At 67.9% G+C, this 115,029-nt stretch carries 103 protein-coding genes, 2 tRNA genes and 1 pseudogene (1 of these 106 cut by a window edge); 57 read left to right on the top strand and 49 right to left on the bottom strand.

Annotated elements, in window-relative coordinates; genetic code table 11:
* A pseudogene (locus PKE84_RS01690) lies at positions 1–111 on the top strand (DUF3027 domain-containing protein) (its annotated part extends 372 nt beyond the left edge of the window); the annotation flags it as partial.
* A gap of 258 nt (positions 112–369) precedes the next feature.
* On the opposite strand, the gene PKE84_RS01685 reads toward PKE84_RS01690, so the two are convergent.
* A complete protein-coding gene (locus PKE84_RS01685; RefSeq protein ID WP_271175460.1) occupies positions 370–603 on the bottom strand; it encodes a DUF2530 domain-containing protein in 234 nt (77 codons plus the stop codon).
* Between the two features lie 11 nt (positions 604–614).
* Entirely contained in the window at positions 615–1,730 is a 1,116-nt protein-coding gene (serC, locus tag PKE84_RS01680; RefSeq protein ID WP_271175459.1) for a phosphoserine transaminase, read from the bottom strand.
* A gap of 132 nt (positions 1,731–1,862) precedes the next feature.
* On the opposite strand from serC, the gene PKE84_RS01675 reads away from it, so the two are divergent.
* The 4 genes from PKE84_RS01675 to PKE84_RS01660 all read left to right on the top strand — a co-directional run bounded on the left by PKE84_RS01675 (position 1,863) and on the right by PKE84_RS01660 (position 4,754).
* Positions 1,863–2,555 (top strand): iron-dependent transcriptional repressor DtxR, encoded by a 693-nt coding sequence (locus PKE84_RS01675; protein WP_271175458.1) that lies wholly within the window; start codon positions 1,863–1,865, stop codon positions 2,553–2,555.
* A gap of 220 nt (positions 2,556–2,775) precedes the next feature.
* Positions 2,776–3,720, top strand: coding sequence for a C40 family peptidase (locus PKE84_RS01670; RefSeq protein ID WP_271175457.1), 945 nt, complete (start codon positions 2,776–2,778; stop codon positions 3,718–3,720).
* 332 nt (positions 3,721–4,052) lie between these two features.
* Positions 4,053–4,550 (top strand): HNH endonuclease, encoded by a 498-nt coding sequence (locus PKE84_RS01665; RefSeq protein ID WP_271175456.1) that lies wholly within the window; start codon positions 4,053–4,055, stop codon positions 4,548–4,550.
* Positions 4,551–4,682: 132 nt separating this feature from the next.
* Positions 4,683–4,754, top strand: a tRNA-Arg gene (locus PKE84_RS01660).
* Positions 4,755–4,879: 125 nt separating this feature from the next.
* Here PKE84_RS01660 and PKE84_RS01655 read toward each other — a convergent pair.
* Positions 4,880–6,079, bottom strand: coding sequence for a site-specific integrase (locus PKE84_RS01655; protein ID WP_271175455.1), 1,200 nt, complete (start codon positions 6,077–6,079; stop codon positions 4,880–4,882).
* A gap of 447 nt (positions 6,080–6,526) precedes the next feature.
* Between PKE84_RS01655 and PKE84_RS01650 the strand changes: the two genes are divergently transcribed.
* Positions 6,527–6,727: a hypothetical protein gene (locus PKE84_RS01650; protein ID WP_271175454.1), complete on the top strand. Its 201-nt coding sequence runs from the start codon at positions 6,527–6,529 to the stop codon at positions 6,725–6,727.
* A gap of 38 nt (positions 6,728–6,765) precedes the next feature.
* Here PKE84_RS01650 and PKE84_RS01645 read toward each other — a convergent pair whose 3' ends face one another.
* A complete protein-coding gene (locus PKE84_RS01645) occupies positions 6,766–7,002 on the bottom strand; it encodes a hypothetical protein (protein WP_271175453.1) in 237 nt (78 codons plus the stop codon).
* A gap of 30 nt (positions 7,003–7,032) precedes the next feature.
* On the opposite strand from PKE84_RS01645, the gene PKE84_RS01640 reads away from it, so the two are divergent.
* Both PKE84_RS01640 and PKE84_RS01635 read left to right on the top strand, forming a co-directional pair.
* Positions 7,033–7,347, top strand: a complete 315-nt coding sequence (locus tag PKE84_RS01640) for a hypothetical protein (protein WP_271175452.1) — start codon at positions 7,033–7,035, stop codon at positions 7,345–7,347.
* A gap of 151 nt (positions 7,348–7,498) precedes the next feature.
* Positions 7,499–8,350: a hypothetical protein gene (locus tag PKE84_RS01635; protein ID WP_271175451.1), complete on the top strand. Its 852-nt coding sequence runs from the start codon at positions 7,499–7,501 to the stop codon at positions 8,348–8,350.
* Positions 8,351–8,532: 182 nt separating this feature from the next.
* On the opposite strand, the gene PKE84_RS01630 is transcribed toward PKE84_RS01635, so the two are convergent.
* Positions 8,533–9,615 carry a nuclease-related domain-containing protein gene (locus PKE84_RS01630; RefSeq protein ID WP_271175450.1) on the bottom strand — a complete coding sequence of 361 codons (1,083 nt, stop codon included), beginning with the start codon at positions 9,613–9,615 and terminating at the stop codon, positions 8,533–8,535.
* A gap of 249 nt (positions 9,616–9,864) precedes the next feature.
* Here PKE84_RS01630 and PKE84_RS01625 point away from each other — a divergent pair, with 249 nt between their 5' ends.
* The 6 genes from PKE84_RS01625 (at position 9,865) to PKE84_RS01605 (ending at position 13,305) form a co-directional block, all read left to right on the top strand.
* The gene (locus tag PKE84_RS01625; RefSeq protein WP_271175449.1) at positions 9,865–10,371 is read left to right on the top strand and encodes a hypothetical protein; all 507 of its coding nucleotides are present in this window, start codon (positions 9,865–9,867) and stop codon (positions 10,369–10,371) included.
* A 17-nt stretch (positions 10,372–10,388) separates the two neighbouring features.
* A complete protein-coding gene (locus tag PKE84_RS01620; protein WP_271175448.1) occupies positions 10,389–11,291 on the top strand; it encodes a hypothetical protein in 903 nt (300 codons plus the stop codon).
* Positions 11,292–11,412: 121 nt separating this feature from the next.
* Complete coding sequence (locus tag PKE84_RS01615) at positions 11,413–11,727, top strand: hypothetical protein (protein WP_271175447.1); 315 nt, start codon at positions 11,413–11,415, stop codon at positions 11,725–11,727.
* Positions 11,724–12,047 carry a metallophosphoesterase gene (locus tag PKE84_RS19550; protein WP_373877100.1) on the top strand — a complete coding sequence of 108 codons (324 nt, stop codon included), beginning with the start codon at positions 11,724–11,726 and terminating at the stop codon, positions 12,045–12,047. The genes PKE84_RS01615 and PKE84_RS19550 overlap by 4 nt, the downstream gene beginning before the upstream one ends.
* Entirely contained in the window at positions 12,044–12,844 is an 801-nt protein-coding gene (locus PKE84_RS01610) for a hypothetical protein (protein ID WP_271175446.1), read from the top strand. The genes PKE84_RS19550 and PKE84_RS01610 overlap by 4 nt, the downstream gene beginning before the upstream one ends.
* A gap of 59 nt (positions 12,845–12,903) precedes the next feature.
* Positions 12,904–13,305: a hypothetical protein gene (locus PKE84_RS01605; RefSeq protein ID WP_271175445.1), complete on the top strand. Its 402-nt coding sequence runs from the start codon at positions 12,904–12,906 to the stop codon at positions 13,303–13,305.
* Between the two features lie 13 nt (positions 13,306–13,318).
* On the opposite strand, the gene PKE84_RS01600 is transcribed toward PKE84_RS01605, so the two are convergent.
* The 7 genes from PKE84_RS01600 to PKE84_RS01575 form a co-directional block, all read right to left on the bottom strand.
* A complete protein-coding gene (locus PKE84_RS01600) occupies positions 13,319–16,048 on the bottom strand; it encodes an AAA family ATPase (protein WP_271175444.1) in 2,730 nt (909 codons plus the stop codon).
* Positions 16,049–16,432: 384 nt separating this feature from the next.
* Positions 16,433–16,600: a hypothetical protein gene (locus PKE84_RS01595; RefSeq protein ID WP_271175443.1), complete on the bottom strand. Its 168-nt coding sequence runs from the start codon at positions 16,598–16,600 to the stop codon at positions 16,433–16,435.
* Between the two features lie 651 nt (positions 16,601–17,251).
* The gene (locus PKE84_RS01590; RefSeq protein WP_271175442.1) at positions 17,252–18,418 is read right to left on the bottom strand and encodes a hypothetical protein; all 1,167 of its coding nucleotides are present in this window, start codon (positions 18,416–18,418) and stop codon (positions 17,252–17,254) included.
* Between the two features lie 227 nt (positions 18,419–18,645).
* Positions 18,646–19,749, bottom strand: coding sequence for an ATP-binding protein (locus PKE84_RS01585; RefSeq protein WP_271175441.1), 1,104 nt, complete (start codon positions 19,747–19,749; stop codon positions 18,646–18,648).
* Complete coding sequence (locus PKE84_RS01580; RefSeq protein ID WP_271175440.1) at positions 19,746–20,663, bottom strand: hypothetical protein; 918 nt, start codon at positions 20,661–20,663, stop codon at positions 19,746–19,748. Before PKE84_RS01580 ends, PKE84_RS01585 begins: the two co-directional genes overlap by 4 nt.
* Positions 20,664–20,672: 9 nt before the next feature.
* Positions 20,673–21,689, bottom strand: coding sequence for a DNA cytosine methyltransferase (locus PKE84_RS19545; protein WP_373877099.1), 1,017 nt, complete (start codon positions 21,687–21,689; stop codon positions 20,673–20,675).
* Between the two features lie 187 nt (positions 21,690–21,876).
* Positions 21,877–23,343: a site-specific DNA-methyltransferase gene (locus tag PKE84_RS01575; protein ID WP_271175439.1), complete on the bottom strand. Its 1,467-nt coding sequence runs from the start codon at positions 23,341–23,343 to the stop codon at positions 21,877–21,879.
* A gap of 845 nt (positions 23,344–24,188) precedes the next feature.
* On the opposite strand from PKE84_RS01575, the gene PKE84_RS01570 reads away from it, so the two are divergent.
* On the top strand, positions 24,189–25,418 hold the full coding sequence (locus tag PKE84_RS01570; protein WP_271175438.1) for a type II toxin-antitoxin system death-on-curing family toxin: 1,230 nt from the start codon (positions 24,189–24,191) through the stop codon (positions 25,416–25,418).
* 158 nt (positions 25,419–25,576) lie between these two features.
* On the top strand, positions 25,577–26,512 hold the full coding sequence (locus tag PKE84_RS01565) for a restriction endonuclease (RefSeq protein ID WP_271175437.1): 936 nt from the start codon (positions 25,577–25,579) through the stop codon (positions 26,510–26,512).
* A gap of 391 nt (positions 26,513–26,903) precedes the next feature.
* Here PKE84_RS01565 and PKE84_RS01560 read toward each other — a convergent pair whose 3' ends face one another.
* Entirely contained in the window at positions 26,904–27,476 is a 573-nt protein-coding gene (locus PKE84_RS01560; RefSeq protein ID WP_271175436.1) for a TetR/AcrR family transcriptional regulator, read from the bottom strand.
* 80 nt (positions 27,477–27,556) lie between these two features.
* Between PKE84_RS01560 and PKE84_RS01555 the strand changes: the two genes are divergently transcribed.
* Positions 27,557–27,853, top strand: a complete 297-nt coding sequence (locus tag PKE84_RS01555; RefSeq protein WP_271175435.1) for a hypothetical protein — start codon at positions 27,557–27,559, stop codon at positions 27,851–27,853.
* Positions 27,854–27,965: 112 nt separating this feature from the next.
* On the opposite strand, the gene PKE84_RS01550 is transcribed toward PKE84_RS01555, so the two are convergent.
* Positions 27,966–28,643 (bottom strand): response regulator transcription factor, encoded by a 678-nt coding sequence (locus PKE84_RS01550; RefSeq protein WP_271175754.1) that lies wholly within the window; start codon positions 28,641–28,643, stop codon positions 27,966–27,968.
* 92 nt (positions 28,644–28,735) lie between these two features.
* Between PKE84_RS01550 and PKE84_RS01545 the strand changes: the two genes are divergently transcribed.
* On the top strand, positions 28,736–28,900 hold the full coding sequence (locus PKE84_RS01545) for a hypothetical protein (protein ID WP_271175434.1): 165 nt from the start codon (positions 28,736–28,738) through the stop codon (positions 28,898–28,900).
* A gap of 121 nt (positions 28,901–29,021) precedes the next feature.
* Here PKE84_RS01545 and PKE84_RS01540 read toward each other — a convergent pair whose 3' ends face one another.
* Entirely contained in the window at positions 29,022–31,769 is a 2,748-nt protein-coding gene (locus tag PKE84_RS01540; protein WP_271175433.1) for a helix-turn-helix transcriptional regulator, read from the bottom strand.
* 157 nt (positions 31,770–31,926) lie between these two features.
* Between PKE84_RS01540 and PKE84_RS01535 the strand changes: the two genes are divergently transcribed.
* The 4 genes from PKE84_RS01535 to PKE84_RS01520 all read left to right on the top strand — a co-directional run bounded on the left by PKE84_RS01535 (position 31,927) and on the right by PKE84_RS01520 (position 36,358).
* Entirely contained in the window at positions 31,927–33,492 is a 1,566-nt protein-coding gene (locus PKE84_RS01535; RefSeq protein WP_271175432.1) for a hypothetical protein, read from the top strand.
* Positions 33,493–33,518: 26 nt separating this feature from the next.
* A complete protein-coding gene (locus PKE84_RS01530; protein WP_271175431.1) occupies positions 33,519–34,136 on the top strand; it encodes a dihydrofolate reductase family protein in 618 nt (205 codons plus the stop codon).
* Between the two features lie 60 nt (positions 34,137–34,196).
* Positions 34,197–35,915, top strand: coding sequence for a SulP family inorganic anion transporter (locus PKE84_RS01525; protein ID WP_271175430.1), 1,719 nt, complete (start codon positions 34,197–34,199; stop codon positions 35,913–35,915).
* 98 nt (positions 35,916–36,013) lie between these two features.
* Positions 36,014–36,358 carry a LysR family transcriptional regulator gene (locus PKE84_RS01520; RefSeq protein WP_271175429.1) on the top strand — a complete coding sequence of 115 codons (345 nt, stop codon included), beginning with the start codon at positions 36,014–36,016 and terminating at the stop codon, positions 36,356–36,358.
* Positions 36,359–36,385: 27 nt separating this feature from the next.
* Here PKE84_RS01520 and dinB read toward each other — a convergent pair whose 3' ends face one another.
* From dinB to PKE84_RS01505, 3 genes are all read right to left on the bottom strand, one after another.
* Positions 36,386–37,582 carry a DNA polymerase IV gene (gene dinB, locus PKE84_RS01515; RefSeq protein WP_271175428.1) on the bottom strand — a complete coding sequence of 399 codons (1,197 nt, stop codon included), beginning with the start codon at positions 37,580–37,582 and terminating at the stop codon, positions 36,386–36,388.
* A gap of 342 nt (positions 37,583–37,924) precedes the next feature.
* The gene (locus PKE84_RS01510) at positions 37,925–38,461 is read right to left on the bottom strand and encodes a putative immunity protein (RefSeq protein WP_271175427.1); all 537 of its coding nucleotides are present in this window, start codon (positions 38,459–38,461) and stop codon (positions 37,925–37,927) included.
* 102 nt (positions 38,462–38,563) lie between these two features.
* The gene (locus PKE84_RS01505; protein WP_309297479.1) at positions 38,564–40,075 is read right to left on the bottom strand and encodes an MFS transporter; all 1,512 of its coding nucleotides are present in this window, start codon (positions 40,073–40,075) and stop codon (positions 38,564–38,566) included.
* Positions 40,076–40,248: 173 nt separating this feature from the next.
* Here PKE84_RS01505 and PKE84_RS01500 point away from each other — a divergent pair, with 173 nt between their 5' ends.
* A complete protein-coding gene (locus PKE84_RS01500) occupies positions 40,249–40,971 on the top strand; it encodes a TetR/AcrR family transcriptional regulator (protein WP_271175426.1) in 723 nt (240 codons plus the stop codon).
* A 91-nt stretch (positions 40,972–41,062) separates the two neighbouring features.
* Here PKE84_RS01500 and PKE84_RS01495 read toward each other — a convergent pair whose 3' ends face one another.
* From PKE84_RS01495 to PKE84_RS01470, 6 genes are all read right to left on the bottom strand, one after another.
* Positions 41,063–41,380, bottom strand: coding sequence for an ArsR/SmtB family transcription factor (locus PKE84_RS01495; protein WP_271175425.1), 318 nt, complete (start codon positions 41,378–41,380; stop codon positions 41,063–41,065).
* Positions 41,377–41,856 carry an SRPBCC family protein gene (locus PKE84_RS01490; RefSeq protein ID WP_271175424.1) on the bottom strand — a complete coding sequence of 160 codons (480 nt, stop codon included), beginning with the start codon at positions 41,854–41,856 and terminating at the stop codon, positions 41,377–41,379. Before PKE84_RS01490 ends, PKE84_RS01495 begins: the two co-directional genes overlap by 4 nt.
* 65 nt (positions 41,857–41,921) lie before the next feature.
* Positions 41,922–42,974 (bottom strand): hypothetical protein, encoded by a 1,053-nt coding sequence (locus PKE84_RS01485; RefSeq protein WP_271175423.1) that lies wholly within the window; start codon positions 42,972–42,974, stop codon positions 41,922–41,924.
* A gap of 60 nt (positions 42,975–43,034) precedes the next feature.
* Positions 43,035–43,637, bottom strand: coding sequence for a hypothetical protein (locus PKE84_RS01480; RefSeq protein WP_271175422.1), 603 nt, complete (start codon positions 43,635–43,637; stop codon positions 43,035–43,037).
* 134 nt (positions 43,638–43,771) lie between these two features.
* On the bottom strand, positions 43,772–44,320 hold the full coding sequence (locus tag PKE84_RS01475; RefSeq protein ID WP_271175421.1) for a DUF6114 domain-containing protein: 549 nt from the start codon (positions 44,318–44,320) through the stop codon (positions 43,772–43,774).
* The gene (locus tag PKE84_RS01470) at positions 44,311–44,907 is read right to left on the bottom strand and encodes a DUF6230 family protein (RefSeq protein ID WP_271175420.1); all 597 of its coding nucleotides are present in this window, start codon (positions 44,905–44,907) and stop codon (positions 44,311–44,313) included. The genes PKE84_RS01475 and PKE84_RS01470 overlap by 10 nt, the downstream gene beginning before the upstream one ends.
* A gap of 330 nt (positions 44,908–45,237) precedes the next feature.
* Between PKE84_RS01470 and PKE84_RS01465 the strand changes: the two genes are divergently transcribed.
* Entirely contained in the window at positions 45,238–45,825 is a 588-nt protein-coding gene (locus PKE84_RS01465) for a TetR/AcrR family transcriptional regulator (protein WP_271175419.1), read from the top strand.
* 120 nt (positions 45,826–45,945) lie between these two features.
* On the opposite strand, the gene PKE84_RS01460 is transcribed toward PKE84_RS01465, so the two are convergent.
* The 3 genes from PKE84_RS01460 to PKE84_RS01450 all read right to left on the bottom strand — a co-directional run bounded on the left by PKE84_RS01460 (position 45,946) and on the right by PKE84_RS01450 (position 51,104).
* Complete coding sequence (locus PKE84_RS01460) at positions 45,946–48,513, bottom strand: ATP-dependent Clp protease ATP-binding subunit (RefSeq protein WP_271175418.1); 2,568 nt, start codon at positions 48,511–48,513, stop codon at positions 45,946–45,948.
* 635 nt (positions 48,514–49,148) lie between these two features.
* Complete coding sequence (locus PKE84_RS01455) at positions 49,149–49,850, bottom strand: alpha/beta fold hydrolase (protein WP_271175417.1); 702 nt, start codon at positions 49,848–49,850, stop codon at positions 49,149–49,151.
* Between the two features lie 126 nt (positions 49,851–49,976).
* The gene (locus tag PKE84_RS01450) at positions 49,977–51,104 is read right to left on the bottom strand and encodes a LacI family DNA-binding transcriptional regulator (protein ID WP_271175416.1); all 1,128 of its coding nucleotides are present in this window, start codon (positions 51,102–51,104) and stop codon (positions 49,977–49,979) included.
* 205 nt (positions 51,105–51,309) lie between these two features.
* On the opposite strand from PKE84_RS01450, the gene uriH reads away from it, so the two are divergent.
* Genes uriH through PKE84_RS01435 form a run of 3 tightly spaced genes read left to right on the top strand, consistent with a single transcriptional unit; the run spans position 51,310 to position 54,665 of the window.
* Complete coding sequence (gene uriH, locus PKE84_RS01445) at positions 51,310–52,257, top strand: uridine-preferring nucleoside hydrolase UriH (RefSeq protein WP_271175415.1); 948 nt, start codon at positions 51,310–51,312, stop codon at positions 52,255–52,257.
* A complete protein-coding gene (gene uriT / locus PKE84_RS01440; protein ID WP_271175414.1) occupies positions 52,254–53,720 on the top strand; it encodes a uridine transporter UriT in 1,467 nt (488 codons plus the stop codon). The genes uriH and uriT overlap by 4 nt, the downstream gene beginning before the upstream one ends.
* A gap of 12 nt (positions 53,721–53,732) precedes the next feature.
* Positions 53,733–54,665 (top strand): PfkB family carbohydrate kinase, encoded by a 933-nt coding sequence (locus tag PKE84_RS01435; protein ID WP_271175413.1) that lies wholly within the window; start codon positions 53,733–53,735, stop codon positions 54,663–54,665.
* Positions 54,666–54,683: 18 nt separating this feature from the next.
* Here PKE84_RS01435 and PKE84_RS01430 read toward each other — a convergent pair whose 3' ends face one another.
* Entirely contained in the window at positions 54,684–55,013 is a 330-nt protein-coding gene (locus PKE84_RS01430; RefSeq protein ID WP_271175412.1) for a hypothetical protein, read from the bottom strand.
* A gap of 123 nt (positions 55,014–55,136) precedes the next feature.
* Positions 55,137–56,054, bottom strand: coding sequence for a DsbA family protein (locus PKE84_RS01425; protein WP_271175411.1), 918 nt, complete (start codon positions 56,052–56,054; stop codon positions 55,137–55,139).
* A gap of 181 nt (positions 56,055–56,235) precedes the next feature.
* Here PKE84_RS01425 and PKE84_RS01420 point away from each other — a divergent pair, with 181 nt between their 5' ends.
* From PKE84_RS01420 to PKE84_RS01405, 4 genes are all read left to right on the top strand, one after another.
* A complete protein-coding gene (locus PKE84_RS01420) occupies positions 56,236–58,902 on the top strand; it encodes an excinuclease ABC subunit UvrA (protein ID WP_271175410.1) in 2,667 nt (888 codons plus the stop codon).
* Between the two features lie 73 nt (positions 58,903–58,975).
* Positions 58,976–59,356 carry a DUF4186 domain-containing protein gene (locus PKE84_RS01415; protein ID WP_271175409.1) on the top strand — a complete coding sequence of 127 codons (381 nt, stop codon included), beginning with the start codon at positions 58,976–58,978 and terminating at the stop codon, positions 59,354–59,356.
* 135 nt (positions 59,357–59,491) lie between these two features.
* Entirely contained in the window at positions 59,492–60,166 is a 675-nt protein-coding gene (locus tag PKE84_RS01410) for a G5 domain-containing protein (protein WP_271175408.1), read from the top strand.
* 121 nt (positions 60,167–60,287) lie between these two features.
* Positions 60,288–60,863 (top strand): signal peptidase I, encoded by a 576-nt coding sequence (locus tag PKE84_RS01405; RefSeq protein ID WP_271175407.1) that lies wholly within the window; start codon positions 60,288–60,290, stop codon positions 60,861–60,863.
* A 94-nt stretch (positions 60,864–60,957) separates the two neighbouring features.
* On the opposite strand, the gene PKE84_RS01400 is transcribed toward PKE84_RS01405, so the two are convergent.
* Together PKE84_RS01400 and erm are read right to left on the bottom strand one after the other, a co-directional pair.
* The gene (locus PKE84_RS01400; protein ID WP_271175406.1) at positions 60,958–62,406 is read right to left on the bottom strand and encodes an MDR family MFS transporter; all 1,449 of its coding nucleotides are present in this window, start codon (positions 62,404–62,406) and stop codon (positions 60,958–60,960) included.
* A gap of 120 nt (positions 62,407–62,526) precedes the next feature.
* Positions 62,527–63,294 (bottom strand): 23S ribosomal RNA methyltransferase Erm, encoded by a 768-nt coding sequence (erm, locus tag PKE84_RS01395; RefSeq protein WP_373877104.1) that lies wholly within the window; start codon positions 63,292–63,294, stop codon positions 62,527–62,529.
* Positions 63,295–63,472: 178 nt separating this feature from the next.
* Here erm and PKE84_RS01390 point away from each other — a divergent pair, with 178 nt between their 5' ends.
* The 6 genes from PKE84_RS01390 (at position 63,473) to PKE84_RS01365 (ending at position 71,748) form a co-directional block, all read left to right on the top strand.
* Positions 63,473–64,072, top strand: coding sequence for an ArsR/SmtB family transcription factor (locus PKE84_RS01390; RefSeq protein ID WP_271175404.1), 600 nt, complete (start codon positions 63,473–63,475; stop codon positions 64,070–64,072).
* Positions 64,069–65,436, top strand: coding sequence for an MFS transporter (locus PKE84_RS01385; protein WP_271175403.1), 1,368 nt, complete (start codon positions 64,069–64,071; stop codon positions 65,434–65,436). The genes PKE84_RS01390 and PKE84_RS01385 overlap by 4 nt, the downstream gene beginning before the upstream one ends.
* A gap of 121 nt (positions 65,437–65,557) precedes the next feature.
* Positions 65,558–66,916, top strand: a complete 1,359-nt coding sequence (locus PKE84_RS01380) for a 4Fe-4S dicluster domain-containing protein (RefSeq protein WP_271175402.1) — start codon at positions 65,558–65,560, stop codon at positions 66,914–66,916.
* A complete protein-coding gene (gene narI, locus PKE84_RS01375; RefSeq protein WP_271175401.1) occupies positions 66,913–67,632 on the top strand; it encodes a respiratory nitrate reductase subunit gamma in 720 nt (239 codons plus the stop codon). The genes PKE84_RS01380 and narI overlap by 4 nt, the downstream gene beginning before the upstream one ends.
* A gap of 137 nt (positions 67,633–67,769) precedes the next feature.
* On the top strand, positions 67,770–71,492 hold the full coding sequence (locus tag PKE84_RS01370; RefSeq protein ID WP_373877098.1) for an AAA family ATPase: 3,723 nt from the start codon (positions 67,770–67,772) through the stop codon (positions 71,490–71,492).
* Positions 71,493–71,544: 52 nt separating this feature from the next.
* On the top strand, positions 71,545–71,748 hold the full coding sequence (locus tag PKE84_RS01365) for a hypothetical protein (protein ID WP_271175400.1): 204 nt from the start codon (positions 71,545–71,547) through the stop codon (positions 71,746–71,748).
* A gap of 38 nt (positions 71,749–71,786) precedes the next feature.
* Here PKE84_RS01365 and mscL read toward each other — a convergent pair whose 3' ends face one another.
* Genes mscL through PKE84_RS01350 form a run of 3 tightly spaced genes read right to left on the bottom strand, consistent with a single transcriptional unit; the run spans position 71,787 to position 73,213 of the window.
* A complete protein-coding gene (gene mscL / locus PKE84_RS01360) occupies positions 71,787–72,221 on the bottom strand; it encodes a large conductance mechanosensitive channel protein MscL (RefSeq protein ID WP_271175399.1) in 435 nt (144 codons plus the stop codon).
* A gap of 17 nt (positions 72,222–72,238) precedes the next feature.
* Positions 72,239–72,577, bottom strand: coding sequence for an FmdB family zinc ribbon protein (locus tag PKE84_RS01355; protein WP_271175398.1), 339 nt, complete (start codon positions 72,575–72,577; stop codon positions 72,239–72,241).
* Positions 72,578–72,628: 51 nt separating this feature from the next.
* The gene (locus PKE84_RS01350) at positions 72,629–73,213 is read right to left on the bottom strand and encodes a 5-formyltetrahydrofolate cyclo-ligase (RefSeq protein WP_271175397.1); all 585 of its coding nucleotides are present in this window, start codon (positions 73,211–73,213) and stop codon (positions 72,629–72,631) included.
* A 75-nt stretch (positions 73,214–73,288) separates the two neighbouring features.
* On the opposite strand from PKE84_RS01350, the gene galU reads away from it, so the two are divergent.
* The 4 genes from galU to PKE84_RS01330 all read left to right on the top strand — a co-directional run bounded on the left by galU (position 73,289) and on the right by PKE84_RS01330 (position 76,320).
* Positions 73,289–74,251 carry a UTP--glucose-1-phosphate uridylyltransferase GalU gene (galU, locus tag PKE84_RS01345; RefSeq protein ID WP_271175396.1) on the top strand — a complete coding sequence of 321 codons (963 nt, stop codon included), beginning with the start codon at positions 73,289–73,291 and terminating at the stop codon, positions 74,249–74,251.
* Between the two features lie 69 nt (positions 74,252–74,320).
* A complete protein-coding gene (locus tag PKE84_RS01340; protein ID WP_271175395.1) occupies positions 74,321–74,983 on the top strand; it encodes a GNAT family N-acetyltransferase in 663 nt (220 codons plus the stop codon).
* A 104-nt stretch (positions 74,984–75,087) separates the two neighbouring features.
* Entirely contained in the window at positions 75,088–76,191 is a 1,104-nt protein-coding gene (locus tag PKE84_RS01335) for a hypothetical protein (protein ID WP_271175394.1), read from the top strand.
* Between the two features lie 53 nt (positions 76,192–76,244).
* A tRNA-Ala gene (locus tag PKE84_RS01330) sits at positions 76,245–76,320 on the top strand.
* 137 nt (positions 76,321–76,457) lie between these two features.
* Here PKE84_RS01330 and PKE84_RS01325 read toward each other — a convergent pair.
* Genes PKE84_RS01325 through PKE84_RS01315 form a run of 3 tightly spaced genes read right to left on the bottom strand, consistent with a single transcriptional unit; the run spans position 76,458 to position 80,703 of the window.
* Positions 76,458–79,343, bottom strand: a complete 2,886-nt coding sequence (locus PKE84_RS01325; protein ID WP_271175393.1) for an ABC transporter permease family protein — start codon at positions 79,341–79,343, stop codon at positions 76,458–76,460.
* Positions 79,340–80,080, bottom strand: coding sequence for an ABC transporter ATP-binding protein (locus tag PKE84_RS01320; protein WP_271175392.1), 741 nt, complete (start codon positions 80,078–80,080; stop codon positions 79,340–79,342). The genes PKE84_RS01325 and PKE84_RS01320 overlap by 4 nt, the downstream gene beginning before the upstream one ends.
* The gene (locus PKE84_RS01315) at positions 80,077–80,703 is read right to left on the bottom strand and encodes a PadR family transcriptional regulator (RefSeq protein ID WP_271175391.1); all 627 of its coding nucleotides are present in this window, start codon (positions 80,701–80,703) and stop codon (positions 80,077–80,079) included. Before PKE84_RS01315 ends, PKE84_RS01320 begins: the two co-directional genes overlap by 4 nt.
* Positions 80,704–80,932: 229 nt before the next feature.
* Here PKE84_RS01315 and PKE84_RS01310 point away from each other — a divergent pair, with 229 nt between their 5' ends.
* Entirely contained in the window at positions 80,933–84,040 is a 3,108-nt protein-coding gene (locus PKE84_RS01310; RefSeq protein WP_271175390.1) for a lamin tail domain-containing protein, read from the top strand.
* Between the two features lie 38 nt (positions 84,041–84,078).
* Here the strand turns inward: PKE84_RS01310 and PKE84_RS01305 are convergent, their stop codons facing one another.
* Positions 84,079–84,681, bottom strand: a complete 603-nt coding sequence (locus tag PKE84_RS01305; RefSeq protein WP_271175751.1) for a LysE/ArgO family amino acid transporter — start codon at positions 84,679–84,681, stop codon at positions 84,079–84,081.
* A gap of 87 nt (positions 84,682–84,768) precedes the next feature.
* Here PKE84_RS01305 and PKE84_RS01300 point away from each other — a divergent pair, with 87 nt between their 5' ends.
* Entirely contained in the window at positions 84,769–85,644 is an 876-nt protein-coding gene (locus PKE84_RS01300; RefSeq protein ID WP_271175389.1) for a LysR family transcriptional regulator ArgP, read from the top strand.
* A 39-nt stretch (positions 85,645–85,683) separates the two neighbouring features.
* On the opposite strand, the gene PKE84_RS01295 is transcribed toward PKE84_RS01300, so the two are convergent.
* The 3 genes from PKE84_RS01295 to PKE84_RS01285 all read right to left on the bottom strand — a co-directional run bounded on the left by PKE84_RS01295 (position 85,684) and on the right by PKE84_RS01285 (position 91,597).
* Positions 85,684–87,360, bottom strand: coding sequence for an Ig-like domain-containing protein (locus PKE84_RS01295; RefSeq protein WP_271175388.1), 1,677 nt, complete (start codon positions 87,358–87,360; stop codon positions 85,684–85,686).
* A 106-nt stretch (positions 87,361–87,466) separates the two neighbouring features.
* Positions 87,467–88,636 (bottom strand): epoxide hydrolase family protein, encoded by a 1,170-nt coding sequence (locus PKE84_RS01290; RefSeq protein WP_271175387.1) that lies wholly within the window; start codon positions 88,634–88,636, stop codon positions 87,467–87,469.
* A 54-nt stretch (positions 88,637–88,690) separates the two neighbouring features.
* Positions 88,691–91,597, bottom strand: coding sequence for an aminotransferase (locus tag PKE84_RS01285; protein WP_271175386.1), 2,907 nt, complete (start codon positions 91,595–91,597; stop codon positions 88,691–88,693).
* Between the two features lie 132 nt (positions 91,598–91,729).
* Here PKE84_RS01285 and PKE84_RS01280 point away from each other — a divergent pair, with 132 nt between their 5' ends.
* From PKE84_RS01280 to PKE84_RS01270, 3 genes are all read left to right on the top strand, one after another.
* Positions 91,730–92,113, top strand: coding sequence for a DUF3054 domain-containing protein (locus tag PKE84_RS01280; RefSeq protein ID WP_271175385.1), 384 nt, complete (start codon positions 91,730–91,732; stop codon positions 92,111–92,113).
* 132 nt (positions 92,114–92,245) lie between these two features.
* Positions 92,246–92,581 (top strand): ArsR/SmtB family transcription factor, encoded by a 336-nt coding sequence (locus tag PKE84_RS01275; RefSeq protein WP_271175384.1) that lies wholly within the window; start codon positions 92,246–92,248, stop codon positions 92,579–92,581.
* Positions 92,578–93,060 carry an SRPBCC family protein gene (locus tag PKE84_RS01270; protein ID WP_271175383.1) on the top strand — a complete coding sequence of 161 codons (483 nt, stop codon included), beginning with the start codon at positions 92,578–92,580 and terminating at the stop codon, positions 93,058–93,060. Before PKE84_RS01275 ends, PKE84_RS01270 begins: the two co-directional genes overlap by 4 nt.
* Positions 93,061–93,069: 9 nt before the next feature.
* On the opposite strand, the gene PKE84_RS01265 is transcribed toward PKE84_RS01270, so the two are convergent.
* The 4 genes from PKE84_RS01265 to PKE84_RS01250 form a co-directional block, all read right to left on the bottom strand.
* Positions 93,070–94,338, bottom strand: coding sequence for a DUF445 domain-containing protein (locus PKE84_RS01265; protein WP_271175382.1), 1,269 nt, complete (start codon positions 94,336–94,338; stop codon positions 93,070–93,072).
* Positions 94,338–95,450, bottom strand: coding sequence for an aminopeptidase P family protein (locus PKE84_RS01260; RefSeq protein ID WP_271175381.1), 1,113 nt, complete (start codon positions 95,448–95,450; stop codon positions 94,338–94,340). The genes PKE84_RS01265 and PKE84_RS01260 overlap by 1 nt, the downstream gene beginning before the upstream one ends.
* A gap of 100 nt (positions 95,451–95,550) precedes the next feature.
* Positions 95,551–96,711, bottom strand: a complete 1,161-nt coding sequence (locus PKE84_RS01255) for an acyl-CoA dehydrogenase family protein (RefSeq protein ID WP_271175380.1) — start codon at positions 96,709–96,711, stop codon at positions 95,551–95,553.
* A gap of 108 nt (positions 96,712–96,819) precedes the next feature.
* Positions 96,820–97,575 carry an SDR family NAD(P)-dependent oxidoreductase gene (locus PKE84_RS01250; protein ID WP_271175379.1) on the bottom strand — a complete coding sequence of 252 codons (756 nt, stop codon included), beginning with the start codon at positions 97,573–97,575 and terminating at the stop codon, positions 96,820–96,822.
* Between the two features lie 59 nt (positions 97,576–97,634).
* Here PKE84_RS01250 and PKE84_RS01245 point away from each other — a divergent pair, with 59 nt between their 5' ends.
* Both PKE84_RS01245 and PKE84_RS01240 read left to right on the top strand, forming a co-directional pair.
* Entirely contained in the window at positions 97,635–98,324 is a 690-nt protein-coding gene (locus PKE84_RS01245; RefSeq protein WP_271175378.1) for a TetR/AcrR family transcriptional regulator, read from the top strand.
* A gap of 4 nt (positions 98,325–98,328) precedes the next feature.
* The gene (locus tag PKE84_RS01240) at positions 98,329–99,123 is read left to right on the top strand and encodes an alpha/beta fold hydrolase (RefSeq protein ID WP_271175377.1); all 795 of its coding nucleotides are present in this window, start codon (positions 98,329–98,331) and stop codon (positions 99,121–99,123) included.
* A 170-nt stretch (positions 99,124–99,293) separates the two neighbouring features.
* Here PKE84_RS01240 and PKE84_RS01235 read toward each other — a convergent pair whose 3' ends face one another.
* Entirely contained in the window at positions 99,294–99,887 is a 594-nt protein-coding gene (locus PKE84_RS01235) for a TetR/AcrR family transcriptional regulator (protein ID WP_271175376.1), read from the bottom strand.
* 70 nt (positions 99,888–99,957) lie between these two features.
* Here PKE84_RS01235 and PKE84_RS01230 point away from each other — a divergent pair, with 70 nt between their 5' ends.
* Positions 99,958–101,085 carry an ABC transporter permease gene (locus PKE84_RS01230; RefSeq protein WP_271175375.1) on the top strand — a complete coding sequence of 376 codons (1,128 nt, stop codon included), beginning with the start codon at positions 99,958–99,960 and terminating at the stop codon, positions 101,083–101,085.
* A 30-nt stretch (positions 101,086–101,115) separates the two neighbouring features.
* A complete protein-coding gene (locus PKE84_RS01225) occupies positions 101,116–102,099 on the top strand; it encodes an aldo/keto reductase (RefSeq protein ID WP_271175374.1) in 984 nt (327 codons plus the stop codon).
* A gap of 100 nt (positions 102,100–102,199) precedes the next feature.
* Here PKE84_RS01225 and PKE84_RS01220 read toward each other — a convergent pair whose 3' ends face one another.
* Positions 102,200–103,138 (bottom strand): putative endonuclease domain-containing protein, encoded by a 939-nt coding sequence (locus PKE84_RS01220; RefSeq protein ID WP_271175373.1) that lies wholly within the window; start codon positions 103,136–103,138, stop codon positions 102,200–102,202.
* Between the two features lie 131 nt (positions 103,139–103,269).
* Positions 103,270–104,481, bottom strand: a complete 1,212-nt coding sequence (locus PKE84_RS01215; RefSeq protein ID WP_271175372.1) for an MFS transporter — start codon at positions 104,479–104,481, stop codon at positions 103,270–103,272.
* 319 nt (positions 104,482–104,800) lie between these two features.
* On the opposite strand from PKE84_RS01215, the gene PKE84_RS01210 reads away from it, so the two are divergent.
* The 6 genes from PKE84_RS01210 to PKE84_RS01185 all read left to right on the top strand — a co-directional run bounded on the left by PKE84_RS01210 (position 104,801) and on the right by PKE84_RS01185 (position 113,336).
* A complete protein-coding gene (locus tag PKE84_RS01210) occupies positions 104,801–107,272 on the top strand; it encodes a ribonucleoside-diphosphate reductase subunit alpha (RefSeq protein ID WP_271175371.1) in 2,472 nt (823 codons plus the stop codon).
* A gap of 119 nt (positions 107,273–107,391) precedes the next feature.
* Positions 107,392–108,381, top strand: a complete 990-nt coding sequence (locus PKE84_RS01205) for a ribonucleotide-diphosphate reductase subunit beta (RefSeq protein ID WP_271175370.1) — start codon at positions 107,392–107,394, stop codon at positions 108,379–108,381.
* Between the two features lie 119 nt (positions 108,382–108,500).
* Positions 108,501–109,331, top strand: a complete 831-nt coding sequence (locus tag PKE84_RS01200) for a sulfurtransferase (RefSeq protein ID WP_373877097.1) — start codon at positions 108,501–108,503, stop codon at positions 109,329–109,331.
* A gap of 109 nt (positions 109,332–109,440) precedes the next feature.
* Positions 109,441–110,475 (top strand): PLP-dependent cysteine synthase family protein, encoded by a 1,035-nt coding sequence (locus PKE84_RS01195; RefSeq protein ID WP_271175369.1) that lies wholly within the window; start codon positions 109,441–109,443, stop codon positions 110,473–110,475.
* Positions 110,476–110,553: 78 nt separating this feature from the next.
* On the top strand, positions 110,554–111,855 hold the full coding sequence (locus PKE84_RS01190; RefSeq protein WP_271175368.1) for an NtaA/DmoA family FMN-dependent monooxygenase: 1,302 nt from the start codon (positions 110,554–110,556) through the stop codon (positions 111,853–111,855).
* On the top strand, positions 111,855–113,336 hold the full coding sequence (locus tag PKE84_RS01185) for an aromatic amino acid lyase (protein ID WP_271175367.1): 1,482 nt from the start codon (positions 111,855–111,857) through the stop codon (positions 113,334–113,336). The genes PKE84_RS01190 and PKE84_RS01185 overlap by 1 nt, the downstream gene beginning before the upstream one ends.
* Positions 113,337–113,346: 10 nt before the next feature.
* Here PKE84_RS01185 and PKE84_RS01180 read toward each other — a convergent pair whose 3' ends face one another.
* Complete coding sequence (locus tag PKE84_RS01180) at positions 113,347–113,856, bottom strand: GNAT family N-acetyltransferase (protein WP_271175366.1); 510 nt, start codon at positions 113,854–113,856, stop codon at positions 113,347–113,349.
* Between the two features lie 241 nt (positions 113,857–114,097).
* On the opposite strand from PKE84_RS01180, the gene PKE84_RS01175 reads away from it, so the two are divergent.
* A complete protein-coding gene (locus PKE84_RS01175; protein ID WP_271175365.1) occupies positions 114,098–115,000 on the top strand; it encodes an ABC transporter substrate-binding protein in 903 nt (300 codons plus the stop codon).
* The last annotated feature ends 29 nt before the right edge of the window (positions 115,001–115,029 follow it).

Here is a 115,029-nt window from a genome sequence, read left to right as displayed (position 1 = left end):
GGCGACGGTGCGCTGCTCGCGCCCGACTGGGTGCCGTGGTCCGAGCGTCTCGCCGACTACCAGGCGTCGCAGGAGGCCCTGCACGCTGCCGAAATGGAGAACGACGACGAGACGGATGACGAGGAGTCGGACGACGAGTCGTTCGACGACGAGTCCGACGACCTCGACGACGACAGTGAAGACGACGACGACCTCGACGACGACAGCGATGTGCACGACCTGCACCTCGACGACATCGATGGGATCGACATCGACAGCGCGGATGCCTCGTACGACGAGGAGACGGATGTCGACGCCGACCTCGACCTCCCCGCGGAGGAGGCGGCCGCGCTCGACGACTCGGAGTCGCTCGACTCGGAGTCGGTCGACTCAGCGCCGCTTGACGGTGAGGTAGCCGAGGCCGACGAGCCCGAGAACGAGTCCGATGACGACCGTCCAGAACCACCAGCCGTCTCCGGCAGCGGAGAGCTGGCGGCCAAAGACGAGCACGACGACGAGGGCGACCAGCCACAGTCCTAGCCCGACGAGCACGGCCCGCCGGTCATCCGTCTCGACGGGTACCGGGTCGGGCCGTCGCTCGCTGTCGCGAAGCCAGAGGCGCATGATGGCTCCGGTCAGCCCAGCTGCCCGACCACGTACTCGATCGACGCGATCAGGGCGCGCACGTCATCCGGCTCGATGGCCGTGAACGTCGCGACGCGCAGCTGGTTGCGGCCGAGCTTGCGGTACGGCTCCGTGTCGACGATGCCGTTGGCGCGGAGGGTCTTGGCGATGGCCGCCGCGTCGATCGCGTCGTCGAAGTCGATCGTGACGACGACCTGCGAGCGGTGTTCCGGGTTCGTCACGAACGGCGTTGCGTAGTCCACGCTGTCGGCCCAGGTGTAGAGCGCATTCGACGACTCCGCCGTGCGGCTCGACGCCCAGGCGAGGCCGCCGTTGCCGTTGATCCACTGCACCTGGTTCTCGAGCATGAGCAGCGTCGCGATGGCCGGGGTGTTGAGCGTCTGGTTCAGGCGCGAGTTGTCGACCGCGTTCTTGATGCTGAGGAACTCCGGGATGTAGCGGCCACTCGCGGCGATCCGCTCGACGCGCTCGACGGCGGCGGGGGAGAAGAGGGCGAACCACAGTCCGCCGTCGGAGGCGAAGTTCTTCTGCGGTGCGAAGTAGTAGACGTCGGCCTGGGACGCGTCGATGTCGATGCCTCCGGCCGCGCTGGTGGCATCGACCACGGTGAGCGCTCCGGCGTCGCCGTTCACACGGCGCACGGGCGCCATCACGCCGGTCGACGTCTCGTTGTGCGGCCAGGCGTACACGTCGACGCCGTCGACGACCTCGACCTCGCTGCGCGAACCGCCGGGCGCCTCGATCACGTGCGGGGCGTCGAGCCACGGCGCCTTCGCCGCTGCGGCGAACTTGCCGCCGAACTCGCCGAACACCAGGTTCTCGCTGCGCTTCTCGATCAGACCGAACGCTGCGGCATCCCAGAACGCGGTCGAGCCGCCGTTGCCGAGCGCGACCTCGTAGCCGTCGGGCAGGCGGAACAGCTCGCCCAGGCCCTCGCGGACGCGCCCGACCAGGTTCTTCACCGGAGCCTGGCGGTGGGAGGTGCCGAGGATCTCCGCGCCGGCGCCGGCCAGATACGCGACCTGCTCCTGGCGGACCTTGGAGGGTCCGCATCCGAATCGACCGTCGGCGGGCAGCAGTTCAGTGGGAATCGTCACATCCGGCATAACCAGAGTCTATTGGCTGTTGACAATCACCGAGGGCCGGTGAGCGCTGCGCACCGCGGGCCTGCGCCGTGCTGTCATCGCCAGCAAGTAGGCTCTATCAGACGCATTGCGCACAAGCACGTGGAGGGGTTCATGACCGATCTGATCGACACGACCGAGATGTACCTTCGCACCATTCTGGAGCTGGAGGAGGACAACATCGTCCCCCTGCGTGCGCGCATCTCCGAGCGTCTGGGTCACTCCGGCCCCACGGTGTCGCAGACGGTCGGCCGGATGGAGCGCGACGGTCTCGTCGTCGTCTCCGGCGACCGCCACCTCGAGCTCACCGACGACGGCCGCCGCAAGGCCGTGAACGTCATGCGCAAGCACCGTCTCGCGGAGCGCCTGCTGAGCGACGTGATCGAGCTCGAGTGGGAGTACGTGCACGAAGAGGCCTGCCGCTGGGAGCACGTGATGAGCGAGCAGGTCGAGCGCAAGCTGCTGACCATGCTGGGCCACCCGACGGAGTCGCCGTACGGCAACCCGATCCCCGGGCTCCAGGAGCTGGGCGAGGCCGCCTCCACCCCCAGTACAGAGGGTCTCGTGAACCTCGTCGAGCTGGTCGACGGCCGCGATTCGGTGGCGACTGCCAGGATCCGACGGCTCGGCGAGCCGGCCCAGGTCGACCCCGAGTTACTCCTCCAGCTCAAGCAGGCGGGCGTTTTTCCCGGCTCGACCGGCACTTTCGCTTCCGCTGGCTCGTACGTGATCGTGCAGATCGACGGCTTCGAGAACGGGCTCGAACTGCCCAACGAACTCGCAGCGCACATCTTCGCCGACGCGTAGATTCCGTTACCGAGTTGTTAAAAAAGCCTCAAAAGGATGTGACAAACGGGGGTACCTCCCGTAGTCTCTAACGAGTCCGAAGGGCCAGAAGCCGGCCACTGGACCCGGGTCAAGACGCTCCACCCCCCAATATCCCGTCTCTTGATCCGCGAAGCCGAAGCTATAAGCATCCAGGACGGGGCAGCTACCTAGTGCTGTGGGAGCGCAGGAGGTTTACACCTTGGCCCTATTAGGTACGCCCGGTTCTGAAGAGAGCCCTTCGAACAACCCGAACCCCACCGGACCCACCGATATCGTCTCCCGCCGCTCGCTTCGTGCTGAGCGCGAGAAGCAGGGTGCGTCCGGCGCCGTTGCGACGACCCCCGCCGCGAAGAAGAGCGCGGTCGCCGCTGCCGCTACCCGTCCGGCGACCGGTGCAGTCGCAACCCGCCCGGTGCCCACCAAGAAGAAGGTCAAGGGCGGCGTCATCAACGTCGCCGTCATGACCCTGGCCGCCGGCCTCATCGCGACCATGGCCATCCCCGCCTACGCGTTCAATCCCGCTGGTGCCGACGACGCGCAGTTCAAGACCTCGGCCATCGACGGGATGAAGAAGGCGCAGCCGCAGAGCGTCGCCGTTCCGCAGACCGTCGCCGCAGCCGCCGTCTCGCGTGACGCCCGCAGCGCCACCTCGCAGTCGCAGCTCGACGCCCAGAAGGCAGCGGAAGAGGCGGCCAAGGCCGCCGAGGTCGCCCGCCAGCAGGCCGCCGTCTCGCTCGCCAACTACGCGACCAGCTACTCCGGCCCGTCCGTCTCCGACTTCCTCGCCAACCCGCCGTACCCGAGCTTCAGCCTCCCGCAGGTGTTCTCGGTGGCGCAGCAGTACATCGGCACCCCGTACGTCTTCGGTGGTTCGACGCCTGCCGGCTTCGACTGCTCGGGCTACGTGATGTTCGTCTACGCCCAGTTCGGCATCAACCTGCCGCACTCGGTCTCCGGTCAGGCGGCGATGGGCAAGCGCATCTCGATCGCCGACGCCCAGCCCGGCGACCTGGTCATCATGCCCGGCCACGACGGCTTCTACGCCGGCAACGGCAACATCATGGATGCCCCCGACACCGGCCGCAGCATCTCGATCCGCCCGATCTGGACCAGCGACTACTACATCGTGCGATTGGGCATCTGAGTCAACAGCGAGTGAACTCTGCGCAACACAGCACTGGAACGGCGTGCCACGAATATGTGGTACGCCGTTTCTGCGTTACTCTGATGCCCTGACACCGTGAGAGATCCGGGAGTGCCGATGGTACAGCTGCTCAGCGCCGCCTCCAGGCTCGAGCGCGGCCATTTCGCCCTCCGTCAGCACGACTTCCTGGCCTGCCGCCACCATTGCGTGGCCTGCCGCCACCATGCCGCCGCTTCGCTGGGCGCTGTCCTCACGGACAGTGCCCTTTTTCTTTGGCCCCGTCCGCGGGTGTCCAGCGCACCGTCCCTCCCCGGATTGCTGGAAGGTCTGAGATGAGAACACTGGTCCTCAACGCCGGCTACGAGCCACTCGCCGTGGTGTCCTTCAAACGGGCCCTGGTGCTCGTCATGAATCAGAAGGCCACCGTCGTGGCCATCGACCAGGACCACCCGGTGTGGGGCATCTGCGAAAGCTACGAGAGACCGTCGGTGATCCTCCTGACCCGCTACGTGCGCATCCCGCGCGGCCGTGCTGTTCCTGTCAGCCGCCGCGGCGTGCTGCGACGGGATGCTCACCGCTGCGCCTACTGCGGCAAAACCGCCACCACCATCGACCACGTGCAGCCCCGCTCGCGCGGCGGCGCCGACAGCTGGGAGAACCTCGTCGCCTGCTGCCTGCGCTGCAACAACATCAAGAGCGACCGCACGCCGGGCGAGATGGGCTGGTCGCTGCGGGTCACTCCGCGGGTGCCGCACGACGCGTCGTGGGTCGTGCGCGGCGTCGAGGGCGCTGCCCCCGAATGGCACGACTTCCTGGAGCCGGCGGCGTAGTTCGCGCGGGCTCGCGATTTGGGCCAAACGTCGGTTCCGTCGCGCCCAGACCCGACTTTCGGCCCAAATGTTCCCGGGCGGGCGCTCCCACGAGCGGTGGGCAGCGCGTCATTCGCTAAACTCGACGGGTCAGCCTCTGTAGCTCAATGGAAGAGCTGCTCCGTCCTAAGGAGAAGGTTGGGGGTTCGAGTCCCTCCAGGGGCACTTTGAGGTGCAACAAAAAGTGCTGGTCAGGCCCAAGTTCCGTCGATAAAATATCGTTTGTTATGAACGATCTGCCCACAATTTGCCCACAAAATCGCCCAAAACTCTATGAAACTCTAAGAGCATCAATGAGATGACTGCGGGTCAAGCTGAACCACTTGCCGTTGGATCCAAAGTTCGCCGCCGCTCTCGGAGAGGACTCGCTCGTTGAGTCGCTCGGCGACTGAACCGAGGTCGTCTTCAAAGAGGTCAGCATACGTGTCGAGAGTCATTGCGGCTGACTTGTGTCCGAGCATTCGTTGCAGCGCTTTGACGTTGGCCCCAGCGCTCACAGCGAGGCTGGCGGCAGTGTGCTTGAGATCGTGCGGAGTCAGGTGTTCGAGCTCGGCGTCGCGTAGCGCTGTGAGCCACCACGATTGTCCGTTCTGGGCCGTAGAGGGGCGGGCGAGATATCCGCCTGCACGCGCAGGGAACAGGAGGGCGCTGCGCTTCTTTCCGCTCGCCAGCGCTTTCAGCCGAGGAGCAAGGAAGGCCGGAAAGGGTACTGATCTTGCTTCCCAGCTCTTGGGGGGTCCGACGTGAATTATCCCGTCCACTTCAGTGGCGGTCTGGTGGATAGACAGTCGACCTCGCTCGAGATTAATGTCGCCTACCGTCAATGCGACAGCCTCTCCCCAGCGGATGCCCGTGTAGGCGAGCGTAAGGATGAGGACGCTTCGCATGTCGTCTGGAGCGCGGCCAGCGAAGCGGAAGACTTCCTCGTTGGTCAGATAGCGTCTTCTCTTCTTGGTGGCTTTGCGTGGTAAGTTGCTCGCGCCGCGTGCCGGATTCGAGGGAATCCGCCCGTCTCGAACCGCGACGTCGAGGATGCCGGCGAGGATGCCCAATGCTCGGAGAACGACCCCCGCGGAGCGCGGCTTGCCGCCGTTTCCCGGGCGGACTCGCACGGTGACCGCCTTTCCTAGGCTGACCTCGCGAATCCACTTCTCCACCGCAGATGGGCGAATCGCACCAATCGGTGTGGCTGCCCAACGAGGTTCAACGTAAACTCGCCAGGCGATCCGGATCGGAGAGAAGCTGGACGGCTTGAGGGCTTGCTCCTTGTTGGCGAGCCAGTCTATGGCGAGCTCGCCCACGGTTACCCGAGATTGTGAAGGTTCGAAGTAGGTGCCCCGCATCATGGCCACTTCGACGGTTGCTGCATACTGTTCGGCTTCGCGCTTAGTTCGGAAGCCGCGCTTCTCCCGTTGTTGATGCTCAGGATCGCGCCAGCGCACCCGGTAACGGCGGCCCTTGGCCGACTCATATGCGTCGATGCTTCCCATTTCGCCCTCGATTCGGTCAGCTCCCATCACTATTACATTGCAGACCTCGGACTTCGCGGACCCGCGCACGCGGAACGCCAGGCATCCGGCGTAGTAGTGCGCCGACGTGGCCGTCGCAGACGTGGATGAAGAGCCGACGAAGAACATCCCGCGCGAGAAGCATCGGACGCCGGGGGTTACTACCTGGGCTGGCGTCTGGAGGACGCGTGCCCCGGTGTTGAGCACGTCGGGAAGTCCTGCAATCAGGCGATCAACGAGTACTAATAGACGGTCAAGGAGAACCGCGAGAAGCGGACTGCAGCTGAGGCCCGAACCGCTCCTGCCGAGCCCCCCCATGGTCATGGTCGAACCGGCTGCGGAGAGTGTGGAGACGCATCCGGACAGTTAGCTGGCAGCGACGTCCGAGCGTCACTTGGTGGCGTTCGACGTGGCCGGGAAGGTCTGCTCGTGCGTTACTCGCAGCGCGGCATGGTCGAGAAGCACTTCACGGAGCCGCCCAAGTCTGCCCCGCAGATCATCCTCGCAGCAGCGCTCGGCGCAATCGAGGGCGGCTATGAGTTCGACCGGAAGGTCTGGCAGCATGCCGGGACGCCGGCCTACCTGCTACAGCTGCGGGACTGGGGCTACAAACTCAGCGAGATCGCTTAACCGCTGCTGATGAAGCCACGCGGGTTGAAGGCGACGGTCTAGTCGACGACGTGGTACTTCCCGGTCGCAGGATCGATTCCATCGCCGTTGTCACGGGTGGTCTTGAGGCTTCGAACCTCGTCTCGAAGGAGCTCGAGGACCTTGATGATTCGCTGGGTCTGCTCGTCGCCGACGATGATGCCGGTCGTTCCCTGGCGGCGAGGCAGATTCGCCTTTACCTCACCGATGAGCTCGTCCACGGCGTCCAACTTGTCGGGCTGCGAGTCTGCTGTCATGTCCGCACCCTACCGTGCTCGCACTGCGGGTTGCCCGCCCAGCACGACGTCAGCCCCTCCTCGTGGCGGCACGGCCTTGCGCCCGCCCATGCCCGCCGCGCGGCGGTGCTGGAGTTCCAGCCCCTCGCGCGGTACCCGCTCGGTGGGACGCTCAGCCACTTCACCCTGGGCAACGGCATCCATGTCACGGTCCTCGGCGACGGCTACCCGCACGCCGATGACTACGAGACCCAGCAGCGCAACGACGCCGGCTTCGCCATCGCGGGGACTGAGCAGCGGGCGACGAGCTGGGCGGACGTCTGGCGGATCTTCGGCGAACTCCACCCTGAGTATGCCCAGGCGTGACATAGGTGGCCGCTATCGCTCAGACCATAAACGTGAGCGAACGCATCTACTGCCACAAGTATTCGTACCGAACCCAAAGCGCCGTTCTAACCCGAGTCGGCACAAGCCACACCAGTCGCCGGTTCGGCTTCCCTCGTGATACGAACGTGGAATGAGCTTCGATCCTGAGCGTGTCCTCGCCGACTCCGACCGAGTGCTGAAGGATCCGCATCTGCAGGCGATCGCGGTCGAGTCCCTCGCAGGCCTTCCAGAGTGGACAGACGACATCGCGGAGCGCATTGGCAATCTATACCCGACGGATGGAAGTAGGGTGGCGGGCGATGACCGCATAAAGTGGATCGACCCACCGTCGTCTCAGATCGTGCACCTGCTTCACAGCGCACATGACCATCTCCATATGCTCGCCCAGGGGATGAAGCATGAGGGTCCGCGTCCGCTGGCTGGCTACTCCCTGATCCGGGTGGCGATTGAAGCATCGGCACTCGCCACATGGCTGATGGCCCCCGGCACGATTGACGCCCGCGTGCGGCGCTCGATTCGTCTGACGTGGGACAACCGACTCCGCGTCGCCGTGTACACGAAGAAGTACGACACGCCGACCGATGCCATCACTGATGATCTACGGCGCATTCTGACCGATATCGCCGGGACCAGGCCAGGCGTTAAGAGCCTCGGTCTCGACTCAGAGTTCCCGCGCCTGACCGATGTCATCCGCGCGGCCGACGAGAAGATACCTGCTAACCGAAAGCAGAACCTAACAGGCGTAGATGCCTGGCGAGCCTGCTCTGGTATCGCGCACTCCAACTCCAATTTCGCCGCCGGCGCGATGGACAGGGAAGATGCCCCGGACCACACCCGCGTCACCGTCAACGTCATCACCCTCGCCCTGATGCTCGAGCAAGCAAAGCTGCACCTAGGCCACGCAGTCACCCATGCCGAACTCTGCATGGCCTCCAAGCCTGCCCCACGGGGGCCTACTCCCTCCCCACCCACCACCTCCTAGAAATTCGCCGAATGCAAGTCGCCACGCACGGTGGGTCCGGAGGCTGGAGCCACATACGCCGCCAATCGATACCGTTCGGTGATGTGTTCCGATTTGGGTCGGCAGATGGACCCAAGTTGGCCTCTGCGCGGCTCGTGCGACGATGGCGGCTTCGCAGTATGACGCTTGGTGGGCAGGTGAGGTCACTTGCGTTGTGGCGCCGAGCCTCTAGCCAAAAGCTGGCGAGCGGTGAGGAAGACGGCTCGCCCTACCACGACGACGCCCAGAATCATTATCAGCGGCTTCCACGCCAGATACACGGCAGGCAGTATGCAGGACGCAGGGGAGAGGCAGGGCTGATCGGCTACCCCTCGAAAGATCAAGATCGCAATGACGATTAACGCTGTGCCGGACCACAATCGCACCATCTCGGGGAGAGCGGACCGCTTGGGAGCTGCCCTTGTCGCAGTGGGCTGTCGGGTTGGTCGCCGCTTCTTGAGTGGCGCGGCGCCACGTTGAGGATCGGGACCGGAAATTGCGACGCGAGCGGTGAGCCGTTCGAAACGCTGCATGACGCGTAGAGTGTCGGCCGCCCTGGGGTCAACGTGCCATGTCATGGGTTCCTCTGCAGCCAGCTTGATCAGTTCGATCTTGGTCTGGCTCAGGTGAGCCGGCTGAGCTCTTAACCAGGCAACGAGGTTGCGGGCGTCGACGACAGACACCGTTCGCTTGGGTGCAGCGCGCCCATCTTTGATGGCCCGAGAATTCAGAACTGCGATGACAGGCGTCACAGGCACCGGGAACCCAACTTTCTCCGATAGGCGGCGGCTCACATCGGACGAGTCGCCTTGTGCCGCCTTGAGATGGTGGGTGTTGGCATTGTTCACGCGGAGTACGTAGTCGCCGACCCAGATCGACGCTCCAGCGTGATGCTTTGTGTTGATCGCGAACACACCGCCGGGTCCAATCACCAGATGATCGACATCTTTGGTGTCGGCTCCGATCGGCACCGAATGCCTCACGAACCATTCCGGCCCCAAACCGCCGAGCGTCTCGCCTACTTCGATCTCGCCGAGTGCCCCTTGGTACCAGGACCATGCATCGGGGTGCAGAGATACGCGTTTGTGCGTTCGCAGGGACGGGTCTGCGTCCTCCGCGTCAGCTTGAACTTGCAAGCACTTCAGTGCGACGGCGTACCCGGCCGGCCGGGAAGAGAGCGCGTTGATTCCCGCGAAATCCACCCGGTCCGCGATATCGCGCTGAATGCCGGGGGTGCCATCGTTCATGATGCCCGAGGTTATCCGACAGAGGGGGTGGCGGGCTCGCCCCCGAGAAGGGCACGACGGCCTGATCGTAGGCGAACCGGAAGCTGGGTGTGTGCCATCCTAGCGACATTGCGCTAACGCGGTGAAGAGGCGCGCATTCGTATCGCCGGGCGGCGTCACGCGCGAACGAGGCAGCGAGATCCTGTGTGGAGGGTCTCCGGACAATGCCGATCATCGGCCACTGTCGTAAACGGTGGCTAGGCTCTGAGCATGACGGTCATTGTGACGGAGAACGAATGGTCGCCTGCGCCCGGTTCCCTGCCTGCAGATCCCGAGGTGGGCGTTGTCTACGTCATTCCGACCCGACGGTCCGTGGCCGAGGAAGGTGTGCCGCGTTACACGGACCAGGTTCGGTTCCTGCCGAAGGCAGCTCGCGCAGTGGGCGCGCCGGTCACCTTTTCGATGCCGGAAGGGTCGCGGCGTTACCTGCAGGAGTTCAGCGGCGATCCGGACCAATGGGCTCTCGGCCTCGCTGTGCTGGGGATGGCGAATGAATGGTTGATATTCACGGTTGGACAGTTCATCGACTTGATGCGCGATCGTCAGGGGTGGACAGCTGAACAAGCTCAGCGCCGGCCGTTGAAGGTCTCAGTGGTCGAACTGGACGAGAGCGCTGGCATCTCTCGCACGATCACGGCCGAGGGAGAGGCCGCGGACGTTATCGACGCGCTCCGCGAGCTCCAGTCCGGCTCGTCTAGCGGAGACGCAAAGTCATGAGTGGACCGTTTCGGTTCATGACAGAGGGCAAGGTGATGGAGTGGGGGCCGATCCCACCAGCGGCAGGACCTCACCGTGATCTGTTTCTGGAAACGAACGGTGTCCGAGCTCTCGAGGCTTCACGTACGGCGTATGCGACTGTGATCGACCTTCTCGGTGAGATTGCCGGCGACATCCCCACTATGCACGAGCCGTTGATCGAGTCGAACGACGTGGTGAGGTATCGCGTCCAGGATGAGAAGCGGCGCGAATGGGAGACCTTCCACTCACGGCTCAATGCCGAACTGCTGGATGCAATCGAACGTCACGCTCGTCAGGCGGAAGCTCTAGCTGTTGCGGCGCTCAACTTCCTGGAAGACCATGAACTCGCCGACGAAGCACATCGCGCAATACATCAGACAGGGTTCGTACGTCGAGGTTTGTTTGGATGTCCGATCGTGCTACGAGATGACGACTTCTGGAGCACCTGCCCGGTGAGTATTTCGCACTGCAGAGTGGGGATGTCCGCGGCGTTGATTGGCGACTTCGAATGTTCTATCTGCGGGCGCCTCGTTGAAGACTGCGACCATCAGATGGGCGCCGCATATCCCAAGGTCGCGAGTGTCGACAGTGACGGAACGTGCACCATATGCGGGGCCAGACAATGCGAGCACGCGCCGGGGGCGGAGTACATGTTGATTGCGTCGTCGAACGGGCGGAATCTGGTCATCGATGAAGTGTCGCGGGTCTCGCGGCCGCGATATCCGCAAGCCCGGTTTGTGGCATGGACGATCGATCTTGAAGAGGCCGCCAATGACGAGAATGTCCGTCAGGCCGCACACGATGGAATGCTCCGTTGCGACATCTGTCTCGGCCCCTGCGCGGGCTTGAATGAGATGACCGAAGAGCTCTCCCTCGCGGATCTACCCACAACGATCTAGTTTCAACAGGGACAGGCGCAGCTTATTGACCGAGTCGACCAACATCGACTACGAATTTCACTGGCTTCCGAGGTACTTGCCAGGAATCTCGCGGCGGGCACGCTACTTGTTGCGTAGCTGCTTGTACGCCCAGTCGATTGCGGCGGGCGAGCCTTGCTTCTCCGTTCGTGAGTTGGCCACTCGATATCAAGATCCGGACCTTGCCGGACTTCTTGCATCCCGCCAGGACGACTCGCCATCTGTTGTTGATCTGGAAAGTTGTCTGCGCCGACTGGGCTCGATCATCGGACCGTTCCCCCAGAACCCGCATGGCTCCTTGGAAGCGACCCTGGTCAATGAATGGGGTAAGCCCAGCGACGTACTTTCGATGGCGTACATGGCCCTGGGCCTATCGGGTGGCTCGGACTACGAGGAAGTGGAGAAGATTCTGCTGTGAACAGACAAGTCGCATTCGTTGGTGACGTTCACGGCAACGTGGATGCGCTCCGAAGTTTGTGGGGACAATCCGAGGTGTCCGAGGCGAGCCGAGTGGTCTTTATGGGCGACTACTCAAACAAGGGCCCCGATTCGGCAGCAGTTGTGGCGCAACTCGTCGAGTACTCGGCGAGTCGGCACGCCGTGCTGCGGGGAAATAATGAATTGGCGTTGCTCGATGCCCTTCGTACACGATCGCTCACCGCATTCTTGAAGATGGGCGGCGCTACAGGGTCGCAAAGAAGCATCCGTAACGTTCAGCCAGCTAGGCTCCCGGAATGACTGCCGTCGCAGCGGCCAACGAGGCTGACTTCGAGTCTGAAGAGGTTCGCGCATTCGCCATGCTCCTTGAGAGCTTCAGGAAGGTCGACGAGCTCCGCTCGACTATGAGGAGGTTCAGAGTAAGCCCGTCGTCCGCGCTAGCGGGTGACGATTTCGCAACACCGTACGAAACACTGTCCTCCCAGGTCGAGACCAACCTCCAGGGCGTGTTCGATAACGTCGGGGCGCTATCCGCACTTGTCAACGACGCGTCTATCCTGCCTGCCTTCGCACATTTCGGTCTGCTTAGAAACGCTCTAGAGATGATCGGGACAGGATTCTGGCTTATTGGACCTCCTTCGCGCGACGCTCGCGTTCTTCGATCGCTCCAGACGGCGCTCGAAGGACGACGCGACTCCACGCATGCATCGAAGGAGCTTGCGAGACAGCCCTCGAAGTTCCCCTCTGATGATCCCGTTTTGTTGATGCTCGAACAGCAGCGTGATGCGCGTCCTGGCATCGCCGGTCGAAGTCTCAACCCTCCTTCGATTTCGTCGAGACTAGGCGCCGCACAGGACTTCTGTAGTCGTCAGCCGTACACCATCCTGGCCTTCTGGAGACTCACCAGTGGAGCAATGCATGGGAGGAGATCTGTGCTCAAGGACATACTCGAGCACGAGATTCTCGAATCGAGCGACTTCGAGGTACCCACGTCGATGACCTCTGGGGTAGTCGTGGTGGCCAATGTTCTTCGTCACATCGAGGTCTACCTATTCGAATTGGTCTTCTTGCTTCTTCGAAGAGCGGGTCAAGGCTAGGCGGCCCTGCATTAGGGGCACTGTCGCTAGTATCAGCAGCCAGGTGGAGACTGAGATTCGTGGAAGTTGATGAACCGTCGCCGCGGCCCTTCGGGGTTTCGGCGGAAGAAGCAATTGAACTCTGTCGCGAGTGGATGGTCTACCTCGGCGCGAGGGATACCGTCGCATCGACCGGGCAGGCGAGAAGTCTCTGCGATCTGTTCAGTGCGCGCTACGTGGCGTGGGTAGATAACGGTCGAGGCAACCTCGACGTCGGTCCGATCGAAACCGCAGCAACGCTTGCTGCATCCGACGGACGCAGCCCATTGATATTCCTACAAGGCGGAGTTCGGCCCGTCGCTCAGCAACGGGCCGATGCGCTCGGTGTGGCTTTGCTCAACTATCACGCGCGCGACGGTTCTCTCGCCGGTCGTAGCGAACTAGGGCGCGAAGCAGTGAAGTCGGGCCTTGCTGACGGCTGACTTCGGCCGAAGGTCAACGCGAAAGCGACGACGCTATGTCCTGGTCTATCCCGACCGTCTGCAGCGAATCCGCTCGCGCTGCGCGGATCATCTCCTGACGCGCCGCTGCACGAGACTTTTGGAGCGTCTCCTCGGCCGCCTGTCGCTGCATTGTGGCAGCGAGTTCCGACGAGGCACCCTGGGGCGTGCCGGCAATAACGACGACCTCGTTTTTCGTCCTACCGCGAGTGAGACCTACATAGAGACCTGCCGCATCGACACCCGGGCCGACGACGGATCGGTCCGTAGTTTCTCCCTGAACGCCGTACACGGTCGACGCGTAGCCGAGGTGCAAATGTGAGTTCGCGTATTCTGTCGTGACCCTCCGCAGGTTCGATGAGTCCGAGGTCGAGACTAGGGTCAGGTGCGTCTCGGAGATATTGCGCACGACCCACCCCTGTCGGTTCTCGACTCCTGAGGCGCGGTCGTTTCGTCGTGTCTGAACCACGTCGCCGACGAAAACTCGCTGACCCGATTGACCGGTCGCGGAGCGATCTACCTCCAAGTCGCCGGATGCGATTCTCCGAGCCTGTATTGCGTCGCAAATCGCCTGCGCTTCCGAATGTGTTGCGGTTACAAGCGCAATCGACTCGCCTCGACGAGACGAGCCAAACCATTCATTAACCATCATCTGTTGCGCCTCGACTTCGCTATTGGCTACGCGAACGTGTCCAGCTCGGACCAGTTCTCCAGCGAGGTTCTGAGTCTCAGTAGGACCGTTAGCGAATCGAATTCGTGCGGACATGTGGGCCCACTCAGGATCGCGGAAGCGGTGGATCTCGGTGAGCTCGATCTTCTCGAACGCGGACCGGCGGAAGAGAGCCATTGCGCCGGAGTGCCCAACGGGTAGGGCCTGATAGTCGTCGCCGACAACGGCGACGGTGGCGCCGGTGCGGTGGATGATCTCGATGAGGGCGTTGGCGGCTTCTAAGTCGAGCATGCCGGCCTCGTCGACAACGATCCGATCACCGGGGCGGATCCGGGTTCGTGGGCCCTGATAGTGCTGCCCGGTCGTGGGGTCAGTATCGCCGGGCTGGAGCAGTTTCCACTCCGTGTTGCCAGCGATGCCGGTGCTCCATCGCCAGCCGTAGTCGTGAAGGAGCTGGTGGAGGCTCGACGCGGCTGTGCCGGTTTCGCGCCCGGCGACCGAGGCGGCCTTCTTCGTGGGCGCGACGATGATCATGTTCCGCCCATGACGTCGCAGCGCGGAGACGGCGACCTTGAGCATGGTGGTCTTGCCGGCGCCTGCGGCTCCCGTGATCGCGACGACGGAGGCAGTCCCGGCGATGGCAGATGCGCCGTCAGTTTGATCGTTGTCCAGAACTCGCTCGGGGTCGAGCGCGTGAGCAATCCCGGTGATCTCCTCGACGGGGGCCGCGATGCCGGGCGCGGACAGCGCTTCGATCCGGTTGGCAATCGTGGCCTTCAGCGCTGCAGTAGAGGTGGCCATTCTGGACTTGACGTGTGCTTGAACATCGGGTTCGTCGAGTAATGTCACGGTGAGCGCTCGGGAGGCAGCCATAACCTGCTCGGCTATGGTCGCGAGTTCTGTGCGCTCGGCGATGACGCCGCTCGCAGCGAGAGCGCGGAGTGCGCCGGCGCGGACGTCCATCAGGCTGAACCGGCCGCCGGTGCCGGTTGATCGGGCATCGGCGTCGACGATCGCTTTGGCGGCGAGGAGCTCGATGTCGAGATCTTCGATCGATGCCGAAGATGCGTCGATGGGTGAGCGCTCAAGGCGGAGTGCGGGATCGGCGGCGGCGAGTTCTTCGCGGACTAGCTCGGCCCAGTTGTCTTCGTCAAGGTCACCCGGTTTGTTGGGTCGCCCGGTGGCCCAGGCCCATCGGTCGATCTGGTTGAGCACCTCATGTGAGGGCTCCTGCCCGGGGTGCTGCTGTTTCCACCACGCGGTGCGAATGAGCTTATTTGCCTCTATCTGCGCGGACCGCTTCGATAGCGGTCGCACCAGGTGCTGCAGCTGGGTGATCTCCCCGTCCTCGTTGAGGGTGAAGCCTTTGACGGCGAGAGCACTGATCCAGGCTGGGTCGGTGCGGGAGGCGAGGTCCCCTTCGGCGTTAACCACGTTTTGGAACCGCAACGCGACGCGAGTGTCGACGTTGGACCATTTGCCGTCGGCGCCTTGGACCTTCACGTTGAGCCAGAGGTGGCGGTGCTTGTGAGGGTCCAGTGAGCGGGATCGTTCGTGTCGGAGTTCGACGACTTCGATCCGGGCCAGATCCTCGCGGAAGGCGCCGCCTTGGCCGCGGCGGGCGTTGAGCTCGGACTGCCAGAGCTTGATGATCCGATCGCGGAGGCGGTCTTGGAGGTCTTCGTACGCGGTCGCGAGGTCGGGGTCGAGCATGGCGGCGATCGAGAACGACTTTGGTGCGTTGATCGTCGCATCCAAAATCAGGTCGGCGACCGGCGACTCGAGGTCCCGTCCGCGGCGGTCCCCGGTGAGTGGGTCGAGTCCGTCCACCCAGCCCTTGAGCTGGTCACGGGTGAGCAGGTCGTCGCGGATGGCGCCGTTCTCCACGATGTACCGGGTCATCACGGCGTCGGCGTAGCCAGCGGCGGCGATGACCCCGTCGGCTGTTTTGGCGGTGAGGGCGGCGTCACAGACGCCGCTGAAGGCGTAGTTGACCGCTTGCTTGACCCCGTGGGACTGCTGTCCCCGCTTCCATCTCGCTACTCCGCCTCGCACCCGCACTCGCCTCCCTCGAACCTTGTCCAGAACCTCCCGAAACTGGGCGGCCTTGTCCTTTACTCGAGAACACCCGTCACTTAGTACTTCCGGCTGGCGGGTCGGTTTGGCGCGCAGAAGGCGCGCATCGGACCTTTTCCCGGAAATAGCTCCATCCCGGACTCACGACGTGGCCGGCTGGCGACCCGGCCGACCAGCAGTCTTGGTGTGTTGTCCCCGAAAAGGATTGCCCTCATACCTACACGTTGTGTTCCCGAGGCGGTTCTGACGCGCAAATCCAGAATTGGTCGGAAATCGGCTGCGCCGTGACCAGGGGGTGCGTTTCGCGCGTCAGCGCGGACACGCCAACGACCCGGCCGCGCGGCCGGGTCGGAGCTTGATCGGTTAGACGTGTGCAGTTTGCGGTGCTGGGTCCTCCCGAGCGAGTCGGGTGAGGTTGATGAACGGGACGCACGCCGTCTCCGCGGTGAGCGCGGCTAGCCAGCCGATCGGTGTGTGCGGGTCGGCGGCGATCGCCCACCCGTCCGTCACGTAGTGGCTGAGGGTTTCCACGCACGCCTGCTTTTCCCCTGCGGTCGGGTTCGACGATCCCTCTACTCCCATGAGTCCGCCTTGCAGTTCCGGATCCATGTTGCTGGTGTCGATGATGAATACCCGCATCTCACTCACTCCCAAGGTCGATCGTTTTGAGTGCCTTTCCGGCGGGTGATCGAGAGCGAGTGCGAGGGGCGTAGTGCCGGGACCGTGGAGTACCGGGGGAGCGAAGCGGGGGAGGATACGCCGCGAAAGCCCGGCACGGAGCACCGGGAGGGAGCTACGATCGGGCGACGGAAAGACACCAAAATCAGGCAAGCACAGCGCCGGCGGCGGCTCCGCCAACGGTCAAACCCGAGCTAAATCGGGGCCATTGGACATCGTCGTCCGATAGCCCCTCCACTTAAGTGCCTGCGTGCATTGCCTCTCGATGTCGCTCGCGCAACTCTACGTACCTTGGCCGTTGACTCGGTTCTAGTGGCGTGGGTATCTGTCACCAGGATTCCTTGCTCACGTGGAGGCCTGTTGGCTTCGGTACTTGGGTCAGTCGATATTCCGAACGACCCCGCCTTTAGTATTCCTGCGCCAGATCTACCGGGCCCTCGAGCGTCCTATTGCACCTCTTGCAGGAACTCCGAGCCGCCGGTCCCTGATCCACATCGCGTCGAACTACATCAGGAGCTGGTCGAGCAGCTCCTGAGGCAGGTCATGCGACGCGGACGGATTCGCGCCAAACGTCCGGGCGCGTCCCTCGCCATGAGCCGCATCAGGGCCGCCTAGGGGGGAAACGAGAAGAACTTCCTCGATTGCGAAGTCCTCTGACGCCGAAGCGTGGCGAATATTCCACAGATACTTTGAGGCGTTCACAGTTAGATCGTCGGGGATCATCGTCTTCTTCCGCTTCTTTGCGTCGATGACTTTAAGAACGCTTTCACTATTTGATTCGCGAACGAACAAGATGTCTGGTCGTGAAGTAGCAATCACACCTTCGAGCACCGCCCCAAGCGCTCGGAATCCCTGCTTGCCGCTTGCGCCTGGGATGCTCGGTTGAAGATAGACAGCGATTCTGCGTGACTCCGCCATCCAAATCCAACTGGCAGAATTCACTTCGTGCACGGGTGTGCCGAATCGGTTCGTCAGTCCATCAAGTACTCGTTCCGAAACCCAGGCCTCGTATAGCTCCCACAGTTCCGATAGCGGAGCATGACGATCGCCCGCGCCCGAGTCCTCAAACTCTGTTAGTAGTCGTACGCTCGACGCATACGCGTGCCGCATTCGTGGAGGCCACGTTGATGCCGGGGGATCAGCGCGCGGACTGCGCGGTCGGCTCTTTGCCGCCACTCGTCGAAACAATCCGACCAGCTGTTCTGCCAATAAGGGTGCCTTAGATTGAAACGGCTCAAAAGTTGCAATCTTCTCCGCGACCAAAATACAGATCGCGGACAGGCCCGCAAGTTTTTCATCTGCTTTTTCGCCGCGGCTTCGCGCAACCTTCGCGGGGAGTTTTGGCTTGGTAGACGCGTTAGCAAGTGCTGCCCGTGCTCGTTCCGTCGTGCCGTTCAGGATCCGCCCATTCCCACGTTCCATTGGTCCCCAGGCCGCGACAACCCGGTCGTACTGCGGCCAGTGACCGAGAAGTGCGACCGCGGCGTCGACCGCGCTCGAGAGTTCCGGCCATGAGAACCCCTTGACGGACACTGCCGCGAGATTCGCCCACGCCGCTTCTCCGCTCGTGGGCGGTCGCTTCTTCAGCTCCAGCCGCCCGCGAGCCTCCCACATCTCAGTTATCGCCGATTGGCTGAATGGTTCCGGCGGCGGTACGTCGAGGTACGCCACACCAAAATCTCGGGGGCCCGCCCACGGGATTGCAAGTCGCCCGCAGCACTCGAGCATAGGGTCTGTGCTTTCGATTAGGTCGAAACCGCGGTCTGTGCGCGCTAGCTTCACGCTCGGCGGGACGTCAATCTCGAGGGGCTGACCCGGCACTTCAACTTCGGCGAGAGCGAGATCAGCTCGCAGAAACCTAACGACGGACAGGGTGGAATTGCTCGTTGCCGGGCTATTCAAGACAGACTGGCCCAAAAGTCAGGGGGAACACCGAAGAATCCGTCGCTGCCTTCGGTGAGTCTATTTAGGCGATTCTGCAGGTAGCCGTCCGCGATGGCCGAGTCTCGGATTGCAGGAAGGGCAAGGCGAAATTGCTCAGAAGTCAAACCGGGCAAGACGAAATGCAGAAGAGCATTCTCGGCCGCCGAAGCAGGATCAGTAGAAATACTAAGGTCACTTTCGGACGCTGCCACGGCGAGCGCCGTATACCAAGCCATGTAAAGCAAGCAGCGGTGCAAATCCCTCGGGCTAACAATGTTCGCCGAGCGCCCGGCAGACTCGGCGAGTACAAGCACGTAAGGCTCGATCGCATCGACGAGATCTAGATGATTTCCTTCGGTGAGCCTTGCGGCCCACGCTGCACGCGGATCGGCCAGAAATCCCAAGCCGCCTGGGGCATCGCTAACGAACGTGGTGTTTGTGATTGCATCGGTAGATTGCGCGAGATCGTCAAACGATGGCGGCTCCAGGAGTACAACGCAAGCGCGTCCGGTTACCTTGGGCGCCGGGGCTGCGGCAGAGGAGTCGATGTTGACGGTCCCAAAGAACCGAGGCCAAGGTTGCAATCGCAAGTTCGTTGGTGGCGAGTTAACTTCTGGGATGTCATGCAGTGCCCACTCGAGTTCCTGCCAAGACGTCGCACTCGCGGTCGAAATCAGCGGTCCTGCGTAGGCCTCCATCGCGCTGAGGTTTGCTTCCTCCATCGTCACGACGGGTGATTGGGAACTATTCGTCCCGTGGAGAAGCTCGAGCTTTGCCAGCGCTGGTGTGGAAAGGTATCTGCCGCTGAAATTGCTGTACTGGCCCACCAGGTCCTCGCTCGACACCCAACCGGGGCGTACGTCGACGATGGCCTGACGATCCGCGGGTACGAAGAACGATGAGATCATCCGCGCCGCCGTCGATTTGCCGGTTCCGCTCGGACCCGCAAAGAGTAAAAATTGACTCCCGAGGGCCGACGCCAAGAGGTCGATCTGTGTTGGATCGTCGTACTTTATGCCGGCTACAAGCAAATGCTGTCTGAACGCTTGTGGCAGTCCTGCCAGCTCGTCACTAATCAATCTTTGTCCGTCAGCAAGCTCAATCCAGGCGCTCCTAATAGTCCAACCAACCGGGTGAAGTCGAAAGGTCCAATGCCGTCCGACGCGCACCATGCAACGAGCAGAGACAAGTCCGCGGCAATCGGCCGCTTTCGGCTGCCGCCCTCGGTTGATTTGTCCAGCAAAATCTCCAAGCCTCCGGGAACCAACATACGGGTTTCCTGAGAGGGCGTGGGCGGAATCAGTAGTCTCGGTTTCGTGCGATTCCGGCCACCACCGGCGCCTAGCCCGCCGCACACCTGGCCATTGAGAGCGCACGTGGGGTCACCCGTTCCCACCTTGCGATGAACGCAGTCGATCCTCGATATCATGTATTCCGTTTCGGGATACGACGTTTCGGCCGTTACTTCGCTCGCCGGAAGCCGACAACCCAATCCGTTTTGCTGGTTTAGCGTGTTGCCCGCGTTGTATTCGACGGTGCGGATCGCGTGAACACCATCGTGATGCGACCACAGCCAACTGGCGTCATTGATATCCATTCGAAGCGTGTTTCTGGTCCCTGCGCCGGGGATGCGCTTGTCGCTAACCAGGGTGAGTTCGCTAGCCGATCCATAGAAGGGATCGAGCATCACCCGACAGCCGGGCGTGAGAAGCAAGCTTGCGCTAGACCCTCCGTGTAAAAGGGCGTGAGGCTCCGTGCCAAACAGTTGCTGCATTGCCCATTGGAGCTCACGACGACCGAAGTCGAGTGCCCGGCGAGGAGGCGGTGAATCCCAGGATCTCCAAGCCGTCACCTTATTGGTGCGGACCAGGACCGCCAGAGCAAAAGCAGTTGCGTAGAGTCGGGGCTCGGCCAGCCCGGCTATCCGCTCTTGCGTTCTCTCGATGGCCACACGCAGATCATCAACATCTGCAGAGTAAACGACTGCTGCCATTTTTCGGGCCTACTGCCCACCGTGCGCGACAAGATCCGTTGAGCGTAGCAGCTGGTCAATGCTCAGCTCACCGCGGAGCCATCGTGCGTAGTCGCTGGCGGCTGACGCGAGCGGAACTGACTGGTCCGGATCGTCCCGGGCAAACAACGGTAGATCGCCAATGGCATCCCGTACTGTGACGCGCACATCGCTTTCCACAAGAGGGCCGGGCTGATCGGCCTCAAAGTAGGGCCTGATTAACTGGTGCGTCGGCTCGGGCCATCGAGGGGATCCAGACTTCGAGGCCATCACAATTAAGCGCCGGCGGAGCTGCGGGACGCCGTATGCCTCAGCGTGAATTATGCGAATTTCTGACGTGTAGCCAAGGCCGGCTAAGCGCTCTACGAGTTCATCCAGGAATTGCTTTCCGCGCCAGCGAAGTGCCGGGACGTTTTCGAACAGCACGTTCTCCGGCCCAAGCTCCTCGACTGCTTTCAAGAAGGACAGCACGAGCCGATTGCGGGGGTCGTCCACGCGACAAGGTCCCGCCGTCGAGAAGCCCTGACATGGTGGACCTCCAGCAAGAAGTCCGAGCTCTCTTCCGCCCAGGGCCATTCTTGCGGCATCGAGCATGTTCCGAAACTCAATTGGATCAGAAAGATCAAACTGCTCTGCGCGGTGGTGGGTTGCGGCGTGTGAGCGAAGAGTCTCGAGTGCTCGAGCATCGTTGTCAACGCTAAGCAGGACCTGATGTCCCGCGAGTTCGAGGCCCAAGCCCAGCCCGCCTGCACCAGCGAATAAGTCCACTGCGGTGCCGGGAGCTATCGCAGTTCCCAGGTGGTATGCCAAAAGCGGCGGCACAGCATTCCCGATTTGCATTGCCCGCTGCCTCGTTGTGCCGTGAAACCGTACATGATCCGGGAATGACTGAAGGCGAGCGGCCTCACGAACCGTGATCAAGCGATCCGCTTCGGGGTGGATGAAGCATCCGTTGCCAGGCCGCGTGATGTATGTCGAGATGGTGTACGCGGCCTTCTCCCAGCTCAAGCGACCGTAGTAGGTGCTTCTACTCCCCTCACCCCGAGTTGCACTGGCACGAATCTGTCGGACTCGCGCAGACGGGAAATCAACAGGGAGGTGCTTCCAGTTTCCGCCGGGCGGTACATGGTGGATGACAAGGCGGTCCAAATCACTAAGGGTCCCGCTGACATGATCAAACGTCAATTCTAATCTCCTATGCGATCCGCAGATCGTGATCGGCAAACCCGGTGCGCGCGACCGAGACGGATGTGAGTGCAGCTTCAGGGACAACGTCCAGGCGCGAAGTTCCGAGTTGAGCGAACTGGTGTGCGAGATTTTGGTAGCCGGGTCCAGCGACTAGTAGCCCGCCTGTGAGTTCCCCTAAGTCGGTTGTCAAGTTCGCCGCTGTCGACATCGGCACGATCGTCAGGAAGGTTGGATTCCATCGTCGACGGCCAAGCGCAACGGTGCCGGCTGTGGTCCGTCGGTCAAGTCGTGCTGCCAATACGGAGGTCGTCCACGCTGCGAAGGCAGACGGGTCAGCGGTTCTCACTCTCTCCAGCTCGTTCAGCGATTCAGGGTGGCCCGACAGAGCGACGTGTGCCATTCGATTTTCCTCTCGCACGCGAGAGAGCGTAAGGCTTGCCGCAACCAATCCTTGGTCCATGACGTGCCAACTGCGGGAAAGTCGCTCAGCAGCGACCGCAGTGGTTCCACTTCCGACGAAGGGATCGAGAACTACGTCGCCAGGGTTGGAACTGGCGCTAATTATGCGTTCGAGGAGGTGTACGGGTTTCTGCGTGTCATAGCCCACGCGCTCAGAAGAGTGAGCCGAGAGTGATGGGAGATCTGACCACGTGTCCTGGTGCCTTACTCCAGATCCCTCATTGGCGTATCGCTTCAGGCGGGGCACGCCGGTCTTCGAATGGACGAGCAGGCCAGACGCCTCGAGTTCGCGCATCTTTTCGATCTTCCAGGCCCAGTGGCGACCAGTGGGCGGAAGGACGCCCTTCCACTCATAGTGAGCCCTCGTGCCTGTACGGTCACCGGGGCCCGTACAGGTAATCAGCTGAAATCTTCCGTTTACGTCCTCATGAGTGAAGTGCTTCTCCAGGTAGGTTCGTGAGTAGGGAGCGAAGCCCTGATTCCATGTGAACTTGTTGGACTTTGTGTAGAACAAAATCGTGTCGTGCACGGGGCCGAACCGGCGCGAGCCGCTATGGGCGTGGGTTCGCTGCCACACAATTTCGTTTCGGAAGTTCTGTGCTCCAAATAGGGCATCCATGACCATCCGGAGAAGATGGCTCGCGCTCGGGTCGCAATGCACGTAGATACTGCCGGTCGGGCGCAACACTCGGTGGATCTGAAAGAGTCGCGCCGCCATCTCTAGCGTGTACGCACCGCGACCGCCCCGGCCAACGATCTCGACCATGGCGCGAAGGGTCGAGGCGAACTGACTGGAACCGTCTGCTGTTAGCGATCGAAGGCGACTCTCGTGGGAGGAGTTCCATGCCCAGACGTCGGTGAAAGCCGCTCCTCGGTTGGATCCGCCAAGTCGAGCGTCGTACTCGCGCCCGCTGTTGAACGGAGGGTCCATATAAACGAGGTCGACTGTCGAATCCGGAACGGTGGAGAGTGATTGAAGGTTGTCTCCAATGGTCAGCCTTCGCCTAACTTCCATTTGTATAGTCTCGCATTTCAACTGGGGTCGGGCTTTCATTTCCATGGACTGTCTCACGGAGCTCTTGAGGTCTACAGAACCAAATTTGGCAGGAGGGACTGACATTACGAGTCTGGCGCAGCGTGCTTCGACCAAAGGGACCGCGACTGCGCGCGGCGGAACCGCTGTCGCTAGCTCCCGTCACGGTCGGACTACGTGGGACGTGCAGGTACAAGCAACGCCATGCTTGCGAAGACAGTGATACGGGGCGTGGAGTTTCTTTGCGGGCAACGTGGCCAGACCATTGAGAACCGAAGAGGTAGTGCTGTGAGCCGACGGTAAAAGCGGCTTCCCGGCCGAGGGCTGAACCGATGTCTCGCTCGCCGACTTTGGCCGTAGGCGCTGCCGTCAATGACGCTGGTTGCATCACTGCTGCTCCTTTGTCTTGTCATTCGGATTGGTTGTCCCTTCGGCACGGGACCGATCGGAGAATGGATAGTGCGGCAGCGCCGTGCCCTGGAACACCGGCGAGGAGCGAAGCGGAGTGTGGATATGCCGCGAAGGCGCGCCACGCTCCTCGCGCTCGTTAGAACACGTGAAGAAGCGCCGTGATCTACTTCGGCCGCCTGTGTGAGTTGAGTGTGGGGTCGAGGTATTTCGATGTTCGATGGCAAAACTATCGCTTTGATCGTCGCAAATTCGCGCAATTCGAGGAAGGAGAGCTCGGCAGCGCGCCCGGGAACGCGCCTCAAGGAGTACAGAGTGAGCGCGACGGAATTCCCGCTCTTTCGGCGATGCGTCGGACGCCGATGTCTGAGGAAACTAGTAATCTCGGCTCACCCGAACACATTGAATGAGGAACACCATTGAGTAGACGCCCCTCAACGGTCGCAGCGCTCGCGAAGCGGAGCGGTCTTGAATCCGATGATGTACTCCTTACGCTGTGGGATGCCGGCCTTGAGTACCCATCTGGTCCGAACTCCGAAATACGCGCACGAGATCTTTCGAAGGCGGAAACGGCGCTTACACTCGCCGCACCTAAGGAGAAGCTCAAGCTCGAATACTGGATGCAGCTTTCCGGGCTGAACCGTGAGGAGCTGGCTGGCAGGTTGCTGGCCGAAGGGGTGTCGATCAGTCCAGGCGCTCGTCGCGTTCCAAAGGGAACCCTTCGGAAATTTGAACGAGTCGTAGCGACACCTGGCCGCCCCGCGACCTCGCTGTTGGTACCGAAAGGCGACTCGGCCTCGACTACCCCACCGCCGGCGACATTCGTTTGGCGTGAAATCGGTCATCGAAAGTCGCTCAGATACCTGACCGCTGAGCAAATTGCGCAAATTCACTACGCGATCGCCGATGATTTCTTCGATTCGCCGGATCCAATTGCCCCGGCCGGGATACGGTTTCCCGACCTGCTGGAGAGTGCAGCCATCCGCCCGCAGATCGCCTTAGGCGAGATAAAGAAGTATCCGACGGTTGAGCTGTCGGGCGCGGCCCTCATGCACTCGCTCATACACAATCACCCGTTTTATAACGGGAACAAGCGAACCGCTCTGGTCGCCATATTGTCCGCACTCGATATGAACGGATACACCCTGACCTGCGACCAAAAGGACCTATTCAGATGGACCGTGCGAGTTGCCCAACACAAACTGGCGCCCGCAAATGTGATGGGCGACCGTAGCGACATTGAGGTGTTTGAGATGGCGCAATGGATACGTGAACGCGCTCGTCCGATTGACAAGGGTGAGCGAGTTATCACCTGGCCCGCCCTGAAACGTCGTCTCATCGCACTCGGCTGTGATATTCAACCCACACCAAGCCGAGGTGGCCGCATGCAGGTCAGCCGCCAGGTCACCGTTCAAGAAAAGAAATTCCTGGGGACGCGGACGTCGTTGCAAGAAAGGAAGTACTCGCTGGCGTATGGCGGAGACGGCAGGCAAATCGGAAAAGGGTCGCTAAAGGAACTGCGACAGATCCTCGAGCTGTCCGAAGAACACGGGTACGACTCCAACGCGTTTTATGGGTCTGAGTTCGACCAGGTCGACGAATTCATCCGCGTCTATCGCAAGACTCTCGCGCGACTCGCAAAGCTTTGACATCCTCGGGCCATCACATTCGCCTATCTTGAATCGCCGTACGCCTTTCTTGAATCGCCGTACGACGGTACGCGTGGACGAGTGGCACGCCGACGCGGTAGGTTACACCTGTCGTAGCAGATCCGACGACGCTGATGCCTTGGAGGACCCGAGCCGTTGTGACAACCAGCTCCTTTGTTCCGGTTTCCGCGATCCCGCGGTGGCCCGGCTTTCTGGTGCCAATTCTAGAGGTTCTCTCCGACGGCAACATATGGAAGAAGAAGGACCTTGAGGAAGCCGTACTAGATAAGGCCGGGGTTACACAGGAGCAGAGGCTGGAACAGCTGGGGTCAGGCGATAGTCGTGCCCTGAATCGAGTCGGCTGGGCACTCTCGTTCCTGACTCGGGCCGAGGTGATAACCAAACCGGCCAGGGCTCAATTTCAGATTGTCGCGGATGGGCGGCAGCTCCTCGCGGAGAACCCCTCGGGTATCTCCGAGGCGCGCCTCAAGAAGGTGCCGGCTTTTCTCCAATATGTGCCAACCCGAGGAAAGGGGATCGCCGGAATACCGAGGGCGGAGCAGACTATTGACGAGGATGAGGATCCCCTCGAGCAGATCGAGGCTGGCATCTCGAAGTTTGAGAACGACGTCGCCGCTGAACTCATTCGTCGACTACATGAACAGCATCCGGACTTTTTCGAGCAAGCCGTCGTGGATTTGCTCAAAGCGATGGGCTACGGGGGAGCGGAGAGCAGAGTAACCCGCCTTGGCCGCTCTGGCGATGGTGGGGTGGATGGAGTCATCGATCAGGACGCGCTCGGCCTGAGTCGGGTATACATACAGGCTAAGCGGTACGCGCCGGGCAACATGGTTCACCGCCCAGACCTGCAAGGTTTCGTAGGTGCCCTGGCATCCAAAGGTGCAACACAAGGCGTGTTTGTCACCACAAGCGGATTTAGTACCGGAGCTCGCGAGTATGTTGAGCAAATACCTAGTCGAGTGGTGCTCATTGACGGCATACGGCTCGCCGATTTGATGATCCACTACCAGGTTGGCGTCCAAGTCAAAAGAACTTTTGCCGTGGTCGAGGTCGACGCGGACTACTTCGAGTAGTCGTGAGTTTCGCGCTTCGCAGGCGCGGTGAGAAACTGCTTTGACCGCTGCAGCCAGGGCCCGCCTTTTGCCCACATTTTGCCCACACTTGAGCGACATCCGGTGAGATCTCAGTGATTCCATGAGATCCAAAAGCGCCGAGATTCCGCGGATTTTGTGGCTCTGACCAGCCCATTAAAGCCTAGTCGCAGTTTTCGAGTCCCTCCAGGGGTGCGGATGATTGCGGGGCGACAATGCGGGCGACCGGCGACCACCTGATACGCCACGACGGCTCCACGCGCACCGCCAGCGGCCGCCAAGGACGCACCATTCGCAGGACGAATCCACGTAGTAATGGCGCTTGCCCTGGTGGACGTCACCTGCGACGACCCGCGGGCCGCCTACCGAAACCTCACCGAGTGACCATGTCCTTCGCCGTCGCCACGACGTGGGTGCGGTAGCGGCCCTTGGCCTCCTCGGGAGCGACATCGCCGAACACCATCCGGACCAGCTGTGGCGCCGCCACATACCAGTAGCACATCGCGATGATGGAGAAGTAGATCGCTTCGGCGTCGCCATCTCCGCCGAGAGCGTCTCGCACCGCGGCGACTCGCGATCGGAAGTAGCCGGACCGCTCAGCGAGGGCCGGGACATCCTTGGTGCCGTAGTGCAGCCCCTCCTGCTCGAACAGCCACGCCACGACCGGCTCCGCCGTGAGGAAGTCGAACAGGTCGCCGGCATACGCGGCGAGGTCGTCCGATTGGATCGCCACCCTGTCGGCCAGCTGCCCGAGCTTGGTCTGCAGGGCCGCCTGGAATAGGTCGTCTTTGTTGCCGATGTAGGAGTAGATCGATGCCTTGTTGACGTCGGCACGGTCGGCAATCCGATCGATGCGCGCGCCCCCGACGCCGTGGCGCGCGAACTCCTGGGCGCTCGCTTCCAGCAGCAGGCGGACGCTCTCGTCCCGGTCGTACCGTCTAGCCATCGATCCGGCCCTCCCTCTTCCATCTTCCGTGGACATGATCTACCATACAACTAAACGTTTATTTATATTTGGAGGTTCCAATGAACGTCGAACTCACCACACGCACCATCAGCGAGACCCGACTCGACGCCGCGCAGCTGGCAGAACTCGCCAACCGACCCCAGGCAGCCGGCCCGCAGGTCGTGCTCCAGGCCGAAGGACTCGGCTCGCCGCGTCAGTGGACGGCCCTGCTCCCCACTGCCGCAGACCGCATCGTCGTCGAGTACGGCTCGACCGCCGGACGCTTCGAGCGCTCATGGGCACTCTCGGCGCAGACCGGCAGCACCCGCTACTACACGCTGGAGCACGACACCGACGGCGGATACATCAGCCGCTGACCGCAGCAACCACGTCTGCCGGACGAAAAGGGGCGCAGCATCCGCTGCGCCCTTTTCGCTGTGCCGGCCCCTCGCCAGTGCGCCCGCGGACGGGCCCGAGCCGACGCATTCGTCAGTGGGTCTCCACCCAGCGCTCGATCCGTCGATGATCCGGGGTGAAGCCGTGGTCGACTCCCCAAAGAACCGCCTGGGTGCGGCTGTCGGCTCCGATTTTGCGATAGATGCTCCGGATGTGCGACTTGACCGTGTTGGGGCTGAGATAGGTGAGCTCGGCAACCGCCGCATTGCTTTTGCCTTGCGTGATCAGTGCGAGGATTTCGGACTCGCGATCGGTGATCCCTTCCTGCCTGCCAGGCCAATCGAGTCCTTGAACGCTGCGAGCGCGTGCGGGTGACTCGCTCACCACCATGTCCCCTGAATGCACCGCCTCGAGGGCCGCGACCAGCTCCGCGGCCGGGAGGGTCTTCGAAAGGTAGCCGTGGACGCCTTGAGTGCGGGCGCTCTCGATGAGTTCGGGATGGAAGTTCCACGTGTACACCACGACATGGCGTGCGCGTGGGTTCTTCACGAGTTCGCCGATCTGCGAATGACCGGACTCGGGTTGAGCGAAGGCGTCGTACAGGACGACGTCGATCGACTCGGCCAACGGGGCGTTCGCGTCGATTTCTACGACCTCGAGTCTGTCGCCGTAGCCGTCGAACATGCGCGCCAAGCCGAGGAGCACGACGTCATAGTCGTCCACGAGCGCGATCGTAAACGGCTTCGTCGTTGCTGCGAGGGCTGCGGACATGGCGGTCACATTACACCCCTAGGGGTGAGGCGACCCACCCTGCCGAGTGGTTGCGTAGAGGAGTCAGCTCATCTACCAGAAAGGGTCGTCTGATGAATATTCTTCTGATCGTCATTGCTGTGATCGCCATCATCCTGTTGTTCACCGGAGGCTTCGTCTCCTCGCTGAACTTCCTGCTCTGGGTCGGGATCGTCCTGCTCGTCATTGCTGCGATCGTGTTCCTGGTCCGGATGCTCACGGGAAGCCGACGCGTCTAAGACGCTCTTCGTAACGCGGCGAAGGCGGAGCGGTCGGCCTCGATCGTCTCCGCCGCCCCGTCTCGGAGAGCACGATTTTCGGTCCAGGTCGCGAAAGCTCAATGGATGCGGCCTGAGACCCTTACACAGCAGACCGCGTCGCGGCCACCGCCGCGAGCTCAGCACGGTTGGCCACGCCGAGCTTGGCGAAGATGTGCGAGAGGTGCGTCTTCACGGTCCCTCTGCTGATGAAGAGTCGAGCGGAGATCTGGGGGTTACTGAGTCCTTCGGCGACCGTGGCGGCGACCTGCAGCTCTGTCGGGGTGAGGCTCGCCCAGCCGTCGACCGGGCGACTGCGTCGTCCGCGCATCCGCCGCGCAGAGGCCACGGCCTGATTGAGGGGGAGCAGCGCCCCTTCGGCGGCGGCATCCTCGAAAACCTCGTCGCCGAGGACGGGACGAAGTCGTGCAACCGTCTCGTCGTACGCGGCTTGCTGCGCCGCTGAACGAGCGATCCCGATCCGCTCCCGCGCGGATTGCGCCGCGTGCAACAGACGGACGCCATCCGGCGTGGCTTTGATGCGCGAGCCGATGCTCGCCAGAGCTTCGAGGCTGTCGAGCTGAGCGGTGACGAGGCCGTGGTCGACGCGGATCGTCAACGCCTCATGGTGGAGTTCGGCGGCACGGACCAGGCCGTCGGCTTCGTGCGCGGCCAGTTCGGCCTGAGCGAACAGGGCCTCGGCGAGGGCGCCGGGGAGCTGCAACTGGCGGCACACCTCGACGGCCTTATCCAGGATGGTCGCCGCTTCGTCCACTCGGCCCGCGTCCGCGAGAGCCGCGCCGAGCCGGGGAAGCGCACGCCCCGCGATCCAGGTGGGAGTGCCGCGCTCCGTCGAGTCCGCGGAGCGCTGCAGCCACCGGATGGCCGACGCCGAGTCACCGGTGAGCGAAGCGAGCAAGGCCGCCGAGTGATCGAGGCCTGGGACGAAGACGTCGGCCTTCTCCGCCAGGCTCGTGATCGGGTCGAGCACCTCTGCGGCACGAGCCAGGTCGCCGCGGAGGGCGATGATCTCCGCGAGCACCGAGCGGGCGAAGCCGAGACGCAGATAGTCGCCGAGAGGCTCAGCGGTGAGCAGTGCCTCCTGGGCCAGCGCCTCCGCGCGGACGGGGTCACCGCACGCAAGCGCGCCATCCGCCTGGTACGTGAGCAGTGTCGAGAGGATCCCGGGGTGAAAGCGCAGCGCCTGCAGCACGGCCGCGTCCGCCAGCGACTCGGCTTCGGGATGCCGGTCGCGGAGGTGCAGGATCATCGACTGAAGGGCGCGCGATCCGCCTTGCACGAACACGTCTCCGCTGGAGGCGGCAGCCTCGTGAGCCTGCTCGCACAGGCGCCAGGCCGCATCGAAATCCACGTAGAACGCTCCGACGGCCAGCAGGTTCAGGCAGAGCGCGCGCAGCTCGTCGTCGCCGAGCTCGTCGGCCAGCGCCAGGGCGCGGGAAGCGGCGTCGTACTCGACGTCGAGCGGTCCGGCGGTGTCGGCGACGAGGGCGAAGCCGGTCAGCAGCCTCGCCTGCAGCAGCGACCGCTCATCCGGGGCGCGTTCGATCGCCCGCCGAAGAACGGTGAGGCCCTCGCGTCCGCGGTGGTCGAAATGCCAGAACCAGGCGAGCAGGGCCGCGAGCCGGCGGCCCTCGGTCGGATCGTCAGCGGCGAGCCCGAACTCCAGTGCAGAAACGAGATTGTCGTACTCGATTGCCAGCGCCGCGCGCCACCGGTCGGTGTCCTGCTCGCGATCGAGCTCAGCGGCCTGCACGTAATCGAGACACCACGCAAGCTGACGCGCACACGCGAGGCCGCGGTCCTTCGCCTCGATGGCACGCGCCGTCGCATAGGCGCGGATGGTCTCCAAGAGCCGGTAGCGCACGTCACCGTCCCGCCGCTCGGCAACGATCAGCGACTTGTCGACCAGCCGCCCGATGGCCAGCAGGGTCTCCGCCCCGGTCAGACCGCCACCGGCGCAGAGATACTGGGCGGCGTCGAGACCGAACGACCCGGCGAACACCGAGAGGCGACGCAGCACGGCACGGTCGGCCTCGTCCAGCAGCGCGTAGCTCCAGTCGATCGACCCCGCCAACGTGAGCTGCCGGCGCTGAGCACCACGCGGGCCCCGCACCAGCAAGGCGAAGCGATCGTCCAGCCCGGCCTCCACCTGCTGCGGCGAAAGGGTGCGCATCCACGCAGCCGCGAGCTCGAGAGCGAGGGGGATGCCGTCGAGATGCGCAGCGATGGAACGGATCGCCGGCTCGGAGGCGCTGTCCAGGGCGAATGCCGGCTGCGCAAGCCGGGCGCGATCGACGAACAACTCGACGGCATCCTCGTCGGCGAGCGGAGGAACTCCCGACACGACCTCGCCCGCCAGCCCGAGCGGTTCACGGCTGGTGACAAGCACGTGCACCTCGGGACACTCCTGCAGCACCGCAGCCACCGCATCCGCGACGCCCGAGAGGAGGTGCTCGGCATTGTCGATGCACAGCAGGCACTCACGCGTGGCAAGGTGAGCGTTCAGCGCGCGGAGCTGGTCCGCGACCACAGGGGCGCCCGCTGCGAGCGCGATCGCCTCGGCCACCCGAGAGCCGTCCGCCAGAGTCGACAGGTCTACCCAGTACGCGCCATCTGCACCGCGCGACGCCTCGCTCGTCGCGACCTCCACGGCCAGCCGCGTCTTGCCGGCGCCGCCCGGTCCGGTGAGGGTCACGAGGCGATTGCGCTCCAACAGTCCCGACACCAGTTCGAGCTCCTGCGTGCGTCCGACGAAACGTGTCCGCGGAACGCCGGGCACGTTCGTCCGAGCCGTCGGCGAGCGCATCGAGTGATCGTCGCTGGCGTTCATGGGACAACACTGCCACGCGAGCCCGGCGCCCACCATTGCCGCATCGGCCACCCGCGCGCAAGGATCGGCCAGGTGGCCGATGTTCGCGCCGGCCGCTCTCACGAGACTCGTTCCAGAGCGATTCATCGCACGAACGGAGCAGACGACCATGACGACCATGACGACCACACGGATGGCGACGGGACCACTCGTCGTCTCAGAGCGGAACCCGCGGTACTTCACTCCCGCATCCGGACCCGATGCCGGGCGCGCGGTCTACCTCACCGGTTCTCACATCTGGAACAACCTGCAGGATGGCATGGGGCCGGGCCGCGAAGGACCGGATGAACCGGAGCGGATGGACTACGACGCCTACCTCGAATTCCTGCGGCGACGTGGCCACAACTTCATCCGCCTGTGGCGGTGGGAGCAGTTCCTGTCGCAAGCCGCCGGTGGCAACTATCACCTGAACATGAGCCCGCAGCCGTGGCAGCGCACCGGCGCGGGCGTCGCGAAGGACGGCAAGCCGCGCTTCGACCTCGACCGACTCGACGACGCCTATTTCCAGCGGCTGCGCGACCGTGTCGTCGCGGCCGGCGAAGCCGGCATCTACGTCGGCGTCATGCTCTTCGACGGCTGGGCTCTCCACCTCAGCCCCGCGCCGGACCACATCGAAGGGCACCCGTTCCACAAGAACAACAACGTCAACGGCATCGAGGCCGCCTCCATCGACGACCTGCAGGTGCTGCCGCTCGACCCGCGCATCCAGTCGATTCAGGATGCGTACATCAGGAGGGTCGTCGACTCGCTCCACGACCTCCCCAATGTGCTGTGGGAGGTGGCCAACGAGTCCGCCGGTGGTGGAACCGTCACCGACGAGTTCGCGGGATTCCTCGGCATGGACACGGCGCCGCGCTGGGGAGACACGACCGACTGGCAGTACCGGGTGATCGACCTGGTCAAGCAGCACGAGCAGGCGCACGGCTACGAGGCGCATCCGATCGGCATGACGATGCAGTTTCCCGTCGCGGTGCAGACCGCGGTCAATGATCCGCTGCTCGAAAGTCGCGCCGAATGGATCTCGCCCGGTTACGACGACGAGATCTTCGCCGACGGGGGACACCCGATGGCGCCGGGATCCCCGCCGTCCCACTGGTACGTCGACCCTCCCGTCGCGGACGGGACGAAGGTCGTCATCAGCGACACCGACCACTACGCGCCCGGGCAGGGCGACGCGCTCTGGGCGTGGAAGACGTTCCTGCGCGGTCACCACCCGATCCTGATGGACTACGGGCTCATCGCGGGGCTCGAACCGACCGGTGCGGAACCGGCCGACACGGGCGTGCCGCCGTTCGAGGCGTATGAGCCCGCACGGTGGGCGATGGGAGACACCCGCCGGTTCGCGGAGCGGGTCGGGCTGGTCGACATGCGGCCGGTGACGGATGTCGGCTCGGACGGCTTCGCACTGGTCAACCCTGGCGTCGAGTACCTCGTGCTCCAGGCGGACAGTGCCGCCGACGCCTTCACGATCGAGCTCGCCCCGGGTACCTATGAGGTGGAGTGGTTCGGAATCGACCGTCGCGAGACCGTGCCGGCGGACGGACTGACGGTGGACGGCTCGGCTGGCGTGGTCGAATTCACGTCGCCGATCGCGACCGGGCCCGCCGTGCTGTACCTGTCGCGCACTTCTGCGACTGACGAGCACGACGCGACTGACGAGCGCGACGCGACTGACGCGCGCTGACACGAACGACAGGTAGGAGGAACATCATGAGCAGAGTGATCGCCGACATTTCCATCTCGGTCGACGGCTACGTCACGGGACCCGACGCCGGGCCCACCAACGGACTCGGCACCCACGGGGAGGGCATCCACGCCTGGGTGCTCGAAGAGCCTCGATCGCCGATCGACGACGAGGTGCTCGCCCGCTCCTACGAGAGCACGGGCGCTGTCATTCTCGGCCGCCGGCTCTTCGACGTCGTCGACGGCCCGGATGGCTGGAACGACGACGTCGGCTACGGTTACGACCAAGACCAGTCGGTCGCCCCTCCGTGCTTCGTCGTCACCCACGAACCGCCGGAGAAGGTGCGTCTCGCTTCGCGGTTCCGGTTCGTCACCGGCGGCGTCGCCGAGGCCGTCCGGGTTGCGGGCGAGGCGGCCGGCGACAAGGACGTCGTCGTCATGGGCGGCGCGAACGTCGTGGATCAATGCCTCGCGGACGGGCTGGTGGACGAGCTGCGCATCCACTACTCACCGTTGCTGGTGGGGGCCGGCACCCGGCTCTTCACCCTCGGGGGGAGGAGCGCGCTGGTGCAACGGGAGGTCATCGTTTCTCCGCGGGCGACGCACGTGACCTACGACGTCGTCGACGAGTCGGCGTCAGCCTGACATCGCCTGATGCGGGGTTCGACCTCTGGCGCAACCGCCGCCGTTGCGCAAGACTGGCCCATGGCCAAGGCGCAGCGGCGAGGACTCGCTCGGGTCCCGATCATCGGGCAGCTCCGCAACTATGACCGCTCGTGGCTGCGCGGCGACCTGATCGCCGGGGTCACCGTCGCCGCCCTCATCGTGCCGAAGAACCTCGGGTACGCCGGGATCGCGGGCATTCCGCTGCAGAACGGCCTCTACGCGGCGGCCGCCGGCGCCCTGGCGTACGCGATCTTCGGAACCTCGCGGCAGATCTCGATGGGTCCGAGTTCGGGCCTGGCGGCGGTGGCCGCAAGTGCCGTGCTCGCGGCGGGCATCACGGGCGAGCAGGATGTCGCATCGTTCGTCGCCGGGATCACGCTGGCGTCGGGCATCCTGTTTCTGCTTCTCGCCGTGTTCAAGATGGGCTGGATCGCGCAGTTCCTGTCGCGTGCGGTGGTCACCGGCTTCCTCTTCGGTGCCGCGATCGATGTCGTGATCGGGGAACTGCCCAAGCTCACCGGCACGAAGACCACCGGCGCCAACCCCATCCAGGAACTGTGGTCCTGGTTCGGAACCCTCGGCGACGCGCACGGGACGACGGTGCTGGTCGGCGTGATCTCGTTGGTCGTCGTCTTCGGGCTCCGAGCGATCGCACCACGGGTGCCGGGCGCGCTCGTGCTCGTGGTGGGTGGACTGATCGCGGCGGCGCTGTTCGACCTCGGGACCAAGGGCGTGGCCCTGGTGGGCGACGTGCCGCGCGGACTGCCGTCGCTGGAGGTCCCGGATCTCCAGCAGCTGTGGGAGCACTCGGGAACCGTTGCGCTCGCCGCGGTGGCGCTGGTGATGATCGGCTTCTCGCAGACCGCGGGCGATGCGCGCACGTTCGCGGCGAAGCACCGCTACCAGATCGACATCAACCAGGAGTCGGTCGCACAGTCGCTGGCCAACATCGCCGCTGGGCTGTTCAAAGGGATGCCCGTCTCGACCAGCCTGTCCGCGAGTTCGTTGAACGACCGCTCCGGCGCGAAGACCGGAGTGGCCTCCCTGACCTCGGGCGTCACGGTGCTGCTCACGCTGCTGTTTCTGGCGCCACTGTTCTCGAACCTGCCGAAGGCGGTGCTCGGGGCGCTGATCATCGAGGCCGTCGTGATGGGGATGATGGACCTTCCGGAGATGCGGCGGCTCTTCCGGGTGAAGAAGGTCGACTTCTGGATCGCGATCGTCGCCCTCCTCGCAACACTGGTGTTCGGCGTGCTCGCCGGAGTGATCATCGGGATCGGGCTGTCGCTGGCCTGGCTGGTCGCGGTGGCCACGCATCCGGAGATGCCGACCCTCGGTCGCGAGCGGGGCACCCAGGTCTTCCGCGAGGTCGACGCGTTCCCCGGCGACGAGATCGTGCCCGGGGTGGCAGTGGTCCGGTTCGACGGCGGCCTCTTCTTCGCCACGGCCGATGCCCTGGAGGACCATCTGCGGGAGGTCATTCACGCCAACCCGGAACTGACCGGGATCGTGATCGACTGCGGGGGCATCAACTTCATCGACTCGCAGGGCGCGGCCAAGCTGACGGATGTCGTGGCTCTCGCCCGCGATGCCGGTGTGAATCTCCGCCTCACCCGGTTGAAGCCGTCGCCCCGCGCCGTGCTCGAGCGCGATGGTGTGATCGACCTGATCGGGGCGGACCACATCCACGGCAACATCCACCGGGCGGTCGAGGCGGAACAGGCCGACGCGAAACGGCGACGCGAAGGCCAGAGCTAGTCGGCTGCTGGGACGCACTGAGCCGGCCGGGCCCGCCGGTGGACGTCCTAGTCTTGGGGGATGGCAAAGAACTGGTTCAGCACCGGGACGTCCCGCGGATGAACATCACCCTGCTCGTCCGGTTCGTCGCCGTGGCCGAGGAGCTGCACTTTCCACGTGCAGCACGCGCTCTGAACATCCCGCTCGCCTCGCTCTACTCGTCGATTTCGAAGCTCGAAGACGAGGTGGGGACTCCACTAGTCATCCGCGAGCCCACCACTCGTCTGACCAAGGCGGGAGAACTGTTTCTTGTCACGGCGCGGGACGAGATCGCCGCGACACCCGTCACGGTCGAGAAGCCGGTCAAGCCGGCCGGCGGCAAGGCGAAAGCCTCGAAGGGCAAGGGTCGCGCCCCCGCTGTGAAGGGGCAGCCGAAGCCGTTCAAGAAGCGCCAGGGCCGCTAGCCCCGTTCGCCGCCGGATGGGCTCGCGTCATTCGTGTTCGGGCAGCAGCGGGGTCGACCAGCCGGGGTCGCGACCGAGTTGGGCGGCGCGAGCGACGGATGTCGCACCGAAGCGATCGCGGACGGCGTCGAGCACCGTGTCGAGGCGCGCCCCGTCCTCCCAGTCGATCGGCAGCTCGGGCTGGAAACTGTCGGACCGTCCCAGCTGCGACAGCGAGATGCCGATGAGCGTGATGCCGCGTTCCGTGACCTCGGGGAGGGCCGCAGCGAGGAGGCTTCGGGCGATCGTGAGCAGCACGGAGGTCCTGTCTGACGGGAAGCCGAGCGTGCGCGACCGCGTGGCTCTGGCGAAGTCGCCGAAGCGGAGGCGCAGCACGATGGTGCGGCAGGTGCGGTCACCGTCGCGGAGCCGGCGGGCGAGCCGATCGACGATCTGGGTGAGGATGAGGTCGAGCTCCTCGGCCGTGCGCGGGTGGCTTCCGAGCGCACGTTGGGAGCCGATGGACCCGCGGCGCTTCGTGGTGTCGACCGGGCGTGGATCCCGCAGCCGGGCCAGCGCGTGCAGGTGCGCGCCGGTCGCCTTGCCGAGCAGCCGTTCTGCCGTCGCCTCTTCGAGTTCCGCCAGCTGACCGACATACCGGATGCCGAGCCGGTGCAGCTTCTCCGCGGTGACGGCGCCGACACCCCACAGTCTTTCCACCGGAAGCGGGAGCAGGAACTCCTGTTCCCGGTCGGGTTCGACCACGAGCAGCCCATCCGGTTTGCTCACCGCGCTCGCGACCTTGGCGAGGAACTTGGTCCGCGCGATCCCGACCGAGATGGCGAGACCGACCTCGGCCCGAACTCGCTCCCGCAGGCGCATCGCGATCTGCTCGGGCGTGCCCGCGATGCGCCGGAGCCCGCCGACCTCGAGGAACGCCTCGTCGATCGACAGCCCCTCCACGAGCGGCGTCGTATCGCGGAAGATCGCGAACACGTCCTTGCTCGCCGTGGAATACGCGTCCATGCGCGGCGAGACGACAACGGCCTCCGGGCACAGGTCGCGCGCCTGCCGGCCGCCCATCGCGGTGCGCACGCCCCGAGCCTTCGCCTCGTAGCTCGCCGCCAGCACCACGCCGCCGCCGACGATGACCGGGCGGCCGCGCAGCGCGGGTGCGTCGCGCTGCTCGACCGAGGCGTAGAACGCGTCGAGGTCGGCGTGCAGCACGGTCGCCTCGCCCCGCATGCCCGCCTCCGCTCACTCGCTCGTCGAGTGAATGGTCGCACGGACCGCGGACACCGGAGGTGGTGGGTGTCGACGGAACGGGCCGCGCCGGTGATAGCGTACGGAAAATGGTGGACTCTTCGATCACGCCCTTGGTCTCAGCGCTCTGGTTGACGGTCGCGATCCTGGCGGGCGGCTATGCGAGAACGCGAAACCGGTCCGCGTGGAGCTGGTTCGTGCTGACGTTCTTCTTCGGCCCGATCTCGGCCTTCTTGCTGGTCACTTGGCCGCCGCATGACGTGCGCCCTGGGAACTCGGGGCCGAGATCCGGGGTCAATCACGATCGCGTGACGTCCGACTAGATCACGAGGCGGCGACGGCTGCCTGAATCGTGCGGATGGTCGAGCCGAGGACGCCCGACGTGAGCAGTCCGGGGCCCAGTGGCCCCGCCGAGTCCTCACCGAGTGGGGGCAGCTGCCGAAGCGCGGCCCTCACCTCAGGGCTCATGTGGTCGAGTTGCCAGGCGATCTCGCCGGCGACGGCGGTGGACTGGTCGGGAGCGGCCAGGCCGGCGGCCTTCGCGGCGTACGCAGCCGCGCCGAGAGCGTGCGCGCCCATGTGAGCGACGCCAGCGGCTTGTGCGGCCGCTCGCGCAGCCGCCACGGCAGCGGGAGAGCTCACGGCTTGCGCGGCCCGGCCGGCGACAAAGCGCCGCCGGATCTCACCGGCAGCATCGAGTTCGCCCCGGGCAAACGCACGCGTGCGGGCGATGGCGTCCCGTGGTCGATCGTCGTTCGGAGCCTCTGTCTCGAACACGACCAGGACGCGCTCAGCGCAGTCCGCCGCCCACGTCGCGACCAGACGGCGATCGGCCTCGCTCAGTGACTGGGAGGACGGCATGACAGCATCCTCGCATCCGGCCCGTACTCGACTGCGACAGCGATGTGTCGGCGATCGATTCCGTCTCCGGATGCTACGCGCTTCCCGCCGTCGGGCACGCGGCTATCCGGCGCGCGCTGCGGCCCTCCGCGATCGTACGATCGCCCACCCGACGAGCACACCGGCCACGACGGTCAGCGTCGCCCCGGCGATCGTCACAGCGGCCTGGAACTCCGCCGCCTGCTGCGAGCTCCAGTGCGCCGAGGCGATGTCCCCGGTGAAGAGGGCCGCGAGGATCGTGCCCGTCACGGCGAGGCCGACGCCCGACGAGACCTCGGTCGCGGTGTCGACCAGGGCGGCACCGATAGTGGTGCGGTTCTCGGGGAGGCCGCGGAGCACGTTGACGCCGGCGACGACGCCGACCACGCGCATCCCGGCCGCCACGAGCGCGAGTGAGAGTGCGACCCAGACGTAGCCGGAGCCGCCGAGCAACGTGTAGACGGCGAGGCCGGCGACGACCGCGATCGCGCTGATCCACGCGGACCGCTCGAGGCCGACGCGTTCGACGAAGGGGTTGATGAAGGGGCCGGCGGCGACGAGCACGATGACCTGGGGGAGCATCCCGAGCGCGGCCAGCGCGGGCGGCCACCCCCACGCGAGCTGCAACTGCAGGGTGACCAGGTAGCCCATGCCGGCGGTCGCGAGTCCGGCGGCGGCCTTGAAAGCCAGGCCGCTGGCGACGAGCGGGCGGCCGATGAGTGCGAGATCGAGCAGCGGATGGCGTGCCGTGCGCTCCCGGATCACGAAGAGCACCGCGGCGACGACGGCGGCCGCGGTGACGGTCCACGGCACCCACGAGCCGGCGCCCTCGTTCACGAAGAGCGTCGGCGCGATGAGGGCGAGCACGATCGTCGCGGTGCCCAGCACGGCGCCCGCGACATCCACGGGATCACGGTGCAGGTCGGCGGCGTCGTCCGCGGCGATGCCGAAACGCACGCCGATGATCGCCAGGATGGCGACCGGAACGTTCACGAGCAGCAGCACCTGCCACGGAGCGATCGCGAGCACGAGGCCGCCGACAGTCGGGCCGATCGCGAGGCCGACGAGTCCGACGGTCGTGATGACGGTCAGTGCGCGCACGCGCAGGCTCTCCGTGTCGAAGAGGCGGAAGGCCAGCGCCATGGATCCGGGGGTGGTCATCGCCGCGGCGACACCCATGGCGGCGCGCACGATGATCAGTTCCTCGGCGGTCGTGACGAAGGCGGTCGCCAGGCTAGCGATGCCGAGCAGCGTCAGCCCGAGCAGCATGATCCGCCGGCGGCCGAACCGGTCGGCGATCGCGCCGAAGACCAGCATCAGGCCGCCGAACACGACGGCGTAGGCGCCGGTCACCCACTGCAGAGCGATGGTCGACGCGTGCAGGTCGCGTCCGATCGTCGGCAGGGCGACGTTCAGGATGGAGTTGTCCAGCATCTCGAAGAGGAAGACGGCGGACAGGCCGGTCAGGGCCAGCCACGCCTCGCGCAGGGACTGCGGCGAGCGGCGGGGCTGCGGCGGTCGAGCGGACTGGGGCGAATGCGTGGACTGGGGTGAACGGGGGGACTGGGGGAGGTCGTCGTGACGGTGGGCGCTCATGGGCGCTCCTTCCGGAGGGTGAGGGGGGAAGTCGGCGTGTGGATGCGCGACACGCGCCGGGCTTCGAGATACAGAGGGCGGCGATGTCGGAAGTCGTGAACGAACACTGTTCGTTGAGTACGAACACAGTTATACGCTTGGAACAGCGTTCGTGTCAAGCTAGACTGAGCACCATGTCCGCCGATCCGAAACAGCGCCGCGCCGCCCGCCACGCCCCGTCAGGCGACGCCGCCGTGGCGGAGGCGCCCCGCAAGCAGCCGATCACCGTCGAGCGCATCACGGATGCCGCACTCGAGATCGTCGCCACCCAGGGCTACGACGCTCTGACCATGCGGAGCGTCGCGGCTCTGCTCGATACGGGTCCGGCCTCGCTCTACGCGCACGTGGTCAACAAGGCCGACATCGACGAGCTGATCATCGGCCGGCTCTGCAACCAGCTGGTGCTGCCCGAGCCGGACTCCGACACCTGGCGTGAGCAGATCGCCGACGTCTGCGCGCAACTGCGTGATCAGTACCTGGCGTACCCGGGCGTCTCGCGTGCGGCGCTGTCCATGATCGTGACCAATCTCGACGTGCTGCGGATCAACGAAGGGATGCTGGCCATCCTTATCGCGGGCGGCGTCGAACCGCACGAGGCGGCATGGACGATCGACGCCCTCTTCCTCTACGTGGGCGTCTACGCGCTGGAACTCTCGCTGGTCTCGCAGCGGAGGGGGCACGAGGAGGACGCCTGGTTCGTCACCCGCGAGGAGCGCGACGAGGTGGTGCGCCGCTTCACCGCGCTGCCCGCCGACCGGTTCCCGCAGACGCGGCGCTACGCTGCCGAGCTGACCTCGGGCACCGGCCACGAGCGCTTCGACTTCACCGTCGGCCAGCTCCTCGCCAACCTCGCCTGAACCCGAGCGCGCGAGAGGTGCCGAATGTGCGCCATTCGGGTGGAATGGCGCACATTCGGCACCTCTCGCGAGGATGGCCAGCCGCGCGCGGCTACAAGCCCTCGGCGATCCGCTTGATCGCCGCGAGGCGGCGGTCCCATTCGGCGCCGATCTCGTCGAGGCGGCGTGCCGTCTCCGCCAGCTGCGCGCCGAGCACGCGGTACCGCAGTTCGCGGCCGACCCGCACGGACTCCACCAGCCCCGCCGCCTCCAAGACGGCGAGGTGCTTGGCGATGGCCTGCCGGGTCACCGGGAGGCGCCCGGCGAGGGCGGACGCGGACGCGTCGCCCTCGCCGAGAGCCACCAGGATGCTCCAGCGGGTCTCGTCGCCGAGAGCCGCGAACACGGGAACGAGGGTGGTCGAGGTCACGCGCCGCCCTCGAGGTAGGCGACCAGCTCGTCCAGCTCGGAGTTCCAGCCGCCGCGGTTGCTCTCCATGCCGGCGGCGGGGTCGGCCAGAGTGTCGAAGCCGGTCTCGACGACCGTCAGGCGGGTGCCGCCGTCGTCGAGCGGCTCCACGGTGAAGCGGAACACGGTGGAGTGGTCGCGGTCGACCTGCGCGGCGCCGGCCGGGTCCGAGTTGCCCCAGCGGTAGGCGATCATCCGGGGCTCGTCGAGCTCTTCGATCACGAATGGCACGTCGCCGTAGTCGTCCCAGCTGAAGACGCCCGTGGCGCCCGCGCCGGAGCCGTCGAGTGTCGCCCGCTGCGGGAACCACTGGGAGATGAGCGCCGGTTCGGTGATGGCGGCCCACACCTTCTCGAGCGGCGCGGCGATTCCGATGGTGCGGCGCACGGTGAATTCGCCGGCGTCGACGACGGAGGGTTCGTTGGAGGTCACGGTCATGATTCTGGTCCTTTCGGTTGAATGCTGCAACCACATAGTTGCACCATTCAGAAGCACATGCAACCCTAAGGTTGCATTTGACCCCACAACAGAGGCACGAGCCACCACAGGGCGATGACCGCAGCGACCACGAGCCCGAGCGCCGGAAAGGCGCGACGAAGTCGACGTCCGCCGGGTGCGACGACCACGCCGGCGACGGAGCCGGCGTGGTCGTCTCCGTACCGCTCCGCGCGGCCGGTCGCCTTCGCCCCGACGGTCGACAGGATGCGGAACATCCGGCGCGCGACGCCCGGGGACGACAGCTCAAGTGCCTGCATGGAGTAGACGAACATCCAGTCGTCGACGATCTCGACGTCGAAGTCCTGCGCCTCGTCGATCAGCAGCGCCATCAGATCCGGAGTGAGCAGGTAGAGGGCGTCGCGCTCGTAGTCCTTCGGGCAATACAGCGTGAAGTAGCGGTCGAAGTCGCCTTCGAGCGAGAGCCTCTGCGACCGGGAGAACTCGGCAGGCAGGTTCGTCGCGCCGAAGAGTCCATTGTTGCTACGCGCATCCAGCACGATGTGGGGGAGCGTGTGGTCGAGTCGGATGGCGAGGTAGCCCCAGGTGTGCACCTCGCGGGATTTTCCGGACCCGGTCACGTAGCGATAGGTGGCCAGGTCGGTGAAGCGCCCCGGGTTGCCCGCGGCCGTCGTGAGCCGGTTCAGGAGGATGCGCTCCGTGCCCACCTGAAAGATCGAACCCGGATAGGCGGGGGCGTCGGCCTGAGCGGTGAAGACCATCCCGTTGGCGCGGGCGAAACGGTCGAGCCGCAGCCAGGTTGCCCAGCGCTGTCGCGAGGTGACGATCCGGGCGGTGATGAGCCCGACGACGATGGCGGCGGCCACGAGCAGGGCGACGACGGCGCCGACCGGATTCGCGTCGGCGAGCGACGGCAGCAGCACGCCGAGCACGACGATCGCGGCGAGGATCCACGCGATGAGCACGATGAACGGCATCCCGGGCGATGGCCACCGGCCGCCGGATGCGCGCGCTGCGCTGCGGAACTGCGCGGCCTCGTCTTTCGAGACCGGGCTCGAGAGGGCGGAGAGGTCGACGGAGGCGGGCGAGGTCTCGGGCACGGGCCAACCTTAGCGAGTGCCGGGTGCGGTGCGCGGCTACGTGTGCGGTTAGGTGTGCCGCTACTCCGTCAGCACCTGGTTCGACGGGATCAGCGTGATCTGGTCGGCCGTCACGCCGACGAGTCCGAGATGCACGCGCAGCAGCGCCGCGGGGACCTTCCCGTCGGGCGGGGGAGTGTCGGCGCCGAGGGTGAGGGGCGTGCCGTCGCCGAGCACGGCCGTCACCGAGTCGACGTAGACCTGGACGTGACCGCGGAGTTCCATGCGACCGGCGTCGGTCAGCAGCTGCGGCCCTGTCGCCTTGCGGACGTTGAGATGGAAGTCGGTGATCACGATGTCGTCCGCCGTGAGTTTGAGCACGGGCGTCGTCATACCGTTCGCGAGGGGGACCTTCACGACGCTGACGGTCGGGATGCCCGCGAACGAGATCGAGCTGCCGGTGAGCTGGGCGGCGGGCAGCGTGAAGGTCGGTGATCCGGCATCCGGTTTCGGTGCGACCGGGGGAGCCGTCGGTGCGGTGGTGGCGCCGGGGGTCGGCGTGCCGGTCGAGGAACCGCCGCCCGGCAGGGGGATGGTCGGGACAGGGGCGATCGGCAGCGGGAGTCCAGAGTGGGTCGGCGTGGGAGTGGGCGTCGGCGTGGGCGACGGTGTGCCGCACGACATGAAGAGCGGGATGCACAGGTCGGCCGGGACCGCCGTGGGGACGGCCGCGACGCCGAGGCCGCAGAGGCCGACGGCGATGAGCGCAGCGCCGCCGATGCGCGCTGCCGCCGCCCGGCGCCGGCGGCCGGGGGCGGTCAGAGGTCCCTCCCGGGCTCGCGGTCGGGCTGCAGCTCGGGTTCCGGCTCCGGCTCCGTCTCCGTCTCCGTCTCCGTCTCCGTCTCCGTCTGCGCGGACGTGGTCTTAGGCTCAGCCGCCACCACCGTCTTCGGCATCCACGCCACGACCATGATCCCGCCGATCGTCGACAGCAGCATCCCGATGAAGAAGCCGCCGAGGTTCACGCCGATCAGCGAGTAGACCGCCACGGCCAGCGCGATCACGCCGTAGAAGATGCGGTGCACCGGCATCGCCACCGCCAGGATGCCCAGCAGAACCAGCAGCACCGGAATGATCGTCGCCTGCAGTCCCTCGATGCCGAGCTGCACGTGGATCTTGCCGATGTCGAGCTGGCCCGAGAAGAACATCTCGATGCCGCCGAGTGCCGTCAGCAGTCCGCCGACGAACGGTCGACCGCGTCGCCAGGCCGCGAACCGCGCCCACGCTCCCGGATGCACGTTCCGGTCCTTCTCGTCTCGGTTCACGCCTCGCTTCACGTTGCGCCGCGGCTCGTCCGTCAGAAGCATCCCTTGGATCCGTCCGTCAGCTGCACGTGCATCCCGGTCAGGTTGAAGACCGACGCTTGGGTGCTCCACGCGGTCTGCTGCACGCCCTTGATCGAGACCGAGTCGGCGTCCTGGGCGAAGTCGCCCGCGCTGCCCTTGGCCTTGGTGTTCACCGTGGACGCGTCGACGCCGATCCGGATGTTGTTGAACGTCGCGTCGCCCTTGAGGTCGGTCATGCCGATCTGCAGGTCGGTCGCCGTCGCCGGGGCTCCGCCTCCTCCGGCCGTGATCAGCATCCCGACCTTGCCCATCGGGGTGTCGGTGATCACCGACTGGCAGAGGTCGGCGAGCTTGGCCGAGCCGATGTTCGCGATCGCCACCTGGTGGTTCTTGCCGGCGGTGTCGGGGGCGACGCCGGCGTACTGCGAGAATCCGGTGCCGTCGAGCTGGGAGGCGCTGATCTGGAACTGGCTGCCCGACACCGAGAACGACACGGGCACGGCACCGTTGGCGACGCCGGCCATCAGCACGGTCGAAACGACCGCGACGGGCACGGCGGCGAGAACGATGCGGCCAGCGTGCGAGCCGGTGAGCTTGCGGAACTTCATAGATCCTCCTCGATCTACCGTTCGAACAATGAGGGCGGCTCACCCCCATCCGGGTGACAAGCCGAAAGCCCACACAGGAGACTATGCGTTATTGACGAGATGTCAATAGCGCGGGGTCGGCCGGCGCTCGGAGGGGCCGTCATAACTCCGGAACTCTGGAACGCCACGCCGGCCGGCAGCCCACAACTCCGGATGCTCGGCGCCCCTCGCCCCAGAGTTCCGGAGTTGTGCGGCCGTCGACCCCGTCGTAGTCGCGCGAATGCCCGCGGTCCCGCCCCGTCCGCCTCGCCGGCCCGGCCCCGCCCCCGACCTCGCCGGTAGGCTCGCTGCATGGAGGATCGGCGCACCCGCTTGACCCCCGACGAACGCCGGGCGCAGCTCGTCGCGCTCGGGGTGGCCGCGCTGGCCGAGCATCCCCTCGACGAGCTCACGATCGAGGGCCTCTCCGCCGAGGCAGGAGTGTCACGCGGACTGCTCTTCCACTACTTCGGGTCGAAGCAGGGGCTGCACCGCGAGGTCGTGCGCACCGCCCGCGACAGCATGCTGCGAGCCACCGAGCCCCTCGCGGATCTCGCGCCGCTCGACCGCCTGCGCGACACGCTTAACCGCATCGTGCAGTTCGTGCGCGACCACCGCGGCACGTTCTACTCGTTGGTGCGCGGTGTGGCCAGCGGCGACCTCGAGGTGCGGGAGGTCGTCGAGCAGGCGCGCGAGCTGCAGGCGGAGCGGGTGGTCGCGGTGTTCCTCGAGCTGGGCGCCGCCGACACGGTGATGCTCCGGATCGCGCTGCGCTCGTGGGTGGCGTTCGCCGAGGAGGCTCTCGTCGAGAGCGCGATCGACACCGATCTCGTGTCGGAGGAAATCGCGGCGTTCCTGGAGCGGACGGTGATCGCCGTCGCAGGCGCCGTCGAGGCGTGACGGGCCCCGCGGGCATCCGGAGACGACGAAGCGGAGGTCCGGGATGTCCGGACCGCCGCTCTATCGGTGGTGCTCAGTGCCCTCTCGAGCGGGGGCGCGTTGCTGGTGAGACCGCGCGGATCAGGCCGCGAACGGCAGCTCCGCGAGCGCGCCGCCCGTGACCTGCAGGATGCCGTCGCGGGCATCCAGGTGCACGGTGCCGCCGTCGGTCAGCTCGCCGGTGACGAGCAGATCGGCGATGCGGTCGTCGATCTCGCGCTGGATCACGCGACGCAGCGGACGGGCGCCGTACTCGGGCTCGTAGCCCGTCTCGGCGATCCACTCGACCGCGGCATCCGTGATGTCGAGGTCGATGTCGCGCTGCTGCAGCCGGTTGGCTGTCGCGGTGAGGAGCAGGCGCACGATGCCGCGCAGCTGCGAGGCGTCGAGCTTGCGGAACAGCACGATCTCGTCGATGCGGTTGAGGAACTCCGGACGCATCGCCTCACGCAGCTTGCCCATCACGCGGTCGCGCAGGTCCTTCTCCGAGGCGAACCCGCTGGCATCGCCCGAGGCGCCGACCGGCACGAAGCCGAGTGCGCCGCTGCGGGAGGCCAGGAACTCCGAACCGAGGTTGGAGGTCATGATGATCACCGTGTTGCGGAAGTCGACCGTGCGACCCTGACCGTCGGTCAGGCGTCCGTCGTCCAGCACCTGCAGCAGCAGGTTGAAGACGTCGGGGTGGGCCTTCTCGATCTCGTCGAACAGCACGACCGAGTACGGGTTGCGGCGCACGCGCTCGGTGAGCTGTCCGGCCTCGTCGTAGCCGACGTATCCGGGAGGGGCGCCGACCAGGCGGGCGACCGTGTGGCGCTCGCCGAACTCGCTCATGTCGAACCGCAGCATCGCCTTGTCGTCACCGAAGAGCGATGACGCGAGGGACTTGGCCAGCTCGGTCTTGCCGACGCCGGTCGGACCCAGGAACAGGAAGCTGCCCACGGGGCGGCTCTCGTCTCCGAGGCCGGTGCGGTTGCGGCGTACGGCCTTGGCGACCGCGACGACCGCGTCGTCCTGGCCGATCACACGCTCGTGCAGCTCGGACTCGAGCCGTGCGAGGCGCTCACGGTCGGCTTCGCCGATCCGGCTGACCGGGATGCCGGTCGCACGCGAGATCACCGCGGCGATCTCGGGCTCGCCGATCACGGCATCCAGACGGGGCTTCGCCGTCAGCGACTCGAGTTCGGACTGCACCGACTCGATCTCGTCGCGGAGCCGCGAGGCCTCCTCGTAGTGCTCGGCGCCGACCGCGGCGTTCTTCGACGCCTCCAGGTCGGCGAGGCGCTCCATCAGAGCGGATGCGTCGACCCGCTTGCCCAGCGAGAGGCGCAGTCGCGCACCCGCCTGGTCGATCAGGTCTATGGCCTTGTCGGGCAGGAACCGGTCGGAGACGTAGCGGGCGGAGAGCTCGACGGCGGACCGGATGGCGTCATCCGTGTACTGCACGCCGTGGTGCTCCTCGTAGGCTCCGCGCAGACCCGACAGGATCAGCACGGCGTCCTCGATGCTCGGCTCGCCGACGGTCACCGGCTGGAACCGGCGCTCGAGAGCGGGGTCCTTCTCGATCCGGCGGTACTCCTTGAGCGTGGTGGCACCCACGAGGTGCAGCTCGCCGCGAGCGAGGCGGGGCTTCAGGATGTTCCCCGCGTCCATACCGCCGCCCTCGCCGGCCCCTCCGGCGCCGACCACGGTGTGCAGCTCGTCGATGAACACGATGAGCTCGTCGCGGTGCGCGCCGATCTCGTCCATCAGGTTGGTGAGCCGCTCTTCGAAGTCGCCGCGGTACCGGGTGCCGGCGAGCATGGCGGGCAGGTCGAGCGAGACGACGCGCTTGCCGAGAAGCTGCTCGGGCACACCGCCGTCGACGACGGCCTGCGCGAGACCCTCGACGATCGCCGTCTTACCGACGCCCGCCTCGCCGACCAGAACGGGGTTGTTCTTGGTGCGGCGGGAGAGGATCTCGATGGTCTGCTCGATCTCGTCGAGCCGGCCGATCACGGGGTCGAGCCTGCCGTCGCGGGCGAGCTCGGTGAGGTCGGTGCCGAACTGGTCGAGCATCGGGGTCTCGGACGCGTCGTTCTCGGCGTCGACGGGGGAGCCGTCGGAGCCGACGGTCGCCGGCTCGCGCATGGCGCTGGTGAGCGCGTCAGCGGTCACGCCCGCGTTCTGCAGGACCTGCCCGGCGGGCGTGTCCTGAACGATGACGAGCGCGAAGAAGAGGTGCTCGGGGTCGATGTAGGTCGAACCGGATGCCCGGGCGACCTGGTAGGCGTGGAAGAGCGCACGCTGCGCGGACGGGGTGATCGACGCCGCGTCGGCGTCGACGACGTCGCCCGCCTGCGGGAGGCGCTGCTCGGCGGCGATGGCCACCTTGGCGGGGTCGACACCGATCCGGCGCATCGCGTCGGCGGCGGGCTCCTGGCTCACCATGACGCGCAGGATGTGCAGCGCGTCGAGCTCGCGGTGGCCGTGCTCCAGGGCGAAACGGCCGGCCTCGCCCAGGATCTCCTGGGTGCGTCGGCTGAGGAAGCGGCTGATGTCGATCGAGCGCGCGGCACGCGCACGCTCACCCGCGAGGTAGCGCGCGAGGAACTCGTCGAACGAGTTTCCTTCGCTGCTTTCGCTACCTTCGGGAGTGAAGTTCTCGGGCACGAAATCTCCTGTTTCTTGAAAGTTGAGTCGTGAACACTCAAGTTCAACAAACGGGCGGTGTGTTTATTCCTGCGTGCGCGGAGTCGTTCGCCGAGCGGTGCGATATGTCGCTCAACGGCCTGTTTGAGCGACATTCGGCACCTCTCGCCGCGCCGGGGGCCACCGTGGGGGCTGCGCGGGGTCGAGTTGCGGCAAAAGGGCGGTTCGCCGGGGGTCGAACCGCACCTTTCGCGCAAGTCGATGGCGCGTCTGGCGAGAGTTACCCCGCGTCGCGCAAAGGCGCGCGCAGACGTGCGCGCGAGGGGTGCGATATGTCGCTCAAACGGCCCGTTTGAGCGACATTCGGCACCTCTCGCCACCGCGGGGCCACCGCGGGGCCACCGCGGGGCCACCGCGGGGGCTGCGCGGGATCGAGTTGCGGCAAAAGTGCGGTTCGCCGGGGGTCGAACCGCGCTTTTCGCGCAAGTCGACGGCGCGTCTGGCGAGAGTTGCCCCGCGTCGCGTAGGGCGCGCAGGCGTGCGCGTCGAACGGTGCGAAATGTCGCTCAAACGGTGTGTTTGAGCGACATTCGGCACCCCTCGGCGGGATGGGTCGCGCGGCGGGCGGGCGGGGCGCGCTCGGCGGGCGGGGCGCGCTAGGCGCGGTCGACGGCGCGGCGGATCGCCTCGCCGAGCTCGGCCGGCTTCGTGAACTGCGGCCAGTGCCCGGTCGGCAGGTCGACCAGCTCGACGTCGCGCATCCGGGAGAGCTCGGCGACGAAGGGCAGGCCCGCGTCGAGCCAGCCGCGCAGCTGCTCGGTCGGGAACTCGCAGGCGATCACGGTCGCCGGCACGTCGTAGCGGCGCTCGTCGTGCAGGTGGATGGGATCGCTCGTCACGCGGCGCGGCTCGGCGATGGCACGGGCGCGGAACTGGGCGCGCAGGTCGTCGTCGAGGTCGACCAGGTCTTCGTCGTCGAACACCTCCCAGGCGGGAAGCGGCACCTCGTCGCCGACCACGGGCAGCTCGTCGTTGATCACGCCGCCTTCGCCGAGGGGAGCGCTGTCCACGTAGATCGAGCGCACCACCCGGTCGGGACGCTCGTCGATGGCGCCGTGGATGATCGCTCCGCCGCCCGAGTGGCCGACGAGGGCGACCGGTCCATCGATCGCGTCGACCGCCGCCACCACGGCGTCGATGTGATCGCGGAGCCCGATGCCGGCGCGCGGGGCGTCGACCGCTTCGAGTCCGGGGAGGGTGAGGGGATGGACGCGGTGGCCGGCCTCGACCAGCGTCGGCGTCACCTCGTCCCATGAAGATGCGCCGAGCCAGAAACCGGGAACGAGAACGATATCCATGGCACGACCCTAGGGTCAGCCGCCGACACGACAAGCCGGCCGCCGAACACGACAAGTCAGCCGCCGACACGGCGAAGCAGCCGCCGACATGACGGACCAGCCGCCGACACGGCGAATCAGCCGGGCTCACGCCTCCGGGTCGGTGGAGCCGCGCACCACGAGCGTCGCGACGAGCGCGGGGTCGCCGGATGCGGCATCCGTGCCGTCGATCTGCGCCAGCAGCCGTCGGGCGGCGGCGCGTCCGAGCGGCTCTCCCGGCAGCCGGACCGTCGTCAGCGACGGAGACGTGACCCGCGAGTACGGCAGATCGTCGAACCCGGTGATCGCCAGGTCGCTTGGAACGGACAGCCCGAGGGACCGCGCCGCCTCGAGGGCTCCGTAGGCGTGGGTGTCGGTGGCGCAGACCACCGCCGTCACGCCCGCCGCGTTCAGGGTGGGCCACGCGGCGGCGAATGCGGACGCCGCTGCCCCCATCTCGATCACGCTGCGGGCCGCATCCGGTGCGTTCACCGTCAGCCCGCGCGCGGTCGCCGCCTCGACGAGCTGCTCGCGCCGCAGGTCGAAGGTCGTCGTTCCGGTGGTGCTGTCGAGGTAGCCGATGCTGCTGTGGCCGAGCGCGGCGAGGTGCGCGACGAGCTGGTCGATGGCGTTGGACATGTCGTAGTTGACCGCGTCGTACGCCGGCGCGATGCCGGTCGCCGCATCACGTGCATCCGACGCGCGGGCATCCCCATCGCGGGCATCCGACGCGCGGGCATCCGCGTCACGGGCATCCGCCGCACGAGCATCCGCCGCACGTGGGTCCGGCGCATCCAGCAACACCAACGGCTCGTCGCCGCTGAGTTCCGCGAGAAACGCATCCGACGGCGCGTCCACGAGCAGCCCGGCCGGTCGCAGGCCCGCGAATCGCCCGACATCGGCCGCGGTCGGCTGCACGCCGCTCGCCGTCACCGAGAGCAGCAGTTGGAAGCGTTCCCCCAGCTCCGCCTCGATGCCCCGGATCACCGCACCGAAGAACGGGTTCGACAGGTCGGGTGCGACGAGCACGATCAGGTCGCTGCGGCCGCGCGCCAGGGCGCTCGCACCCCGGTCGATCACGTAGCCGAGCTCGGCGACCGCCGCGTGCACGCGATCGATGTTCGCCGCCGACACGCGTCCGTCGGTCTTCCCGTTGAGCACCAGGGAAACGGTCGCCACCGAGAGTCCCGCCCGCTCGGCCACCTGAGCGGCGGTCACGCGAGGGGAGCGGGGCATGTACCGATGCTACTGGCCCCCTGGGCGCCATCGATTCCCGGATGTTCGCCGGTTCGCGGCTCGAGCAACGGGAATCATCCTGGAATCGATCACGCGTCGATGCGGACGACGGACGATTTCGGGTTAAGCGCTTGACGTGATAGGCATTAAGCGCTTAACTCTGCCGGCCCGCATCCGAGGCCGACCCCCGACGAAGTGGAGCCTCATGGGCACGAAGATCATCCTCGACTGCGATCCAGGGCACGATGACGCGATAGCGATGCTGCTCGCGCACGGAAACCCCGACATCGAACTCCTCGCGGTCACGACCGTGGTGGGCAACCAGACCCTGCCGAAGGTCACGCGCAACGCGCTCGCGGTCGCCGAGATCGCGGGCATCACGGGGGTCCCGTTCGCTGCCGGCGCCACACGTCCGCTGGTCCGCACGATCGAGAACGCCCCCGACATCCACGGCGATTCCGGGATGGACGGCCCCGTCCTCCCCGAGCCGACCCTCGAACTCGACCACCGCCACGCCGTCGACCTGATCATCGACACGATCATGGCCAATGAGCCGAAGACCGTGACTCTGGTTCCCACCGGCGGGCTGACGAACATCGCGCTCGCCGTGCGCAAGGAGCCGCGCATCGCCGAGCGCGTCAAAGAGGTCGTGCTGATGGGCGGCGGCTACCACACCGGCAACTGGAGCGCCGTCGCCGAGTTCAACATCAAGATCGACCCTGAGGCCGCCCACATCGTCTTCACCGAGAGCTGGCCCGTCGTCATGGTCGGCCTCGACCTGACGCACCAGGCGCTCGCCACCCCCGCTGTCGTCGAGCGCATCGCCGCGGTCGATACCGCACCCGCGCGCTTCGTACTGGAGCTGCTCGAGTTCTTCGGCGCGACCTACAAGCAGTCCCAGGGCTTCGACTCGCCGCCCGTGCACGACCCCTGCGCCGTCGCCTACGTGATCGACCCGACCATCGTGCGCACCGTCAAGGTGCCGATCGACATCGAGCTCACCGGCACCCTCACGCTCGGGATGACCGTCGCCGACTTCCGCGCGCCCGCCCCCGACGACTGCACCACCTGGGCCGCCACGGAGCTCGACCACGAGCGCTTCTGGGCGCTGGTCGTCGACGCTCTCGAGCGCATCGGGGAGGTCGCAGCATGAGCACGGTCGACACCACCGGCAACAAGACGGGCCGCACCCCCGGCTCCGGCCGCACCCCAGGCACCGGCCGCACCCCCGGCTCCACCGTTCGCCTCGGCGCCCTGACCGCCGCCCTCCTCGCCGCCTGCATCGCCTTCCAGCTGAACGCCAGCATGCTGAGCCCGGTGCTCGTCACCATCGCGCGCGAGCTGAACACCGACGACGCCTCCGTCGGCCTCTCGCAGACCATGTTCTTCACCCTGGCCGCGCTGTTCTCCCTCTTCCTGCCGCGGCTCAGCGACATCGTCGGGCGCAAGCGCATCCTGGCCGGGATGCTCATCGTCATGATCCTCGGAAGCATCGTCTCGGCTCTCGCCGTCAACCTCCCGATGCTCTACGTCGGCCGCGCCATCCAGGGTGTCTCCGGGCCTGTCGTCCCGGTCTGCCTGCTCATGCTGCGGGCCGAGATCTCCGACCCGAAGAAGTACGGAGCGGCCATGGGCCTGCTCACCGCGGTGAACGGCGGGATCGCCGGCATCGACGCCATCGCCGGCGGCTGGCTCGCCACCGCATTCGGCTTCCGCTCGGTGTTCTGGGTCATCGCCGCCGTCTCGGCCGTCGCCGTCGCACTCGTGTTCCTCTGGGGTGTCGAGTCGAAGCCGTCCGAGGGCACCACGATGGACTGGTGGGGCGTCCTCCCGCTCGTCGTCTCGATCGGCGCCTTGCTCACCGCGCTCAACGAAGCCGGCAAGCTCGGAGCGGCCAACGGGGTCATCGTGGTCGGCGGGATCGTCGTCGCCCTGGTCGCGTTCTTCGTGTTCTGGCAGGTGGAGAACCGCTTGAAGCAACCGCTCGTGCCGCCGGCGTACCTGCGCCGCCGCAGCACCTGGGCGCTCCTGCTCACCACGCTGCTGACCATGACAGGCGTCTTCGCCGTAGTCAACGGACTCGTCACATCGCTCGCCCAGAACGGCGCCGCCGGCTTCGGGATGGAGCCCGACCTCGCGTCGCTCGCCTTCCTCACGCCGTACGCGATCGTCGGCTGGATCGTCGGCCCGTTCGCCGGACGCCTCGCTCCGACGCTCGGCTACCGCAACGTGCTCAGGGTCGGACTCGCCGGCACCATCGTGGCCACGCTGGTCATGGCGTTCGTCGGCGTGCACTCGCTCCCGGTGCTCATCGCGGCGACCGTGCTGATCGGCATCACGTACGCGGGCATCGTGAACATCATGCTCAACGGCCTCGGCATCGTTCTCTCGCCGAGCGACAACCCCGGATTCCTGCCGGGCCTCAACGCGGGTGCGTTCAACCTCGGCGCCGGTTTGAGCTTCGCGATCCTGCCGGCCGTGCAGATCGTGCTGTCTCCCGCATCCGGATCGTCGACGACCGGGTACAGCGCCGGGATGCTCGTGGGCGCGGCGATCACCCTGGTCGCGCTGGCGATCTCGTTCCTGATCCCCAAGCCGGCCTCGGCCGAAGCCTGAGAGGCTGGTGCCATGTCACGGAACGGAATCCTGATCGTCGGCTCGCTGAACGCCGACCTGGTCGTGCGCACCGACCGCTTCCCGGCTCCGGGGGAGACCGTGCGCGGCTCGACCCTCGCGACCCTCCCGGGAGGCAAGGGGGCGAACCAGGCGGCCGCAGCGGCGCTGCTCGGCGGCGACGTCACGATGCTGGGCGCGGTGGGCGGCGACGCGCACGGCGAACTGCTCCTGGCATCCCTCACGGATGCGGGGGCGGATGTCTCGCAGGTGCGTGTCGTCGACGGTGTGGCGACGGGAACGGCCATGATCACGGTCGACGCGCACGGTGAGAATTCGATCGTGGTGAGTCCGGGCGCGAACGACGAATTGTCCGTGGACGACATCGAGGGCAGCGAGAGCTTCAGGGACCGCGCGGTGCTCGGGCTCTGCCTCGAGATCGACCTGGGCGTCGTCGCCGCTGCGGCCGGGCGCGCCCACGCTGCCGGGGCGACGGTGCTGCTGAACCTCTCGCCCTACGCCGCCGTGCCGGCCGACCTGCTTGCCGTGACGGACGTGCTGCTCGTCAACGAGCACGAGGCGTCGCTGCTGCTCTCCGTCGATGTCGAATCGGCGACCCCGTGGGCGGTCGCTGCCGCCTTCGCCAACCACGGCATCCGGCGGGCCGTCATCACCCGCGGCGCCGAGGGGAGTCTGGTGTTCGACGGCGACGAGGTGAGCACGGTGGCGGCGGTCGCCGTCACGGCCGTCGACACCACGGGATGCGGTGACGCCTTCATGGGGGCGCTCGCCGTGCGGCTCGCCGCTGGGGACGGGCTCGCGGACGCGGCCGGCTTCGCCGCCGCCGTCGGCGCGTTCGCCGCGACGAAAGAGGGCGCGCAGTCGTCCTATCCGACGCTCGCCGAGCTTGATGCGTTCAGGGCCGATAGCGCGCGCGACGACCGCTAGGCCGGCGGCGACCCCGCGTCAGATCCCTTCTTCCTCCACGTCCTCCTCGGTGAGCACGCCCTCATCGACCTCCTCCTGAGGGTCGTGCTCATCGAGGATGGGGGAGGCCTCGCGCGGCATCCCGCCGGTGGGACCGATGCCGGGCCCGGGGAGCACCGTCTCGCCGGCGGCCGCGTCGTTCGTCACGAGTTCGTCGGCGAAATCGGCCGCGGCGATGGGGTCGTTCGCGGCGTAGTCGACTTCGCCGTCGGCGGGGTCGACCCATCCGGCGGTGTCACCCGCGTCGGCGTCACCGAGCTCGGGGATGTCTTCGTCGTACGTGCCGTCGTCGGGGAGGCGGTCTGCCATCACTGCTCCATTCGTCAGGACTGCGCTCGCGCTGTGCTGGCACGCTACACCCGCTGCCGCCGACGCAGAAGGCGGCCGGTACGAGACCGGCCGCCTTTCTGATGACGATGTCGTGCTGGATGCCTACTTGGTCGGCGTCGGAGTCGGCGTCGGGGTGGAGGTCGAGCCAGTCCCGGCCGTCTGAACGGCCGTGCCGACGAACGATGCGAACTGGTTCGCGTCGGTGAAGCCGCCCGAGTAGCGCTGGCCGTTGACGAAGACGGTCGGCGTTCCGAACTGACCGGTGCTCGGGTTGACGATCTTCGGATCGCTGACCACCGCCTTGGTCTGGTTCGTGACGAACGCCGAGAACGTCTGGTCGTTCACGCACTTCGTGATCGCCGACGAACTGACGCCCGCATCCTTGAAGACCTTGAGGATCTCGGCGTTCGTGAGCCCCGTGCCGGTCGATTCATCCGGCTGGTTGGCGAACAATGCACTGTTGACGTCGAAGAACTTGTTCGGGTCGTAGTTGGCGACACAGGATGCTGCGGCCGCGGCCCGGGTCGAGTACTTCTTGTTGTTCGCCGAGTCGAGGATCGCGACCGGGTGGATCTCGAGGGTCGCCTGGCCGTCCGCCATCCATTGCTTCATCTGGTCGGAGTTGGTGGTCTCGAACTGGTTGCAGTACGGGCACTGGTAGTCGAGGTAGATCGTGATGTGCGCCGTCTTGCCGTCGAGCTTCTGCGTGGTCGGCGTCGCCGAGTCGCCCTTGGCGATGGCGGGCGTGGTGACGGCCTCGCTCGCGGTGTTCAGCAGGATGCCGCCGCTGAGCATGTTCTTGGGGTTGGTGACGTTGCCGCTCGCCGAGACGCTCGCGTAGATCACGATGCCGATGATCGCGAGGATGGCGACGACGCCGGTGATGATCGAGCTCTGCAGGATGATTTTGCGGCGCTTCGACTTCTTCGCGGCCTCTTCGCGCATCAGGCGAGCGTGCTCGCGGGCTTCCTCTCGACGGTCGCGCTTATTCGGCCCGGAGGCGCCCCTACCTGTTGCCATGCGGCTTTCATCCCATCGACGGTGAACACTCTTACCGACGATGTTATTGGCAGAATCCTTTGAGCCGCCTGAGGCCGCTACCCCCCGAAGGTCCTGAGTCCCGCCCCTACCGCTTCGATGCGCTGGGGGGATCATGGGTGGGATCGGGTTCATCCGGCGGTGAAGAAGGGTTCACGAGACCATGACGAACGAAGCCTCAGCGGCGATTCAGCCGGATGTTCAGGTGCGAGGTGCTCGCGAGCACAACCTGCAGAACGTGGACCTCACTGTCCCACGCGATGCCATGGTCGTGTTCACCGGGGTGTCGGGGTCGGGAAAGTCGTCCCTCGCGTTCGGAACGCTCTTCGCGGAGTCGCAGCGCAGGTATCTGGAGTCCGTCGCGCCGTATGCCCGGCGTCTGATCGACCAGGCCGGTGTCCCCGACGTCGACTCGATAACCGGTATGCCGCCGGCGGTGGCGCTGCAGCAGCAGCGCGGTGGGCGAAATGCACGCTCGACGGTGGGCAGCATCACGACGCTGTCCAGTCTCGTGCGGATGCTGTACTCGCGAGCGGGCGATTACCCCGACGGTCAGCCGATGCTCTACGCGGAGGACTTCTCGGCCAACACGGTGCAGGGCGCCTGCCCGGAATGCCATGGCATCGGTCGCGTGTACGCGGTCACCGAGCGGCAGATGGTCCCGGACCCCTCGCTCACGATCCGGGAGCGGGCGATCGCCTCCTGGCCGACGGCGTGGCACGGGCAGAACCAGCGGGACATCCTGGTGTCCCTGGGCTACGACGTCGACACGCCCTGGCGCGACCTGCCGCGCGACGACCGCGACTGGATCCTCTTCACCGAGGAACGGCCAACAGTCCCGGTGTACGCAGGGCTCACGCCGGCGCAGACGCGCAGAGCGCTCTCCGCCCGGATGGAGCCGAGCTATCAGGGAACGTTCGTCGGTGCCCGTCGCTACGTGCTCGACACGTTCGCGACGACCAAGAGCGCGTCGATGAAGAGGCGTGTCGCGGAGTACCTCACCTCCGCCGTGTGCCCGGTGTGCCACGGGAAGCGCCTCAAGCCGGAGGCTCTCTCCGTGACGTTCGAAGGGCTCGACATCGCCGAGTTCTCACGACTCCCGCTCCGCGAGCTCTCCGACCGGCTCGCAGCGCTGGTCGCCGCAGCCCGCGAGGAGCTCGCCACCTCCGGGGTGGCACTCGATGAGGGTGCGCGGCGCGAGGCGACGCAGCAGAGGATCGCCGCGGGCGGAGCGTCGCACGCCGCCTCTCCGGACGTGCGCCGGACCCCGAACCAGTCGGTGGAGAAGCGCGCAGCGGCCGTACGCCTGTCCGCCGAACTGCTGGAGCGCCTGCGCCCCATCATCGACCTCGGGCTGGGGTACCTGTCCCTGCATCGCACGACACCCACGCTGTCCGGAGGTGAGCTGCAACGGCTACGGCTCGCCACCCAGCTGAGCTCCGAGCTGTTCGGCGTCGTGTACGTGCTCGACGAACCGTCGGCCGGCCTTCACCCGCAGGACGTGAACGCCCTCCTGGGCATCCTCGAGGGGCTGAAGAGGAGAGGCAACAGCCTGTTCGTGGTCGAGCACTCGATCGAAGTGATGCGGCACGCGGACTGGCTGGTGGACATCGGACCCGGAGCCGGTGAACGGGGTGGTCACGTCATCTACAGCGGAGCGCCGGATGGCCTCGCGGACGTGGACGAGTCGGTGACGAGACGGTACCTGTTCGGCCGACGCGGGCTGGCTCCACGGACGCCGCGCGAGGCGACAGGGTGGGTGAAGCTCGAAGAGATCACGCGCAACAACCTGCGCAACGTGTCGGTCTCTTTCCCCCTCGGAGCCTTCACCGCGGTGACCGGAGTATCCGGGTCGGGAAAGTCCAGCCTGGTGAGCCAAGTGCTTCCCGCGCTGCTCGGGGACCATCTCGGCCGACCCGTCAACCTGAACGACGACGCTCCAGAAAACGACGATCTGCTTCTCTCGGACGGGCCCGAGGTGCTCGAAGGCACGGTTTCGGGAGATCTTCCCGGCGTCCGTCGGGTGGTCAACATCGACCAGAAGCCCATCGGCCGCACCCCGCGCTCCAACGTCGCCACCTACACGGGCCTGTTCGACCATGTCCGGCGCCGTTTCGCAGAGACTCCCGAGGCCCGGTCGCGGGGATACCGGCCCGGCCGGTTCTCCTTCAACGTGGCCGGCGGCCGCTGCCCCACCTGCGAAGGCGAGGGCGCCGTCATGGTCGAGTTGTTGTTCCTGCCGTCGGTCTACACCGTCTGCCCCGAATGCCATGGCACCCGGTACAAGGACGACACGCTCGAGATCACCTGGCGTGACCGGAACGTCGCCGAGATACTCGCGATGTCCGTGGAGGAGGCCCATGCCTTCTTCGGCGGCGAGAACGAGATCATCCGCTCCCTGACCGCGCTCGTGGACGTCGGACTCGGATACCTGAGGCTGGGCCAGCCCGCTACCGAACTATCAGGCGGCGAGGCACAACGGGTGAAGCTCGCCTCCGAGCTCCAGCGCGCCGAACGCGCCGACACCCTGTACGTGCTCGACGAACCGACCTCCGGGCTCCACTGCGCCGACGCCGACCGCCTCATAGAACACCTGCAGAGCCTGGTGGATGCCGGAAACACGGTGGTCGTGGTCGAACTCGACATGCGGGTCGTCGCCACCGCCGACTATGTCGTCGACCTCGGCCCCGGCGCGGGGGAGAGCGGCGGGACGGTCGTCGCCGCGGGGACGCCCCATGAGGTCGCTGGTGCGGCCCTCAGCGCCTCGGCCCCGTACCTGGCGACAGCTCTCGAAGAGGCATCGCTCACCGCCGAGAGCATCGTCGGATGACGTGCGGACGTCCGTTGCGCACGGTGATGGCGGAGCCGACCGTTGTCGGTGGCTATCGGTAACCTCCTCGACAGTGGATCAGGACCAACTAGACCTCAGGCTGGAGCGGATCGGCCGGATACCCTTCCGAGCCAAGTTCCATCTCCGACCCATCGAGCGCGAATACCTTGCATCCCGCGGCATGGACGCGATCCGTCAGCACGCCCGAGAATTCATCGATGCGAGGCTCGCCCCGGCATTTCCTGCCAAGGATGGCAAGCAGACCCCCTGGGGCGGCCACCCCGTCTTCCGCGCTCAGCACGCCACCGCCACCTGCTGTCGCACCTGCCTGCAGATCAACCACGGCATCGCGAAAGGGCATGAACTGAGCCCCCGCGAGCGTGCCTACGTTGTGGACGTGATCTGTCGATGGATCGAGATCGAGTCGCGACACGGGTCCTCGCGGAGACCGTGACGTCCGGGGCCATTTGATTGGTGGGCATCGCGGCCCTGCTCGCATCGGGCTGACTCACTCGAGTCGCCATGAGCCCTGTTCGGGGTCGTTGCGCCACGGGTGCCACGGGCTCCATACTCGGCAGCGGAGGCTAAGATGACGAAATCTCAGCAACGGGGCTGGTCGGCAGTGAAATCGCGCTGGATCGTAGGCGGGGCTGCCGTTGTGCTCATCGCGACGAGTTCAGCAATTGCGAACGCGGCCCAGCACACGGGCCCCACCGTCGTCGCCGTCGACGCATCCACCTCGCAGAGCTCCCGCGAGGCGGCCACGACGAGCGCCTCGCCGCGGGCGACACCCACTCCCACTCCGACGCCGACTCCAGTGATCGAGACGAAGCTCGTGCTCGTGGACGAACCGGTCGCCTTTGCCGAGGTCAGGGTCGATGACCCGAATGCCGCAGTGGGCACGTCCGCAGTGACGACTGCGGGGGTCAATGGCGTCAGAACCAAGACATTCCGCGTCACGCTCCGCGACGGCGTCGAGATCGCACGCACGATGACCGCGAATGTCGTCTCCCGGCCACCTGTGAACCGAGTGACCAGCGTCGGCACCCAGCAGCCCGCCCCGCCGCCGGCCGCTGAACCACCCGCCTCCGCGCCGAGTGGAGGATGCGATCCCAACTACTCCGGATGCGTTCCGATCGCGAGCGATGTCGACTGCGCAGGCGGCAGCGGAAACGGTCCGGCGTACGTGCGAGGGCCGGTGACGGTCGTCGGGAACGACATCTACGATCTCGATCGCGACGGCGACGGGACCGCCTGCGAGTAGGGATACGCGCAGCCCCGCGCATTCGCCCCGTAGATCGCGGAGAACCGACCACGGAGGCCAGCGGGGACCGGCAGGGTTGATGCGGCCCGCACCCGAAGCGCCGTGATCCCCGAAGGACCCGATGATCTCCGCCTATCGACTCATCCGCTCCGTGCTGCTCACCGTCGCTGCGGTGATCGGCGTCGCCTCGATCCTGCTGATCGGCGCGGGTGCACTCATGCGGGTCTCGCCGTTGATCGTGATCTCCGGGTCGATGGAGCCCACGATCCCGACCGGCTCGCTGCTGCTCTCCGCCGAGCGTCCGGCGTCCGAGGTGAAGGTGGGCGACATCGTCACCGTCGCGCGGCCGAACGGCGATGGCACGGTCACGCACCGTGTGATCTCGGTCACGCCCGGCCCGGAGGAGGCGACAACGCTCGCGCTGCAGGGGGATGCGAACGCGTCGGCAGATCCCGAGCCCATCGTGACGAAGTCGGTCGGACAGCACATCCTCACGGTGCCCGCGTTCGGCTACGTGGCCGCGTTCTTCCAGACCGTGCGCGGGCTCATCGTCGCCGCGCTCCTAGCGCTCGCCCTGCTCGCCCTCTACTTCTTCGAGCCGAAGTCCGGCAAGCCGCAGCACGGTCGCCGACGCCGGCCGAAGAACCACCGGGCCGACACCGCAGGCTCCGCGGACGCACCGCCGACGAACAGCTGACGTTGAGGGGCGGCAAACGCAGCCAAAATCGCCATTTTGGGTGCGATTGCCGCCCCTCAACGGAAAGATCCCGAACGGGACGGGCGCCAAGGGGTCAGTCGGTGGGCGACGGCGCCTGACGGCTGAGCTCGACGTCTTCGACGCGGGCACGCGGCATGGCGAAGCCGGCCGCGATCGTCAGCACGGCGACCACGGCGACCGCCACGAACACGGCCGTCGACGCCGCCTGCACGGTCGCGGGGTCGTGCTCGCCCCCGGCCGATTCGGCGATGATCGCGTTAGCGATCGCGCCGAACACCGCGACACCGACCGAGCTGCCGATCGAACGGGCGAAGAGGTTCGTTCCGGTGACCACGCCGCGCTCGCTCCAGCCGACGCTCGACTGCGCCGCGATCAGGGTCGGGGTGGCGATGAGACCCATGCCGAGTCCGACGATGAAACAGCTGATCGCCACGAACGCGACACTCGGATGCGTGGAGGTGATCGCCAGCGCCAGCGCGCCCACGATGGCGATCGTCGTGCCGAGCAGAGCGGTGTTCCTGAAGCCGATGCGCAGGTAGAAGCGTCCGGACAGCGACGCGGCGATCGGCCAGCCGAGGGTCAGGGCCGCGACCGCGAGCCCGGAGACCAGCGGCGCCACGTGGATCGTCCCCTCGAGATACGTAGGCACGTAGGAGGTGAGCCCGATCAGGATGGCGCCGACTCCGAGCGAGATGAGTGTCGTCGTCACGAGCAGGCGCCGCGAGAACATCCAGAGCGGGAGAACCGGCTCGGCCGCCCGCCGCTCGACGAGCACGAACGCCACCAGCAGCAGCGCCGCGAGCACGAACGCTCCGATGCTCCAGAGCGAGTCCCAGGCCCACGCCTGGCCGCCCTCCAGCACCGCCAGGATGAGCAGGCTCATCCCGAGCGTCAGCAGGGTCGCGCCGGCGTAGTCGACCCGGTGGCGGCGCTTCTCGATCTTCTCGTGGAACGTCCGCATCAGCATCCAGGCGGCCAGGATGCAGAGCGGGACGTTGACGAAGAAAATCCAGCGCCACGACGCGAACTGCGAGAACACGCCGCCGAGCGTCGGCCCGACGACCGAGGAGATCGCCCACACCGATGCCAGGTAGCCCTGCGTCTTGGCGCGCTCGGCCACCGTGTAGATGTCGCCGGCGATCGTGATCGCCATCGGCTGCACGGCCCCGGCACCGAGCCCCTGCACGGCGCGGAACGCGATCAGGGCCGGCATGCTCCAGGCGAACCCGCAGAGTACCGATCCGAGCAGGAACAGGCCGATCCCGATCAGGATGATCGGCTTGCGCCCCACCATATCGCTGAGTTTCGCGTACACGGGCACCGAGGCCGCCTGCGCCAGCAGATACACCGAGAACAGCCACGGGAACTGCGCGAACCCACCGAGATCCTGCACGATCGACGGCACGGCCGTTGCCAGGATCGTCGAGTCGATGGCGACCAGCCCCGTGGTCAGCATCAGCGCGATCAGGATGGGGCCGCGTTCGGACCGGAATCCGACACTGGCGCGGGTGGGAGTCGACATCAGTCTCCAGGCTCGTTCACTTCGTTAGTGCTCTACAACTAGGCGGTCCTGACAACAACGCGGCGGATGGCGCTCCATTCCCGGAACCCACGAATCGTGAGCGCGCGTGCCGAAAGAATGTCACCGCCCACCGGCCCGTCTCCACAGCCGGGCCCACTGCTGGGCGTCGAGGTCGCGGGGCAGGGCGCTCGGTGGCAGTCCCTCGCCGCGCATCCAGACCTTGGCCTCGCCCGGCGCGAAACGCCGCGTGCGATCCAGGATACGCGCGAGTCCGCCGCCCGCTCCGGTGAAGACCTGCGCCGCGAAACGCTGGTAGCCGGCGCGATCCTGCACGAGCGGCGCCGGCCGTCGCGCGATGGTGAGCAGACCGCCGTCCACCGACGGGATGGGGCGGAACGCCCGTGCCGGCACCCGTCGATCGAGCCGGAAGTCGTACCAGGGCCACCAGCTCGCCGTCATCAGCGTCGCGCCGCCGACGCCGGCCCGACGGCGCGCGACCTCCCACTGCACGAGCAGCACCGCATCCTGCCACGCGGGAGCGGCGAGCATCCGCCGGAGCAGAGCGGTCGTCACGTGGAACGGCACGTTGCCCACGAGCACGTGGGGATGCGCGGGCAGGCGGTAGTGCAGGAAGTCGCCGGTGACGACCTGCACGTGGCGCGGTGTCGAGCGGCGCAGTGCGTCGGCGCGCCGGGGGTCGAGCTCGATCGCGGTGAGCGCGCGTCCGCTGCGCGACAGCGGCCGGGTCAGGGCGCCGTCGCCCGGTCCGATCTCGATGATGGGGCCGTCGGTGGCGTCGACGAGGTGGGAGATGCGGTCGATGGTCGACCGGTCGATGAGGAAGTTCTGGCCGAGGTCATGGCGTGACAAGGGATGCTCCGCAGAAATGGATGTCGGAGCCGGGCAGCACGAAGCGCACCGGCAATGGACCCGGTGAGCGGCGGAGCCGAGAGAAGGGAGGTCAGCTCGCCGCTAGTCGCGGCGCAGCCTCATCATGCATGTCCCCATGCGCTCGAGGTTAGCAGCGGGCTTGACGTGAAAGAAAGGGCAGCCCACAATGTGAAACATGTCTTTCACATCTGGCAGACCCGAGGAGCGGCGGCAGATCACCGACGCCCGCGCGCTGCGGGCGCTGGCGCATCCACTGCGGCTCGCCCTGCTCAATCACCTCATGGCGTTCGGCACGCAGACCGCGAGCCAGTGCGCGGAGGTGATCGGCTCCACGGCCTCCAACTGCAGCTACCACCTGCGCTCGCTGGCGCGCTACGGCCTCGTCGAGTCCGTGGATCCGGAGGACGGCCGGGAACGCCCCTGGCGCACGACGGCGACCGGCCTGCAGTTCGGTCGCAGCGAGGAGCCCGGGTTCGCGTACGGCGCGGAATCCGTCGAGCGCGCCCTCATCGAGAAGCAGATCGACGACGAGGCCGAGCTCACCCGGCGCGCGATCGCGCAGCGTTCCGAGCTGCCGCCCGAGTGGCGGGATGCCTCGATGCTCTCCGGCTACGCGCTCCGCGTGACCCCGGATGAGCTGCGTGAACTCGGCGAGAAGCTCGACGCGCTCATCCGGCCCTTCATCGGTCTGACGCGCGAAGATCCGCCCGAGGGCAGCGACGTGGTGGCGCTCCACCTCAACGCGTACCGGCACCCGGATGCGGGCCTATCATGACCGAGCCGACCACCGACGCCACCGCTGGCGAGCCGACCCAGCCGACTCAGCCGACCGAGCCGCAGCCGCCCCGCCCGCGCTCGCCGCTGTTCCGGCGCGACTTCGCCCTGGTGTGGGCGAGCAGCTTCGTCTCCGACACCGGCGACTGGCTGCTCATGATCGCCCTCCCGCTGTTCGCCTTCGCCGCGACAGGATCGGCGCTCGGCGCTTCTACCGTCTTCCTCGCCGAGTTGATCCCGATGCTGGTGCTCGGGAGCTTCCTCGGCGTGCTCGTCGACCGCTGGGACCACCGGCGCACGATGATCGTCGCCAACCTCCTGCAGGGCGCCTTCCTGCTCCCGCTGCTCTGGGCGTCGGCCGATCGCATGTGGATCGTCTACGCGATCGCCGCCATCGAGGCCTGCCTGGGCGCGATCGTGAACCCGGCCAAGCAGGCGCTCGTGCCCCGGCTGGTCGATGCGGAGCAGCTCGGGTCGGGGAACGCGCTGATGGCCGTCAGCGACAACCTCTCGCGCCTGATCGGCTCGCCGTTGGGCGGTCTCACCTTCGCACTCGTCGGCCTCCCCGGCGTCGTGCTGATCGACGCGGCGACGTATCTCGTGAGCGCCGGCCTGGTCGCGCTCAGCCGACCGTCCCCGCACGCCGTTGCAGACACAGCCGTCGCCGCGGGCGCCGCCACCGACCCGCACGACGCCCCGCTGCCACGCCTCCACTTCTTCCGGCAGTGGCTCGACGGCATGAGCACGATCCGGCGCGTCCGCCCGCTCGGCGCGGTCACCGCCATCACCACGCTCGGTCAGTTCGCGCAGGGGATCTTCCTCGTGCTCTTCATCGTCTACGTCGTGCAGCAGCTGGGCGCCGGAGACACCGAGGTCGGCCTGCTGCGCGGCGTGCAGGCGATCGGCGGGGTCGCGGGCGGCCTGCTCACCGGGGTGCTCATCCGGCGCTTCACGCCGCGCGCCCTGGTCGGCTGGGGCTACATCGTCTTCGCCGTCATCTCCGCCATCACATGGAACCTGTATCCGGTGACCACGCTGGTCTGGGTCTACGCCGGCCTGTTCATCGCGGCGGGCATCCCGGCCGTGGCGACGGGCACCGGCATGATCACTATCGTGCAGCGGGTGACACCACCGGATGCCCTGGGCCGCGTCATCGCCAGCATCACCACGTTCACCGGTGCGGCACAGGGGCTCGGGCTCCTCGTTGCCGGTGTGCTCGTCGAGAAGATCGACGTCGTCGCGATCCTCAACGGCCAAGCGGCCGTGTATCTGCTCTGCGGAGTGCTCGCCCTCGCACTGCTGCGCGAGGCGACGAGCACGCACGCCGGGTCACGCGACACGGAGGTCGGCGCACAGGTCACGTAGACCGGGATGCCCGCGGTGGTGGGCTCCCGACGCCTGCGTAGCCTCCTCAAGTGACCCTGCCTACCCGCCCGATCTCGCCTCCCGCTCCACCCCGCCGACCGCACCGCGAGGGGTGCCGCCGATGAGGGTGATGGCGCAGCTGGCGATGGTGATCAACCTCGACAGGTGCATCGGCTGCCACCACTGCAGCGTCGCCTGCAGAGAAGAGCGGGCGAGCCGAGCCGGGTTCGACCAGCCCTCGTTCAGCACGGTCGAGACGAGATCCGGCTCCGGTGAGGTGCTCGCCGCCGAGCGGGTGAAGCCCTCGGGCGGCTGGGTGCGCACCAGGCAGGGCAAGCTGATCCTCAACGGCGGGGGCCGACTGAAGAAGCTGGGCTCCCTCTTCTCCGGTTCGGTTCGCCCGGCGACGGCGGAACCGGATGCCGTTGCCGATGCCCATGCCGATGCCCGTGCCGAAGCCTGCGCCGACGCCGCGGCCGGCGATCCGGTGCTCGCCGGGATGAGCCGCCGCGTCACCGCGGAGTTCGAGTCCGCGTTCCACTTCTTCCTGCCCCGGCTGTGCGAGCACTGCCTCAATCCGTCGTGCGCCGCCGCGTGTCCGGCCGGCGCCCTCTATAAGAGGAACGATGACGGGATCGTCCTCGTCGATCCCGCGGCCTGCAGCGGCTGGCAACGGTGCGTCACCGCATGCCCGTACGCGGCGATCTCGTTCGATCAGGCGAGCGGCACGGCCCAGAAGTGCGACCTCTGCGCCGGGCGCATCGAGCTCGGACTGCCGCCCGCCTGCTCCGAGAGCTGCGTCGGCCGCATCCGCTACCTCGGGGTCCTGCTCTACGACGCGGATCGCGTCGCCGACGCCGCGCGCGTCGAGCACGAGCACGAACTCCTCGACGCGCAGCGCGAGCTCTTCCTCGACCCGCGGGATCCCGCCGTGATCGCGGCAGCCCGCGCCGCGGAGATCCCCGACGAGTGGATCGACGCTGCGGGGCTCACTCCGCTCTGGTCGCTGATCCGCGAGCATCGCGTGGCTCTGCCGTTCCATCCCGAATACCGCACCCTGCCGATGGTCTGGTACATCCCGCCGCTGTCGCCCATCGTCGACGTCGTCTCCGGTTCCGGCGGCGACGGCGAAGACGTGGAGACGCTCCTCGCGGCCATCGACGATCTCCGCGCCCCGGTCGGCTACCTCGCCGGGCTGTTCACGGCGGGCGATCCCGGTCCCGTGACGCACGCGCTTCGCCGCCTCGCCGCGATGCGGTCGTACCGGGCGCGCGTGGCGCTGGGCGAGCCGGCGGACGAGAGCATCGCCGAGAGGGCAGGGACGACCGGGGCGGACGTCGAGGAGTTGTACCGCCTCCTCGCCGATCCGACGGGGGAGACGCGGCACGTGATCCCGGCCGCGTTCGGCGGGCAAGCGAGCGACCTCGGCGTCCCGGGATGCGGCTGCGGCACCGGTGACGGCTCGGGCACGAGGCCGTGACAGCGCTCCCGCTCATCGTCTGGGTCGTTGTGCCGTACGTCGCCGCTGCGTTCTTCGTCGGCGGGCACGTCTGGAGACTGCGCGGCATCCGATCCACGGGAGCCCGGCGGCCGGTACCCGCCGACGGCGGACGCCTGCGCCGGCTCGGCTCGCCGTTGTTCCACGTCGGCGTGCTGATGGTCATCGCCGGGCACGCGGTCGGGATGCTCATCCCGAGCGCCTGGCTCGACGCGATCGGGATCGACGAGCGCATCTACCATCCGGTCGCGACCTGGCTCGGGATGGGCGCGGCGGCGATCACCCTCGCCGGACTGGCGATCCTGCTGGCGCGGCCTCGCCCGCTCCCGCACTCCCGCCCCGCGTCCGCGTCGCGGCGGCGTCCCATGACCGCGATGGACGTCGCCATGTTCGCGCTGCTCTCCGCCACGCTCGTCTTCGGCACGGTGGCGACCGTCCAATTCCAGGTGTTCGGCGCCGGCTACGAGTACCGCGGGTCGGTCGCTCCCTGGATGCGGAGCCTGCTCGCGCTTCAGCCGCAGCCCGCGCTGATGGCCGACGTTCCCCTGATGTTCCAGCTGCACATCCTGTCGGCCGTGCTGCTGTTCGCCGTCTGGCCGTTCACCCGGTTGATCCACGTCGTCGGTGTACCGCTCGCCCTGCTGGTGCGCCGACGCGGCGTGTACCGGTCCGGCGGCACGCGGCCGGCGCGTCGCTGACGCCCGGCACCTGACCCTGCCCGCACCTCGCGATCCGCCTTTAGCGCGAAACTCGCCCGGATTGCAAGGGCTTTGGCCGAGACTGCACGTAGGGTGGCCGTGTGTGGCGACTCGAGAAGAAACACGAGGATGACGACATGATGTCGGACATTCCGAACGATGACGCCCTGAACCCCCAGAACACGACGTCACCGCACGCTCTGAGCCTGGGGGATCCCGGGCTCATCGCAGGCAATATCGCAGAACCCGTCTGGCAGGGCTGGCGGGCGGAGATCGGCGCGCTCGGAGGGTCGTCCCCTCTGCTGCACTTCGAAGACAGCCCGCGTACGCGGATCGAGTTGAGCTCGACGCATCCGGGTGGGCTGCCGCAGTTCATCACGGGTCAGAGCACTCTGCTCTCCAGCCTGATCCGCGACGAGCTGGCGCTGCGCACCGCGCGCGCCGCCGCGAACGCGATCACGGCCAAGGGCATCGAGTTGCGCTCCGTGCGCGGCATCGAGTCGGTGCACCTCGCGATCGGCCTCGCCCAGTGGCGTCACGGCGGCGACGAGTTCACGGCGCCCATCCTGCTGCGCCCGCTCGCGATCCGCCGCTACGGCCGCGACTTCGAACTGAAGCTGAAGGGGCAGCCGTTCCTGAATCCGGAGCTGGCGCGCGCCCTCGCCGAGCAGTTCCAGATCACCCTCGACGCCGACGCCTTCGTCGCCCTCGCGCTCACCAACGGCGTCTTCAAGCCGCAGCCGGTCATCGACCGCCTCCGCGGCCTGACCTCGCATCTGCCCTGGTTCAACGTGCAGCCGCGGCTCGTCGTCTCGTCGTTCGCCGACGTCGCGACCGCGCTCAGCGCCGAGGTCACCGATCTCGACACCGTTGTGCTCGATGCGCTGGCCGGCAACCCGTCCGCCCGCCGCACCGTCGAAGGGGCCTTCAACCCCGTCCAGGCGCTGCGACAGGACGAACGTCCGCCCGCCACGGACTCGCTGCTGCTCGACGCCGACGAGGAGCAGGAGAACGTCGTCGCGCAGATCGCGGCCGGCAACTCGGTCGTCGTCAAGACGCTGCCCGGCACCGGCGGCACCCAGACCATCGTCAACGCCATCGGCGCCCTCGTCGGACAGCACAAGCGCGTGCTCGTCGTGAGTCCGCGGCGCTCCAGCCTCGACGACGTCGCCCACCGCCTCACCCAGGTCGGCCTCCCCGGTCTCGCGGTGACGCCGCGCAGTCTGCGGCGCGACATCATCCAGTCCATCGGCCGCAACGAGAAGGCCGCCCAGCCCCGGGTCACCGACGTCGACGACGCCCTCGTGCGCCTGCGCAAGGTGCTCCTCGACTACCGCACGGCGCTCACTCGCCGCGATCCGGTGCTCGGTGTCTCCGTACTGGACGCCGTCGCCGAACTCTCCCGGCTGTCGCTGCTGCCGACCGCTCCGTCGACCACGGCGCGGCTCGACCGCAGCGCGATCGAACTGATCGCCCACGACCGGGCTTCGGCAGCGGATGCCCTGATCAAGGCCGCGCGCCTCGGCGAGTTCCGCTACGGACCGAACGACTCTCCCTGGTACGGCGCCTCGTTCGCCACCACGGCGGAGGGCAACGCCGCGCACGACCTGGCGAAGAAGCTCAATCGCGCCGAACTGCCGCGCCTCATCGAACGCGCCACGACCCTGATCGGCCAGACCCGGATGCGTCCATTCGAGTCGATCGCGGAGCTCGGCGTGTACCTGCGTCTGCTGCTCGACGTGCGCGAGACGCTCGACAAGTTCCTGCCGGCCGTCTACGACCGTTCCCTCGCGGAGCTGATCGCGGCGACCTCGACACGCCGCGAAGCGCCGAACATGTCCGGTGCGAACCGGCGTCGCCTGCGCAAACTGGCCCTCGAGTACGTGCGGCCCGGCGTGCACGTCACCGACCTGAACGAGAGCCTGCGTCGCATCCAGCAGCAGCGCATCCTGTGGCAGCGGTTCGCCGCCGCCGGCGTGGTGCCGGAGGTGCCGGTCGGCATCGCCGACGTGCAGGTGGCCTACCAGCGCGTGGCGGAAGACCTCGCGCGTCTCGACATCCCGCTGCGCCGCACCGGAAGCCAGAACTCGCTGGCCATGCTGCCGATCGACGAGCTGCAGCGGCAGATCGCCGGGCTCGCGGCCGAGTCCGAGGTGCTTGCGAACCTGCAGGAGCGCACCGCCCTGCTGACCGACCTGCGCGAGCGCAAGCTCGACCCGCTCCTGGCGGATCTGTCGCAGCGCCACGTTCCCGAGACGCAGGTCAGCGCCGAACTCGAACTCGCCTGGTGGCAGTCCGTGCTCGAGACGCTGCTCGCCTCGGACCGCGCCCTGCTGAGCGCCAACACGAGCGTGCTCGACCGCCTCGAGGCCGACTTCCGCCTCGTCGACGAGGCGCACGCCTCCGCAACAGGTCAGCAGCTGGCCTGGATGCTCGCCGAGACCTGGAAGATCGGCATCGTCGACTGGCCCGACGAGGCGGCAGCGCTCAAGCGACTCCTCAAGAGTGATCGCACGAGCGCCGAGACGCTCAATGCGGAGGCGCCGCACCTGGCCCGTCCGCTCGCGCCGGTCTGGCTCGTCTCGCCGTACGAGATCTCGTCGATCAGCGCCGATCTCTCGTTCGACGCGGTCTTCCTCGTCGACGCGGGCGCGTCCACCCTCGCCGAGAACGTGCCCGTCATCCGGCGCGCGCGCCAGATCGTGGCGTTCGGCGACCCGGTCACTCAGACTCCCTCGCGCTTCGACATCGGCGTGCACGAATACGGCACGACGGTCGAGGACATCGACGTGGATGCGGCACACGCCGCGTCCGCGCTGGCCCAGCTCTCCGAGCTGTTCCCCGTCTACACCCTGACCCGCAGCTACCGGGCGGGCGGCGAGGATCTCGCCGACCTGGTCAACCGCCGGTTCTACGGCGGGAAGATCGACTCCCTCCCGTGGGCAGGAACCTACCTCGGTCACGGCAGCCTCGCGCTCAACTACGTCTCCGGCGGTCAGGGAATGCCCGACAGCGACACGGGCGCCGTCGAGAGCACCGACGCCGAGGTCTCCAAGGTCGTCGAGCTCGTGCTGGAGCACGCCTCCACCCGGCCGCGCGAGTCGCTCATGGTCATCACGGCGAGCGAGCGCCACGCGGTGCGGGTGAACCAGGCCGTGCTCGCCGCATTCGCCAAGCGCACGGAGCTGGCCGACTTCATCCTGAAGGACCGCGCCGAGCCGTTCACCGTGGTGACGCTCGAGCAGTCGGTGGCGCAGAGCCGCGACCGCGTGATCTTCTCGATCGGCTACGGACGCACGCCGCACGGACGCCTGCTCTCCAACTTCGGAGCGCTGGCCGAGCCGGGCGGCGAACGCCTCCTCGCGGTCGGCATGACCCGCGCGCGCCGATCGATGGACATCGTCTCCTGCTTCAAGCCGGAAGACATCGACGACTCCCGGATGCGCCACGGCATCGCCGCGCTCGCCCAGGTGCTCGGCGAGGCCGACCGCATTCAGGCCGCAGTGCCGCAGTATCTCAGCCACGACACCGAGCCGATGCTGCAGGATCTCGCTCGCCGTCTCGCACGTCGCGGACTGGACGTGCAGGTCGGCTACCGCGGAAAGCTCGCCCTGGTCGCCTCGCACGCCGGTCGTGCGGTCGCCGTCGAGACCGACGACGACGTGAACCGGGGGAGCCTGCGCGAGTCGCTGCGGCTGCGCCCCGACGTGCTGCGCCGCCTCGGCTGGCACTACCTGCGCGTGCACAGCTTCGAGCTCTTCGCCGATCCGGATGCCGTTGCCTCGCGCATCGCGACTCTGATCGGCGTCGTCGACCCCAACACGCAGACCGCGCCGATCACCATCCCGACCGCGTCCTGACGCCCTTGCACTGGCGCGGCCGGGCATCCGCGTCGGCGGCTAGGCTGTTTCGGTGACCGAGAAGCCCGCCAGAAAGCATCGCCGCGCCCAGTTGCCGGCCGTGCCCGGCACCGACCCGACTCCGCAGGCGCTGCCGCGGCGCGGGTCGACGGATTCGCCGGTGCTGGCGGCTGAGGACACCGACCGCGCGTGGGGCGACAAGCCCGGAGACAGCAACGACGAGCAGCTCCGGCGGGACGTTCCACCGCACTGGTGACGCGCTAGGCCGCGCGCCGCGCTAGGTCGCGCGCCGCGCTACTCCGCGTGCTTGCCCGAGCCCGGAGCGGGCTCGGTGGGCCGCTGGGTCTGCAACAGGTCGCGGATCTCGGTGAGCAGATCGAGCTCGGTGACCGGGGCATCCGGCGCGATGACACCCTGGTTGCGCAGCTTCTGCGCGTGGTTCTTCGCCAGATTGATCGGGTAGACGAAGACGAAATAGACGACGACGGCCACGATCAGGAACTGGATGACCGAGCCGACGACGGCGCCGAACTTGATCTGCGCGTTTCCGAGGTGCCAGATCAGCGCTTGGTCAAGGCTCCCTGCAGGAAAGATCGCTCCGATCAGCGGGTTGAACACGTTGTTGACGATCGAACTCACCACGGCGGTGAACGCGGCACCGATGACCACGGCGACGGCGAGATCGATGACGTTGCCGCGGAGGATGAACTCCTTGAACCCTTTGAGCATGGCCGGTCCCTTCGGAATCAGTTGGAGCTGGACGAGGTGGAGTTGGTGGACGACGAAGACGACGAAGACGATGATGACGCAGCCGGCGTCGAACTCGTGGTCGATGCGGCCGCGGGCGCAGCGGAGGAGCCGGAGCCGGAGCCGGAGCCCGAACCCGATCCGGAGCCCGATCCGCTCTTGCCGCGCGAGTCGGTGCGGTAGAAGCCCGAGCCGTTGAACGTCACGCCGACCGTGCCGAACACCTTGCGGAGGCTTCCGCCGCAGGTCGGGCACTCCGTGAGCGCGTCGTCCGTGAACGCCTGCTGGATGTCGAAGGCGGTGCCGCAGTCGCGGCAACGGTAGGAATAGGTGGGCATGTCAGGCTTCCGATGGGTGGGGAGTGCGGATGGCGGCGCCGGGGGCAGCACTCACGTGAACTGCGCGATCCTGGTCGGAGTGACCGCGCCGTCGACCGGCTGATCGTGTCGCTCACGCGGTACCTCGTCGACGAGTTCACCGTCGAACAGCACGGCGTACACCGGGGGACATTTTTCCATGCTGCCGAGGGTCTTGTCGAAATAGCCGCGACCCCAGCCCATCCGCATCCCGGTCGCGTCGACGGACGCGGCGGGCACGATGATGAGGTCGACGTCGTTGATCGCGATCGGGCCGAGCAGTTCGCCGACGGCTTCCGGGAGCCCGTAGAGGCCCTCCGTCTCGGTCTCGCCGTCGCCCGTGGTCCAGTCGAGGAGCCCGTCGTCGCGCGAGATCGGCAGCAGCACCCGCAGGCCCTGGGTGTGCGCCCAGTTGAGGAACGGGCGCGTGTCGGGCTCGATCGTGGTGGAGAGGTAGCAGGCGATCGACCGGGCGGAGAGGTCTGTCGTGAGGTCGACGAGGTTGCGGGTGATGCCGGCTGTCGCCGCCGCCCGCTCGGTGGCGGTGAGGTTCTGCCGTCGTTCGCGGATCTCGGCGCGCAGGGCGCGCTTGCGATGGCTGGCAGTGTCCGAGTCCATGACGCAATCCTAGGAGATCGCGCCGGGAGGTCGACGGTGGGCGGGGCATCGGCAATTCCCGATAACCTGAGCAGCATGGCAAAGCATGTAACGAAGGCAGTCATTCCCGCGGCCGGTCTGGGAACACGGTTCCTCCCCGCCACCAAGGCGATGCCGAAAGAGATGCTCCCGGTGGTGGACAAGCCGGCGATCCAGTACGTGGTCGAGGAGGCGGTCGCCGCTGGGCTGCACGATGTTCTGATGGTGACCGGGCGCAACAAGAACGCGCTGGAGAACCACTTCGACCGGGCCACCGAGCTCGAGGAGTCCCTGGTCAAGAAGGGCGACACCGATCGGCTGGAGAAGGTCAACTACTCCACCGACCTCGCCGACATGCACTACGTGCGTCAGGGCGACCCGAAGGGTCTCGGGCACGCGGTGCTCCGGGCGAAGATGCACGTCGGACGCGAGCCGTTCGCCGTGCTCCTCGGCGATGACATCATCGACAGCCGCGACCCGCTGCTGAGCCGGATGCTCGAAGTCCAGCAGGAGAAGAACGCCAGCGTCGTCGCCCTGCTCGAGGTCGACCCCGACTCGATCCACCTCTACGGCGCCGCGAAGGTCGAGCTGACCGACGACGACGACGTGGTGAAGATCGTGGGCATGGTGGAGAAGCCCGACAAGGAGCACGCCCCGTCGAACCTCGCGATCATCGGCCGGTACGTGCTGCGCCCCGAGGTATTCGATGTGCTGGAGCGCACCGAGCCGGGCAAGGGCGGCGAGATCCAGCTGACGGATGCTCTGCAGGCGATGGCCGCCGCGCCGGACTGGACCGGTGGCGTGTACGGCGTCGTCTTCCGCGGCCGCCGCTACGACACGGGCGACCGGCTCGACTACATCAAGGCGATCGTGCAGCTGGCCGTCGACCGCTCCGACCTCGGCCCGGAACTGCGCCCCTGGCTCAAGGAGTTCGCGGACGGTCTCGAAGATCACCCGATCGAAATCGTCGCGGAAATGCCCGCCGAGCCGGCCGATTCCCTGGCAGAATCGTCCAACTAGCGCGCGCGGCCGTCGCCGTCGCTTACGAGAACAGCGCGAACGCAGCAGCGCACGCCGAAAGGAAGGTCCGTGGCGATCGTCGTACCCACGCTGGGAGAGGGACGGGTGGGACTCCGTCCCATCCGGCTCCGTGATGCGCGCGCCCTGGAGCGCTCCCTGCTCGACAACCGCAGCTGGCTGCGCCAGTGGGAGGCGACCAGCCCGTACGCGCCGATGTCGTTCGACACACGGGCGAGCATCCGGTCGCTCCAGGCGAATGCGCGCGCCGGTCACGGGCTGCCGTTCGTCGTGGAGTACGACGGCGAGCTGGCCGGTCAGCTGAACGTCTCGTCGATCTCGTACGGGTCGCTGTCGTCGGCGACCATCGGCTATTGGATCTCGGAGCAGTTCGCCGGCCGCAACATCACGCCGACGGCTGTCGCCCTCGCGACGGACTACTGCTTCTACCAGCTCGGTCTGCACCGCATGGAGATCTGCATCCGGCCGGAGAACGCCCCCAGCCTGCGCGTGGTCGAGAAGCTCGGCTTCCGCTACGAGGGATTGCGCCGGCGGTACATCCACATCAACGGCGACTGGCGCGACCATTTCTGCTTCGGCCTCGTCTCGGAGGAGCTGACTCAGGGCGTGCTCCGGCGCTGGCTCGACGGCCAGGCGCCGACGGAAGTCGCGACCATCCCGGCGGAGGACCGCGCCGCCTCGGCGGTGCCCATCCCGATCGTTCGCGACCGCTAGCGCCGCGGTCGCCGGTCTGTGTGAACAGACAGGTTCGGCTGCAGGTTCGGTGACACACCTGCGCGCCTGAGGGCACCGGATGCGCTGCCCCCTACCGTAGAGGCATGACTGGGGATGTGATGGGTGGCGGGGTCGTCGTGGCCATCGCCGCTGCGTTGTGGCTGGCCTACCTCATCCCTGTGTGGGCGCGACGGCGGGAGTACCTCGCGACCGAGCGCAACGCCGTCCGGCTGCAGCAGACGCTCCGCATCCTCGCCGAGACCAGCGAACTGCCGGATGAGGTGCGCATGGAGGCCACGGCCCGCACCGTCGCCGAGCAGCAGCGCATCCTCAAGCGCTCCGAGCAGAAGACGCTGGCCGAGGCCCGTGCCACCGCAGCGGCGCACGCACGTCGCGAGCAGCTCATCGCCGAGGAGGAACGTCTCGCAGCCGAGGAGGCCGAGCGTGCCGCCCGTGCCGCGATCGCGCTGGAACGGGCATCCCGTGCCGCCGCAGCGGAACGCGCCCGTGCGCTCGCCACCGTGACCGGCGCCCCCGTCGTCTCACCGCTTCGCCGGCGTCGCCTGCGCCGAGCCCGCGCCCTGACCTCCGGGGTGCTCGTGCTGTCCGTCGTCGGACTCGTCGCGGGCGTCACCGCGCTCGTCACCGCCGGCGCCTGGCCGCTCTTCGCCACCTCCGCGGTGCTCGCGCTGGGCTCGCTCGGGATGCTCGGCCGGCTCGCGCGCCCTCAGACCGTCGAGCAGGCGGCCCGCCCGCGGGTCGCCGCTCCCACCGCTCAGAGCCTCTACGACCACGCCGAGCTGGACGCGGCACAGCCGCAGGTGCAGCGCCGCCGTCAGGAGACCTGGACCCCGCAGCCGCTTCCGAAGCCGCTCCACCTCTCCCGCGGGACCATCGCCGCGAGCGCCATGGCCTCCATCGACGCCGCGACCGAGCTGCGGCGTTCCGCCGCACGCGCCGAGATCGACCGCCGGGTCGCCGAACTCGCACCGGAGGCCACCCCGCTTCGCCCGGCCGTCAGCGCTCCGAACGTGGCGCCGAACATCCCGTCGGCCCCGGTGGCGCCGGAACGCCCGTCGATGCCGATCGCCACGGCGCCGGGCGTCACGGTGCCGAGCCGGTACGCGTCCATGGGCCTCGTCGACGGTCTCGGCGACGGCACGATGGATCTCGATGCGGTGCTCCGCCGCCGCCGCGCCGCGAGCTGATCGTCGATTCGATATCCGGCCCGCGGGGGTGATATCGTTTCTAAGCAGTTCCCGGGGCTATGGCGCAGTTGGTAGCGCGCTTCGTTCGCATCGAAGAGGTCAGGAGTTCGAATCTCCTTAGCTCCACCACCGGAAGGCGGGCCGTGTCACACGGCCCGCCTTTTCTGTTGCCGCGCGCGGCCGCCGATCGTGCGGTAACGCACCACTGGGCGAGCCGGCGACGCGTTTGCGCACCACCGGCGACGCGCGGCCGGGGGAGTTCAGCGTCACTCGATGGCGGCGCGGCGCAGTTCGGTCGGGCGGCGTCCGAGGGCGAGCCAGCTCGCGCACGCGATCGCCAGGGGGAGCACCGTTGCGGCGACGGCGATCTGCAGCCACGGCGCACTGAACTGCGTCGCGGACCCCGGGAGGGTCAGCGCGAGCGCGGGTACGAGACCTACGAGCGCGCCGAGCACCGCCCCGACCCCTGCGAGCACGACCGCCTGCCAGAAGCCGAAGCCGCGGCGGATCCGCGGGCTTGCCCCCACGGCGGCCAACGTGTTCTCGTCACGCCGGCCGTCGGCCCGGGCGAGCCCGATCGCGATCGCCGCCGCGGCGATGGCCACGAGCGCGCTGAGACCGACGAGCGCCCAGGCGAAGCCGCCGGCCGCGCGCGGCGGACCGGTCTCCACGTAACTCGCAAAGCTGTCCGGAAAGCCGGTGACCGCGCTGATCCGGGCGTTCAGCGCATCCAGCTGGTTTCGCGTCGGCGCCGTGCGCGGGTCGGCGAGCACCAGTCCGTCGGTGTACTGCAGCCCGAGCCGATCGGCCGTGGCGCGCGAGATGAGCGCGCCGTACGGCAGAGGATGCGCGGGCGTGACGAGCGTCGCCTTCAGCGCCACGGAGCGCGATGCGGGCGCCGTGGCATCGAACGGCTGCGCGTTGTCCCAGTGGTCTGCGGGCCACCAGGAGACCGTGACCGATCCGTGCTCGAGGTAGTTCGGGTAGAAGGAGACGGCGCCACCGTTCTCGAGGGTGGCGCGTGACGCAGCATCCGGGGCGCGTCCGAGCATCAGGGAGAGGTCGTCCGCGTCGCCCACCCACAGACGGCCGGCGTTGCTCCAGGTGCCGCCGTACAGCACCACCTGGCTCTGGCAGCGCCAGTCAGCGGCCGGCGCGTCGGAGTTCGACGATCCCCACGTCATGCTCTCGTCGTAGTTGACAGAGTTCAGGTCCGCCGGGCACTGGTTGGCCGCGGGGACGGTGAGCGAGGGAAGAAGGGCGTGCGGATCGGTCGTCCTCTCCCCGCTGAGAAACGTCGGATCGGCGACGCTCGCGAGCACTCGGACCTTCGCGCCGTCCAGCGACGCGCGCGCCGCGTCGGCCAGTTCCGAACCGGGCACGGCCTTCGACGTGCCCGTCTGTGGATCGGTCGCTGACGTCGACAGCCCGACCTGGCCCGGGAGCAGTCGGTACTGGTACTGGGCGCCCGCGGTCGCCTCGCCGCTGGCGATCATCGTCATCGCGAAGACCGCCACGAAAACGGTGGTCATGATCACCGCGAGCGCAGGGACGCTGCGGCTGGGATTGCGCGCCGCGTCCCGCGAGGCGAGGCGGGCAGGCACTCCGGCACGACTCAGCGCTCGGGCGATGAGCCGCAGGAGCAGCCCGCTGCACAGCACGAGCCCGAGGACCGCGAGGATCGGTCCACCGATCAGCATCCCGGTCATGGCCCACACGATCGGGTGGTCCGGGCCGTAGCGGTTCGCGGCCGAGACCGCGACCGACAGTGCACCGCCACCGAGGGTCAGCAGCACGCCCAGCGCGAGCAGCACCAGTCCCACGATCGGGCGCCGGATGCTCGGCTTCGACGGCCGCCGCGCTCCTCGCAGTGCGGCGACCACGTCGATCCTGGATGCCCGCACGGCGGGGATCAGCGCACCGAGCCAGCCGACGGCCACGGCCGCGAGGGCGATCCACACGAGCGTGGCCAGCGGAAGGTGGAAACCCCAGTAGCGGGTGGCGCTGCCGTCGCCGGTCGCGGCCATGAAGAGCGTTCCCAGGCCGACCCCCACCGCGACGCCGAGCACGCCGCCGATCGCTCCGAGGATGAGCCCGCCCGACGAGATGACGGCAATGAGGGTGCCGCGCGCTCCTCCGACACTGGCCAGCGTGGCAAGGGAGCGCTCCTGGGCGCGCGCGCCCACCATGAATGCCGCGCCGGCGAGCAGCATCACCTCGAGGAGCGCGAAGCCGATGATGATCGAGCCCATCAGCAGGGTGCTCGTGTAGTTGACCCGGTCGCCGAAGGTCGTGCCGTCGTAGTCGGTCGAGCGCGGCGGATGGAGCTGCACGGCGCGCGAGAGGGCGACGGCGCCCTGATCGTTGAGAGCCTTCACCTGCGCCCACGACAGCGTCGCATCCGGCAGATAGGCGATGGTCTGAGGGTCGCCGAGAAGATCGGTGTCGGCACCGAACGAGGTCGGCATGCCGAACAGCACCGGTTCGCTCGACGGCAGTTCGAGGTCGTCGAGAACGCCGACGACGGTCGCCTCCCGATCCGCCGGAGCCACCAGGTGCACGGAACCGCCCACCGGGATGCCGAGGCGTTCGAGCCCTCCGACGGTGGCGAGGATCTCCCCGGCCGCCCGTGGCGCGTGTCCTTCCGCGAGCCGGTACCGGCCCGCAAGCGCCGGGTCCCAGGTCTCGCCGAGCATCGTGCGTACGGCAGCGATTCCCGACGCCGTCTGCACTGTCGCCGAGCCACCGAGCAACGGGATGAGCCGCGTTCCGGGCGCCACGAGCTCGTCGATGCGCCGGCTCTCGCCCGACTCGGGGGCGTCGTCTGTCGGAGTGTTCGTCCAGGCCGTGGAGCGCGGATCCTGGATTACGCCGCTATCGGGGGGAGCGACGACCTGCACCGAGGCCTGCGTGCGGCCGAGTTGGACTGTGAGGTACTCAGCCGTCGTCGGCGTGGTGCTGGCCATCACCAGGGTGAGCACCGCCATCCCCGCCACCGGGATGGTGATGAGACCGACGATCAGGGCGCTCCGCCCGCGGGCCCGCAGGCTCGATCTGCGCGCGATCCGCAGGGCGATCCGCGCGCGGTTCAGCAGTCCTCCCGGGGGTCGCGCGTCGCCATCCGGATGCCCGGAGCGTCGGCGGGCGCTCATGCGCTCGCGCGGCCGGTGAGGAGCGAGTCGGCCGAGTCGGCGCGGCTCTCGTCGACGATCCGGCCGTCGCGCAGGAAGACGATCCGATCGGCCCACGCTGCGTGGCGCGCGTCGTGCGTGACCAGGATGCCACCGGCTCCGGCGTCGACCCGGCGGCGCAGCATCCGGAGCACAAGCTCGCCGGTGTGCGAATCGAGGGCGCCGGTGGGCTCGTCCGCCAGGATGAGGCGACGGGACCCGACCACCGCGCGCGCGATCGCGACCCGCTGCTGCTGACCGCCGGACAGGTCGTCGGGAAAGTGCCCCGCGCGATCCTCGAGTTCGACGGCGGCCAGGGCGGTCAGACCGGCCGTGCGCGCCTTTCGACTCTTCCACCCGTCGAGCTCGAGCGGGAGCGTCACGTTCTCGAGGGCGGTGAGGGCCGGAATCAGATTGAAGTCCTGGAACACGAAGCCGAGCGATCGGCGTCGCAGCGCGGCGAGCCGGGCGGCGGACAGGTCGGAGAGCCACTGGCCGTCGACGATGACCTCGCCGCTCGTGGGTATCGTCAGGCCGCCGGCGATCGTCAGCAGGGTCGACTTACCCGAGCCCGAAGCCCCCATGATCGCGACGAGCTCGCCACGGGCGACGGTGAGGTCGACGCCGGCGAGAGCGGTGACTGAGGCCTCCCCGGAGCCATAGTGCATGGAGACGCCGTCGAGGCGGAGCAGTTCGTCGGGCTCCGACTGGCGGCTCATCGGGAGCCCTCGCCCGCTCGGAGGTCGTCGTCCTCCCGAACGGGCCTGCCTCGCTTCGGGATGTCCGTGCTGAGCGGCAGCGCGCCGGCCACGCCGGAGGAGATCGCGCGCGCCAGCCGGGTCTCCGAGTGATCGAGCCACCGGATCTCCGCCTCGGCCGCGAAGATCAATGAGTCGAGCACGAGGAGCCCTGCCAGGTCCTGGGTGTCGGCCGGGTCGGCCGACGCGTTCTTGGCCTTGGTCAGATCCTGCAGTGTACGCAACGTGGCGCGACGCTGAACCTGGATGACCTGCGCGAGATCCACCCCGGGCAGCGTGACCGCGATCGCGAGCTTGATGGCGAGCTCGTCCCGGGTCGCCGCGGACCGTATGACCGGGGACGCCAGCCACGTCGACACCTCCCGTCGGCCGGCCTCGGTGATCGCGTAATAGACGTGCCCCTCGGGATCGGAGTCCGTCTTGACGACCAGGCCGTCACGCTCGAGCCGGTCGAGCGTGTTGTAGATCTGGCCGACGTTGAGCGGCCAGGTCGCGCCGGTGCGCCGCTCGAATTCGCTGCGGAGCTGGTACCCGTAGCACGGGCCCTGATCGAGGATCGCGAGCAGGCTCTGCCTGATGGACATGTGGTTCCCCCCAAGGATTCCCCATAAATAGCTACGCAGTATTTATATACCGGGAAACGTGCGGCGGTCAAGAACCAGCCGCGTTCAGAGGCCGTTCCCGGGCCGTTCACCAAGCATTTGCGCGGCTCCTCCAAGCTGCAGAGGACCGCACCGCCGCCGGCCCTCCGTCCTGCGCGAGCATCCCGCCGATGCGATCGAGCTCATCACCCGATTCGCAGAAGGAGTTCTGTTGCGCACTCATCGGCTCGGCATCCTCGCCACTCTCGTCACCTCGCTGGCGGTCATCGCGCCGCTCGTCGCCCTGACCGCTCCCGCCGCGCCGGCCTCGGCCGCCATGCCCTCGGTCGTGATCAACGAGGTCGAGTCGAACGGCGGAACGCCCGGTGACTGGATCGAGCTGAAGAACACCGGGGGAACGCCGGCCGACCTGAGCGGCTACGTGCTGCGCGACGACATGGACACCGACGCGTTCGTGATCCCGGACGGCACCGTGGTCGCCGCGGGCGGATACTACGCCGCCGACGTCGAGTCGTCGTACGGGCTGGGAGGCGCCGACCAGGCGCGCCTGTTCGCGCCCGACGGCACGACCCTCATCGACTCGTACGCCTGGAGCGCGCACGCCGCGACCACATACGGCCGCTGCCCCGACGGCACCGGCGCGTTCCGCACCACCGGCTCGTCGACGAAGGGCGCCGCGAACGACTGCTCGCTCCCGGTCTCGACGGCGCTGAAGATCAACGAGGTCGAGTCGAGCGGCGGAACGCCGGGCGACTGGATCGAGCTCACGAACACCGGCAGCACGAGGGTCGACGCCTCCGGCTACATCCTGCGCGACAACGATGACACCCACGCGTTCACGATCCCGGATGGCACGACGATCGCGGCCGGCGGCTTCTACGCGGCTGACGTCGAGAGCGCGTTCGGCCTCGGTGCAGCCGACTCTGCGCGCCTGTTCGGACCGGACGGCACGACCCTGGTCGACACCTACAGCTGGACCGCCCACGCGGCGGTGACCTACGGACGCTGCCCCGACGGATCCGGCGCCTTCGGCAACACCGTGAATGCGACCAAGGGCGCGGCGAACGACTGCGGAACGCCGACGCCGGCCACGAGCGTGACCATCAACGAGGTCGAGTCCAACGGCGGCACCCCCGGCGACTGGGTGGAGCTGAAGAACACCGGGAGTTCGGCGGTCGACCTGACCGGCTGGTCGGTGCTCGACAACGACGACACCCACACCGCCGTGCCGTTCGCCGCCGGTTCCACGATCGCCGCCGGCGGCTACTTCGTCGTCGAGGAGGCGACGCTCGGCTTCGGCCTGGGCGCCCCCGACTCCGCTCGGTTGTACGACGCCGGCCACACCCTGATCGACTCCTACAGCTGGACGCAGCACGCGGCGACGACGTACGGGCGGTGCCCCGACGGCACGGGTTCCTTCGCGACCACCACGTCGTCGACGAAGGGCGCTGCGAACGACTGCGGCGTTCCGGTACGGATCAACGAGGTCGAGTCGAACGGTGGGACGCCGGGGGACTGGATCGAACTGATCAACAATGGTGCAGCGACGGTCGACCTCTCGGGCTACATCCTGCGCGACAACGACGACACGCACACCTTCACGATCCCGGCCGGCACCACGATCACCGCCGGCGGCTACCTCGCCGAGGACGTCGAGTCGGCGTTCGGTCTGGGCAGCGCGGACTCGGCACGGCTCTTCGCCCCGGATGGCAACACCCTGATCGACACCTACAGCTGGACGGCGCACGCCGCGACCACCTACGGCCGCTGCCCGAACGGGACCGGATCGTTCGCCACGACGAGCGCACCGACGAAGGGCGCCCCCAACGCGTGCCCGGGTGAGGTCTCGCTCGCACCGTGGCCCGGCGGCTCCTCGATCACCACGGCCGACGACGCGAACGTGCTCGGCGGCAACATGAGCGGCCTCGTCTACGAGCCGTCCGGCACGAGCGCTCCCGGTGTGCTGTGGGCGGTCAAGAACGGACCGGGCACGCTCTTCCGCCTGATCTGGAACGGATCGGTCTGGACGCCCGATACGGCGAACGGCTGGGGCGCAGGCAAGGCGCTGCACTATCCGGACGGCGCCGGCGACCCCGACTCCGAGGGTGTGACCATCACGTCGGCCGGCCCTGATGCGGGCGTGTACGTCTCGACCGAGCGCAACAACGCCGTCAACGGCGTGAGCCGCCCCGAGGTGCTGCGCTTCGACCCGACCCAGAGCGGCGCGAGCCTCACCGCGACCGGGGAGTGGAACCTCACCTCCGACCTTCCGGTGGTCGCTCCCAACAGCGGTCTCGAGGCGGTGGCCTGGGTTCCGGATGCGTACCTCACCACGAACGGGTTCGCCGACCAGCACACGGGTACGGCCTACGACCCGGCGAGCTATCCGGGGCACGGCGACGGCCTGTTCTTCACGGGACTCGAGGCGAATGGTTCGATCTACGCGTACGCGCTCACCGCATCCACCGGCGCGTTCACCCGCGTCGCGACGATCTCGAGCGGGATGACCGGCGTGATGGACCTGCAGTTCGACCAGGAGCGCCAGGCGCTGTGGGCTGCCTGCGACGACACGTGCAGCGGCCAGACCGAGACGCTGACGATCGCCGCCTCGGGCGCCGGCGCGGGGACCTTCACGGTCGCCGACGCCTTCGCACGGCCGGCCGGGATGCCGAACATCAACAACGAGGGCTTCGTCACGGCCCCGCAGGCCGAGTGCGTGAACGGCCTGAAGCCGGTGTTCTGGTCGGACGACACGAACGACGACGGGCACGCCCTGCGCGCGGGCACGAGCGACTGCACCGTGGCCTCCGGCCCGGGCGGTGGCGAGCCCGGCGGTGGCGAGCCCGGCGGTGGCGAGCCGGGCTCGGCCTCGGTCAGCCTCGGGCTCGGAACGATCAGCGCCGGTTCGACCCTGCACCTGAGCGCGAGCGGCTTCGATGCCGGCGAGACGGTGGAGATCTGGCTGCACTCGACGCCGGTGAAGCTGGCAGCGCTGTCGGCGACCTCGACAGGAACGATCGCGACCACCGTGACGATCCCGTCCACGACCGCCCCGGGTGCGCACACCCTGGTCGTCGAGGGAGTCTCGTCCGGTGTCACGGGGTCGGCACCGCTTACCGTGACCGCCGCGGCGAGCGTGCCGCCGGCATTCGGCCCAGGCGCCGCCGACCCCGGCACCTATCCGGCCGCGAACGGCTCGGCCGCCGGCCTGGCCGCGACCGGCAGCTCGGTCACCGCTCCGCTCACCGTCGCGCTGCTGCTCGCCGGCCTCGGGGTCATCCTGTTGCTGGTGCGGATGCGGCGACCCGGCCGCGCGTAGGCTCTCGCTCCGCTGTGCTGCTCGCCCGTGCTGCTCGCCTAGACGACGAGCAGCACGGCGAGCACGAGCATCAGCACCGCGATCGCGCCGTCCAGGATGCGCCAGGCCACCGGACGCGCGAACACCGGCGCGAGGAAGCGGGCGCCGAAGCCCAGCAGCCCGAACCACAGGATGCTCGCCAGCACGGCGCCGGCGCCGAACACCCACCGACCCGGATCGCCGTGCGACGCCGACAGGGAGCCGAGCAGCAGCACGGTGTCGAGGTAGACGTGCGGGTTGAGCCAGGTGAGCGCGAGCGTGGTGCCGACTGCCGCGGCGAGCGACAGCGACGCCGTGCCGGACGCTGCGTGCAGCTCTTCGGGTCGCAGGGCGCGACGCGCCGCGAACAGGGCGTAGACCACGAGGAAGGCGAAGCCGACCCAGCGCACGATCTCGAGCGCGAGGGGCGCCGCGGCGATCAGCGCCCCGAGCCCGGCGACGCCGGCCGCGATGAGCACCGCGTCGCTCGCGATGCAGATGAGCACGATCGGCAGCACGTGCTCCCGGCGCAGGCCCTGCCGCAGCACGAACGCGTTCTGCGCCCCGATCGCCACGATCAGCGACGCTCCAGCCCCGACTCCCGTGAGGAAGGTGGCGAGGATGGCGGCGGGGGTCACCTGATCGACTGTAGAGAGCAGATTACCTTCAGGGAAGCTCAACTTTTTCATGCAGCATTAGCATTGCTGTTGATGGATGTCAGCACCGAGCTCCTCCGAACCCTGACGGCCGTGGTCGACTACGGCACCTTCGACCGCGCCGCCGAGGCTCTGCACATCACGCCGTCGGCCGTCAGTCAGCGCATGAAGGCGCTCGAGCAGCAGGCCGGCCGCGTGCTGGTGCTGCGCAGCAAGCCGATCGAGACCACCGGCGCCGGGAGGGTCCTGCTGCGTCTCGCCCGCCAGGTCGCGCTTCTCGAGAGCGAGGTGCTGGACGAGCTGAGCACCGAGGGCGGCGGGGGACGGCCGAGCATCCCGCTGGTGGTGAACGCCGACTCGCTCGCGACCTGGGTCCTCCCCGCGCTCGCGACACTGACCGACGTGAGCTTCGACATCACGCTCGACGACCAGGACCACACGCTCGACCGCCTGCGCGACGGTACCGCGATGGGCGCGATCACGTCGGACCCGGTGCCCGTGCAGGGCTGTACGGTGAGCCGGCTGGGGCAGATGACGTACCGGCCGGCGGCCAGCCCGGAGTTCGTGGAGCGGTGGCTGTCGACCGGGTTCGACGGTGCAGCGCTGGGCCGCGCGCCGCTGCTCGTCTTCGACCGCAAGGACGTACTGCAGGACCGGTACCTCGCCGGTCGAGGCGTGGCCGAGCATCCGCCGCGGCACTACGTGCCCGCGTCCACCGAGTTCGTGCGCGCCGCCGTGCTCGGTCTCGGCTGGGGGATGCTGCCCGACCTGCAGGCCGCGTCGCTCATCGCCGAGGGGCGTCTCGTGGCGCTCGACGACGCGGGCACCATCGACGTACCTCTTTACTGGCAGCAGTGGTCGCTGGAGTCGTCGACGCTCGCGCGGGTGGCCGCGACGCTGGCCCGGGCGGCCGCCGAGACGCTGAACTGACCTTCAGCGCCTCGGACGGCCGTTCGTGCGATCGTTCCCTCAGCGCACCGCGCGCCGGCGACGCGCCCCGATCGCGAGTGCGGCGGCGCCTCCCGCGAGGAGCAGGACGGCGGCGGCCGCAGTGGCGCTCGAATCGAGCCCGGTCGCCGCGAGTGTCGGCTGCGCCGGTCCGCTCGAGGCTCCGGCGGGAGCGACGGCGGCCGCGGTCAGGTTGACGGCGACGGGGGCAGCGGCGAGCGACATCCTGGACGGCGTCGACGCGCGGTCGACCCCGAAGGCGGTGATGAAGTACGGCCCGGCCGGAACCGAGACCGTGGTGGTCCAGGTGCCGTTCGCGGCGACCGTGATGCTGCCGTCGTCGGTCGGCGGCGTGGTCGCGGGCGCGCCCACCGCGTCGTAACCGAAGGCGCCGAAGTAGTCGGGGTAGAGACCCTCGAAGTAGAGGAACGCCTTCGACGCGGTGTTCAGGTAGAGCTGGACGCCCTGTCCCGGCGTGCCGGTGCCGGCGACCGTCATCCTGAGGTTGCCCGGCATCGACGGGTCGGGCGCGGCCGACACCTGGATTCCCTGCTCGCGCACGATGTCGTCGAGCTCCGACACGAAGTCCGTCTCGTCGGAGCCGGAGTCGCCGCTCGCGACGGCGCTGCTGTCCGCGCTGGCGAAGGGCGAAGCGGAGTGGTGCCGCACAGTGGCGCCGGCGCGCGTCGGTCGTGCGCCGGCCTTCGCTTCGAAGTCCCTGGTGGTCGTGGTCGCCGACAGGAAGCGGGTCGTCGCGGGCGTGGCTATGGTGCTCTCATCCGACGGATAGGCGGGCGTCGTGATGACCGGCGGCGCGAGGTAGCCCGCCGGCGCGTCGATCAGCACCACGACGGCAGCGGATTCATCCGACTGGACGGTCAACGGCTCGCCATCGGAGTTGTAGCGCTGCGCGCTCGCCGTGATCGACCAGCGACCGCTTCCGACCGAGACGACGGTCGACCAGCGTCCGTGCGAGTCGGTCTCGGCGATCTGGGACCAGCTGAACCAGGAATCGTCCGGAGCGCCGGCGGACTCGGCCGACACGAAGACGGAATCGCCGGCGGTCGCCGTGCCGGTCACCGTGATGGTGAACGGAGCGCTCGGGTCGGCGAACGGCGCAGGAGTGCCATCGACCGTACTGCCGGTCGCGGGGGTGGCGAGCACGGGCACCGCGCTCGCCGGGGCGTCGAAGATCACCTCGATGTCCTGCTCGGTCAGCTCCCTGCCGTGCGAGGTGCCGGTGACCACCAGGTACTGGTCGTAGGAGTCGGTGGAAGCGAAGGTGAGCGGGATCGAGAAGGAGCCCGTGGCATCCGCCGTGCCGTGCGCGAGCGCGTGCTCCGACCAGTTGGAGACCGTGATCGTGGCGCCGACGGGTGCGCGGCCGACGATGCTGACCGCCCGGACGGTGCCGTGGATCTCCTGCATGTCCGTCGGGGAGGTGACGATGAGGTCGGAGGGCGCCGGCGACACGGCGGGGTGCGCCGTCGGGGTGCTCGGCCTCGCGGTGGGCGTAGCGGTCGATGCAGGGGCCGGCGCGGCGGTCGGCGCAGCACTGGCGGCGGTGCTCGGCGTCGGCACGGAGGTCGGCTCGGGTGTCGCGGCGTTCGCCGGGGCTCCCACAAGCACCGCGCCGGCGATGCCGAGGGCGACGACGACAGGCAGGGCGACGGCTCGCAGCTGGACGGTTCTCTTCACGAGATGGGCTCGCTTCCACGGCGGTTCGGGTACGTCATCGCGGCCGGGACCCCCTGCGCGGTGCGACGGGCCGGCACGTGTCGTCGTGGCCGGCTCGCTGAAGCTATCAGTCCGTCGACGGCTCCTGCCGCGATTCCGTGGCCGGGGCCGCCCCCAAACCGAGGGAGGAGAAGAAGGCGCGCATGTCGGCGGCCACGAGTTCCGGCGTCTGCTTGGCGGCGAAGTGACCGCCCGTCGGCAGGTCGTTCCAGAACCGGATGTCGGTGTACGTGCGCTCGGCGTAGTGCCGCGGGAAGCCGCGCTCGCCGTATTGGATGGAGACGCCGACCGGCACGCGCACGAGCGGCATGGGGGTCTCCTCTCGACCGTCGAAGTAGGCACGGAACGACGTGCCGATGGTCTGAGTGAACCAGTAGAGCGAGATCGTGGTGAGGAGTTCGTCGCGCGTCCAGTAGTCGGCCACGTCGTCCGTGCCGCTCCACTCGCGGAACTTCTCGAGCAGCCAGGCCGCAAGGCCGGCGGGGGAGTCGGTCAGCCCGACGGCCAGCGTGTCGGGACGGGTCGATTGCTGAGCGCCGTACGAGCTTGCTCGTTTCCACTTGGCGTCGAGCCAGGCGATGAACGCCGTCTCCTCCTCGGTCAGGTTTTCACGACGCTCGTCGGGCGGGAACGCGGCGTGTGTCGCGAAGAGCCCGAGCACGGCATCCGGATAGTCGGCGCCGAGGCGGTCGTTGATCCAGGCGCCGACGTCTTCGCCGTACGTGGCGTAGCGGTCGTAGCCGAGTGCCTTCGTCATGAGCGTGTGCCACCGGACCGCCACAGCGGAGGACGTGAACGGCTCGTGCATCGGCTCGGAGAACCCGTAGCCCGGCAGCGACGGGACCACGACGTCGAAGCCGTCCGCACTCAGCAGCCGGGCCAGCGGCAGCATTTCGATGAACGAGTACGGCCAGCCGTGGCTCAGGATGATCGGGACGACGCTGCCATCGGTGGCGGGTCGCTCCGCACGCAGGTGCGCGTAATGGATGCGCTCCCCGTCGATCTCGACCATGAACTGCGGCACCTCGTTGAGGCGCGCCTCGGCCGCGCGCCAGTCGTACCCCTCGCGCCACCAGGTCATCAGCCCGCTCAGATACGGGATGTCGACCCCGGCGCCCCACGGCTCGCTCGGCGTCTGCCGCGGATACTTCGTGCGCGAGAGTCTCGACCGGAGGTCGACCAGCTCGGTCTCAGGGATGGCGATGCGGAAGGGTTCGGGCGGTGTCGTGACGTCCATGATCCGACGCTACCGGCACCGGCCGACACCCGCGAGGCCCGATGCCGACCGGAGTCAGAGCGTCGACAGCACCAGGTCGAGGGCGTCGGCGAACCGGTCGGCGCTCTGCTCGGTCAGTACGAGCGGCGGCTTGATCTTCAGCACGTTCTTGTGGTCGCCGGTCGGCTGCACGACGACACCTTCGGCGAGCATCCGGTCGCAGATCAGCGCGGCCTCGGCCGTCGCCGGTTCGAGGGTCTCGCGGTCGCGCATCAGTTCGACGCCGAGGTACAGGCCGAGCCCGTGCACCGCCCCGATGAGCGGATGCCGGTCGCCGAGTTCGCGCAGGCGATCGGCGAGGTGATCGCCCACCGCGACCGCGTTCTGCTGCAGTCGCTCGTCGCGCATGATGTCCAGCACGGTCAGTCCCACCGTCGACGACACCGGACTCCCGCCGGCCGAGGAGAAGAAGCTCCCCTCGGCAGCGAACGAGTCCGCGATCGCCCGCGTCGTGATCACGGCGCCGAGCGGATGCCCGTTCCCCATCGCCTTCGCCACGGTGATGATGTCGGGCACGACGCCCTGCTGCTCGGAACCCCAGAAGTAGTGGCCGAGCCGACCGTAGCCGACCTGCACCTCGTCGGCGATGCAGACGCCGCCGCGCGCCCGGATGCGCTCGTAGACGCCGTGCAGATAGCCGTCGGGCAGCATCACTCCGCCGGCGTTGCCGAAGACCGGCTCGGCGATGAAGCCGGCGGGCCGGATGCCGGCGGCGTCGAGGGCGGCGAGGTCGGCATCCAGGTCGGCCAGGTAGGCGGCGGCGGACGAGGCGCCCCGGTAGCGGCCGCGGAATGTGTGCGGCGACGCCACGAGCCGCACCCAGTCCGGTCGCGTCTCGAGCGCCCGCGGGTTGTCGCCGATGGAGGAGGAGACCGCATCGGCGCCGACCGTCCAGCCGTGGTAGGCCTCGGTGGCGGCCAGGATCGTGCGCTCGCCGGTGTGCGTCTGCGCCAGGCGCAGGGCGAGATCGACCGCCTCGCTGCCGCTGTTGACGAGGAACACCGTGTCGAGCGGGTCGGGTGCGAGGGCGGCCAGGCGCTCGCTGAAGCAGGCCAGCTCTTCGTAGTGGAAGCGCGAGTTCGTGTTCAGCAGCGCCCACTGATCGCGCACGGCGTTCACCAGGCGCGGGTGAGCGTGGCCGACAGCGGTGACGTTGTTCACCATGTCGATGTACGACTGCGCGCGCGTGTCGACGAGGTGATGGCGCCAGCCGCGTTCGATGAGCGGCGGATGCTCGAAGTAGTGCTCCTGCACCCGCGCGAAGCTGCCGTCACGGCGCGCGAGCACGGCATCCGGATCGTCGTCAGGTGCTGCGAGCTCGACGCCGAACAGTGCGGACGGGTCGGGCGAGATCGCGCGCCAGAGCGCGGGCGGGGCGGCGGGGGTGACGACCGCGGGCGGCCGGTGTCCTCGCAGGCGGGAGAGCTGCACGGTGAGCATCGTCGTCGTGCCGAGCTGGTCACCGGCGGCAACGCTGGTGGCGACGCTGGTGACACCGCTCTCGTGGCGTTCGAGCCCGTCGAGCCAGAGGTCGGCCGTGTCGCCGTGGAGCACCCACGCGTCGCCGGAGCGCTCGAGGAGCCCGGCGAACGGCGCGGAGACCGTGGCGCCGGCGGGAACGCGGAGGCTGACCGAGAGGGCGAGTGTCGCCGACGCGGCCGACCGGTCGATGGTCGCGCGGCTGAGGCGGTGCTCACCGAACCGGGTGAGCGCGTGGCCCTCCCTCGCGGCGATCGTGTCGAGCAGTTGTGCCTCGGCGTCGGGGTGCAGCCACGCGCCGTCGTCGAGCGCGTGGCTCGTCACCGAGAGGTCGGCGAGGTGTGCGGCGGAGCTGTCGAGCGCGACCATCCGTCCGCCACCGACGGCTGTCGCATCGGCACCGGCCGGCACCCCGGCGAGGCGCCACCGGATGAGCGCCTCCAGCTCGTCCGCGTCGAGGCGCCGTGCGAGGTCGAAGGCGAGCCACTCGTGGGCGCGGTTCTCGTCCGCGTAGAGGTTGTCGCCGTCGAGGGCGACCTGCTGCTCGCCACTGACGACGAGGACGGCGCCGCGGAGGACCACGAGCGGCCAGAGGGCGGCGAGGTCGGCGTCGTCGAGCGGGGCCTCGGCGGCGAACGCCTCGATCGTGTCGAGAACGGACAGCGGCGCATCCGGCACGTGGTGCAGGGCCGAGGCGACGGTCGCGGCGAGCTCGCCGACCAGCCAGCCGTTCGCCACGTCGCCGAAATCGATCACGCCGGGGCCGTCGCCGGCGGCGGTTCCGAGCACGATGTTGTCGTCCGTCACATCGCCGTGCACGGCCTGGCGTCGCAGCACCGCGCGCAGAGGCGCGAGCCGGGCGAGGGCGTCGTCGGTCGCCGCGCGGATCACCCTGCGCTGGGCCGGTGAGGCGACGTGGTCGAGGAGGAGGTCGACGACCTCGCCCGCGATCCGCGCATCCCACTGCGTGGTTCGTTCGAGCCCGGGATGTTCGAGCCCGGCGAGTCCGGCGGCGACGCGCCCGGCGAGCGTGCCGAGCGTGCGCAGTTGCTCGCTGGACGGCGCCGCGACGCCGGTGAGGGGCTCGCCGTCGAGATAGTGGAGCACGCGGGTGAGCAGCGTCTGCCCGCGCACGTCGACCGCCACGAGGTCGCTGCCGTCGAGCGCGGGGACGATGCCGGGGATGCGGACGCCCGAGCCGGCCAGGGCGACGAGAGCGGCGTTCTGCGCGTGCAGTTCGTCGGCCGAGAACACCGGGTTCGCGAGCTTGAGCACGAAACGTCCGGCGCCCGTGTCGATGCGGAAATTGCGGTCCTGCTGGCTGCCGAGCTCGACGATCTCGCCGCGCAGGCCGAAGAACTCGGCGGCGATGCGAACGGCGTCGTCCACGGTCACGTCGGGGCGGGGGAGCGACGGCTGGGCGAGGAAGTCGAAGGTGGACACGGGTGCTCCAGGGCTCGGCGGGCGTTCCGTCAGTTTAGTGAGTTCGGACGCCAGGACACGGGCGCTCGAGGGTGCCGTCGGGGAGCCGCGCTAACAGCCAATGCACGGGTGGCCGCGCGTAGCATCGACCCCGTGAAAACCTGGAGGACAGCACTCGTCGCGTTCGCGATCGACGTCGTTCTGGTCCTCGTCTTCGTGCTGGTCGGCCGCCGCAGTCACGGTGAAGCGGCCAGCGCTGCCGGCATCATCGACACCCTCTGGCCGTTCCTCGTCGGTCTGCTCTTCGGCTGGCTCGTGACGTTCGCGTGGCGTCGTCCGCTCGCGATCTTCTGGCCGGGCATCCCGATCTGGCTGATGACCGTGGCCGCAGGAATGCTGCTGCGCGTCGCAGCCGGACAGGGCGTCGAGCCCAGCTTCATCGTCGTGGCGACGGTCGTGCTCGGCGTGTTCCTCGTCGGCTGGCGGCTCGTCGCGCTGCCGATCGCGCGCCGTCGCCGCATCCCCCGCCGCGCGTAGCGCCGCCGCACGCGGCCCCCGCTTTGCGTGAGCGGTGCGAATTGTCGCTCAAACCGCCCGCGTGAGAGACATTCGGCACCTCTCGCACATTCGTCGTTGAACCAATCGGTTCAGTGTCGTATAGTGAACCACATGGTTCAGCAAGAAGAACTCGACCGGACGTTCGCCGCCCTGTCCGACGCCACCCGCCGCAGCATCCTGCGACGTCTCGGCGAGGGGCCGGCGACCATCGGCGAGCTGGCCGAGCCGTTCGGGATGACGCTCACCGGCCTCAAGAAGCACATTCAGGTTCTCGAGACGGCGGGCCTCGTCGTCAGCGAGAAGGTCGGGCGCTCGCGCACCTGCCGGCTCGGAGCCGACAAGCTCGACGACGCCCTGGCCTGGATCACCTTCTACCAGCGGTTGTGGGAGCGCAGGCTCGACGGCCTCGACGCGTACTTCACCCTTCAGAGAGGAACGGAACGATGAGAGAGCAGACAGAGACCGACGCACCGATCGAACTCCGGATGTCGCGGGTGCTGCCCGCAACGCCCGACGAGGTCTTCGACGCGTACACCGATGCGGAGAAGCAGAAGATCTGGTTCAGCATCCTCGACGAGGAGCCCGGCATCGTCGAGATCGACGTCGACCTGCGGGTCGGGGGACAGCAGACCGCGGTCTGGGGACCGAGTCGCGACCAGCTCTTCGTCGAGACGCAGACGTTCCGGGTGATCGACCGCCCGCACCGGCTCGTGACGACCTCGACCGGTCACGGCCCCGGCGGCAGCGACGCGATGACGACCGAGATCGACATCACCTTCGAGCCGCACGCCGAGGGGACTCTGATGACCGTCGTCCAGTCGGGGTTCCCTGTGCCCGAGGTGCGCGACTTCTTCGAGGGCACGGTCTGGCGCGGGGCGTTCGAACGCATCGCGGCCTACCTCGAGCGCGCCGCCGAGGGCTCCTGACGCCGCTCGTTACGCCGGGATCAGCGCCGTCGCGATCGTGAAGATCGCCAGGCCGGCCAGTGCGCCGACCACCGTTCCGTTGATCCGGATGAACTGCAGGTCCTTGCCCACCTGCAGCTCGATCTTCTCCGTGGTCTCGCGCGCATCCCAGGAGGTGACGGTGTCCGTGATCACTCCCGCGATGTCGTGGCGGTACGTGCTGACCAGGTGGGCGGCCGCATCCGTGACCCAGCCGTTCACCTTGGCGCCGAGCGCCGGGTCGGAGGCGAGCCGGCTCCCGGCGTCCACCAGCGCTGCCTCCGCTCGCTTCCGCAGCTCGCTGTCGGGGTCGGCGAGCGCGCCGAGCGCCGCGGTGCGCACGCCCTGCCAGACCGATTCGGCGAGCTCGCGCACCCGCGGATCGTCGAACGCGCGGCCCTTGGCCTGCTCGAGCTTCGCGATGGTCGCCGGATCGTTCTGCAGCCGCTCGACCAGCTCGCCCAGGTAGTCGTCGAGCGCGCGGCGCAGGGTGTGATCCGGGTCGTAGCGCACGGCCGCGACGAAGGTGCGGGCCTCGTGATAGGCGCGGTCGTCCACGACCCGCTTGGCGAACGACGGCACCCATCCCGGCAGCCGGTCGGAGACGGCGACACCGAAGGCCTCCGGGTTCGCCGCCAGCCACGCGTCCAGGCGGTCGAGTGCGAGGTCCACAGCCTCGTGATGGCCGCCCGAGCTCAGGATGCGCGCCCCAAGCCTCCCGATCGGCGGCCCCCATTCCGGGTCGATCAGGTGACGGCGCGCGATCGCCTCGATCGCGTCGCGCATGTCGTCATCGTCGAGCAGCGAGGCGATCCCCGTCAGCGCCGTCGACGCCTCCGTCACGAGCCGCCGCGCGTTCGCCGGGCGCGCGACCCACGACCCGACGCCCGCCGCGATGTCGATCGAGCGCAGCTTGCCCGTCACCACGTCATCGGCGAGGAAGTTCGTCTCGACGAACTCGCCCAGGCTCGCCCCGATCTCGTTCTTGCGGTTCGGGATGATCGCGGTGTGCGGGATGCGCAGCCCGAGCGGGTACCGGAACAACGCCGTGACCGCGAACCAGTCGGCGAGCGCGCCGACCATGCCGCCCTCAGCAGCGGCCCGCACGTAGCCGAGCCAGGGATACCGTCCCTGCAGGGCGAACGACACGGCGAAGACGACCGCCATCACGACCAGCAGCGCGGCAGCGATCGCCTTCATGCGGCGCAGCGCGATCCTGCGCTGCTCGTCGGCCGGCGAGAGCACGCGAAGCGTCGTCATCAGCGCACGATGTGGAGTTCGTGGCTGGTGTTGTTCAGCCGGTGCGCACCGTCGGCGGCCGCGACGACGATGTCTTCGATCCGCACGCCGAAGCGGCCGGGCAGGTAGATGCCCGGCTCGATCGAGAAGCACATCCCGGCCTGGATCGGCTGCTCCTCGCCCTCGACCATGTACGGCGGCTCGTGCGTGGTCATCCCGATCCCGTGCCCGACGCGGTGGATGAAGAACTCGCCGTACCCGGCGTCGGTGATCACGGCGCGCGCGGCGCGGTCGATCTCCTGGCAGGCGACGCCGACCGCGACCGCCTCGAACGCGGTCTGCTGCGCCCGCTTGACGATGTCGAACACCTCGTGCTCCTCGTCGGTCGGCTCGCCGACGTGCACGGTGCGCGTGGTGTCGGAGCCGTAGCCGTCGAGGAGACCGCCGAAATCGAGCACGACCATGTCGCCGTGCTCGATGGTGCGTTCCCCCGCTTCGTGATGCGGGTTCGCGCCGTTCGGCCCGCTGCCGACGACCGTGAAGTCGACTTGCTGATGCCCGTGTTCGCGCAGCAGCCGGTCGAGGTCGGCCGCCACCTCGTTCTCCGTGCGTCCCGCGAAACGCACGCCCAGGATGTCCTCGAACGTCGCGTCGGCCGCTGCTCCCGCCGCCGCGAGCCGGTCGATCTCGTCGGCGCCCTTGACCGCCCGCAGCATCGGCAGAGCGCGCGAGATCGACTCGAACCGGGCATCCGGCAGCTTCTGCTGCAAGCCGAGCAGGTGCATCGCCCAGGTCACGTCGGAGATCGCGTAACGGCCCTGAGGGTCAAGCAGCGCAGCCGTCGGCACGTACTCGTCGGTGCCGTCGGACCAGTCGACGAACCGGATGGCCCCGGCTGCACGCGTGTCGGCGGCGCTGCCGTGCTCGAGAGCGGGCACGATCATGGTCGGCTCGCCGTCGGCGGGCACGACGAGCAGCGTGATGCGCTCGGTCGTGGCGACCGGCAGGTAGTCGGCGAAGTAGGCGAGATCCGCCCCCGGTGCGATCAGGAGTCCGTCGAAGCCGGCCGCGCGGGCGTTCGCCGCCCCCTGCTCCAGACGTGCGGCGAACTGCTCCGACGTGATCTGCATCATCCGTACTCCTCTGTCTCGGGCGTTGCGTGGGGCTGGGCGTTGCGTGGGGTTGGGGCGGGCCGCGCGAGGCGTGCGGACGGTGCGGCCACGCGCGATCGTCTCAGTCGTCGATCGGTCCCAGCCAGGCGTTCGCGACCGTCGAATGCGCCGACTCGTCGTCGGACGGGTGGAAGATCCCGGCGAGCACGTCGCGGTACAGGCGGCCGAGCTCGTTGCCGGCGAAGTACGTGGAGCCGCCGGACACCCGGATGGCCTGGTCTACGACCTGGCGCGCCGTCTCGGTGGCGCGCACCTTGAGGCCGACGAGCTTCGGGAGCCACTGGCCGCCGTGATCCGCGAGGGCGTCGACGTCGTGGGCCAGCGCGTCGAGCTGCGGCAGCAGCGCATCCTGAGCGATCGCGGCGTCGGCGACCCGCCACCGGATGTCCGGATCGTTCGCGTAGCTGCGGCCGTCGTTCTTGAGGCTCGTGCGGCGGTGGGCGGCCGCGACCGCGAGCTCGAGAGCCCGCGCGCCGATCCCGGTGTAGACCGCGGCGAGCAGGATCTCGAAGTTCGCGAAGATGGCGAAGACGAGGGAGTCGGGATTGGGGCCGGGGTCGAGCCGGCGCACGATGCGGTCGGCGGGGGAGAGGGCGCCGTCGAGCACGGTGGTATTCGACTGGCTGGCGCGCATCCCGATCGTGTCCCAGTCCTCCTTAATCGTGAATCCGCCGGCGTCGCGGTCGACGAAGCCATAGACGATCTTGGGGGCGTCGGCGCTCGTCGTGTCGAGGCCCATGGTGCCCAGTCGCGTCCATCCGGGGGAGAGCGACGTGAAGATCTTGGTGCCGAAGTACCGGTACGAGCCGTCGGGCTCCGGCACCGCATCCGTCGTCGAGCCGAACAGCACGAGGTCGTTGCCGGCCTCGCTCAGGCCGAAAGCGAACACCTCGCCGGCGCCGGCCTCGCTCAGGAGGAAGTCGAGGGAGTCGTCGCCGCGGTCGTGGAGCACTTTGGCCACGCCTGTCCAGACCAGGTGCATGTTCACGGCGAGGGCGGTGGCGGGGGCCGCACCGGCGAGCCGGACCTGCTCCCTGGCGACCCGCTGCAGGCTGAGCCCGAGGCCGCCGTGCTCCTCGGGCACGAGTGCCTTCAGGTAGCCGGCCTGGGTGAGCTCCTCGAAGTCCTCGAGGAAGAAGGCGTTCTCGGCGTCGTACCCGGCCGCCCGCGAACGGATGCGGTCGAGCAGGTCATCGGTCAGGAGCGGGATGTGCTCGGTCACCCCGCCAGCCTAGCCAGTGCGATGCGCACGGGGCAGGCCGGCTGGGGAGACTCACGGGCGCAGCTGCGGTCGGTGATGCTGTCTGTTCGCTGCTGTCTGGTCGTCGCGTTACTGCGCGGTGTAGCCGCCGTCGACCAGGTGGTAGCTGCCGGTGATGAAGCTGGCGGCATCGGAGGCGAGGAAGGCGACGAGGGATGCGACCTCTTCCGGCTCGCCCAGACGACCGAGCGCGTGCTTGCCCTCGAGGAAGGCGAGGGCGTCGGCGGACATGTTCGCCTCGACCAGCGGGGTGCGGATGAAGCCGGGACCGACGGCGGTGACGCGCACCTTCTGGTCGGCGTACTCGAGCGCGGCGTTCTGCGTGAGGCCGAGGAGGGCGTGCTTGGCGGTGACGTAGGCCGACGAGTTCGCGAAACCGACGCTGCCGAGGATCGACGCCATGTTGACGATCGATCCGCCGCCGTTCGCGGCGATCGCGTCGAGCTGGGCGCGCAGCGAGTAGAAGACGGCGTTGAGGTTGATCTCGATGACCTTCCGCCAGCTGTCGAGCGAGTAGTCGCCGACCTTCGCCGCCTCGCCGCCGATCCCGGCGTTGTTCACCGCGATGCGCAGCGGGGCCAGCTCGTTGGCGCGCGCGACGCTCGCGACGGCGAACTCGGGGTCGGTCACATCGCCGATGAGGGATGCCGCGGTTCCGCCCGCGGCCTGGATCTCGGCGACGACGGCGTTCGCGTTCTTCTCGTTGAGGTCGGTGACGAGAACGGATGCGCCGCTCGCCGCCAGGGTGAGCGCGACGGCGCGCCCGATGCCCGAGCCGCCTCCGGTCACGATCGCGGACCGTTCGGCGACGTCGTACTGAGCCATGGGAAATCTCCTTTCAGATATCCGACACTTGTCGGATAACTCGATTGTACGATCGAAACATGGATGCGCGCCAACAGAAGACGATCACCCGGCTGCGGGCGGCCATCCTGGAGCTCGCGACGGCCGGCCCGGTCACCGACGTCACGGTCTCGAAGCTCGCACAGACGGCCGGTGTGCATCGCTCGACGGTCTACGTGTACGCCTCCTCTCCGGTCGAGCTGCTGCAGCAGGCGCTGCGCGGCGAGCTCGACGAACTCCGCACGCAGTACCTTGTCGATGTCGAGCCGGGCGACGCCGCTGCCGCGATCACCGGAGTGACACGCGCGGTGCTGCACCATGTCGACGACCACGACGCGATCTACCGGCGCGGTCTCGGGTCGGAGCCGGAGCCGGGCTCGGCGAGCCTGCACGCGCTGCTCAGCGAGCACTTCCAGGGGTCGATCGACCTGCTGCTCGAGCAGCACAGCGTGTCGGTTCCGGCGGCCGACGAGACGGAACGGCGGATGATCGGGCGGTACCTCGCCGACGGGATCATCGGAGCCATCGACGTGTGGCTCACGACGCCGCGCCCCCGAGACGCGGACGCACTGCTCGGCGTCCTGTCGCGGCTCACCCCGTCGTGGTGGCCGGATGGGTCGCGCGCCGGATCGGGAACGCATGCCGCGTCAGGAACGCGCGCTGCGTCAGGAACGCGCGCTGCGTCCGGAACGCGCGCTGCGTCCGGACGGCGCGCGGACTCGGGAGAATAGGCGCATGGGCCGGATCAGGAACACGCTCGACCGGGTGTTCCGCCGTGCACCGCTCCTCCATATCGCGGGTGACGAGGGCGACGGACCGGTCGTCGTGCTGGTGCACGGGATCGCCTCCTCGTCGGTGACGTTCCAGAACCTCGTGCCTCTGCTCGAACCGAACCACCGCGTGATCTCGATCGACATCCTGGGATTCGGCCGTTCGCCCGCGCCTGCGGACGCCGCGTACACGCTCGAGGAGCACGTGGCGGCGATCCACGCGACCATCCGGTCGCTGCGCCTGCGGCAGCCTTTCGTGCTGGTCGGCCACTCGCTCGGGAGCCTGATCGTCGCTCGGTATGCGGCCGAGCATCCGGGTGCGCTCTCGCGGCTCGTGCTCGTCGGGCCGCCGATCTACGGAACGCCGGCCGAGATCGGCGACCGCCGCGTGCGCAACCGGGTGAGTGCCTACCTGCGTGCCTACGAGTACCTGCGCGGGCACAAGGAGTTCACGATCGCCAATGCCGGGATGCTCGCCCGCCTGCTGCCGATCAAGGGCGTGTTCGAGATCACCGAGAAGAACTGGACGCCCTTCGTGCGCTCCCTCGAGAACTGCATCGAGTCGCAGACGGTGGTGAGCGATCTCGCTCGGGCGCGCATCCCGGTGCAGGTGGTCTACGGAACGCTCGACGCCTTCATCGCGCCGGGGAGTCTCGCGGTGATCGAGGCGATGCGGCACGTGACCATGCACCGCGTCGAGGCGAACGACCACATCATCCGCAAGCGCATGGCGCGCGTCGTCGCCGCCGCCTGCGGCTGACCGCCCGCCCCCGCCCCCGCCCTGCCCCGCCCCGCCCCGCCCCTTTTTCGTTGAGGGGTGGCGAATGCGTCTAAACACGCCGAAGGAAGCTGCGTTTGCCACCCCTCAACGAAAGGTGCGCCGCGCCTCAATGAAAGGCGCCCCTCCAGGGAGGGCCCCGAGGTCGGCGGCTACGCCGGGCGGATGCTCGCTGCGGCGGCGAGGTAGGCGTCGGCGTCGAAGTCGCTGAACAGGGTCGACTGGGTCACGTAGCCCTGCACGACGCCCACGTACAGCCCCGCATACCGCTCGGCGAGGTCCGCCGCTTCGCCGCGGGGGAGGGTGAGCGACGATTCGTACCATTCGGTGAGGTAGTCGACCAGCATCGCGCGCACGCGCCCGCCGATCGAGTCGGTCAGCGACCGTAGCCCCGGATTGAGGGCGACCTGGCCCCAGACCTGCACGAGCAGGGAGAGGTCTCCGATCTGCGACTGGAGTCCGCGGACCAGCAAGGCGATGATCTCGCCGGGGGTCGGGATCGGGTCGTGCCGCCGGGCCTCGGCCACCTCGAGGAACCGCGCGTCGAGCACCTCGGAGATCGCGAGCTGCACGAGTTCGTCTTTGCTCTTGTAGTGCCCGTAGATGGCACCGGCCGACAGCCCCGATTCGGCGATGATGTCGGCCATCGACGTCGCCTGGAAGCCGGTGCGCGCGAAGCAGCGGAGGGCGGCCTGGGCGATCTCGTGACGACGGGATTCCCGATGGGCGTCGGAGACTTTCGGCATGACTTGACAGTATCCGATCGCGGACTCAGAATAAAGAACGAACATTCTTTTTCTTTGAGGAGGCACGATCGTGTCCACGTCAGACCCGCGCACCCCGCGCATCCCGCACACGCCCTGGGGCCGCGCGATCGCGCTCGCCGTCGGGGCGGCCGCCATCGTGGCCGTGGTCCTCCTGGCCTTCGTCTGGCCGACCATCACCTCCACCGTCAAAGACGTGCCCATCGCTGTCGCGGGCCCGAGCGCGCAGGTGACGGCCGTCGAGGCATCCCTCGACAAAGCGGCCTCCGGCGCGTTCGACGTCACCCGCGTCGACTCGAGGGCCGCCGCGGTCGACCTCATCAAGACGCGCGACGTCTACGGTGCGATCATCCTGGGCGAGAAGCCGGAGGTGCTCACGGCGTCGGCCAACGGCGTCGCGGTCAGCCAGATCCTCGACCAGATCGCCGGTCAGCTGCAGACGCAGGCCAACGCGCAGGCGGCGGCCGCCGTGCAGCAGGCGATCGCGGCCGGTCGGGCGCCGGCGGGAACCGTGGCGCCGACGATCACGGTGACCGTGACGGATGTGGTCCCGCTCGCCTCCACCGACGCCCGCGGGCTCGGGTTGACGGCAGCGTCGTTCCCGCTCGTGCTCGGCGGCCTGCTCGGCGGCATCCTGATCTCGATCCTGGTGGCCGGCAGCTGGCGGCGCCTCGCCGCGGTCACGACCTACGCGGTGGCCGGCGGACTCGGGATCGTCGGCATCATGCAGGGCTGGTTCGGCATCCTCCAGGGGAACTTCTGGATCAACGCGCTCGCGGTCGGGCTGGCGATGTTCGCGACGGCATCGTTCATCGTCGGGATGAACGCGCTGATCGGCCGCGCCGGCATCGCCGTCGGCGGCGTGCTGACGATGCTCGTCGGTAACCCGCTGTCGGCCGCGACCCAGCCGCTGCAGTTCATGGTGGCGCCGTGGGGTGCGATCGGGCAGTGGTTCGTTCCGGGGGCGTCGGCCACGCTCGTGCGGGATCTCTCGTATTTCCCGGATGCGGACACGCTGTTCCCCTGGCTGGTGCTGCTGGCGTGGAGCGCCGTGGGCGTCGTCGGGATGATCGCCGGCCACTTCCGCAACCAGGTCGTCGTCGAGGCCGCGGTCGAGGAGTCGCTGCCCGCGTCGGCGGCCACTGAGGACGCCGCCGACCGCATCCCGCAGCCGGCCTGACCCGCGCGCCATCCGGGTTACGCTCGCCGTATGCAACAGCGAACACTCGGACGGACCGGCCGCGAGGTCTCCGTCATCGGACTCGGAACCTGGCAGCTCGGCGCGGACTGGGGCGAGGTGAGCGAAGCGGACGCACTGGCCGTCCTCGACGCGGCGGTCGCCTCCGGCGTGACCTTCTTCGACACGGCGGACGTCTACGGCGACGGACGCAGCGAGCAGATCATCGGCACGTATCTGTCCGCGCATCCGGATGCTCCGCTCACCGTCGCCACGAAGATGGGCCGCCGCGAGGCGCAGGACCCCGCGAACTTCACACTGGCGAAGTTCCGCGAGTGGACGGACCGCTCGCGCGCCAACCTCGGAGTGGACACGCTCGATCTCGTGCAGCTGCACTGCCCGCCGACGCCGGTCTTCTCGAACGACGCGGTCTACGATGCGCTGGACACGCTGGTCGCCGACGGCGCGATCGCCGCCTACGGGGTCAGTGTCGAGACGTGCGACGAGGCGCTCGCTGCCATCGCCCGGCCCGGGACCGCCACGGTGCAGATCATCCTCAACGCGTTCCGGCTCAAGCCGATCGATCGAGTGCTGCCCGCGGCGCGCGAGGCGGGCGTCGGCATCATCGCCCGCGTTCCTCTCGCATCGGGACTGCTGACGGGCACGTACAGGGCCGACACGACTTTCGCGCCCGACGACCACCGCACGTACAACCGGCACGGTGAGGCGTTCGACGTGGGCGAGACGTTCTCCGGCGTCGACTTCGAGGAGGGCGTCGCCGCCGCCCGCGAGTTCGCCGCCCTGGTGCCCGAGGGCCTCACTCCGGCTCAGGCCGCGCTCGCCTGGGTCGCCCAGCAGGATGGCGTCTCGTCCGTCATCCCGGGCGCCCGGTCCGTCGAGCAGGCGCGCGCCAACGCCGTCGCCGGCTCCGCCGCCCCGCTCGGCGATGCCTTCCTCTCCGGCGTCCGCGACATCTACGACCGCCGCCTGCGCGCCGCCATCCACCCCCGCTGGTAGCCGGCCCCCGGTTTTCATTTCGTTGAGGGGCGGCAAATCGGCCTAAACACGCCGGATGACCCGCTATTCGACACCCCTCAACGAGCAGGGCCGCCGCTGATCAGAGGGTGAAAGTGGCCGCCCGGGCACGCCGGATACGGCCGATCAGCGCTACCGGCGACGGGACCAGGTCGTCGATGGTCACGCGGATCATCCGCCACCCGAGGTCCTCGAGTCGATCATGTCGTGTGATGTCCTTGCGCCAGATCGACCGATCGCTTCGATGCAGGTCGCCTTCGTACTCGATCGCGATACGGTGCACGGGATAGGCGAGGTCGACGCGAGCGACGAATTCGTCTTGCGAATCGTGGATGGCGAACTGAATGCTCGGCTCGGGAAGCGCCGCATCGACGATCGCCAGCCGGAGGGCCGTCTCCTGGGGAGACTCGACGCCGACGCGAACCAGCTCGAGAGCCTCCCGTGCCTTTCGAACCCCACGCGCCCGCGGGGTTGAAGCGATTCGTGTGAGTTCGTCGATCGTGCAGAGCGGATGGATGCCCGACACCATTGCGTCCGCCATTGTCACCAGCTCCTCGCGGTTGAGCCTGGGCGCGAGGTCCAGCCAGGTGAGCGGTGGCGCGATGGCCGTCACGCCGTGGCGGTCGACCGTGTCGAGTCGATTGCGGGTGTGGCCGATGACGCCTGCACCCTGCCGGCCGCGAGCAGCCCCGGCCACAGTCACGTGCACGGGTTCGCCGTCGCGGTACCGGAGTCGCGCGGGCAGCGGCACGCCGAACAGCTCGGCCGCGGTCGAATGGCTGAACGCATCGAGCCGGCCGAGCGCGGCGTAGGCCCGGCACGTTTCGAGCAGAAGCGGATTCACGCCCCCGTCGAAATCGTCAGTGCTGCGCGTGACGACCACGGGCCGCCGCACCCCGTGGAATGGCCGGGCGAGATCGTCGGACGAGAGGCGGGTATGCGCGATTCCGCGATCACGCGCCTCGGACACCGAGAACGGTCGATCGGCGAATTCGGAGGGGAGCGGAACGAGTCGCGGCATCCACCCACCCTGTCGAATCGGCTCGGTTCGCGCTGAAGTTATCCACAGGGCCGGCGTTGAGGGGTGGCGAATACGTGGCCTCTCGGCGTGTTTAGGCCGATTTGCCACCCCTCAACGAAACGAAAAGAAGATCAGGAGGGCTGGACGGGGACGGGCTCGGTGTCGGGGATGGGGCTCGCGTCGCGGCCGCGCAGGTCGGGGTGGATGCGCCAGGCGAGGGCGGGCACGATGAAGCCGACCAGCGCGAAGGCGCCGGCGACCCAGAAGGCGCCGATGGCGCCGTTGCCGTCGATGAGGAACCCGGCGAGCGCGGAGCCCAGTGCGGCGCCGATCAGCTGCCCGGTGCCCACCCACCCGTACGCCTCGGCCGTGTCGCTGAACTTCACGCTCGCCGACACGATCGCGAACAGCACAGCGAGGGCGGGGGCGATGCCGAGGCCCGCGATGATCAGCGTGAGCGAGAGTCCCCACCACGACCAGAGCATGAACGTCGAGATCACGACGCCCACGAACACGATGAACATGCGCCGCGCCGTCGCCCACGGACCGATCGGCACGTGCCCGAAGGCGAGGCCGCCGATGAGTGAACCCAGCGACCAGATCGCGAGCACGATCCCCGCGAACGGCGACCCCTCGCCGAAGTTCGCGACGACGCCCGCCTCGATGGCCGCGCACGAGCCGATCAGCAGGAAGCCGACGACGGTGGCGAGCAGCACGGGCGGACGGGCGAGGACTACGCCGAACCGGCGTTTGCTCCGCGGGATGCGCACCCGTCCGACCTCCGGCGACGCGATGAACCAGAAGCCGCCGAGCACCATGATGGCCACCGACATCAGGATGCCCTGCACGGTGCCGATCTGCGTGGAGACGAACGTGATGGCCACCGGGCCGGCGATCCAGATGATCTCCTGCGCCGACGCGTCGAGCGAGAACAGCGGCGTGAGCTGCCGCGAGTTGACCATCTTGGGGTAGATCGTGCGCACCGCGGGCTGGATGGGCGGCATGCTGAGCCCGGCGAAGAAAGCGATCGCCATCGTCCAGGGGATGGGGAGCACGAACAGGCCGATTGCAGCGACCGCGGCCGCGCAGAACGCCAGAGTCGTCCACAGGACCGTGCGCATCCCGAGGACGCCCATCAGCCGGCTGGTCATCGGACCGGCGATGGCCTGCCCGATGCTCATCGCGCCGAGCACGAGGCCGGCGGCGCCGTAGGAGTGATGGATGTGCTCGATGTGCAGCAGGAACGCCAGCGAGAGCATGCCGAACGGGAAGCGGGCCGTGAGCTGGGCAGCGATGATCCGCGCGACGCCTGGCGTCTTCAGAAGGCTGGAATAGGAGCTCACGGGATGCACAGTCTATCGGTAGGGACCCGCTCGGGAAGGGGCGGAGGAGGGCGTCGGTGCCCTGTGGAAAAGTGGACAAGTTATACACATCTGTGGATGACACGCCCACTAGATATAGGGTTCGAGAAATGTCGGACCCCCGCTATATAGTGGTCACACGCCGAAAGCCGCGAGGGTCCTCGAAGGCCATTCTGTGGGCATTCCACCCCCGGTTTTCTGCGCCGACAAGGGGTTTTCCGCGGGCTGCGCCCGCTGTCCGCACGACGGACGAAGCAGGCATCGCCGTTCAGCGAGAACGGCACGTTGAGAGGGAGAGAAAGTGGCAATCACTGTTGTGAAGCGAAACGGCGAGCGGGAGCCGTACGACGCGAACAAGATCAATCTGGCGATCGAGCACGCCGCCGAGGGTCTTGACGACAACATCACCTGGGTCACCCAGATCGCGAGCGAGCTCGAGCTGACGCTGTTCGACGGCATCACCACCCAGCAGCTCGACGAGGCCGTCATCCAGGTCGCCCTCCAGAACGTGAAGGACGACCCCGCGTTCGACACCGTGGCGGCGCGCCTCCTGCTCAAGACGATCTACAAGCGCGTGCTCGGCGACTACGAGAGCGCCGACGAGCTCGCCTCCCTGCACGCCGGCCACTTCCGCGGCTATATCGAGCGCGGCGTCTCCGAGACGCTCCTCGACTCCCGCTTCACGCAGCTCTTCGACCTCGACCGGCTCGCCGCCTCCCTCGAGCCGTCGCGCGACGAGCTGCTCAAGTACATCGGTGTCGTGACCCTCAACAACCGCTACGGCATCAAGGCGCGCAACGGCGAGACCCTCGAGGTGCCGCAGTACTTCTGGATGCGCATCGCCATGGGCCTGTCGCTCAACGAGGCCGACCCCACCACGCACGCCCTCGAGTTCTACACCAAGATGTCGAAGCTCGAGTACCTCGCCGCCGGCTCGACGCTGGTGAACGCGGGTACCGCGTACCCGCAGCTCTCCAACTGCTTCGTCATGGAGATGCAGGACGACATCGAGCACATCGCCAAGAGCGTGCGCGACGTCATGTGGCTCACCAAGGGCACCGGCGGCATCGGCCTCTCGGTCACCAAGCTGCGCGCCCAGGGCTCGCCCATTCGCTCCAACAACACCACGTCGACCGGTCCGATCCCCTTCATGCACACGATCGACTCGGTGCTGCGCGCGGTCAGCCGCGGCGGCAAGAAGTTCGGCGCCCTGTGCTTCTACATGGAGAACTGGCACATGGACTTCCCGGAGTTCCTCGACCTCCGTCAGAACTCCGGCGACCCGTACCGCCGCACCCGCACCGCCAACACCGCGGTCTGGATCAGCGACGAGTTCATGAAGCGCGTGCAGAACGACCAGGACTGGTACCTGTTCGACCCGCTGGAGGTCGCCGACCTCAACGAGCTCTACGGCCAGGCGTTCTCCGAGCGCTACGCCTTCTACGTGGCTGAGGCCGAGGCCGGCCGCCTGCGCATGTTCAAGAAGATCAGCGCGCGCTCGCAGTTCAAAGACATCCTGATGAGCCTCCAGACCACCAGCCACCCGTGGCTGACCTGGAAGGACACGATCAACAACCGTGCCCTCAACAACAACACCGGAACCATCCACCTGTCGAACCTCTGCACCGAGATCACCCTCCCGCAGGACCGTGACAACGTGTCGGTCTGCAACCTGGCCTCCATCAACCTGTCGCGTCACCTCGTCGACGGAAAGATGGACTGGGCACGCATCGAGGAGAGTGCCCGCAGCGCCGTCCGCCAGCTCGACAACCTGATCGACATCACGATCTCGAGCGTCGACGAGGCCGACTTCTCCAACCAGCAGAACCGTGCGATCGGTCTCGGCGTCATGGGCTTCACCGACATCGTCGAGAAGCTCGGCTTCAGCTACGAGAGCGAAGAGGCCTACGACCTGATCGACGAGATCATGGAGCACGTCTCCTACGCCGCCATCGACGAGAGCGCCGACCTGGCCCAGGAGCGCGGGGCGTACCCGAACTTCGACGGCTCGCGCTGGTCGCAGGGCCTCGTGCCGTTCGACTCCATCGCGCTCACCGAGCAGGACCGCGGCGTGCCGATCAAGGTCAACCGCACCACCCGTCTCGACTGGGACGCTCTGCGCGCCAAGGTCAAGGGCGGCATGCGCAACGCGACGCTGATGGCGATCGCGCCCACCGCATCCATCGGTCTCGTCGCCGGCACCACGCCCGGTTTCGACCCGCAGTTCTCGCAGATCTTCAGCCGCTCCACCTCGTCGGGCAAGTTCCTCGAGGTCAACCGCAACCTCGTCGAGGCGCTGCAGGCCGACGGCCTGTGGGAGACCACCCGCGAGTCGATCCTGCGCTCGCAGGGCGACATCCAGGGCATCGCCGAGATCCCGGATGCCATCAAGGCCACGTACAAGACGAGCTTCCAGCTCTCGCCGTACGCGTTCCTCGAGGTCGCGGCCCGCGCCCAGAAGTGGATCGACCAGGCGATCAGCCGCAACATGTACCTCGAGACGCGCGACATCGGCGACATGATGGACATCTACTTCGCCGCCTGGGAGCGTGGCGTCAAGACCACGTACTACCTGCACATGAAGCCGCGTCACCAGGCCGAGCAGTCGACCGTCAAGGTCAACAAGGCCGAGGAGATCTCGGGTGCCCGCAAGGGCTTCGCCACCGTCGGCGCCGCTGCTCCCGCTCCCGCGGCCGCCGAGAAGACGGAGGCTCCGGCCCCCGCACGCCGTGGCTTCGGTTTCGGAGGACTTTCGAACGGTGGTGAGAAGTAATGAGCAACACCGCGAAGATCGAGGAGTACTACGTGCCCATCGACCCGATGGACGACCTGCAGTGCGAGTCGTGCCAGTAGACCAGAACCAGCACTGAAGAAACAGGAGAACGAATCACCATGGGGATTCTGGGAACGGGAATCGAAGAGGGCCTGCTGCTGAAGCCGGTCACATACAAGTGGGCGATGGATCTGTACGACCAGGCCGTCGCGAACACGTGGTTCCCCAATGAGATCCAGCTCGGCGAAGACATCGCCGACTTCAAGAAGATGACGGACGAAGAGCGCCACGCCATCACCTTCCTGATGAGCTACTTCAATCCGAACGAACTGCTGGTGAACAAGGCACTCGCGTTCGGTGTCTACCCGTATCTGCAGGCGGCCGAGGCGCACCTCTACCTCGCCAAGCAGATGTGGGAGGAAGCGAACCACTGCATGTCGTTCGAGTACGTCCTCGAGACGTTCCCGATCGACCGCGAGCAGGCCTACAACTCCCACGTCGACGTTCCGTCGATGGCCCGCAAGGAGGAGTTCGAGGTCACGTTCATCAAGCGGATGACGGAGCAGACGCTCGACATCACGACGACCGAGGGCAAGCAGGACTTCATCCGCAACCTCGTCGCGTACAACGTGATCCTCGAGGGCATCTGGTTCTACTCGGGCTTCATGGTGGCGCTGTCGTTCCGCCAGCGCAATCTGCTGCGCAACTTCGGCTCGCTGATCGACTGGGTGGTGCGCGACGAGTCGCTGCACCTCAAGTTCGGCATCAACCTGATCCTCACGGTGCTGGAGGAGAACCCTGACCTGCAGACGCCGGAGTTCGCCGACGAGATCCGCCAGATGATCCTCGACGCCGTCGAGATGGAGGAGCAGTACAACCGCGACCTCCTGCCCGGTGGCATCCTCGGCCTGAACGCGAACTACATCAACCAGTACGTGAAGTACCTGGCCGACCGCCGCCTCGAGGAGCTCGGCTTCGAGCCCGAGTACAAGGTCGCGAACCCGGCCAAGTGGATGGCGACCGCCAACGACACCCTCGAGCTCGTGAACTTCTTCGAGTCGACGAACACGTCGTACGAGTCGAACGCGAAGGCGTCCACCGGTCACTGACCGACTGCAGCACTGAACCGACGGCCCCGTTCCGCCGCCATCCACCCGGATGAGCGACGGACGGGGCCGTCGTCGTGCGGCAACTGCCGGGCGCGCGCCCGAACTGCGAGGATGGATGCGTGACCCCGCTGATCGACGCCCACGAACTCGCAACCGCCCTCGATTCGCCGACACCGCCACGTGTGCTCGATGTGCGCTGGAAGCTCGGCGGCCCGCCCGGACGTGGCGAGTTCGAGCGCGGCCACATTCCCACCGCGGTATACGTCGACCTCGACACCGAACTCGCCGGACACGGAGCGCCCACCGATGGTCGGCATCCGCTGCCGGAGCCGGACGCGTTCCAGGCGTCGGCGCGATCGTGGGGGCTGAACGACGGCGACGCCGTCGTGGTCTACGACGACGTCTCCGGCACCTCGGCCGCCCGCCTCTGGTGGCTGCTGCGCTACTCCGGCTTCGGCGACGTGCGGGTGCTCGACGGCGGACTCACGGCCTGGCGCGAGACCGGAGGAGCGCTGGAGACCGGTCCCCGTGCAGCCGAACCCGGACACGTGACGCTGACGCCCGGCGCGGCGCCGACCATCGACGCCGATGAGGCTGCAGCCCTCGCCGCCGAAGGGATCCTGCTCGATGCCCGTGCCGCCGAGCGGTTCCGCGGCGAGGTCGAACCCGTGGACCCGCAGGCCGGCCACATCCCGGGGGCCGTCAGCGCCCCCACCACCGCCAACCTCGGTCCGGACGGCCGGATGCTGCCGCCGCAGCAGCTCGCCGACCGCTTCGCCGCACTCGGGATCGAGGCCGGCGCCACCGTCGGCGTCTACTGCGGCTCCGGCGTGACCGCCGCGCACGAAGTGCTCGCCCTCGAGCTGGCCGGCGTCCGCGCCTCCCTCTACCCGGGCTCCTGGTCCGCCTGGTCGAACGACCCTGCCCGCCCCGTCGCCACCGGCGCCTGACCGCACCCGCCCCGCCCCGCCCATTGCCTGGGCGCCTGGGCACCCGGGCGCAGCGTAATAGTGGGCAACAGGTGAGACGCGGCGTGGGCGGCGCGCCTATCGTCTATCCATGACCGCAATCGACCTGCGCCCGACCGGAGCGCCGAGCGTGCCCACGGGCGAGGTGGGCCCGACCGACGAGGTGTACGACTCGGTCGCCGCCCTCGTCGGCAATACGCCGATCGTCGAGCTGAACGCGCTCACGGCCGGCCTGGGCTCGCGCGTGCTCGTCAAGCTCGAGGGGCGCAACCCGGGCGGCTCGTCCAAGGACCGCATCGCCTTGAACATGATCCGCACCGCCGAGGCCTCCGGCGTGCTCGCCCCCGGCGGCACCATCGTGGAAGCGACCTCCGGCAACACCGGCATCGGCCTCGCCCTGATCGGCCGCCTCACCGGGCATCCCGTCGTCATCGTGCACAGCTCCGACATCTCGGCCGAGAAGCGCACCGTGCTCGCCGCCTACGGCGCCCGTCTCGTCGAGGCCGACTGGGAGGCCGATCCGAGCGATCCTGCCAACCCGCGCGCGGTCGCCGACCGCATCGCGGCCGAGACGCCCGGATCGTGGCGCTCGTCGCAGTTCGCGAACACCGCCAATCCGGATGCGCACTACCAGGGCACCGGGCCGGAGATCTGGCGGCAGACGGCCGGCCGCGTGACCCACTTCGTCGCCTCGATCGGAACGGGCGGCACCGTCAGCGGCGCCGGGCGCTTCCTCAAGGACGTGAGCGCCGGCGAGGTGCGGGTGATCGGCGCGAATCCGGTCGGCTCCACCTACGGCGACGGCGCGGCCGGACGCATCATCGTGGACGGCGTCGGGTCGGCGTGGCCGCGGGATTACTGGCCCGAGACCTTCGACCGCGCGATCCTCGACGCGGTGCGCACCGTCGACGACCGGGAGGTGTACAACACCGTTCGCCGGCTCGCCGCCGAGGAGGCGCTGCTGCTCGGTCCCTCCTCCGGGCTGGCGATCGCCGTCGCCCTGCAGGTCGCCCGCGACGCCGCGCCCGGGTCGGTCGTCGTCGCCATCGCGCCCGACGGCGGTGTCAACTACCTCACCAAGGCCTATGATCCCCAGTGGCTGGCCGACGCCGGCCTCGGCGACTGAGCCGCACGCACAGCGCGAACCACAACAGCACGCACAGCACGCCACAACAGCACCGCACGCACAACGCAGAGAGTTCACATGAGTCTTCTCCACTTCGGTTGGTTCCTCGGCGCCGGGTTCGGCGTGCAGGGCTGGGGCGACCCCAGCTACGGCATCGGCTACGACTGGAAGCAACCGCAGGTGTACCAGGACGCCGCGCGCCAGTTCGAGGCGAGCGGCTTCGACCTCTTCATCATCGAAGACGGCGTCGCAGTTCCGGACACCTACGGTGGAACGGCCGAGGTCAACCTCGCCGCCGCGCGATTCGTGCCGAAGCACGACCCCCTCCCGCTCGTGCCCTACCTGCTCGGCGCGACCACCGACCTCGGCATCGTGCCGACCCTCAGCGCCAGTTTCTACGAGCCGTTCACCGCGGCGCGGCTGCTGTCGACCCTGCAGCACTTCGCGAACGGCCGGCTCGGCTTCAACGTCGTCACCAGCGGCTCCGACCTCGCCGCCCAGAACTACGGACTCGACAAACAGGTGGAGCACGATCTGCGCTACGACCGCGCCGACGAGTGGGTGGATGTCGTGCGACAGCTCTGGCGCAGCTGGGACCACGACGCCATCATCGAGGACACCGCGAACGGCGTCTACGCCGACTTCACCAAGGTGCGGACGATCGACCACGACGGCCGGTTCTTCCGCGTCCGCGGGCCGCTCAACACCGCCCCGGCCGCGGAGGAGCCCGTCATGGTGCAGGCCGGAGCCTCCGGGCGCGGCCGCGACTTCGCCGGCAAGAACTCCGACGTCATCCTGGCCCTCGCATCGACGGCCGACCGGATGCGCGAGTACCGCGACTCCATCCGCCAGGTCGCGCTCGCCAACGGCCGCAATCCGGATGACGTGAAGGTGCTGTTCGTCGTGAATCCCATCGTCACCGCGAACGCCGAGGAGACCGCCACCGTGAAGGCGGCCCGCGCCGAGCTCACGCAGGGCGCGATCGACGAGCAGCTGCAGTCCATCTCCTACCTGAGCGGCGTCGACTTCAAGCAGTTCGATCTCGACGCGCCGCTGCCCGAACTGACCACGAATGCGAATCAGGGCACCCTCGATAACTTCGTGAAGTCGGCGCCGGAGGGATCGACCCTGCGCGAGATCCTGCAGGTGCGGGCGCGCAAAGACGGCCTGGCGATCGTCGGGACGGCCGACGAGATCGCCGATCACCTCGGCGAGCTGGGGGAGGCGGTCGGAGGCGACGGCTTCCTGTTCACCGGGCAGGTGCATCCGGCGAATGTGCACCGAACGCTCGACACGCTCGTGCCCGCGTTGCGGCGGCGGGGGCTGATCCGCACCGGGTTCAGCGGAGCGGGGCTCCGCCAGAACCTCCTGGAGTTCTGATGTCCGGGCCGAGGGACGTCGTGCTCGGCACGGCACGTCCCCAGCCGTCGGAGGTGGTGGCGATCGCCGACGGGGCCCGGGTGGTGCTGGCACCGGCGGCGCTCGACCTGCTGGCGGCATCCCGTGCTGTCGTCGACCGCGCGATCGAGGCGGGCGAGCCCGTGTACGGCCTCAATCGGCGATTGGGGGCCGGGCGGGACACCGCCATCGACCCCGCCGAGTTCGACGCGTTCCAGCGGCGCACGATCCGGAACCATCGCGGGGGCGTCGGCGAGCCGCTCTCCCGTCGCGAGGCGCGCGCTGTCGTCGCGGCCCGGCTCGTCGGCTTCACCCGCGGCGGCGCCGGAGTGCGTCCCGAACTGGCCGCGGCCTACGCCGCCATCCTGAACGCGGATGTCGTGCCGCTCATCCCGAAGCGCGGCTCCGTCGGGGCCGCCGACCTCACGGCGCTCGCGGAGGTCGCGGCCGTGGTGACCGGCGACGGCACGGTGCTGGAGGCGGAGGGTGGCGAGCTCGCCGCCGCCGATGCGCTCGCCGCCGCCGGACTCACACCGCTCGCCCTGGCGCCCCACGAAGCGCTCGCCGCCCTGAGCGCGAACGCGTACAGCGTCGGCGTGGGATCCCTGGCCGCCGTCGAGGCGGACAGGCTCACCCTCGCCGCCGACCGGGCCGTCGCCCTGTCGCTCGAGGCCGTCGGCTCCGCGGGACCGGCCGGCAATCCGGGAGCCTTCAGCGAGCTCGTGGCCGATGCGCGCGGCGGCGAGGGACAGCAGGCCTCCGCCGCAGCCGTGCGGAGCCTCCTCTCCGGGAGCGCGCTGTACGCCGCCGACCGGGTCATGACGGTGCAGGATCCGCTCTCGTTCCGCACCGCCTCCCAGCTGCACGGCGCCCTGCAGCAGAGCGTGCGGCGGCTGCACGACGAGCTCGTCGTCGAGCTCGCGGCCCGGTCGGAGAACCCGGTGGCGGATGTCGCGAGCGGGCGTCTCGTCTCCGGCGGCAACTTCCAGGCCCTCCCGCTGGCGCTCGACTTCGAATCGCTGCGGGTCGCACTGGCGCACGTCGCCGCCGCCTCGGAGCGTCGCTCCGCCGCGCTCTCCCTCGCACTCGCCCCGGCCCGCGCCGACGGCCGCACCCGCGTTCCCGGTCTCGTGCTCTACGCAGCCGCGGCCGATGCCGCCGAGCTGCGCCAGCTCGCCGCTCCGGTGACGCTGGGCAGCACGACTCTCTCCGGCGTCGAGGACCACGCCTCGCTGGCGCCGCTCGCCCTGCAGACCCTGCAGCGATCCCTCGAGCTGACGCGTGAGGTGCTCGCCATCGAGGCCCTGCACGCGTCCGATCTGCTGCATGCCGGCGGGTCGGTGCCGGCCGGGCACGGAACGGGTCCCCTCGCCGCGGCCGTCGATGAGGTCATCGGCTCGGGCGTTCCGGCGCGCGAGCTCGTGACCCGCGCAGCGGACGCACTCTTCGCCGACCCCCGGTGAGAACCGGCCGCTACAGCGCCTTGTCGAACGACAGGTACGAGACCGCTTCCCAGTCGCCGTCGAGATCGAAGCGCGGCGTGTAGCCGAGCGAGAGGTACAGGGCAACGGCCTCCGGCTGCCGAGCGCCGGTCGTGAGCACGACAGTCCTCACGCCCCGGCGGCGCGCTTCGTCTTCGAGCTCGCTCATCACGCGGCGGGCGAGCCCGCGACGGCGGAAGCCGGAGTGTGTCCAGACCCGCTTGACCTCGACCGTCTCGTCGTCCTCCCGCATGAAGGCGCCGCCGGCGACCGGCGCGCCCTCGGAGAGCAGCAGGATGAACGTGCCGCCCTGTTCCGCGCTGAAGACCTCGGCCGGGTACCGGGAGAGCTCGGCCGACGACGGGATGCCGTCGTTGAGGCCGTAGCGCTCGTCGTATTCGCGCGACAGCTCCTCCACCAGCGGGCGGGCCAGCGGGTCATCCTGACTCGTGACGAGCACGGTGACGGAGGCGGCGAAATCGGTCGGGGGAACGCTCACCATCCGACGATATCCCGAACCGCCCGGGGCATCCCAGCGCAGACCGGCCGCGTACTTCGGTCTGAGATGCGGAAAACCCCGCGGGCGACGGATTCCGTGCAATGAATTGCGAAATCTGCTGGAAATCTTTACGAAAAACGGCGTTGCACGCGTGAATTAGTGTGAATGTACCGCGCGGTGGCTGAGGTATGCTCCACTCACTGCGTTCCTGCATCCCTGCACCCGGAAGAAGGACTCCACCACAATGCGCACCCGATATCTGGCCCCAGCGGCCGCCTTCGTCGCCGTTGCAGCGCTCGCGCTGACCGGCTGTGTCGACAACTCAACGCCGTCCAGCAGCAGCTCGGCGTCGAGCTCGGCCGACACCGTGAAGAAAGACGACAGCCTGGCTTCGCAGCTGCCCGACAAGATCAAGTCGGCCGGCACTCTCACGATCGGCATGGACGACACCTACCCGCCGAACGAGTACAAGGACGACAACGGCAAGCCCGTCGGCTGGGAGGTCGACCTGACCAACGCGATCGCCGCGAAGCTCGGCCTGAAGACGAACTTCGCCATCGCGAAGTTCGACAACATCATCCCGAGCGTCGCCGGCGGCAAGGACGACATCGGCATGTCGTCGTTCACCGACACGACCGACCGCGAGAAGCAGGTCGACTTCGTCAACTACTACACCGCCGGCATCATGTGGGCGTCGGCCAAGGGCAAGACGGTCGACCCGGACAATGCCTGCGGTCTCAAGGTGGCCGTGCAGTCGACCACCTACGAGGACACCGACGAGGTCCCCGCCAAGTCGAAGGCCTGCACCGACGCCGGCAAGGCGGCCATCCAGGTGCTGCGCTACGACGCGCAGGACGACGCCACCAACGCCGTCATCCTCGGCAAGGCCGACGCGCTCAGCGCCGACTCGCCCGTCACCCTCTACGCGATCTCCAAGTCGCAGGGCAAGCTGCAGGAGGCCGGCAAGGCGTTCGAGGTCGCCCCGTACGGAATCCCGATCGCCAAGGGCTCGGCACTGACCCCGGTCATCCAGAAGACCGTGCAGGCGCTGATCGACGACGGCACCTACAAGAAGATCCTCGACAAGTGGGGCGTCGCCGACGGCGCCGTCACGACCGCCGACGTCAACGCGGCGTCGAAGGGCTGATCGCAATGTCCCTGGGCAACCAGGACCGG

It is taken from the genome of Leifsonia poae (genome assembly GCF_027921845.1).
GTDB classification, from domain to species: Bacteria; Actinomycetota; Actinomycetes; order Actinomycetales; family Microbacteriaceae; genus Leifsonia; species Leifsonia poae.
The sequence above is the reverse complement of the archived record's forward strand: the minus strand, read 5'-3'. Positions and strand labels throughout refer to the sequence as shown.

Excerpts from the sequence above, each read along its gene's own strand:
- PKE84_RS01325 (WP_271175393.1), bottom strand. The coding sequence starts at position 79,343 with ATGAGCGCCCGCCGACGCTCCGGGCATCCGGATGGCGACGCGCGACCC.
- PKE84_RS01470 (WP_271175420.1), bottom strand. The coding sequence starts at position 44,907 with ATGAAGTTCCGCAAGCTCACCGGCTCGCACGCTGGCCGCATCGTTCTC.
- PKE84_RS01530 (WP_271175431.1), top strand. The coding sequence starts at position 33,519 with ATGAGCAGAGTGATCGCCGACATTTCCATCTCGGTCGACGGCTACGTC.
- PKE84_RS01265 (WP_271175382.1), bottom strand. The coding sequence starts at position 94,338 with ATGACGACGCTTCGCGTGCTCTCGCCGGCCGACGAGCAGCGCAGGATC.
- PKE84_RS01420 (WP_271175410.1), top strand. The coding sequence starts at position 56,236 with ATGACGAACGAAGCCTCAGCGGCGATTCAGCCGGATGTTCAGGTGCGA.
- PKE84_RS01430 (WP_271175412.1), bottom strand. The coding sequence starts at position 55,013 with ATGGCAGACCGCCTCCCCGACGACGGCACGTACGACGAAGACATCCCC.
- PKE84_RS01195 (WP_271175369.1), top strand. The coding sequence starts at position 109,441 with ATGACCGCAATCGACCTGCGCCCGACCGGAGCGCCGAGCGTGCCCACG.
- PKE84_RS01435 (WP_271175413.1), top strand. The coding sequence starts at position 53,733 with ATGTCACGGAACGGAATCCTGATCGTCGGCTCGCTGAACGCCGACCTG.
- PKE84_RS01390 (WP_271175404.1), top strand. The coding sequence starts at position 63,473 with ATGTCTTTCACATCTGGCAGACCCGAGGAGCGGCGGCAGATCACCGAC.
- PKE84_RS01190 (WP_271175368.1), top strand. The coding sequence starts at position 110,554 with ATGAGTCTTCTCCACTTCGGTTGGTTCCTCGGCGCCGGGTTCGGCGTG.
- PKE84_RS01490 (WP_271175424.1), bottom strand. The coding sequence starts at position 41,856 with ATGACCGTGACCTCCAACGAACCCTCCGTCGTCGACGCCGGCGAATTC.
- mscL (WP_271175399.1), bottom strand. The coding sequence starts at position 72,221 with ATGCTCAAAGGGTTCAAGGAGTTCATCCTCCGCGGCAACGTCATCGAT.
- PKE84_RS01270 (WP_271175383.1), top strand. The coding sequence starts at position 92,578 with ATGAGAGAGCAGACAGAGACCGACGCACCGATCGAACTCCGGATGTCG.
- PKE84_RS01550 (WP_271175754.1), bottom strand. The coding sequence starts at position 28,643 with ATGTCCGCAGCCCTCGCAGCAACGACGAAGCCGTTTACGATCGCGCTC.
- galU (WP_271175396.1), top strand. The coding sequence starts at position 73,289 with ATGGCAAAGCATGTAACGAAGGCAGTCATTCCCGCGGCCGGTCTGGGA.
- PKE84_RS01500 (WP_271175426.1), top strand. The coding sequence starts at position 40,249 with ATGTCCGCCGATCCGAAACAGCGCCGCGCCGCCCGCCACGCCCCGTCA.
- PKE84_RS01225 (WP_271175374.1), top strand. The coding sequence starts at position 101,116 with ATGCAACAGCGAACACTCGGACGGACCGGCCGCGAGGTCTCCGTCATC.
- PKE84_RS01685 (WP_271175460.1), bottom strand. The coding sequence starts at position 603 with ATGCGCCTCTGGCTTCGCGACAGCGAGCGACGGCCCGACCCGGTACCC.
- PKE84_RS01410 (WP_271175408.1), top strand. The coding sequence starts at position 59,492 with ATGACGAAATCTCAGCAACGGGGCTGGTCGGCAGTGAAATCGCGCTGG.
- PKE84_RS01240 (WP_271175377.1), top strand. The coding sequence starts at position 98,329 with ATGGGCCGGATCAGGAACACGCTCGACCGGGTGTTCCGCCGTGCACCG.
- PKE84_RS01370 (WP_373877098.1), top strand. The coding sequence starts at position 67,770 with ATGATGTCGGACATTCCGAACGATGACGCCCTGAACCCCCAGAACACG.
- PKE84_RS01335 (WP_271175394.1), top strand. The coding sequence starts at position 75,088 with ATGACTGGGGATGTGATGGGTGGCGGGGTCGTCGTGGCCATCGCCGCT.
- PKE84_RS01400 (WP_271175406.1), bottom strand. The coding sequence starts at position 62,406 with ATGTCGACTCCCACCCGCGCCAGTGTCGGATTCCGGTCCGAACGCGGC.
- dinB (WP_271175428.1), bottom strand. The coding sequence starts at position 37,582 with ATGCGGGGCGAGGCGACCGTGCTGCACGCCGACCTCGACGCGTTCTAC.
- PKE84_RS01580 (WP_271175440.1), bottom strand. The coding sequence starts at position 20,663 with ATGGCAGCAGTCGTTTACTCTGCAGATGTTGATGATCTGCGTGTGGCC.
- PKE84_RS01665 (WP_271175456.1), top strand. The coding sequence starts at position 4,053 with ATGAGAACACTGGTCCTCAACGCCGGCTACGAGCCACTCGCCGTGGTG.
- PKE84_RS01555 (WP_271175435.1), top strand. The coding sequence starts at position 27,557 with ATGAACGTCGAACTCACCACACGCACCATCAGCGAGACCCGACTCGAC.
- PKE84_RS01455 (WP_271175417.1), bottom strand. The coding sequence starts at position 49,850 with ATGGATATCGTTCTCGTTCCCGGTTTCTGGCTCGGCGCATCTTCATGG.
- PKE84_RS01235 (WP_271175376.1), bottom strand. The coding sequence starts at position 99,887 with ATGCCGAAAGTCTCCGACGCCCATCGGGAATCCCGTCGTCACGAGATC.
- PKE84_RS01250 (WP_271175379.1), bottom strand. The coding sequence starts at position 97,575 with ATGGCTCAGTACGACGTCGCCGAACGGTCCGCGATCGTGACCGGAGGC.
- PKE84_RS01540 (WP_271175433.1), bottom strand. The coding sequence starts at position 31,769 with ATGAACGCCAGCGACGATCACTCGATGCGCTCGCCGACGGCTCGGACG.
- PKE84_RS01545 (WP_271175434.1), top strand. The coding sequence starts at position 28,736 with ATGAATATTCTTCTGATCGTCATTGCTGTGATCGCCATCATCCTGTTG.
- PKE84_RS01405 (WP_271175407.1), top strand. The coding sequence starts at position 60,288 with ATGATCTCCGCCTATCGACTCATCCGCTCCGTGCTGCTCACCGTCGCT.
- PKE84_RS01180 (WP_271175366.1), bottom strand. The coding sequence starts at position 113,856 with ATGGTGAGCGTTCCCCCGACCGATTTCGCCGCCTCCGTCACCGTGCTC.
- PKE84_RS01205 (WP_271175370.1), top strand. The coding sequence starts at position 107,392 with ATGGGGATTCTGGGAACGGGAATCGAAGAGGGCCTGCTGCTGAAGCCG.
- PKE84_RS01520 (WP_271175429.1), top strand. The coding sequence starts at position 36,014 with ATGAACATCACCCTGCTCGTCCGGTTCGTCGCCGTGGCCGAGGAGCTG.
- PKE84_RS01575 (WP_271175439.1), bottom strand. The coding sequence starts at position 23,343 with ATGGAAGTTAGGCGAAGGCTGACCATTGGAGACAACCTTCAATCACTC.
- PKE84_RS01350 (WP_271175397.1), bottom strand. The coding sequence starts at position 73,213 with ATGGACTCGGACACTGCCAGCCATCGCAAGCGCGCCCTGCGCGCCGAG.
- PKE84_RS01465 (WP_271175419.1), top strand. The coding sequence starts at position 45,238 with ATGGAGGATCGGCGCACCCGCTTGACCCCCGACGAACGCCGGGCGCAG.
- PKE84_RS01510 (WP_271175427.1), bottom strand. The coding sequence starts at position 38,461 with ATGCCGTCCTCCCAGTCACTGAGCGAGGCCGATCGCCGTCTGGTCGCG.
- PKE84_RS01630 (WP_271175450.1), bottom strand. The coding sequence starts at position 9,615 with ATGAACGATGGCACCCCCGGCATTCAGCGCGATATCGCGGACCGGGTG.
- PKE84_RS01525 (WP_271175430.1), top strand. The coding sequence starts at position 34,197 with ATGGCCAAGGCGCAGCGGCGAGGACTCGCTCGGGTCCCGATCATCGGG.
- PKE84_RS01655 (WP_271175455.1), bottom strand. The coding sequence starts at position 6,079 with ATGGGAAGCATCGACGCATATGAGTCGGCCAAGGGCCGCCGTTACCGG.
- PKE84_RS01645 (WP_271175453.1), bottom strand. The coding sequence starts at position 7,002 with ATGACAGCAGACTCGCAGCCCGACAAGTTGGACGCCGTGGACGAGCTC.
- PKE84_RS01425 (WP_271175411.1), bottom strand. The coding sequence starts at position 56,054 with ATGGCAACAGGTAGGGGCGCCTCCGGGCCGAATAAGCGCGACCGTCGA.
- uriT (WP_271175414.1), top strand. The coding sequence starts at position 52,254 with ATGAGCACGGTCGACACCACCGGCAACAAGACGGGCCGCACCCCCGGC.
- PKE84_RS01275 (WP_271175384.1), top strand. The coding sequence starts at position 92,246 with ATGGTTCAGCAAGAAGAACTCGACCGGACGTTCGCCGCCCTGTCCGAC.
- PKE84_RS01220 (WP_271175373.1), bottom strand. The coding sequence starts at position 103,138 with ATGCCGCGACTCGTTCCGCTCCCCTCCGAATTCGCCGATCGACCGTTC.
- PKE84_RS01480 (WP_271175422.1), bottom strand. The coding sequence starts at position 43,637 with ATGTCGTGCGGCACACCGTCGCCCACGCCGACGCCCACTCCCACGCCG.
- PKE84_RS01625 (WP_271175449.1), top strand. The coding sequence starts at position 9,865 with ATGACGGTCATTGTGACGGAGAACGAATGGTCGCCTGCGCCCGGTTCC.
- PKE84_RS01260 (WP_271175381.1), bottom strand. The coding sequence starts at position 95,450 with ATGATGCAGATCACGTCGGAGCAGTTCGCCGCACGTCTGGAGCAGGGG.
- PKE84_RS01245 (WP_271175378.1), top strand. The coding sequence starts at position 97,635 with ATGGATGCGCGCCAACAGAAGACGATCACCCGGCTGCGGGCGGCCATC.
- PKE84_RS01450 (WP_271175416.1), bottom strand. The coding sequence starts at position 51,104 with ATGCCCCGCTCCCCTCGCGTGACCGCCGCTCAGGTGGCCGAGCGGGCG.
- PKE84_RS01675 (WP_271175458.1), top strand. The coding sequence starts at position 1,863 with ATGACCGATCTGATCGACACGACCGAGATGTACCTTCGCACCATTCTG.
- PKE84_RS01380 (WP_271175402.1), top strand. The coding sequence starts at position 65,558 with ATGAGGGTGATGGCGCAGCTGGCGATGGTGATCAACCTCGACAGGTGC.
- PKE84_RS01610 (WP_271175446.1), top strand. The coding sequence starts at position 12,044 with ATGACTGCCGTCGCAGCGGCCAACGAGGCTGACTTCGAGTCTGAAGAG.
- PKE84_RS01620 (WP_271175448.1), top strand. The coding sequence starts at position 10,389 with ATGACAGAGGGCAAGGTGATGGAGTGGGGGCCGATCCCACCAGCGGCA.
- uriH (WP_271175415.1), top strand. The coding sequence starts at position 51,310 with ATGGGCACGAAGATCATCCTCGACTGCGATCCAGGGCACGATGACGCG.
- PKE84_RS01385 (WP_271175403.1), top strand. The coding sequence starts at position 64,069 with ATGACCGAGCCGACCACCGACGCCACCGCTGGCGAGCCGACCCAGCCG.
- PKE84_RS01320 (WP_271175392.1), bottom strand. The coding sequence starts at position 80,080 with ATGAGCCGCCAGTCGGAGCCCGACGAACTGCTCCGCCTCGACGGCGTC.
- PKE84_RS01175 (WP_271175365.1), top strand. The coding sequence starts at position 114,098 with ATGCGCACCCGATATCTGGCCCCAGCGGCCGCCTTCGTCGCCGTTGCA.
- PKE84_RS01560 (WP_271175436.1), bottom strand. The coding sequence starts at position 27,476 with ATGGCTAGACGGTACGACCGGGACGAGAGCGTCCGCCTGCTGCTGGAA.
- PKE84_RS01505 (WP_309297479.1), bottom strand. The coding sequence starts at position 40,075 with ATGAGCGCCCACCGTCACGACGACCTCCCCCAGTCCCCCCGTTCACCC.
- PKE84_RS01535 (WP_271175432.1), top strand. The coding sequence starts at position 31,927 with ATGACGACCACACGGATGGCGACGGGACCACTCGTCGTCTCAGAGCGG.
- PKE84_RS01355 (WP_271175398.1), bottom strand. The coding sequence starts at position 72,577 with ATGCCCACCTATTCCTACCGTTGCCGCGACTGCGGCACCGCCTTCGAC.
- serC (WP_271175459.1), bottom strand. The coding sequence starts at position 1,730 with ATGCCGGATGTGACGATTCCCACTGAACTGCTGCCCGCCGACGGTCGA.
- PKE84_RS01300 (WP_271175389.1), top strand. The coding sequence starts at position 84,769 with ATGGATGTCAGCACCGAGCTCCTCCGAACCCTGACGGCCGTGGTCGAC.
- PKE84_RS01475 (WP_271175421.1), bottom strand. The coding sequence starts at position 44,320 with ATGCTTCTGACGGACGAGCCGCGGCGCAACGTGAAGCGAGGCGTGAAC.
- PKE84_RS01290 (WP_271175387.1), bottom strand. The coding sequence starts at position 88,636 with ATGGACGTCACGACACCGCCCGAACCCTTCCGCATCGCCATCCCTGAG.
- PKE84_RS01315 (WP_271175391.1), bottom strand. The coding sequence starts at position 80,703 with ATGTCCATCAGGCAGAGCCTGCTCGCGATCCTCGATCAGGGCCCGTGC.
- PKE84_RS01635 (WP_271175451.1), top strand. The coding sequence starts at position 7,499 with ATGAGCTTCGATCCTGAGCGTGTCCTCGCCGACTCCGACCGAGTGCTG.
- PKE84_RS01185 (WP_271175367.1), top strand. The coding sequence starts at position 111,855 with ATGTCCGGGCCGAGGGACGTCGTGCTCGGCACGGCACGTCCCCAGCCG.